This is a genomic window from Ruegeria sp. AK11 (genome assembly GCF_056541095.1).
In genome coordinates, this window is record NZ_JBQFXU010000007.1 from 57,325 (window position 1) to 153,022 (window position 95,698).

General features: G+C 59.1%; 104 protein-coding genes (1 of these 104 cut by a window edge). 44 read left to right on the top strand and 60 right to left on the bottom strand.

Going from position 1 to position 95,698, the window contains the following annotated elements:
• A protein-coding gene (locus tag ACR0D9_RS15145) for a DnaJ domain-containing protein (RefSeq protein WP_480487636.1) crosses the window boundary here: on the top strand, positions 1 to 265 show its 3' portion. It extends 401 nt beyond the left edge of the window; the window shows 265 of its 666 coding nt (coding positions 402-666); its start codon lies off the left edge, out of view; it ends in the stop codon at positions 263 to 265.
• Positions 266 to 314: 49 nt separating this feature from the next.
• On the opposite strand, the gene ACR0D9_RS15150 is transcribed toward ACR0D9_RS15145, so the two are convergent.
• Positions 315 to 833: a YHS domain-containing (seleno)protein gene (locus ACR0D9_RS15150; RefSeq protein ID WP_480475567.1), complete on the bottom strand. Its 519-nt coding sequence runs from the start codon at positions 831 to 833 to the stop codon at positions 315 to 317.
• A gap of 248 nt (positions 834 to 1,081) precedes the next feature.
• Between ACR0D9_RS15150 and yghU the strand changes: the two genes are divergently transcribed.
• Positions 1,082 to 1,960 carry a glutathione-dependent disulfide-bond oxidoreductase gene (gene yghU, locus ACR0D9_RS15155; RefSeq protein WP_480487632.1) on the top strand — a complete coding sequence of 293 codons (879 nt, stop codon included), beginning with the start codon at positions 1,082 to 1,084 and terminating at the stop codon, positions 1,958 to 1,960.
• Between the two features lie 59 nt (positions 1,961 to 2,019).
• Here yghU and ACR0D9_RS15160 read toward each other — a convergent pair whose 3' ends face one another.
• Together ACR0D9_RS15160 and ACR0D9_RS15165 are read right to left on the bottom strand one after the other, a co-directional pair.
• Positions 2,020 to 2,808, bottom strand: coding sequence for an SseB family protein (locus tag ACR0D9_RS15160; RefSeq protein ID WP_480487630.1), 789 nt, complete (start codon positions 2,806 to 2,808; stop codon positions 2,020 to 2,022).
• Positions 2,801 to 3,388, bottom strand: coding sequence for a uracil-DNA glycosylase family protein (locus tag ACR0D9_RS15165; protein WP_480487628.1), 588 nt, complete (start codon positions 3,386 to 3,388; stop codon positions 2,801 to 2,803). The genes ACR0D9_RS15160 and ACR0D9_RS15165 overlap by 8 nt, the downstream gene beginning before the upstream one ends.
• A gap of 249 nt (positions 3,389 to 3,637) precedes the next feature.
• On the opposite strand from ACR0D9_RS15165, the gene ACR0D9_RS15170 reads away from it, so the two are divergent.
• The 4 genes from ACR0D9_RS15170 to ACR0D9_RS15185 are packed head-to-tail and all read left to right on the top strand — an operon-like array spanning position 3,638 to position 8,209.
• Positions 3,638 to 4,297 (top strand): ABC transporter ATP-binding protein, encoded by a 660-nt coding sequence (locus ACR0D9_RS15170; protein WP_209504732.1) that lies wholly within the window; start codon positions 3,638 to 3,640, stop codon positions 4,295 to 4,297.
• A complete protein-coding gene (locus ACR0D9_RS15175; RefSeq protein ID WP_480539274.1) occupies positions 4,275 to 5,858 on the top strand; it encodes a capsule biosynthesis protein in 1,584 nt (527 codons plus the stop codon). Before ACR0D9_RS15170 ends, ACR0D9_RS15175 begins: the two co-directional genes overlap by 23 nt.
• 5 nt (positions 5,859 to 5,863) lie before the next feature.
• Positions 5,864 to 6,697 carry a 3-deoxy-8-phosphooctulonate synthase gene (gene kdsA / locus ACR0D9_RS15180; protein ID WP_480482188.1) on the top strand — a complete coding sequence of 278 codons (834 nt, stop codon included), beginning with the start codon at positions 5,864 to 5,866 and terminating at the stop codon, positions 6,695 to 6,697.
• 15 nt (positions 6,698 to 6,712) lie between these two features.
• The gene (locus ACR0D9_RS15185; protein ID WP_480539276.1) at positions 6,713 to 8,209 is read left to right on the top strand and encodes a phosphomannomutase/phosphoglucomutase; all 1,497 of its coding nucleotides are present in this window, start codon (positions 6,713 to 6,715) and stop codon (positions 8,207 to 8,209) included.
• A 47-nt stretch (positions 8,210 to 8,256) separates the two neighbouring features.
• Here the strand turns inward: ACR0D9_RS15185 and ACR0D9_RS15190 are convergent, their stop codons facing one another.
• Positions 8,257 to 10,212: an AsmA family protein gene (locus ACR0D9_RS15190; RefSeq protein WP_480487621.1), complete on the bottom strand. Its 1,956-nt coding sequence runs from the start codon at positions 10,210 to 10,212 to the stop codon at positions 8,257 to 8,259.
• 95 nt (positions 10,213 to 10,307) lie between these two features.
• Between ACR0D9_RS15190 and rimO the strand changes: the two genes are divergently transcribed.
• The gene (gene rimO / locus ACR0D9_RS15195) at positions 10,308 to 11,696 is read left to right on the top strand and encodes a 30S ribosomal protein S12 methylthiotransferase RimO (RefSeq protein ID WP_480539278.1); all 1,389 of its coding nucleotides are present in this window, start codon (positions 10,308 to 10,310) and stop codon (positions 11,694 to 11,696) included.
• A 137-nt stretch (positions 11,697 to 11,833) separates the two neighbouring features.
• Here the strand turns inward: rimO and ACR0D9_RS15200 are convergent, their stop codons facing one another.
• Positions 11,834 to 12,022 (bottom strand): hypothetical protein, encoded by a 189-nt coding sequence (locus ACR0D9_RS15200; RefSeq protein ID WP_209504738.1) that lies wholly within the window; start codon positions 12,020 to 12,022, stop codon positions 11,834 to 11,836.
• Positions 12,023 to 12,248: 226 nt separating this feature from the next.
• On the opposite strand from ACR0D9_RS15200, the gene ACR0D9_RS15205 reads away from it, so the two are divergent.
• Complete coding sequence (locus tag ACR0D9_RS15205) at positions 12,249 to 12,491, top strand: CDGSH iron-sulfur domain-containing protein (protein ID WP_480539280.1); 243 nt, start codon at positions 12,249 to 12,251, stop codon at positions 12,489 to 12,491.
• On the opposite strand, the gene ACR0D9_RS15210 is transcribed toward ACR0D9_RS15205, so the two are convergent.
• The 5 genes from ACR0D9_RS15210 to ACR0D9_RS15230 all read right to left on the bottom strand — a co-directional run bounded on the left by ACR0D9_RS15210 (position 12,492) and on the right by ACR0D9_RS15230 (position 14,428).
• Positions 12,492 to 12,752, bottom strand: coding sequence for a DUF6455 family protein (locus tag ACR0D9_RS15210; RefSeq protein ID WP_480539282.1), 261 nt, complete (start codon positions 12,750 to 12,752; stop codon positions 12,492 to 12,494).
• Complete coding sequence (locus tag ACR0D9_RS15215) at positions 12,752 to 13,021, bottom strand: DUF6455 family protein (RefSeq protein WP_267366459.1); 270 nt, start codon at positions 13,019 to 13,021, stop codon at positions 12,752 to 12,754. Before ACR0D9_RS15215 ends, ACR0D9_RS15210 begins: the two co-directional genes overlap by 1 nt.
• 14 nt (positions 13,022 to 13,035) lie before the next feature.
• Positions 13,036 to 13,287, bottom strand: coding sequence for a DUF6455 family protein (locus tag ACR0D9_RS15220; protein WP_267366457.1), 252 nt, complete (start codon positions 13,285 to 13,287; stop codon positions 13,036 to 13,038).
• A gap of 68 nt (positions 13,288 to 13,355) precedes the next feature.
• Positions 13,356 to 13,724 (bottom strand): YigZ family protein, encoded by a 369-nt coding sequence (locus ACR0D9_RS15225; protein WP_480539284.1) that lies wholly within the window; start codon positions 13,722 to 13,724, stop codon positions 13,356 to 13,358.
• Positions 13,721 to 14,428 carry a M48 family metallopeptidase gene (locus ACR0D9_RS15230; RefSeq protein WP_480539286.1) on the bottom strand — a complete coding sequence of 236 codons (708 nt, stop codon included), beginning with the start codon at positions 14,426 to 14,428 and terminating at the stop codon, positions 13,721 to 13,723. The genes ACR0D9_RS15225 and ACR0D9_RS15230 overlap by 4 nt, the downstream gene beginning before the upstream one ends.
• Before the next feature lie 121 nt (positions 14,429 to 14,549).
• On the opposite strand from ACR0D9_RS15230, the gene ACR0D9_RS15235 reads away from it, so the two are divergent.
• Positions 14,550 to 14,789: a hypothetical protein gene (locus ACR0D9_RS15235; protein WP_480539288.1), complete on the top strand. Its 240-nt coding sequence runs from the start codon at positions 14,550 to 14,552 to the stop codon at positions 14,787 to 14,789.
• Here ACR0D9_RS15235 and ACR0D9_RS15240 read toward each other — a convergent pair.
• Positions 14,786 to 15,061: a DUF167 domain-containing protein gene (locus ACR0D9_RS15240; protein WP_480539290.1), complete on the bottom strand. Its 276-nt coding sequence runs from the start codon at positions 15,059 to 15,061 to the stop codon at positions 14,786 to 14,788. The two genes, ACR0D9_RS15235 and ACR0D9_RS15240, sit on opposite strands and share 4 nt — an antisense overlap.
• 134 nt (positions 15,062 to 15,195) lie before the next feature.
• Here ACR0D9_RS15240 and ACR0D9_RS15245 point away from each other — a divergent pair, with 134 nt between their 5' ends.
• Together ACR0D9_RS15245 and ACR0D9_RS15250 are read left to right on the top strand one after the other, a co-directional pair.
• Complete coding sequence (locus ACR0D9_RS15245) at positions 15,196 to 15,774, top strand: nitroreductase family protein (RefSeq protein ID WP_480539292.1); 579 nt, start codon at positions 15,196 to 15,198, stop codon at positions 15,772 to 15,774.
• Positions 15,771 to 16,469, top strand: coding sequence for an EI24 domain-containing protein (locus tag ACR0D9_RS15250; RefSeq protein ID WP_480539294.1), 699 nt, complete (start codon positions 15,771 to 15,773; stop codon positions 16,467 to 16,469). Before ACR0D9_RS15245 ends, ACR0D9_RS15250 begins: the two co-directional genes overlap by 4 nt.
• 6 nt (positions 16,470 to 16,475) lie before the next feature.
• Here the strand turns inward: ACR0D9_RS15250 and ACR0D9_RS15255 are convergent, their stop codons facing one another.
• The gene (locus ACR0D9_RS15255; RefSeq protein ID WP_267364249.1) at positions 16,476 to 16,748 is read right to left on the bottom strand and encodes a DUF1467 family protein; all 273 of its coding nucleotides are present in this window, start codon (positions 16,746 to 16,748) and stop codon (positions 16,476 to 16,478) included.
• Positions 16,749 to 16,772: 24 nt separating this feature from the next.
• The gene (gene mce, locus ACR0D9_RS15260; RefSeq protein WP_480539296.1) at positions 16,773 to 17,177 is read right to left on the bottom strand and encodes a methylmalonyl-CoA epimerase; all 405 of its coding nucleotides are present in this window, start codon (positions 17,175 to 17,177) and stop codon (positions 16,773 to 16,775) included.
• Positions 17,178 to 17,313: 136 nt separating this feature from the next.
• On the opposite strand from mce, the gene ACR0D9_RS15265 reads away from it, so the two are divergent.
• Entirely contained in the window at positions 17,314 to 18,033 is a 720-nt protein-coding gene (locus ACR0D9_RS15265) for a response regulator (protein ID WP_480539298.1), read from the top strand.
• A gap of 180 nt (positions 18,034 to 18,213) precedes the next feature.
• Here the strand turns inward: ACR0D9_RS15265 and aspS are convergent, their stop codons facing one another.
• The 4 genes from aspS to ACR0D9_RS15285 all read right to left on the bottom strand — a co-directional run bounded on the left by aspS (position 18,214) and on the right by ACR0D9_RS15285 (position 22,466).
• A complete protein-coding gene (gene aspS / locus ACR0D9_RS15270; RefSeq protein WP_267364254.1) occupies positions 18,214 to 19,989 on the bottom strand; it encodes an aspartate--tRNA ligase in 1,776 nt (591 codons plus the stop codon).
• 79 nt (positions 19,990 to 20,068) lie between these two features.
• Entirely contained in the window at positions 20,069 to 20,740 is a 672-nt protein-coding gene (locus ACR0D9_RS15275) for a CPBP family intramembrane glutamic endopeptidase (protein ID WP_480539300.1), read from the bottom strand.
• On the bottom strand, positions 20,737 to 21,384 hold the full coding sequence (locus ACR0D9_RS15280) for an aminotransferase class IV family protein (RefSeq protein ID WP_480539302.1): 648 nt from the start codon (positions 21,382 to 21,384) through the stop codon (positions 20,737 to 20,739). Before ACR0D9_RS15280 ends, ACR0D9_RS15275 begins: the two co-directional genes overlap by 4 nt.
• Positions 21,339 to 22,466, bottom strand: coding sequence for an aminodeoxychorismate synthase component I (locus tag ACR0D9_RS15285; RefSeq protein ID WP_480482220.1), 1,128 nt, complete (start codon positions 22,464 to 22,466; stop codon positions 21,339 to 21,341). The genes ACR0D9_RS15280 and ACR0D9_RS15285 overlap by 46 nt, the downstream gene beginning before the upstream one ends.
• Positions 22,467 to 22,644: 178 nt before the next feature.
• Between ACR0D9_RS15285 and carB the strand changes: the two genes are divergently transcribed.
• Complete coding sequence (gene carB / locus ACR0D9_RS15290) at positions 22,645 to 25,998, top strand: carbamoyl-phosphate synthase large subunit (RefSeq protein ID WP_480539304.1); 3,354 nt, start codon at positions 22,645 to 22,647, stop codon at positions 25,996 to 25,998.
• A gap of 65 nt (positions 25,999 to 26,063) precedes the next feature.
• On the opposite strand, the gene ACR0D9_RS15295 is transcribed toward carB, so the two are convergent.
• Genes ACR0D9_RS15295 through ACR0D9_RS15305 form a run of 3 tightly spaced genes read right to left on the bottom strand, consistent with a single transcriptional unit; the run spans position 26,064 to position 30,624 of the window.
• Entirely contained in the window at positions 26,064 to 29,111 is a 3,048-nt protein-coding gene (locus ACR0D9_RS15295; protein WP_480539306.1) for an efflux RND transporter permease subunit, read from the bottom strand.
• An 11-nt stretch (positions 29,112 to 29,122) separates the two neighbouring features.
• On the bottom strand, positions 29,123 to 30,160 hold the full coding sequence (locus ACR0D9_RS15300) for an efflux RND transporter periplasmic adaptor subunit (RefSeq protein ID WP_480539308.1): 1,038 nt from the start codon (positions 30,158 to 30,160) through the stop codon (positions 29,123 to 29,125).
• Positions 30,157 to 30,624: a MarR family winged helix-turn-helix transcriptional regulator gene (locus ACR0D9_RS15305; protein ID WP_480487592.1), complete on the bottom strand. Its 468-nt coding sequence runs from the start codon at positions 30,622 to 30,624 to the stop codon at positions 30,157 to 30,159. Before ACR0D9_RS15305 ends, ACR0D9_RS15300 begins: the two co-directional genes overlap by 4 nt.
• A 160-nt stretch (positions 30,625 to 30,784) precedes the next feature.
• Between ACR0D9_RS15305 and ACR0D9_RS15310 the strand changes: the two genes are divergently transcribed.
• A complete protein-coding gene (locus tag ACR0D9_RS15310) occupies positions 30,785 to 31,909 on the top strand; it encodes a beta-ketoacyl-ACP synthase III (protein ID WP_480505938.1) in 1,125 nt (374 codons plus the stop codon).
• Positions 31,910 to 31,935: 26 nt separating this feature from the next.
• On the opposite strand, the gene ACR0D9_RS15315 is transcribed toward ACR0D9_RS15310, so the two are convergent.
• Both ACR0D9_RS15315 and ACR0D9_RS15320 read right to left on the bottom strand, forming a co-directional pair.
• Positions 31,936 to 33,738, bottom strand: coding sequence for a hypothetical protein (locus ACR0D9_RS15315; protein WP_480539310.1), 1,803 nt, complete (start codon positions 33,736 to 33,738; stop codon positions 31,936 to 31,938).
• A gap of 159 nt (positions 33,739 to 33,897) precedes the next feature.
• Positions 33,898 to 34,359 carry a hypothetical protein gene (locus ACR0D9_RS15320; RefSeq protein ID WP_480475505.1) on the bottom strand — a complete coding sequence of 154 codons (462 nt, stop codon included), beginning with the start codon at positions 34,357 to 34,359 and terminating at the stop codon, positions 33,898 to 33,900.
• 355 nt (positions 34,360 to 34,714) lie between these two features.
• Between ACR0D9_RS15320 and ACR0D9_RS15325 the strand changes: the two genes are divergently transcribed.
• Positions 34,715 to 35,293 (top strand): thymidine kinase, encoded by a 579-nt coding sequence (locus tag ACR0D9_RS15325; RefSeq protein WP_480539312.1) that lies wholly within the window; start codon positions 34,715 to 34,717, stop codon positions 35,291 to 35,293.
• Here ACR0D9_RS15325 and ACR0D9_RS15330 read toward each other — a convergent pair.
• The 5 genes from ACR0D9_RS15330 to ACR0D9_RS15350 all read right to left on the bottom strand — a co-directional run bounded on the left by ACR0D9_RS15330 (position 35,290) and on the right by ACR0D9_RS15350 (position 38,496).
• Positions 35,290 to 36,240, bottom strand: coding sequence for a 2-hydroxyacid dehydrogenase (locus ACR0D9_RS15330; RefSeq protein ID WP_480539314.1), 951 nt, complete (start codon positions 36,238 to 36,240; stop codon positions 35,290 to 35,292). The two genes, ACR0D9_RS15325 and ACR0D9_RS15330, sit on opposite strands and share 4 nt — an antisense overlap.
• A complete protein-coding gene (locus ACR0D9_RS15335; RefSeq protein ID WP_209504763.1) occupies positions 36,240 to 36,578 on the bottom strand; it encodes a tRNA-binding protein in 339 nt (112 codons plus the stop codon). The genes ACR0D9_RS15330 and ACR0D9_RS15335 overlap by 1 nt, the downstream gene beginning before the upstream one ends.
• Complete coding sequence (gene proC / locus ACR0D9_RS15340; protein ID WP_480539316.1) at positions 36,571 to 37,386, bottom strand: pyrroline-5-carboxylate reductase; 816 nt, start codon at positions 37,384 to 37,386, stop codon at positions 36,571 to 36,573. The genes ACR0D9_RS15335 and proC overlap by 8 nt, the downstream gene beginning before the upstream one ends.
• A gap of 39 nt (positions 37,387 to 37,425) precedes the next feature.
• Entirely contained in the window at positions 37,426 to 37,926 is a 501-nt protein-coding gene (locus ACR0D9_RS15345; RefSeq protein ID WP_209598027.1) for a type III secretion system chaperone family protein, read from the bottom strand.
• Between the two features lie 321 nt (positions 37,927 to 38,247).
• The gene (locus tag ACR0D9_RS15350; protein ID WP_480487580.1) at positions 38,248 to 38,496 is read right to left on the bottom strand and encodes an accessory factor UbiK family protein; all 249 of its coding nucleotides are present in this window, start codon (positions 38,494 to 38,496) and stop codon (positions 38,248 to 38,250) included.
• A gap of 97 nt (positions 38,497 to 38,593) precedes the next feature.
• Between ACR0D9_RS15350 and lgt the strand changes: the two genes are divergently transcribed.
• The 5 genes from lgt to ACR0D9_RS15375 all read left to right on the top strand — a co-directional run bounded on the left by lgt (position 38,594) and on the right by ACR0D9_RS15375 (position 42,815).
• Positions 38,594 to 39,484 carry a prolipoprotein diacylglyceryl transferase gene (gene lgt, locus ACR0D9_RS15355; protein WP_480539318.1) on the top strand — a complete coding sequence of 297 codons (891 nt, stop codon included), beginning with the start codon at positions 38,594 to 38,596 and terminating at the stop codon, positions 39,482 to 39,484.
• Entirely contained in the window at positions 39,481 to 40,548 is a 1,068-nt protein-coding gene (locus ACR0D9_RS15360; RefSeq protein ID WP_480539319.1) for a class I SAM-dependent methyltransferase, read from the top strand. Before lgt ends, ACR0D9_RS15360 begins: the two co-directional genes overlap by 4 nt.
• Complete coding sequence (gene pgeF / locus ACR0D9_RS15365; protein WP_267362960.1) at positions 40,545 to 41,303, top strand: peptidoglycan editing factor PgeF; 759 nt, start codon at positions 40,545 to 40,547, stop codon at positions 41,301 to 41,303. The genes ACR0D9_RS15360 and pgeF overlap by 4 nt, the downstream gene beginning before the upstream one ends.
• A gap of 270 nt (positions 41,304 to 41,573) precedes the next feature.
• Complete coding sequence (locus ACR0D9_RS15370) at positions 41,574 to 41,702, top strand: hypothetical protein (RefSeq protein ID WP_267362961.1); 129 nt, start codon at positions 41,574 to 41,576, stop codon at positions 41,700 to 41,702.
• A gap of 330 nt (positions 41,703 to 42,032) precedes the next feature.
• Positions 42,033 to 42,815: a Hint domain-containing protein gene (locus tag ACR0D9_RS15375; RefSeq protein ID WP_267362963.1), complete on the top strand. Its 783-nt coding sequence runs from the start codon at positions 42,033 to 42,035 to the stop codon at positions 42,813 to 42,815.
• A 119-nt stretch (positions 42,816 to 42,934) separates the two neighbouring features.
• Here the strand turns inward: ACR0D9_RS15375 and ACR0D9_RS15380 are convergent, their stop codons facing one another.
• Positions 42,935 to 43,435 (bottom strand): Lrp/AsnC family transcriptional regulator, encoded by a 501-nt coding sequence (locus ACR0D9_RS15380; RefSeq protein ID WP_209504770.1) that lies wholly within the window; start codon positions 43,433 to 43,435, stop codon positions 42,935 to 42,937.
• A gap of 227 nt (positions 43,436 to 43,662) precedes the next feature.
• Here ACR0D9_RS15380 and trxB point away from each other — a divergent pair, with 227 nt between their 5' ends.
• From trxB to ACR0D9_RS15400, 4 genes are all read left to right on the top strand, one after another.
• On the top strand, positions 43,663 to 44,604 hold the full coding sequence (gene trxB / locus ACR0D9_RS15385) for a thioredoxin-disulfide reductase (RefSeq protein ID WP_267362965.1): 942 nt from the start codon (positions 43,663 to 43,665) through the stop codon (positions 44,602 to 44,604).
• Positions 44,605 to 44,607: 3 nt separating this feature from the next.
• Positions 44,608 to 45,057, top strand: a complete 450-nt coding sequence (locus tag ACR0D9_RS15390; RefSeq protein ID WP_480475485.1) for an RES family NAD+ phosphorylase — start codon at positions 44,608 to 44,610, stop codon at positions 45,055 to 45,057.
• An 80-nt stretch (positions 45,058 to 45,137) separates the two neighbouring features.
• Entirely contained in the window at positions 45,138 to 46,829 is a 1,692-nt protein-coding gene (locus ACR0D9_RS15395; protein WP_480539321.1) for an adenylate/guanylate cyclase domain-containing protein, read from the top strand.
• A 196-nt stretch (positions 46,830 to 47,025) separates the two neighbouring features.
• Entirely contained in the window at positions 47,026 to 48,744 is a 1,719-nt protein-coding gene (locus ACR0D9_RS15400; protein ID WP_267362968.1) for a bifunctional sulfate adenylyltransferase/adenylylsulfate kinase, read from the top strand.
• Between the two features lie 101 nt (positions 48,745 to 48,845).
• Here ACR0D9_RS15400 and ACR0D9_RS15405 read toward each other — a convergent pair whose 3' ends face one another.
• From ACR0D9_RS15405 to ACR0D9_RS15415, 3 genes are all read right to left on the bottom strand, one after another.
• Positions 48,846 to 49,733, bottom strand: a complete 888-nt coding sequence (locus tag ACR0D9_RS15405) for a PhzF family phenazine biosynthesis protein (RefSeq protein ID WP_480482244.1) — start codon at positions 49,731 to 49,733, stop codon at positions 48,846 to 48,848.
• Positions 49,734 to 49,825: 92 nt separating this feature from the next.
• The gene (locus ACR0D9_RS15410) at positions 49,826 to 50,050 is read right to left on the bottom strand and encodes a DUF1150 family protein (protein ID WP_480539323.1); all 225 of its coding nucleotides are present in this window, start codon (positions 50,048 to 50,050) and stop codon (positions 49,826 to 49,828) included.
• 5 nt (positions 50,051 to 50,055) lie between these two features.
• The gene (locus ACR0D9_RS15415) at positions 50,056 to 50,469 is read right to left on the bottom strand and encodes an Hsp20 family protein (protein WP_058275530.1); all 414 of its coding nucleotides are present in this window, start codon (positions 50,467 to 50,469) and stop codon (positions 50,056 to 50,058) included.
• Positions 50,470 to 50,632: 163 nt separating this feature from the next.
• Between ACR0D9_RS15415 and ACR0D9_RS15420 the strand changes: the two genes are divergently transcribed.
• The 4 genes from ACR0D9_RS15420 (at position 50,633) to ACR0D9_RS15435 (ending at position 53,241) form a co-directional block, all read left to right on the top strand.
• Positions 50,633 to 50,857: a YdcH family protein gene (locus tag ACR0D9_RS15420; protein WP_209504778.1), complete on the top strand. Its 225-nt coding sequence runs from the start codon at positions 50,633 to 50,635 to the stop codon at positions 50,855 to 50,857.
• Between the two features lie 76 nt (positions 50,858 to 50,933).
• Positions 50,934 to 51,419: a 5-(carboxyamino)imidazole ribonucleotide mutase gene (gene purE, locus ACR0D9_RS15425; protein WP_480539325.1), complete on the top strand. Its 486-nt coding sequence runs from the start codon at positions 50,934 to 50,936 to the stop codon at positions 51,417 to 51,419.
• Positions 51,416 to 52,171 (top strand): NAD(P)-binding domain-containing protein, encoded by a 756-nt coding sequence (locus ACR0D9_RS15430; RefSeq protein WP_480539327.1) that lies wholly within the window; start codon positions 51,416 to 51,418, stop codon positions 52,169 to 52,171. Before purE ends, ACR0D9_RS15430 begins: the two co-directional genes overlap by 4 nt.
• Positions 52,172 to 52,173: 2 nt before the next feature.
• On the top strand, positions 52,174 to 53,241 hold the full coding sequence (locus tag ACR0D9_RS15435; RefSeq protein WP_480539329.1) for a 5-(carboxyamino)imidazole ribonucleotide synthase: 1,068 nt from the start codon (positions 52,174 to 52,176) through the stop codon (positions 53,239 to 53,241).
• A gap of 65 nt (positions 53,242 to 53,306) precedes the next feature.
• Here ACR0D9_RS15435 and ACR0D9_RS15440 read toward each other — a convergent pair whose 3' ends face one another.
• The 6 genes from ACR0D9_RS15440 to ACR0D9_RS15465 form a co-directional block, all read right to left on the bottom strand.
• The gene (locus ACR0D9_RS15440) at positions 53,307 to 54,458 is read right to left on the bottom strand and encodes an alpha-D-ribose 1-methylphosphonate 5-triphosphate diphosphatase (RefSeq protein WP_480539331.1); all 1,152 of its coding nucleotides are present in this window, start codon (positions 54,456 to 54,458) and stop codon (positions 53,307 to 53,309) included.
• Positions 54,455 to 55,228, bottom strand: coding sequence for an alpha/beta fold hydrolase (locus ACR0D9_RS15445; protein ID WP_480482253.1), 774 nt, complete (start codon positions 55,226 to 55,228; stop codon positions 54,455 to 54,457). Before ACR0D9_RS15445 ends, ACR0D9_RS15440 begins: the two co-directional genes overlap by 4 nt.
• Positions 55,229 to 55,257: 29 nt before the next feature.
• Positions 55,258 to 56,109, bottom strand: a complete 852-nt coding sequence (locus tag ACR0D9_RS15450; protein WP_480482255.1) for a DMT family transporter — start codon at positions 56,107 to 56,109, stop codon at positions 55,258 to 55,260.
• A gap of 245 nt (positions 56,110 to 56,354) precedes the next feature.
• On the bottom strand, positions 56,355 to 57,992 hold the full coding sequence (groL, locus tag ACR0D9_RS15455; RefSeq protein ID WP_267362982.1) for a chaperonin GroEL: 1,638 nt from the start codon (positions 57,990 to 57,992) through the stop codon (positions 56,355 to 56,357).
• A gap of 53 nt (positions 57,993 to 58,045) precedes the next feature.
• Positions 58,046 to 58,333, bottom strand: a complete 288-nt coding sequence (groES, locus tag ACR0D9_RS15460) for a co-chaperone GroES (protein WP_209504786.1) — start codon at positions 58,331 to 58,333, stop codon at positions 58,046 to 58,048.
• A gap of 152 nt (positions 58,334 to 58,485) precedes the next feature.
• Positions 58,486 to 59,160 (bottom strand): DUF2161 domain-containing phosphodiesterase, encoded by a 675-nt coding sequence (locus tag ACR0D9_RS15465; RefSeq protein WP_480539333.1) that lies wholly within the window; start codon positions 59,158 to 59,160, stop codon positions 58,486 to 58,488.
• A gap of 109 nt (positions 59,161 to 59,269) precedes the next feature.
• Here ACR0D9_RS15465 and ACR0D9_RS15470 point away from each other — a divergent pair, with 109 nt between their 5' ends.
• The 4 genes from ACR0D9_RS15470 to ACR0D9_RS15485 all read left to right on the top strand — a co-directional run bounded on the left by ACR0D9_RS15470 (position 59,270) and on the right by ACR0D9_RS15485 (position 62,893).
• A complete protein-coding gene (locus ACR0D9_RS15470; RefSeq protein WP_480539335.1) occupies positions 59,270 to 60,250 on the top strand; it encodes a TraB/GumN family protein in 981 nt (326 codons plus the stop codon).
• Between the two features lie 110 nt (positions 60,251 to 60,360).
• Positions 60,361 to 61,281, top strand: a complete 921-nt coding sequence (locus tag ACR0D9_RS15475; protein ID WP_480539337.1) for a manganese-dependent inorganic pyrophosphatase — start codon at positions 60,361 to 60,363, stop codon at positions 61,279 to 61,281.
• 191 nt (positions 61,282 to 61,472) lie between these two features.
• Positions 61,473 to 62,348 carry a TIGR01459 family HAD-type hydrolase gene (locus ACR0D9_RS15480; RefSeq protein WP_480539339.1) on the top strand — a complete coding sequence of 292 codons (876 nt, stop codon included), beginning with the start codon at positions 61,473 to 61,475 and terminating at the stop codon, positions 62,346 to 62,348.
• Between the two features lie 101 nt (positions 62,349 to 62,449).
• On the top strand, positions 62,450 to 62,893 hold the full coding sequence (locus tag ACR0D9_RS15485; protein WP_267362989.1) for a MaoC family dehydratase: 444 nt from the start codon (positions 62,450 to 62,452) through the stop codon (positions 62,891 to 62,893).
• A gap of 75 nt (positions 62,894 to 62,968) precedes the next feature.
• Here ACR0D9_RS15485 and ACR0D9_RS15490 read toward each other — a convergent pair whose 3' ends face one another.
• Positions 62,969 to 63,958: a methylenetetrahydrofolate reductase gene (locus tag ACR0D9_RS15490; protein WP_480539341.1), complete on the bottom strand. Its 990-nt coding sequence runs from the start codon at positions 63,956 to 63,958 to the stop codon at positions 62,969 to 62,971.
• Positions 63,955 to 64,536: a methylenetetrahydrofolate reductase C-terminal domain-containing protein gene (locus ACR0D9_RS15495; protein ID WP_480487559.1), complete on the bottom strand. Its 582-nt coding sequence runs from the start codon at positions 64,534 to 64,536 to the stop codon at positions 63,955 to 63,957. The genes ACR0D9_RS15490 and ACR0D9_RS15495 overlap by 4 nt, the downstream gene beginning before the upstream one ends.
• A gap of 261 nt (positions 64,537 to 64,797) precedes the next feature.
• On the opposite strand from ACR0D9_RS15495, the gene ACR0D9_RS15500 reads away from it, so the two are divergent.
• From ACR0D9_RS15500 to ACR0D9_RS15510, 3 genes are read left to right on the top strand one after another with little or no spacing between them, the layout of a single operon-like run.
• Positions 64,798 to 65,730, top strand: coding sequence for a bifunctional riboflavin kinase/FAD synthetase (locus ACR0D9_RS15500; protein WP_480539343.1), 933 nt, complete (start codon positions 64,798 to 64,800; stop codon positions 65,728 to 65,730).
• Entirely contained in the window at positions 65,727 to 66,200 is a 474-nt protein-coding gene (locus ACR0D9_RS15505; protein WP_209504795.1) for a YcgN family cysteine cluster protein, read from the top strand. Before ACR0D9_RS15500 ends, ACR0D9_RS15505 begins: the two co-directional genes overlap by 4 nt.
• Positions 66,200 to 67,234: a threonine aldolase family protein gene (locus ACR0D9_RS15510; RefSeq protein WP_267362995.1), complete on the top strand. Its 1,035-nt coding sequence runs from the start codon at positions 66,200 to 66,202 to the stop codon at positions 67,232 to 67,234. Before ACR0D9_RS15505 ends, ACR0D9_RS15510 begins: the two co-directional genes overlap by 1 nt.
• Here ACR0D9_RS15510 and ACR0D9_RS15515 read toward each other — a convergent pair.
• Positions 67,221 to 68,054 carry an alpha/beta fold hydrolase gene (locus ACR0D9_RS15515; protein WP_480539345.1) on the bottom strand — a complete coding sequence of 278 codons (834 nt, stop codon included), beginning with the start codon at positions 68,052 to 68,054 and terminating at the stop codon, positions 67,221 to 67,223. The genes ACR0D9_RS15510 and ACR0D9_RS15515 overlap by 14 nt on opposite strands.
• On the bottom strand, positions 68,051 to 68,653 hold the full coding sequence (locus ACR0D9_RS15520; RefSeq protein ID WP_480539347.1) for a DsbA family protein: 603 nt from the start codon (positions 68,651 to 68,653) through the stop codon (positions 68,051 to 68,053). The genes ACR0D9_RS15515 and ACR0D9_RS15520 overlap by 4 nt, the downstream gene beginning before the upstream one ends.
• A 107-nt stretch (positions 68,654 to 68,760) precedes the next feature.
• Between ACR0D9_RS15520 and ACR0D9_RS15525 the strand changes: the two genes are divergently transcribed.
• Positions 68,761 to 69,780: a ribose-phosphate pyrophosphokinase gene (locus tag ACR0D9_RS15525; RefSeq protein WP_209504798.1), complete on the top strand. Its 1,020-nt coding sequence runs from the start codon at positions 68,761 to 68,763 to the stop codon at positions 69,778 to 69,780.
• A 105-nt stretch (positions 69,781 to 69,885) separates the two neighbouring features.
• Positions 69,886 to 70,335 (top strand): ribose 5-phosphate isomerase B, encoded by a 450-nt coding sequence (gene rpiB, locus ACR0D9_RS15530; protein ID WP_480482278.1) that lies wholly within the window; start codon positions 69,886 to 69,888, stop codon positions 70,333 to 70,335.
• A gap of 28 nt (positions 70,336 to 70,363) precedes the next feature.
• On the opposite strand, the gene ACR0D9_RS15535 is transcribed toward rpiB, so the two are convergent.
• The 7 genes from ACR0D9_RS15535 to ACR0D9_RS15565 form a co-directional block, all read right to left on the bottom strand.
• Positions 70,364 to 70,714 (bottom strand): H-type lectin domain-containing protein, encoded by a 351-nt coding sequence (locus ACR0D9_RS15535; protein WP_480482280.1) that lies wholly within the window; start codon positions 70,712 to 70,714, stop codon positions 70,364 to 70,366.
• A gap of 115 nt (positions 70,715 to 70,829) precedes the next feature.
• Positions 70,830 to 71,240 (bottom strand): F0F1 ATP synthase subunit epsilon, encoded by a 411-nt coding sequence (locus tag ACR0D9_RS15540; RefSeq protein WP_209504801.1) that lies wholly within the window; start codon positions 71,238 to 71,240, stop codon positions 70,830 to 70,832.
• Between the two features lie 12 nt (positions 71,241 to 71,252).
• Positions 71,253 to 72,677, bottom strand: a complete 1,425-nt coding sequence (gene atpD / locus ACR0D9_RS15545; protein WP_209504802.1) for a F0F1 ATP synthase subunit beta — start codon at positions 72,675 to 72,677, stop codon at positions 71,253 to 71,255.
• A 20-nt stretch (positions 72,678 to 72,697) separates the two neighbouring features.
• Positions 72,698 to 73,573 (bottom strand): F0F1 ATP synthase subunit gamma, encoded by an 876-nt coding sequence (locus ACR0D9_RS15550; protein ID WP_480482282.1) that lies wholly within the window; start codon positions 73,571 to 73,573, stop codon positions 72,698 to 72,700.
• 12 nt (positions 73,574 to 73,585) lie between these two features.
• Positions 73,586 to 75,124 (bottom strand): F0F1 ATP synthase subunit alpha, encoded by a 1,539-nt coding sequence (gene atpA, locus ACR0D9_RS15555; RefSeq protein WP_209504804.1) that lies wholly within the window; start codon positions 75,122 to 75,124, stop codon positions 73,586 to 73,588.
• The gene (locus tag ACR0D9_RS15560; protein WP_209598051.1) at positions 75,125 to 75,685 is read right to left on the bottom strand and encodes a F0F1 ATP synthase subunit delta; all 561 of its coding nucleotides are present in this window, start codon (positions 75,683 to 75,685) and stop codon (positions 75,125 to 75,127) included.
• 302 nt (positions 75,686 to 75,987) lie between these two features.
• Positions 75,988 to 76,722, bottom strand: coding sequence for a class I SAM-dependent methyltransferase (locus ACR0D9_RS15565; RefSeq protein ID WP_480482285.1), 735 nt, complete (start codon positions 76,720 to 76,722; stop codon positions 75,988 to 75,990).
• A 61-nt stretch (positions 76,723 to 76,783) separates the two neighbouring features.
• On the opposite strand from ACR0D9_RS15565, the gene gloB reads away from it, so the two are divergent.
• Positions 76,784 to 77,551 (top strand): hydroxyacylglutathione hydrolase, encoded by a 768-nt coding sequence (gene gloB, locus ACR0D9_RS15570; RefSeq protein WP_480482287.1) that lies wholly within the window; start codon positions 76,784 to 76,786, stop codon positions 77,549 to 77,551.
• Positions 77,552 to 77,725: 174 nt separating this feature from the next.
• Positions 77,726 to 80,050 (top strand): ATP-dependent Clp protease ATP-binding subunit ClpA, encoded by a 2,325-nt coding sequence (clpA, locus tag ACR0D9_RS15575; RefSeq protein ID WP_267363009.1) that lies wholly within the window; start codon positions 77,726 to 77,728, stop codon positions 80,048 to 80,050.
• A gap of 241 nt (positions 80,051 to 80,291) precedes the next feature.
• Here the strand turns inward: clpA and ACR0D9_RS15580 are convergent, their stop codons facing one another.
• The 3 genes from ACR0D9_RS15580 to ACR0D9_RS15590 all read right to left on the bottom strand — a co-directional run bounded on the left by ACR0D9_RS15580 (position 80,292) and on the right by ACR0D9_RS15590 (position 83,816).
• A complete protein-coding gene (locus tag ACR0D9_RS15580; RefSeq protein ID WP_480539349.1) occupies positions 80,292 to 82,034 on the bottom strand; it encodes a peptidoglycan -binding protein in 1,743 nt (580 codons plus the stop codon).
• A gap of 3 nt (positions 82,035 to 82,037) precedes the next feature.
• Positions 82,038 to 83,216 (bottom strand): biopolymer transporter ExbB, encoded by a 1,179-nt coding sequence (locus ACR0D9_RS15585; RefSeq protein ID WP_480487544.1) that lies wholly within the window; start codon positions 83,214 to 83,216, stop codon positions 82,038 to 82,040.
• A 69-nt stretch (positions 83,217 to 83,285) separates the two neighbouring features.
• A complete protein-coding gene (locus ACR0D9_RS15590; protein WP_480487542.1) occupies positions 83,286 to 83,816 on the bottom strand; it encodes a gamma-glutamylcyclotransferase in 531 nt (176 codons plus the stop codon).
• A 67-nt stretch (positions 83,817 to 83,883) separates the two neighbouring features.
• On the opposite strand from ACR0D9_RS15590, the gene ACR0D9_RS15595 reads away from it, so the two are divergent.
• Positions 83,884 to 84,885, top strand: a complete 1,002-nt coding sequence (locus ACR0D9_RS15595) for a DUF2125 domain-containing protein (RefSeq protein WP_480539351.1) — start codon at positions 83,884 to 83,886, stop codon at positions 84,883 to 84,885.
• Here the strand turns inward: ACR0D9_RS15595 and ACR0D9_RS15600 are convergent.
• The 4 genes from ACR0D9_RS15600 to ACR0D9_RS15615 all read right to left on the bottom strand — a co-directional run bounded on the left by ACR0D9_RS15600 (position 84,882) and on the right by ACR0D9_RS15615 (position 89,212).
• Positions 84,882 to 85,733: an extensin-like domain-containing protein gene (locus tag ACR0D9_RS15600; protein ID WP_480539353.1), complete on the bottom strand. Its 852-nt coding sequence runs from the start codon at positions 85,731 to 85,733 to the stop codon at positions 84,882 to 84,884. The genes ACR0D9_RS15595 and ACR0D9_RS15600 overlap by 4 nt on opposite strands.
• The gene (locus tag ACR0D9_RS15605) at positions 85,730 to 86,650 is read right to left on the bottom strand and encodes a prephenate/arogenate dehydrogenase family protein (RefSeq protein ID WP_267365625.1); all 921 of its coding nucleotides are present in this window, start codon (positions 86,648 to 86,650) and stop codon (positions 85,730 to 85,732) included. Before ACR0D9_RS15605 ends, ACR0D9_RS15600 begins: the two co-directional genes overlap by 4 nt.
• The gene (gene hisC / locus ACR0D9_RS15610) at positions 86,647 to 87,732 is read right to left on the bottom strand and encodes a histidinol-phosphate transaminase (RefSeq protein WP_480539355.1); all 1,086 of its coding nucleotides are present in this window, start codon (positions 87,730 to 87,732) and stop codon (positions 86,647 to 86,649) included. The genes ACR0D9_RS15605 and hisC overlap by 4 nt, the downstream gene beginning before the upstream one ends.
• Positions 87,733 to 87,796: 64 nt before the next feature.
• Positions 87,797 to 89,212, bottom strand: a complete 1,416-nt coding sequence (locus tag ACR0D9_RS15615; RefSeq protein WP_480539357.1) for an aminotransferase class V-fold PLP-dependent enzyme — start codon at positions 89,210 to 89,212, stop codon at positions 87,797 to 87,799.
• A 102-nt stretch (positions 89,213 to 89,314) separates the two neighbouring features.
• On the opposite strand from ACR0D9_RS15615, the gene ACR0D9_RS15620 reads away from it, so the two are divergent.
• Complete coding sequence (locus ACR0D9_RS15620; RefSeq protein WP_267365621.1) at positions 89,315 to 89,776, top strand: Lrp/AsnC family transcriptional regulator; 462 nt, start codon at positions 89,315 to 89,317, stop codon at positions 89,774 to 89,776.
• Here ACR0D9_RS15620 and ACR0D9_RS15625 read toward each other — a convergent pair whose 3' ends face one another.
• On the bottom strand, positions 89,777 to 90,649 hold the full coding sequence (locus ACR0D9_RS15625; RefSeq protein WP_480539359.1) for a LysR family transcriptional regulator: 873 nt from the start codon (positions 90,647 to 90,649) through the stop codon (positions 89,777 to 89,779).
• 93 nt (positions 90,650 to 90,742) lie between these two features.
• Between ACR0D9_RS15625 and ACR0D9_RS15630 the strand changes: the two genes are divergently transcribed.
• Positions 90,743 to 91,024 carry a DUF1330 domain-containing protein gene (locus tag ACR0D9_RS15630; protein ID WP_480539361.1) on the top strand — a complete coding sequence of 94 codons (282 nt, stop codon included), beginning with the start codon at positions 90,743 to 90,745 and terminating at the stop codon, positions 91,022 to 91,024.
• Positions 91,025 to 91,082: 58 nt separating this feature from the next.
• On the opposite strand, the gene rpsD is transcribed toward ACR0D9_RS15630, so the two are convergent.
• Positions 91,083 to 91,703 (bottom strand): 30S ribosomal protein S4, encoded by a 621-nt coding sequence (rpsD, locus tag ACR0D9_RS15635; protein ID WP_170374584.1) that lies wholly within the window; start codon positions 91,701 to 91,703, stop codon positions 91,083 to 91,085.
• A gap of 271 nt (positions 91,704 to 91,974) precedes the next feature.
• Positions 91,975 to 92,418, bottom strand: a complete 444-nt coding sequence (locus ACR0D9_RS15640; RefSeq protein WP_267367456.1) for a hypothetical protein — start codon at positions 92,416 to 92,418, stop codon at positions 91,975 to 91,977.
• A gap of 278 nt (positions 92,419 to 92,696) precedes the next feature.
• On the opposite strand from ACR0D9_RS15640, the gene ACR0D9_RS15645 reads away from it, so the two are divergent.
• Positions 92,697 to 93,140 carry a hypothetical protein gene (locus ACR0D9_RS15645; protein ID WP_480539363.1) on the top strand — a complete coding sequence of 148 codons (444 nt, stop codon included), beginning with the start codon at positions 92,697 to 92,699 and terminating at the stop codon, positions 93,138 to 93,140.
• A gap of 12 nt (positions 93,141 to 93,152) precedes the next feature.
• Here ACR0D9_RS15645 and ACR0D9_RS15650 read toward each other — a convergent pair whose 3' ends face one another.
• The gene (locus tag ACR0D9_RS15650) at positions 93,153 to 93,794 is read right to left on the bottom strand and encodes an NAD(P)-dependent oxidoreductase (protein WP_480539365.1); all 642 of its coding nucleotides are present in this window, start codon (positions 93,792 to 93,794) and stop codon (positions 93,153 to 93,155) included.
• Positions 93,791 to 94,699 (bottom strand): EamA family transporter, encoded by a 909-nt coding sequence (locus ACR0D9_RS15655; RefSeq protein ID WP_480539367.1) that lies wholly within the window; start codon positions 94,697 to 94,699, stop codon positions 93,791 to 93,793. Before ACR0D9_RS15655 ends, ACR0D9_RS15650 begins: the two co-directional genes overlap by 4 nt.
• 78 nt (positions 94,700 to 94,777) lie before the next feature.
• Here ACR0D9_RS15655 and ACR0D9_RS15660 point away from each other — a divergent pair, with 78 nt between their 5' ends.
• A complete protein-coding gene (locus ACR0D9_RS15660) occupies positions 94,778 to 95,272 on the top strand; it encodes a MarR family winged helix-turn-helix transcriptional regulator (protein WP_480482318.1) in 495 nt (164 codons plus the stop codon).
• Positions 95,273 to 95,698: the final 426 nt, after the last annotated feature.

The following is a 95,698-nucleotide window of genomic DNA, read 5'->3' on the forward strand; positions in this document are numbered from 1 at the left end:
CGGATGCTTTGGGCGGCACCTGACTTACTTCGTCACGACACCCGTCAATCAAGGCGCAAATCGTGTGGCTTTGCCAACGACCGTTCTGACCAGTGCGCGGCACACCACAGCGGAAATCCTGAGCTTTCAATCCAGCGATACGGGCGCTGGGGAAGTCGTCATTCCCGATACGATCCGAGAACGCAAATTTCCGGGTGCCAAGAGCGTCAGGATCCGGTTTGACGCCGACCAGACGATACGGGATCAGTTCTGGCTTGCTGGCTGAACGAAAAGGCCCGGCTGGGTAAGCCGGGCTTTGTGCAATTTTGGCCGGGTCAGTTTTTCACCGGACCTTCCGAGGTAAATTTCGGGATCACGCTGGTCGAGGCGTCAGACGGCTCGATACCCGGCCAGTTGCCTTCAGCAAGGTTGATGTTGCCCGGAATGTCTTCTTCGAAGAACCCGACGACCACATCCGTGATGTTGAGATACAGCTTGTCGTCAACGATCCGCCACAAGTTCGGGTTTGCCGGAACCTTGCCACCGCGCGACACACCATAGGCGCAGTGCCCATCATATTGCGGGGCATAATAGGCCGGGTTTTCCAGAAATTTGTCGCGGTTTTCCTCGGACGAGAATGCCCAGGTTGCACCATTGTATTCGGCAGTAATGCTGGCATTGCCACGCACGCCTTCGTGCTGTGGCTGACCTACCGGTACCTGATCCAGGTTGCGATAGGCGACAACATCATACCCCGAGACGGCAAACCCTGTGCCGTCAATATATTGCGGCCCGGCAAATGCCGGAACGGCCAGGGCCATGGCCGCAGCAAAGGTCAAAGCAAAGCGTTTCATGTAGTTTATCCTTTTCGTTCCAGCGGTATCGGTGACGCCGTGATGGCAGGTCTGGCAAAACAATATGCGATTCCCATTCTGTTCGTAGCCCTCCTCGCGCCGCTGTGACCCCTCTCGAGCAAACGTGAGAGTTTGGTCGCGGATTATTACAAATTATGCCGGAAAAGCTGGGTTGGACTCGGCGGATTGCAACACTACCTGTAAGACTGCATCGAACGCGGCCCGGACAAAGGCATGAAAGGCAAGACATGAGCGACCAATCTTCGTATACCCCACCAGCAGTCTGGACATGGGACAGTGAAAGTGGCGGACAGTTCGCCAACATTAACCGACCTATTGCCGGCGCAACCCATGACAAGGACTTGCCGGTTGGACGCCACCCATTGCAGTTGTATTCCCTTGCCACGCCCAACGGTGTCAAAGTCACCGTTATGCTGGAAGAGTTGCTGGCATTGGGTCACGAAGGCGCTGAATACAACGCCTGGCTGATCAACATCGGCGAGGGCGACCAGTTCGGTTCAGGGTTTGTCGAGGTCAACCCAAACTCGAAAATCCCCGCCCTTTGGGATCGCTCTGGCGACAAGCCGGCTCGGGTGTTTGAAAGTGCCTCGATCCTGTTTCATCTGGCTGAGAAGTTCGGAGAGTTTCTGCCCGCGTCCGGGCCGGAACGGACCGAAGTCATGAACTGGCTATTCTGGCAAATGGGCAGCGCCCCTTATCTGGGCGGCGGGTTTGGCCATTTCTACGCCTACGCGCCCGAAAAGTGGGAATACCCGATCAACCGCTTTGCGATGGAGGCAAAACGCCAGCTGGACGTTCTGGACAGGGAACTGGCGAACAAGACCTATATCGCGGGCGAGGAATATACGATTGCCGACATGGCGATCTGGCCGTGGTACGGTCAACTGGTTCTGGGCCGTCTGTATAGCGCGGCAGAGTTCCTTGACGCGGAATCCTACAAGAACGTGGTGCGCTGGGCCAAGGCGATTGACGCACGGCCTGCGGTTCAGCGTGGCCGTATGGTCAACCGCGCCTTTGGCGAGCCGCACACGCAGCTTCACGAGCGTCACGACGCCAGTGATTTCGAAACACGTACGCAGGACAAACTGGAAGCTGCTGCGGAATAGCAGAGTCCCATCCTAGTGACACGCGGTGCATTGTGCGCCGCGTGTTTGCGTTTTGGCCGTTACTTCAGAATTGGCGGTTTCGCGGGATTGCTGCCCGGAACCTCGCGCACCAGATCTGCAACCTGCGGTTCGGGCAGGTCAAAGCGAAGCCCCGTCTTCGCCAGCAGCGCGGCAGCGGCGTCATCTGTGGCAAAGAACCCGACATCCATCGCCCCCGCTTCGATCCCCGAAAACGTCAACGCCTCTGAAGCTGCCTTGGCCAGCGCTGGCTCGGCCCCCTCGACCGCACCGACAAACCCCAGCAAATGACCCTGAGCGCCCGCCTCGGATTTCGTGGCGACCAGATAGGCTGCACTGGCAAGCCCACCAGCAGTTGCCAGTTTTGCATCAAGGGCGGTCAACAGGCTGTCCGGCAAACCGGCGGGAGGCATGAACTCGGCCAGCTTTTCCTCGACCTCTTTGGGGCCATGCTGCAACGTTTCGGCCAGCCAGCCCAAGGCCTCGGCAGGCACCAGCATGGATGATGGCGCAGTTTCCAGGTTCAGGCCCAGCCCGATACCCTGCCCTGCCAGCATCCCCGACAACACGCGCCCCGACAGCGCAACATAAGGCACGGGCCGCCCGGCAAACCGCGCCAATCGTTCCTCGCGGTCGAAAGCCAACACAAAGCGCCCGTCGGCCACATCGAACACTTCGGGCGAGATGTTTTCGCCCACCGCTTCTTCGGTCAGCATCAAGAACAGCTCACTATCAGCAAGCCGTTCAAAAAACTGCAGACGGGCAGCATCGTTCTGCGGATCTGCCAGCATCGCGGCATGCGCCGTGTCCAACGCTGTGGTTTCAGTCATTCAGCACCTCTTGGACCCGCGCGCGCAGAACCGGCAGCAGTTCTGCCTCGAACCACGGGTTTTTCTTTACCCATGCCGTATTCCGCCAGGACGGATGAGGCAAGGCAAAGACCCGCGGCGCATGGTCCTGCCAGTTCCGAACGGTGTCCGTCACCGACCCCCGCGCACCCAGATGATATTTATGCGCATGACTACCGACCAACACCGTCAACGGCACCTGCCCCAGTTCCTGCATCACCCTGTCATGCCAAGTTTTACCGCATATCGCGGGCGGAGGAAGGTCCGCGCCGCGGGCATCATAGCCGGGGAAACAGAATGCCATGGGCACAATCGACACGAGGTCACGATCATAAAAAACAGGTTCATTGACCCCAAGCCATTGGCGAAGCCTGTCGCCTGACGGGTCTGTAAAGGGCCGCCCTGACTCGTGCACGCGCGCACCCGGTGCCTGCCCCGCGACCAGGATGGGTGTTCCGCGCCGAAACCAAACCACCGGGCGGGGTTCATGGGCTGTTTTGGTTTGCGCAAAGGACGCGGCGCACAGGCGGCACGCACGGATTTCGCCATCTAAATCTTTCATCTTGTTGCAAAACCTCCCAAAGCTGTTTTGCAAGGATCGGGTGTGAAACCACATAATAATGGTGCGGTAGATTTCTAGAAGTGCAGCGGAATTGCCGACAACCGATCAGTTGTTTGAGGGGTCGGCAGCAATGCATTGAACATTTGTTTCATAATTCGACATAATGTAGCCAACATGGAACGGTAAAAACCATCCTTTCTGACCGCCTGAAAGCGCGGCGACACAACGGAAACGAGCAGCAGGCCCCGAATGCTAGAGTTCGACAATGTCAGCAAGTCCTTCTGGACCGGGACGCGCCGCAAGGTGATCCTGGACCGGGTCTCGTTCCGTGTCGAACTGGGCACGTCGCTGGGCGTTCTGGCCCCGAATGGTACTGGCAAAACCACGCTGATCAACATGATGGCCGGTCTGGAAAAACCCGACGAGGGTGTGATCCGCCGCGAATGCCGGGTCTCGTTCCCCATGGGTTTCACCGGGGGTGTAACCGGCAAGTTGTCGGCGCTTGAGAACGCGCGATACATCGCCAAGATTTACGGCATGGACCCGGACTATGTTGAGGCGTATTGCAAATGGCTCTGCGGTTTGGGTGAATATTTCGAACAGCCGCTGTCCACCTATTCTTCGGGGATGCGGTCACGATTCACGTTTTCTTTGATGCTGGCGCTGGATTTCGACATGTATCTTGTCGATGAAGGGATGCCAGCGTCTACAGATGTTGAATTCAACGAAAAAGCAGGGGCGATCCTGAAGGAAAGGTTGCGCACCACGACATTGGTGATCGTGTCGCACAGCCCGACTGTTTTGGAAAAATTCGCTCAGCAGGCCGCCGTTCTGCTGGACGGGCAATTGTACATGTTTGACTCCTTGGAAGAGGCAAAGCAGCTATATGACTACGAAACCCAAGGTTAGAAAGTACAACTGGCGCAGCAATCGACAGGTGGACGATTCGGCCGAGGCGCGAGCGGATGCAATCTCGCGCATACGGGGCGCGACGCAAGGTCAGGCGCCGGCGGCCGAGGCCCAGCCAGGCACGCAAATTGACGACATCAAGCGCGAAGGCCTGACAGGCCGCCAGTTGCGTATTGCGCGTAAACTCGCGCAGAAACACGGACTGGCAGCAACATCGGACTATGATGCGGTGCGCTTGCTGCGCAAGAAAGGCATTGATCCGTTTCAGCGCACGAACCTTCTTGATCTTGCCGCGGCAAAGCCCTCGGCACAGGGCGACAGTTCGAAGGTCAAAGACAAGATCAGCATTCAGTTGCCGCAATCCGTAGGCGCAAGCACGCCAAACCTTCCGGGACCCGAGCTCAGCCCGGCTGAGCGGCGGAACCTTGAAATCGGTCAGATTCAGAAGGACATCGCGCGCCGACGCAGGCGTAAACTGTTTGGCCTGTTCGCGCGTCTGGCCGCCTTTGTGTTTCTGCCGACCTTTGTTGTGGGGTTCTATTTCTATCGCATCGCCACCCCGATGTATGCCAGCGATTCCGAGTTTCTGATCCTGCAAGCCGATGGCGGGCCGGGTTCCATCGGCGGGCTGCTTGCCGGGACGCAATTCGCCACCACGCAGGATTCAATCTCGGTTCAATCTTTCCTGGAATCGAAAGAGGCCTTGTTGCTGCTGGATCGAGACGCCGGTTTTTCTGATGTCTTCAAGCAGGAAGTGATTGATCCGATTCAAAGGCTATCACCCGACGCCACGCTGGAAGACGCATACAAGCTGTTCAAACGCATGATTACAATCGGGTATGATCCAACCGAAGGGGTCATCCGGATGGAGGTTGTTGCACCAGACGCACAGACCTCGACCGAGTTCTCGGAGCGTTTGATTTCTTACGCCGAAGCCCGGGTGAATGCCCTGTCCGGCAAGAAGCGCGAAGACCAGATGCGCGACGCATTGGAAAGCTTTGAAGCGGCGCAGGAGGCGCGGCGGCAGGCGCAGGAGGAATTGATCGAACTTCAGCTTCAAGGGGCGGTACTGGACCCCGAGAATGTCATTGCCAGCCTCCGCGCCCGCATCAACGAGATCGAGATATTGGTGCAGGACAAAGAGCTTGAACTTGCCGCCCTGCAAGACAACCTGCGTCCGAACAAAGCCAAGGTCGACGGCGTCAAGGCTGACATTGCCCGGCTTGAAAAGGTGCTGGAACAACTAAATGCCGAGATGCAGGATGCTTCCGATGGCGAAAATTCGCTGGCGCGGTTGAGCGTGCGCATCCAGATCGCTCAGGCGGATCTGGCGGCACGGGACATGATGCTGCAAACGGCAATGCAGCAAATGGAATCGACCCGATCCGAAGCTAACCGGCAGGTGCGTTACCTGACCGTCTCGGTGAACCCGATCCCAAGTCAGGAACCCAGCTATCCGCGCAAGTTCGAAAATACGATTTTGGCATTCCTGTTGTTTGCTGGTATCTACCTCATGATCTCGCTTACCGCGTCGGTCCTTCGTGAACAGGTATCCTCATAAGACTCATGAAACATGTAAAAATCTCCGACCTGACAGTCGGCAACGACCTTCCGCTGACCATCATTGCAGGCCCTTGCCAGCTTGAAACGGCAGACCACGCACAGATGATTGCTGGCAAGATGAAAGAGGCCTGCGATGCAGCCGGTGCGCAATATGTCTTCAAGGCATCTTATGACAAGGCGAACCGGACCTCGCTGTCCGGCAAGCGCGGCATGGGCATTGATGCGGGGTTGCAGGTTCTGGACGGTATCCGCAAGACAATGGGCATACCGGTCCTGACCGATGTTCATACCGAAGCGCAGTGCGCCATCGCTGCCAAGGCGGTAGATGTCCTGCAAATCCCGGCGTTCTTGTGCCGCCAGACGGATATGCTGCTGGCTGCGGGCAATACGGGAGCAGTGGTCAATGTGAAAAAGGGTCAGTTTCTTGCGCCGTGGGAGATGCCCAATATCGTGTCCAAGATCGAAAGCACAGGCAACACGAATATCCTGCTGACCGAACGTGGCACTTCGTTCGGCTATAACACGCTGGTGGCTGATATGCGGTCCCTGCCGCAAATGGCCCAAACCGGATACCCGGTGGTGATGGATGCGACCCATTCCGTGCAGCAACCGGGAGGAAAAGGTGGCTCCTCGGGCGGGCAACGCGAATTTGCACCGGTCATGGCGCGCGCCGCCGTGTCGCTGGGTATTGGCGCGGTGTTCATTGAAACACACCAGGATCCGGACAATGCCCCTTCGGATGGGCCCAACATGATTCCGTTGGATCAGATGCCCCAACTCATTGACACTTTGATGCGCTTCGATGCGCTGTCCAAAGCTGATCCTATTCAGATTTAACTACTGAGACTTGTTATGACCAAACCAATTCCCGAGGTAACACCGAACACCTGGAGTTTTCTGCGCGACGCGATGATCAAACCCACCGGGTTTCGCGAATATGACGCCCGCTGGAAATATCCGGAAGAGATCAACCTTCCAGGCATGACAGCGCTGGGCCTTGGGCTGGGTACCCAAATGCGCAGGCGCGGGATCGAACCCGTGATCGCCGTAGGAAACGATTATCGTGACTATTCACTGGCGATCAAAAACGCCCTGATCCTGGGATTGATGCAGGCCGGTATCCGCGTGAAAGACATTGGCCCTGCGCTTAGCCCAATGGCCTATTTCGCGCAGTTTCATCTGGATGTACCGGCCGTGGCGATGGTTACGGCCAGCCACAATCCAAACGGCTGGACTGGGGTCAAAATGGGCTTTGACCGCCCTTTGACACACGGCCCCGACGAGATGTCTGAATTGCGCGACATCGTTCTAAACGGCGAAGGTCAGACGCATGAGGGTGGATCTTGGGAATTCGTCGAGGGCGTGAAGGAAGCGTATATCGACGACCTCGTCGGTGATTTCAAAGTGTCCCGCCCGCTAAAGATTGTCTGCGCAACCGGAAACGGCACCGCTTCGGCCTTTGCGCCCGAAATCTTCGAACGGATGGGGGTTGAGGTCGTCCCCAGCCATAATCGGCTGGATTACACTTTCCCGAATTACAACCCGAACCCCGAAGCGATGGAAATGCTGCATGACATGGCGGCAACGGTAAAATCCAGCGGTGCCGATCTGGCACTTGGGTTTGACGGTGACGGTGATCGTTGTGGCGTCGTAGATGATGAAGGCGAAGAAATCTTTGCCGACAAGGTGGGTGTGATCATGGCCCGCGATCTTGCCAAGCTGCACCCCGGATCGACCTTTGTCGCAGATGTGAAATCTACCGGCCTGTTTGCCAGCGATCCCGAGTTGCAGGCCCTTGGCGTCAAGGCAGATTACTGGAAAACCGGCCACAGCCACATGAAACGGCGCGTCAAGGAAATCGGCGCGCTGGCTGGGTTCGAAAAGTCGGGCCATTACTTTCTGGCCGAGCCGGTCGGGCGCGGTTATGACTGCGGAATGCGCGTAGCGGTCGAGATCTGCAAGCTGATGAACCGCAACCCGGATCAAAGCATGTCCGACCTGCGCAAGGCGCTGCCCAAAACATGGTCAACGCCCACCATGTCACCTTATGCAGCAGATACCGAAAAATACGATATCCTGCAGCGTCTGGTCGACAAGCTCGTTGCCAAAAGCGAAGCTAGTGAGACATTTGCTGGCCGTGCGATCAAAGAGGTCGTTACGGTGAACGGCGCACGTGTCATTCTGGACAATGGCAGCTGGGGGCTGGTGCGGGCTTCATCCAACACACCCAATCTGGTGGTCGTCTGTGAAAGCAGCGAAAGCGAGGCTGAGATGCGGGCGATCTTTGCCGATATCGATGCGGTGATCCGAACCGAACCCGGTGTTGGCGATTACGACCAGACCATCTGAAGAAAACTGCTTGGGGCATATCTGATCGCCCCAAGCGCAACACTTGCTCAGTTGCCGCCAAACAGTTTGAGCAGCCCTTTCTTCGCCTCTTCTTCAAGCTTGTTCTTAAGCGCATCTTCGATCTGATCGCTGTCCGTGATGGTGGTATCCAGCTCGTTTCCAACCTTTTCGAAAACTTTCTGTTTCGCGTCGTTTTCCAGCTCCTTGACCTTCACATCTGCCGCTGCTTCGATGACCTTGGTCAGATCCGGCTTGATTGACGGGTTGCTCCACGGGCCAACGATACGCACAGGCACCGATATGCCCTGCCCCGAATTGGCCCGCAAAGCTACGGGCGTGAACAGATAATCGATATTGCGCGCACCCAGACCCACGATCCCCTGACCATCGGCGCGAAAATTCTTGAGCGACATAAGCAGATCGTTATTCGTCAACACACCCTGATCGATGGCGAAGCTGGCCGACAGGCTGTTGAACACAGTCGTCCCGCCTGATCCGGTCCCCTGCCCCATAAGTCGATCCAGATCGAAACCGGATATTACCCCCGTCCCGACATCCAGATTTCCCTTACCGCTGAGAGAATGCATAATCTGATCCTCAGACTGACCTACACCCAGAAACTCAACGGTTCCTGCCGCGCTTCCCGACAGGCGTTCGACCCCGGCCAGTGTCGACAACGCCTGTTTCAGATCAATCTCACTTGCCGTCACCTTGCCGCCCACGGACAGGCCATTGCGATTGTTGGCAACCACCTGCCCATTCAACTGACCCGAAAACAACGTCGCGGGATGCATGGCAAGAACCGCCCGCGCGCGATCAAGTGTCAGCGTCAGGTCACTTTTCCCAAAGGTCATGCCGGGAACCGCGATTGAGTTGGCCGTCAGGCGAATATTGCCATTCGCCAAAGCCAATGCGGATGCGTCGATTGGGTCTTTTGACCAGCCTTCCTGAACTGGTGACGCAGGTTGAGACGCGCCACCCGACCCGGCGCCGGTTTCGGATATCTTTGACAGGTCAAGATCGCCCGCATCCAACCGTGCGACGATCTGAGGGGGATCGGAAATGGTGATATCCGCCTCTCCGACGAACTGGTTGCCATCCAACTGCGCTGTCATGCTCCGCAGGGAAATCCGACCGTCCCGCGTATAGGTCATTTGTGCAGAGATATCGGCAACGTTACCCAATCCCCACGGCACAGCCACACCCGCCTGACCGAAGGCCGCCAGCATCTTTTCCGTATCTCGGGTGGTGATCTTTGTGGTCCCGTCCATCTCTCCGGCCAGATTGACGTGGCCGTCAAAGCCTATCTCACCACCCGGTGCAGTCAGGGCCAGTTCAAGCGCGGTTACGGACCCTGCGGCAAAAGTTGGCAAGTCCGGGATCTTCAAATCAACCTGAACAGCACCTCCGGGTACAGGCATTGATGCTTCCATTACCATCGGCGCAGTGACCTGAGGCCAACTGGCCGACAAGGTGACATCAGGAAAATCCATCTGCGTGGCACCGTCTTCCACATAGATCAGTCGCGCATTATTTAGCTGCAACTCTTCCAAAGTTACGGCCGACGATGCGCCTGCCGGAACCGTCCCCGCAGACGGTGTGGCAGTCGCGGTGGTCACAGGCGCGCTCAGCTCCCAGTTTCCGCGCCCTTGCGAACGCTCCAGCCGCAGCACCGGGTTTTCCGCGAAAACGCGTTTGATCCGCAGATCCCCATTCAAAAGCGCAGCAGCATCCACGCCCACGGCAAGGCTATCAGCGCTCAGCATCGGCTCTGGCCCGGCCCAGCTGGCGTTCCCAAAACGCACCGGCCCGGTTTCCATACCCAGCACCGGCCAGAACGACAGGCGCACATCGCCGCTCAATGTCAGTTCGCGCCCTGTCTGGGCTTTGACCTGCTCGGCCAGAATCGCGCCAAGCTTGTCGCCGGGCATCAGCAATAGCGCGCCAATGACCAGCCCAACCACCGCCACAACAATAAACAGGATGCGTATCAGCCATTTCATGATCTGCTCTCCGCCTTTTGGCTTGTCTTTACCGCGATCATTCAAATCGCACGTCACATTTGCAAGGGGAAGCTTTCCCCACTATATGCCGCGCCATGACGACGAACCCGCCAAACCTCCGCCCTGACCTGGCTCCGGCCGCCCGGATCACCGAGACACCCCGTTCAAACCAGCCGACGATCGGCATGGTGTCGCTGGGCTGTCCAAAAGCTTTGGTCGACAGCGAACGCATTCTGACCCGGCTTCGTGCTGAAGGATACGGCATTTCGCCCGATTATGCCGGGGCCGATGCCGTCATTGTGAACACCTGCGGGTTCCTCGACAGCGCCAAGGCGGAATCGCTGGACGCAATCGGAGAGGCGCTGGTTGAAAACGGCAAGGTCATCGTCACCGGCTGTCTGGGGGCCGAACCGGATTACATCCGCGAGCACCACCCCCGCATCATGGCGGTCACCGGACCGCATCAGTACGAGCAGGTTCTGGATGCGGTTCACGCCGCCGTTCCCCCTGACCCTGACCCGTTCGTTGATCTGCTGCCCGCCAGCAGCGTTCGATTGACCCCCCGCCACTACAGTTATCTGAAGATCTCAGAGGGCTGTAACCACAAATGCAAGTTCTGCATCATCCCCGATATGCGAGGAAAACTGGCCAGCCGTCCGGCCCATGCGGTTCTGCGCGAGGCGGAAAAGCTGGTCGAAAACGGCGTGCGCGAACTGTTGGTGATCTCGCAGGATACTTCGGCCTATGGGCTGGACCGGAAATACGATGTGAACCCGTGGAAAGACCGCGAGGTGCGCAGCCACATCACCGATCTGGCCCGTGAACTAGGTCAGATGGATGCCTGGGTGCGGCTGCACTATGTCTATCCCTATCCACATGTGCGTGAGTTGATCCCCCTGATGGCGGATGCCGGGTCCAACATATTGCCGTATCTGGATATCCCGTTCCAGCACGCTCACCCGAATGTTCTGAAACGGATGGCCCGCCCCGCCGCAGCGGCCAAAACTCTGGACGAAATCCAAGCCTGGCGCGCAATCTGCCCCGATATCACCCTGCGTTCGACCTTTATCGTTGGCTATCCGGGTGAGACCGAGGCCGAATTCCAAACCCTGCTGGACTGGATGGACGAGGCGCAACTGGATCGTGTCGGCTGTTTTCAATATGAAAACGTGGATGGTGCGCGCTCAAACGACCTGCCTGATCATGTCCCGGCCGAAATCAAGCAAGAGCGGTGGGATCGCTTCATGGAAAAGGCTCAGGCCATTTCAGAAGCCAAGTTGCAAGCTAAAGTCGGACAAACGCTTCAAGTAATCGTTGACGAAGTGGATGACGAAGCCGCCACCTGCCGCACCAAATCGGACGCGCCTGAGATCGACGGCAACCTGTTCATTGACGAGGGCTTCGAAGGCCTCAAACCCGGCGATATCGTCACGGTCGAAGTGGACGAGGCGGGGGAATACGATCTGTGGGGGAAACCCGTTTGACGCCAGTAACCTGCCCATAATGCCCTCGGGTGAATAGTTACCCCGTACAGCGCAGGTAGAAAAAAACCGCCATGAATGGCGGCGATAATTCCTGAAAATGGTGCAGGCGGTCCGCAATCAGACCGCCTGCGATAAGCTTACTGAGAAACCGGGTTGCAGACAGTCTGACCTGCTTCGGTTGTTGCCAGTTCATAGCCTGCCGAGCAGCTGGCCGAGCCATACTTGTCGTAGTCGGGTTGTACGTAAACAGGGGTCGGTTCTTCCTGCTGCGCACAAGCGGTCAGGACCAGAGCAAATGCGCCAACGGCTGCAAGTTTCAGTTTCATGTCCGTCAATCCTCTATTACTTTTCTGATATTGCCCAGCTTTTCGGGCTGTTTCCAGAGTACGGGCTGAACGGCAATCTGGCAACTGAAACGGTCACTTCCTTGTGAGGAAGAGCGATTCCATGCCAGTTCGAAGCCCAAATGATGATCCTTGCGGCATTACAGCTACCTTTTTGTCTGCATCGTCCTAAACTGTGCGACGTTTCAGCTAAAGACGGAGAAGCCACATGTCAGACACACCCGTTATTGCCCAGAAAACCCCTTTTTCAGTCGAGGTTGTCGAAGGGAAAACCTATTTCTGGTGCGCGTGTGGAAAGTCGAACCGGCAACCCTTTTGCGATGGCTCACATAAAGGTAGCGGGTTCGAACCGGTGAAATACACGGCCGAGACCAGCAAAAAGGTCTACTTTTGCGGGTGCAAACACAGTGCAAACGCGCCGCTATGCGATGGAACGCATAAAGACCTTTGATCAACCTTTTAATCTGTTCAGTGTCTCTGAATTTGCACAGAAATCCGGGGCCGTGTCCGCTGGATGCTGCCGCTGAGCCAGCCAGCTGGTGCATTGCGCATCACAACCCGATGCGCGACAGCGCGTGACCAGTTCGGCGTATTCTTCGGGCGACAGCCGCCCTTCGGCCATGGCTTCGCTCAGTGAAATTCCCATGCTTCGCGAGACAGAGCGCGTCAACCAAAAGTGCTTTTCGACCTCACCCAGAATATCCCGAGGCATCACGCGTCCTCCGCTTGCAAAGCTTTGATGGCCTTGAAACGCTCACGGTTCGGGCATGTGCATGGGGCATGATCAATCTGTTCGCGCCGTTCCAGCCACTCTGGGCAGGTTCTGGCCCAGGCACAGCCTCGGCATTGCTGCACGATCTCGGCCCAATCCTCATGTTTCAGGTGACCGTCCCGATAGGCTGCGGCCAGGTCGGTTCCTGTGACCTCGCCCATCCGCAGTACCAAGCGCAGGTGGGCCATGATTTCACCGAGACGTGGCATGGCGAACCTGACAGTTAAGGCATCAATTTGTGCAGTAACTCCTGGTTACGGCAATATTCAGGTGTCCGCCCAGCGGTCGCCATTTTCTTAAGCAGATCCTGACAATGATCCGGGTTCGGACAATCGGTACATCGCAGAACTGCGTCAGAAATCTGGTCGACAGATAGCTTGCCGCCAATGGCTGCTTCCTCAAGATCGATGTCCAGCATTCTGGCCATATCGTCCACCAATCCGGCATGAAGCCGCAAGGACTCTCGGGTGGGCATGCTGTATCCTTTCCCTTTCGCGCTTTACGAAATCCTAGCGCATCCGGAAGGTCAGACTTTGATGCAGGTCAAGATTGGGCGCCGATGTGGTCCAGATAGGCCCGGGTTGCATCCTGAACGCGGCGAAAACGGTCCCCACCCAGCTTTTTGCCTCCGTACCAGCGGGTGACGATGATCACGTGATTGTCCAGCCCTGCACGCTCGATCATCCGCAGGATTACCATACCGGCGCCACTTTCCCCATCATCGGCCTTCAGCGCGCCGGTCGGCAAGGAGGCGGCCCACGTGTTATGTGTGGCCTTGGCATAAGATTTATCGGACTTCAGTTGGTCCAAAACCGCGTCGACGTCCGCGCGTGATACCACGCGCGCCCCGGAAACCGCATATTTCGACCCGCGATCCGTCAAAATCACGCCAAGGCGCACAAGATCAGTCATTGTGCCAGTCCCAGTTGTGTCGCGGTTTCAAGCACGATGTGAACGCGCTGCGCGTTTGGCGGGTGGGTGCCCAGAAACCTGTCGCCGGGATCCGGAATCCGGTCAAAGAACTTCGCCCCAACCAGCGGGTTGTAGCCCGCATTATGTGTAATGATCGTGCCCATCTGGTCAGCCTCAAGCTCAAAATCCTTCACATAAGCCTGAACACCAACCTGCGCCCCAACTTTCTGGGCCTCTTCTATGTCGGCGGCGTCGCCCCCGCGCAGCTTTTCCGCCTTTCCGAACTCAGTTGCGCTTGCGCTGGCATTTTCGCTTTGCCGTGCGATGTGGCCCAAAACGTGATGGGCCGCCTCGTGCCCCATGACAAAAGCCAGTTCATCTGCGTTTTGCGCGGAACGGATCATCGCAAGGGTAAAAATGATGGTGGGTTGCCGCTGGTCGTCCAATGTCTGAAACGCATTGGCTGGCGCACGTGGGTTCAGATCAACGAGAATCCGGAAATCGCATCTCTGAGGTCTTGATTGCTTCAAGCACTGGCTACGGGCCTCGGCCCCGATGTTCTGACTGACTTCGCGAAAGGTCTGGGCAACATCCTCAGAACCCGGCCCTTCACCCAGCCAATCCGCAGCAGGTTGCACGCGCAATCCACCTTCCGCACAGGCCGCAAGAAGCAGGGGAAGCACCAAAACAAAGCGTCTGCGCATGTTAAATCCTTCGGCTCGGTCTGACCGTGATTTCAACATAGTACGTGCCGTTCGGCGTGACCACACAAGGCTTTGAAACGAACGTCTTGCATTGCGCGTCGACGGCTTGCACTCTGTCCTTATGTTTTCGATTGAGCATGAATTCGACTCGACGGTCATAACGCTTGTGGACGAAGGTGAAAAACCTTTGCAGGAAGATGTTGTGATCAACAATTTCGCCGAATGCGTCACGCTGGAACAGTTTGATCCGCGAACCGAACAGGTGCAAAAGATCACCTTGTCGCCGGAACAGGTCCGCGATCTGGCCGCAGCGCTGGACCTGCCCGAGGGAGTTTACCAGATCCGTGAAACGGGATCTTAGGGCGCATAGACAAAAACCTTGCTGCGCGAAGTTTGCCCCTGCTTGAGTGACAGTGTCGAAGGCGCGACGCCAAGACATTTCGCAAGAATTACCTGAACCGCATGGTTGGCTTTACCACTGTCAGGCGGTGCCGTGACAAATACCCTGATCTGCCCGTCTTCCACAACCACCCGGTCGCGTGCAGCCTTGGGAGTTACTTTCAGATGAAACGTTGTCCCGGCGTGCGCCTGCGCGCTGAGATCCGGCAGATCTCGTAGTTTGGAATTCGCCATTGTCGCCCCTTCCCTCAATAGTCTTGCATGATGGGCGGTGGAATGAAATTGATCCACGCGATCCGTCGCCGCGCCCTTGAAACCCTCGGCATGCCGACCAAGATACAGAGACGTGATGTAAAGGAAGTTAACATATGTCGATGAAAAACCCCGCTGCTCTGGAGTTTTTGCAGTCGCGCCGGTCCCGACCTGCCAAGACACTGGTTGCCCCGGCCCCGACACCGGACGAGTTGCGCCCCCTGCTGACCGCAGCCGCACGCAGCCCCGATCACGGAAAACTGGAACCCTGGCGATTTATCGTTCTGGAACAGGGGGCCATGGCAAGACTGGCAACCCTGACCGAAGCCTGCGGGCAAAGGCTGAAGAAAAGTCCGGAAGATATTGCAAAAGCACGCAGCCAATTTGACATGGGACATCTGGCCGTAGCGGTGATCGAAGTACAAAAACCGTCCGAAAAAATACCTGCAATCGAACAAACCTATTCTGCGGGCGCGGTCTGTCTTGCCTTGCTGAATGCCGCGCTGGCCGCAGGCTGGGGTGCAAACTGGCTATCGGGTTGGCAAACCCATGACCACGACTTCTGCGTCGACGCCTTTGGGCTTGCCGACAACGAACGCGTAGCCGGGCTGATACATATCGCCACCGAAGGAACAGCCCCACCCGAGCGCCCGCGGCCCGATGTGGCGGCCATAACGGAATGGATCACAGAATGATCATCCTGAACGCCTTTTTCAGCGCGCTCGGCCAGATCGGAGATCCTAAGTTCCGCGCCGTTCTGCTGCGCGGTGTAGGTTTGACCATCCTGTTGCTGGGTCTCGCCTGTGCGGGTGCGATCAGTTTGATCAACTGGTTGTCGGGCAGTGAAATCTCTCTGCCGTTCGTCGGCGCAGTGCCATGGCTGAACGACGTTCTGAACTATTCAGGTATCGTTCTCGTCCTGATCCTGCCTGTTTTCCTGATGGTGCCGGTGGCGTCAGCCATCACATCGATCTTTCTGGACGAAGTGGCACAAGCGGTCGAGGACAAGCATTTTCCGGCCTTGCCACCTGCACGACGCATCCCGGTGTCAGAGGCCCTGATGGACGGCCTCAGCTTTCTTGGCGTGCTGATTGTCGCAAACCTGCTGGCGCTGATCCTTTATGCGATCTTCACCCCGTTTGCGCCCTTCATCTTCTGGGCCATGAACGGGTTCTTGTTGGGGCGAGAATACTTCACGCTGGCCGCCATGCGCCGGATCGGACGGGATGGCGCACGCCAACTGCGGGCCAGGCATTCGACCACGATCTGGGTCGCTGGAACGCTGATGGCCATTCCGCTGTCGATACCGCTGTTGAATCTGGTGATCCCGATCCTTGGCGCGGCGACATTCACCCATATTTTTCATGCTGTGTCAGGCCAAAAGGTCTGACACAGATTAGCGCGGCTCCAGTTGGTTCAGCCAGTCGAAGTCCCGCACTGAAATCACACCAGATATGATGATCCCGGCAATGATAGCCCACAAAACCACAGCAATGGCGGTGGTGATCCACATCTTTGCCTTCAGATGATGGACTTCCGGCGCACCCGCATGGGTGCCCGGAACGATATCGTTCAGGTCACCCTGAGTTTTGATGCGAATGGGCAAAACCACTAGCAACGTCATGAACCAGATGACGGCAAACAGCACCAATGCAGCAGTAATGGTCACTTCAGCCCCTCCGGGTTTTGCGGATCATACCTGTTCCAGCTCGACAAGGCAGCCGTTGAAGTCCTTGGGATGCAGGAACAGCACCGGCTTGCCATGCGCGCCGATCTTGGGCTCCCCCGACCCCAGAACACGGACACCGGTCGCTTTCAAATGATCACGGGCGGCGATGATGTCTTCGACCTCATAGCATACGTGATGAATGCCGCCTGCCGGGTTCTTTTCCAGAAACCCGTTGATAGGGCTGTCGTCGCCAAGCGGGTACAAAAGTTCGATCTTGGTGTTGGGCAGTTCGATGAACACAACCGTGACGCCATGATCCGGCTCGTCCTGCGGCGCGCCGACCTTGGCGCCCAGCGCATTGCGGTACTGTTCGGATGCCGCCTCAAGGTCGGGTACGGCGATGGCAACGTGGTTCAGACGCCCAATCATGTCTCACTCCTGATGTCCTGCGTTGCGTGGGTTATGGGGGCTGCTCTGCAAAAGGACAAGTGCGCCAAATCGCGCGTTAACGTCGTGTTAGCCAGAAGTTCCTAGCGTGAAGCATCTGCTGGATAGGAGAGCTGCCATGGACGATTCGGGCCTCATTGCCACCACCGCCGCCACGCCCACCGCAACGCGGCCCTTGCTGGGACAGACAATTCTGGTTGTTGAAGACAGCCGATATGCCTGCGACGCGATCCGCCTGATGTGCCTGCACAGCGGCGCACGCATCCGACGCGCTGACTGCCTGAAATCAGCACGGCGACACCTGCAGATCTATCGCCCCTCGGTCATTCTGGTCGATATGGGCCTGCCCGACGGGTCCGGAGCTGACCTGATCGCCGAACTGGCCGACGCTTCACCACGGATCAGTGTGATCATGGGCCTGTCGGGCGATGACGCCACCGAAGGTCTGGCCCACGCAGCCGGGGCGGATGGTTTTCTGTCCAAGCCGATAAAATCATTGTCTTATTTTCAGAAGTCCATCCTGGAGCGCCTGCCCGAAGATCGACGCCCAAGCGGGCTCCGCTCGGTTCGAGATGAAGTCATCCGCCCCGACCCGATGGCCTATCAGGACGACATGGCGCATATCGCCGATGTCCTTACCGGGCCCAACGATCATCGCGCATGGGATTACGCTGCCCAGTTCCTGCAAGGGGTCGCACGGGAAGCCGATGACAGACCGTTGGCAGAAGCCGCCCGAAAGCTGGCGCTGTCACGGGCGAACGGCGCACCGATCACAGCGCAGGCAGCGCAGGTCGCCGGCATGGTGCAGAACCGTCTGGAACAGAGAAAGGCGATTTGACGTGATTGCAGCTTATTTCATCACTGCAACGCTTCTGTGCATCTGGGCCTATCGCCAAACACGGCAGACTGCACGCTCAATTCGTGTCAACCGTGGGGATTTGAACAACCCGCTGGACTGACCCGCGAATGCTAATCGGCTTCAAAATGAAACCGCCCGCTTGATGCGGGCGGCTCTCGTTCAGTCCTGCGGGATGAGGCGCAAGCCCAGTTCCATCAGCTGATCCGAGGTCGGGTCTGAAGGTGCGTCCATCATCAGATCTTCGGCCCGCTGGTTCATCGGGAACATCATGACCTCGCGGATATTGGCCTCATCCGCCAACAGCATCACGATCCGGTCGATCCCAGCAGCGCAGCCACCGTGCGGCGGCGCACCGTAGTGGAAGGCGTTGAACAGAGCGCCAAAGCGGGATTTCACTTCATCCTCGCCATAGCCTGCCAGTTCAAAGGCCTTCAGCATGATCTCCGGCTTGTGGTTCCGGATCGCACCCGACACCAGCTCATATCCATTGCACGCCAGGTCATACTGATACCCGCGCACATCCAGTGGGTTGCCCTGTAGCGCTTCCATGCCGCCCTGCGGCATCGAGAACGGGTTGTGCTCAAAGTCGATCGCGCCGGTTTCTTCGTCTTGCTCGTAGATCGGGAAATCAACAATCCAGGCAAAGGCAAAGCGGTCTTTCTCGGTCAGCCCAAGCTCGTCGCCGATCACATCGCGCGCCTTGCCTGCAACCTTTTCAAAGGCTTTCGGCTTGCCGCCCAGGAAAAACGCCGCATCGCCGACACCCAGACCCAATTGCTGACGGATAGCCTCGGTCCGCTCGGGGCCGATGTTCTTGGCCAGCGGGCCTGCGGCTTCCATCCCTTCGCCCTGATCGCGCCAGAAGATGTAGCCCATACCGGGCAGACCCTCTTTCTGGGCAAAGGCGTTCATGCGGTCACAGAACTTGCGGCTGCCACCGGTTGGCGCGGGGATAGCGCGAATTTCGGTGCCTTCCTGTTCGAGCAGCTTTGCAAAAATCGCAAAACCAGACCCGCGGAAGTGGTCGGAAACCACCTGCATCTTAATTGGGTTCCGCAGGTCGGGCTTGTCCGTGCCGTACCACAGAGCCGAATCCTTGTAGGAAATCTGCGGCCAGTCCTGATCGACCTTGCGACCGCCACCGAACTCTTCGAACACACCGGTCAGAACGGGCTGGATCGTGTCGAACACGTCCTGCTGCTCGACAAAGGACATCTCGAGGTCAAGCTGGTAGAAATCGGTGGGTGAGCGGTCGGCGCGCGGGTCTTCGTCGCGGAAGCAGGGCGCAATCTGGAAATACTTGTCGAAACCCGACACCATAATCAGCTGCTTGAACTGCTGCGGGGCTTGCGGCAACGCGTAGAACTTACCCGGATGCAGGCGCGACGGCACAAGGAAGTCACGCGCGCCTTCGGGTGAGGACGCGGTGATGATCGGCGTCTGGTACTCGCGGAACCCCTGATCCCACATACGCTTGCGCATGGAGGCCACCACGTCCGAGCGCAAGGTCATGTTGCGCTGCATCGCCTCGCGTCGCAGGTCGAGGTAACGATAGCGCAGGCGGGTTTCCTCGGGGTATTCCTGATCGCCGAACACCATTAGCGGCAGTTCCTCGGCGGCCCCCAGAACTTCCAGTTCGCGCACGTAAACCTCGATCTCACCGGTGGGCAGTTTCGGGTTCACCAGTTCGGCGGCACGCGCCTTGACGGTTCCGTCGATGCGGATGCACCATTCGGAACGCACCTTTTCAAGCGCAGCAAAAGCGGCGCTGTCGCCGTCACACAGGATCTGGGTTACGCCGAAATGGTCGCGCAGGTCGATGAACAGGACGCCCCCATGATCTCGGACCCGATGCACCCAACCGGACAGGCGAACGGTTTCACCGACATTAGCGGCGGTCAGTGCGGCGCAGGTGTGGCTGCGATAGGCGTGCATGGATCATATCCCTTCGGGCGCAGAATTCGTCGCGCCGATACACCCTGTCAGGCCCGGAAAGTCAAGGCGGGTCGCCCTGTCAAAACGGCCTTTGCACGTTGCCTGAGTAGAAATAGACACCCAGCCCGACCGCAAAGATGATATTGCCCGCAATCGCGTGCAGCAGCACCGCGTAGAAGAACGAACCGCGCTGCCTGTAGGCCCATGTAAACAGCAGCCCGCCCGCAAATGTCATGAGGGCGACAGTCCAGCTCCAATACATCAGATGCGCGAACGAGAAGATGGCAGCATTCAGCACATAAGCCGCACGCCCCTCTGGCAGGATCGCGTGATAACGCCGGAAGAACAGTGGGCGGAACAACAGTTCCTGAGGCAGTGCAGACAAAACAGGATAACCGATCCAGATAAGCGCCAGCATCTCAGGGCGGTGTATCAGCAGAAGAAATGCGGCGTCGGGGCGTGTCACCTGAATCAGCCCGACGCAAAACACGGACATGAAAGCGGTAAACAGCACAACTTCGCGAAGCGACCAGTTGGCCCAATCATAGCGCAACTCGGCCCATTGAAAGCCCGGTGTCCAATGCAGCAGCATGATCCCCAGCCCGGTCAGGGCAAACAGAGCCGGAAACATCCAGTTCGGTGGAAACAAAACCGCGATGATCAGCGGCAGGACAACATAGAACAGGCCGAACTCGACCCTTAACCGCGGCAATGCAACCGGCGGTCCGACCATCGCGCTGTCTTTGGTCACGTGTCTATCAGCTCCACCCGGATCAGCCCGCGCAATGAATTGCCCATGTAGGCAGTTTGTGCATTTTTCAGGTCGCTCAAGGTCAGCACGGCCTCAGACACCGTTCCTTTATCCAGTAATTCTTCGCGCAATATGCCAGGCAACAGACCGCTGGACAGCGCAGGTGTCAGAATACGACCGTCCTGTTTTTCGACGAAAAGGTTGCTGATGGTGCCCTCACACAGCTCATCAAGCTCATTCAGGAATAACACCTCGTCTATGCCATCCGTCAGCGCGGCGCGAGTATTGTCATAAAGGGCGCGGCGGCTTGTCTTGTGACGCAGCCAAAGATCATTGGAAGCCAGTCGCTGATCAGACAGGGCGATGCGCCAGACCGGAGGGTTGCTGGCCAGAACCCCGGTGGTCAATTCGAATGCACCCGATGCGTCCAGTGTAAGGCGGCACCGCAAGGGGGTGTCGCCCAACGCGCCATCCAGCGCGGCGGTCGCTGAATCCGGGTTGAAGGGAAGGCCAAAGGCCGCAGCGGTTCGGGCCATGCGCGCAAGGTGACGGTCTTTTCGGAGAAAGCCCTGACCTGGCCGAAACGCCAGCGTTTCGATCAGGCGGAAATCAGGCTCAGCTGGCGGGCGAAGCGGGCTTTCCATAGCGCCTCCTCATATTCTGCCGGGGCGGTGCTGTCCCAGACAAGGCCCCCGCCCACGTTCAGGGTGGCCTGATCGTCTTCCAGCATCAGCGTACGGATGGCCACGTTGAACTCGGACCGCCCATCAGGCGCGGCCCAGCCGATGGTGCCACAATAGATGTCGCGCGGCCAGGGTTCCAGCCCGGCCAGAATTTCCATGGCGCGAATTTTGGGGGCGCCCGTGATCGAGCCGCAGGGAAACAACGCCGTCAGTATATCGCTGAGCCCTGCGCATTTGAGCAACTGGGCACGGACAAGTGAAACCATCTGATGCACTGTCGCATAGGTTTCCACCTTGAACAGTTCAGGGACATGAACGGAACCGGGCAATGCGACACGGCTGATATCGTTGCGCAGAAGATCGACGATCATCAGGTTTTCCGCCCGGTTCTTTTCGTCCGTGGTCAGAAACGCCCGGCGCCGCATATCCTCGTCCGGGTCTTCGCTGCGCGGCTGGGTACCCTTCATCGGTCGTGTCTCGATCTTTCCATCCGCGTCTGTGCGGAAGAACAACTCTGGCGAGCGGCTGAGCAAATCCGGTAACCCGACCTGCTGCACCAGCGCGCCATGCCCAACGGGCTGCCCCGCTGCCAGTGCCGCATAAAGGGTTTCACTGCTGCCCGAGACGGTCAGGTCAATCGGAAAGGTCAGGTTCGCCTGATAGATATCACCGGCACCGATAGCACCATGCACCACCTGAAAGGCTTCGCCATAGCGCGCCTCGTCCCAGCGCGGCTGAAACGCGCGCACCACGCCTGCGGGCGTCGGTAAAGAAACCCGATCCGGCGCGCCGTAGACCCCAAAGCACAGCAAGGGCAGCCGACGCGATTCCGGCAAAAGTTTGATCAGCCGGGGTTCAAGCACATATCCCAGTTCATAACTGGCATAGCCAGCCAGCCAGGCCCCGCCCGCGCGCGCCTCATCCAGCGCCGCCAGAGCCTGGGGCACGTCCTCCGCCGTATCCGCGCGGATAATCCGAGTCGGGCGCTGAAACCGGGTTCCGCGACCGGCTGGTCCCTGATCAAAACGAATACGCAACTGCATCCTCTTTTGCCGTGAAGGGCGATATAGAGAATACTCTGGCAGGGGAAAGGGGGGAAAGCGGCAATTTCGCTTCTGTTTCCGATACCCCTTGAACCTTTCTGCGTGGTCCCTATAACGCACGACAATTTGGGCGCTTGGGCGGCGCCCGCGACTCGTACAAAATCGAAGGGGCCAGGCCATGCCGAAGAGAACCGACATCAAGTCGATCATGATCATCGGGGCGGGTCCCATTGTTATCGGTCAGGCCTGCGAGTTCGACTATTCCGGCGCTCAGGCCTGCAAGGCCCTGCGCGAAGAAGGTTACCGGGTTATTCTGGTCAACTCGAACCCGGCGACAATCATGACTGACCCCGGACTTGCCGATGCCACCTATATCGAGCCGATCACGCCCGAGGTCGTCGCCAAGATCATCGAAAAGGAACGCCCTGACGCCCTGCTGCCCACAATGGGCGGGCAAACCGGTCTGAACACCTCGCTCGCGCTGGAAGAGATGGGGGTGTTGGACAAGTTCGGTGTCGAGATGATCGGTGCCAAACGCGACGCCATCGAGATGGCCGAGGACCGAAAATTGTTCCGCGAGGCGATGGATCGGCTGGGGCTGGAAAACCCCAAAGCCACCATCGTGACCGCCCCCAAGAAGGCCGACGGCTCTGCCGATCTGGACGCAGGTGTTCAGATCGCTCTGGACGAGCTGGAGGAAATCGGCCTGCCTGCCATCATCCGCCCGGCCTTTACCTTGGGCGGCACAGGCGGCGGCGTGGCCTATAACCGCGAGGATTATATCCATTTCTGCCGCTCGGGCATGGATGCCTCGCCTGTCAACCAGATCCTGGTCGATGAAAGCCTGCTGGGCTGGAAAGAATACGAGATGGAAGTGGTGCGCGACACCGCCGACAACGCCATTATCGTCTGCTCCATCGAAAACGTCGACCCAATGGGCGTGCACACGGGTGACTCGATTACCGTGGCCCCTGCCCTGACGCTGACCGACAAGGAATACCAGATCATGCGCAACGGCTCGATTGCCGTCCTGCGCGAGATCGGGGTGGAAACCGGTGGCTCGAACGTGCAATGGGCAATCAACCCCGATGATGGCCGCATGGTTGTGATCGAAATGAACCCGCGCGTGTCGCGTTCATCGGCGCTGGCCTCCAAGGCGACGGGTTTCCCTATTGCCAAGATCGCCGCGAAACTGGCCGTCGGCTACACGCTGGACGAGCTGGACAATGACATCACCAAGGTCACGCCTGCGTCGTTCGAACCTACCATCGACTATGTCGTCACCAAGATCCCGAAATTCGCGTTTGAAAAATTCCCCGGCTCTGAACCCTACCTGACCACTGCAATGAAGTCAGTGGGTGAGGCGATGTCCATCGGGCGCACCATCCACGAATCCATGCAGAAGGCGCTGGCATCGATGGAATCCGGCCTGACTGGGTTTGATGAGATCGAAATTCCGGGGTTGAGCATCGGCCTGTGGGATGAGGTCGAAAGCAGCGATGACAAGGCGCATGTCATCAAGGCGATCAGCAAGCAGACCCCCGACCGTCTGCGCACTATCGCACAAGCCATGCGTCATGGCCTGGCCGACGATGAAATCTTTGGCGTCACCAAGTTTGACCCCTGGTTCCTGGCCCGCATTCGCGAGATCATCGAAGCAGAACGCACCGTGCGCAAGGACGGTCTGCCAGTGACCGAAGAAGGCATCCGCAAGCTCAAGATGCTGGGCTTTACCGATGCGCGTCTGGGCAATCTGTCAGGCCGCAGCGAAGATAACGTGCGCCGCGCCCGCCACAATCTGGGCGTTACCGCGGTCTTCAAACGCATCGATACCTGCGCTGCTGAGTTCGAAGCGCAAACCCCCTATATGTACTCGACCTACGAAGCCCCTATGATGGGCGATGTCGAATGCGAGGCACGCCCAAGCGACCGCAAGAAGGTCGTTATTCTTGGTGGTGGTCCGAACCGGATCGGTCAGGGGATCGAGTTCGATTATTGCTGCTGCCACGCCTGTTATGCGCTGACCGAGGCCGGGTACGAGACCATCATGGTCAATTGCAACCCCGAGACGGTTTCGACCGACTACGACACCTCGGACCGTCTGTATTTTGAGCCGCTGACCTTTGAACACGTCATGGAAATCCTGACGAAGGAACAGGAAAACGGCACGCTGCACGGTGTGATCGTTCAGTTCGGTGGTCAAACACCGTTGAAGCTGGCCAACGCGCTCGAGGCCGAGGGCATTCCGATTCTGGGTACCACGCCGGACGCAATTGACCTGGCCGAAGACCGCGAACGGTTCCAGGCGCTGGTCAATGAACTGGGCCTGAAACAGCCCAGAAACGGCATTGCCTCGACCGACGAAAAGGCGCTGGAGATTGCGGAAGAGATCGGTTTCCCGCTGGTCATCCGCCCCTCTTACGTTCTGGGCGGTCGCGCGATGGAAATCGTGCGCGATATGGATCAGCTGCGACGCTATATCAACGAGGCCGTTGTGGTCTCGGGCGACAGCCCCGTACTGCTGGACAGCTATCTGGCCGGCGCGGTCGAACTGGACGTAGACGCCCTGTGTGACGGCACCGACGTTCACGTCGCGGGTATCATGCAGCACATCGAAGAAGCGGGCGTTCACTCGGGCGATTCCGCCTGTTCGCTGCCGCCCTATTCGCTGTCGAAAGAGATCATCGGGCAGATCAAGGATCAGGCGTTCAAGCTGGCCAAGGCGCTGAATGTTGTTGGCCTGATGAATGTGCAATTCGCGATCAAGGATGATGAGATCTATCTGATCGAAGTGAACCCGCGCGCCTCGCGCACCGTGCCGTTTGTTGCCAAGGCCACCGACAGTGCGATTGCGTCGATTGCGGCGCGCATCATGGCGGGCGAGAAGTTGGCCGATTTCCCGATGCGCCCGCCCTATCAGGAAGGCAAGGACACCAAGATCGCGGACCAGATGACGCTGGCCGATCCGGATATGCCCTGGTTCTCGGTGAAAGAGGCCGTCATGCCCTTCGCCCGTTTCCCCGGCGTCGACACCATCCTTGGCCCGGAAATGCGCTCGACCGGCGAGGTGATGGGCTGGGACCGTGACTTCCCACGCGCGTTCCTCAAGGCGCAGATGGGCGCGGGCATGGTGCTGCCGTCCTCTGGCCGTGCGTTCATTTCGATCAAGGATGCCGACAAGGGCAAAGCCATGCTGGAAGCGGCGCAGGTTCTGGTTGATCAGGGTTTCACGCTTGTGGCCACGCGCGGCACGCAAAGCTGGCTGGACGAACAGGGTGTTGCCTGTGACGTGGTGAACAAGGTGTACGAAGGTCGCCCGGATGTTGTGGACATGCTGAAAGACGGTCAGGTGCAGCTGGTGATGAACACCACCGAAGGTGCGCAGGCGGTTGAGGACAGCAAGGCCATCCGCTCGATCGCGCTGTATGACAAGATCCCGTATTTCACCACCGCAGCAGGGGCCAACGCCGCAGCACTGGCGATTAAGGCACAAGCTGAGGGCGACGTCGAGGTGAAATCGCTACAGGGGTAAAGACCCCTGACCCAAATGAAAAAGCCCCAGAGGAAACTCTGGGGCTTTTATTTATTTTCAATGCCTTACGCAGGCGCCTCCGTCGTTTTCTTTCGTTCGTCACGGGCGAAGAACAGCAGGTAAAACACCGGTGCCGCAACCATTGTCAGCACGGTGGCAAATGCCAGACCGCCCATGATCGTCACTGCCATCGAGACGAAGAACGCATCCGTCAGCAGTGGCGCCATGCCCAGAATGGTCGTGACAGCCGCCAGCATGACGGGCCGCAAACGCGACACGGATGCTTCGATGATTGCCTCGCGCAGGGGCTTGCCGGTGGCGCGGACCAGATCGATTTCCTCGACCAGAACAATGCCGTTCTTGATCAGCATACCCGACAGGCTGAGCAGGCCCAGAAGTGCCGTAAAGGTGAAGGGCAGTCCTGTTCCCAGCAGGCCGATCACCACGCCGTTCACGGACATCGGCACCAGCAGCCAGATGATGATCGGCTGGCGGATTGCGTTGAACAACAGGACCGAAATCAACACCATGATCAGCAGGCTCAGCGGCAATTGTCTGCCCAGGCTTGCCTGCGCGTCGCGCGAATTTTCGAACTCACCGCCCCACTCCATCTTGTACCCGGGCGGCAATTCGATGGCCTCGATGGCGTCTCGCACTTCGGCGTGAACCTGTGCCGCAGTCAGGTCGGGCGGGATGTCCGCGCCGACGGTGATAGTCAGAACCCGATCACGACGGTGAACCAGCGTATTGAGCGTTTTGTACTCGAATCCATCCACCATTTGTTCAATTGGTACAAATTTTTCCGACTGGTCCGAGTACACGACCTGATCGACGATCGAGTAATCTCCGTCCGCAGGTCGGCGCAGGATGATCGGGATCAGGCGGTCGCGCTCGCGGAACACACCACCCGTAATGCCGTCGGTCGAGAATTGCAGGGTGGCGGCGATGTCTTCGCGTGTGACACCGGCTGTCTGCGCCCGTTCGGTGGCATAGATCGGTTGCAGAGCCAGTTCCTGTTCGCGCCAGTCGTGATGAACCAACAGCGCGTTCGGGGATGCGGCTGTCATGCGCTGTACCGCCTCGTCCGCAAGCTGGCGCAGCACGACCGGATCGCTGCCCGAGAAGCGGGCCTGAATCGGATCACCACCGCCGGGGCCAAAGACCAGACGCTTGGTGCCGAACTCACCTTCGGGGAACTGGACGGACCCAAACGCCTCAAGGTCCGCTTGCAGCGCCGGGATGTCGTCTAGGCTTGCTGTGCGGATGACCATGTGCCCATAGCTGGGATTCGGCTTTTCGGCGGAGTAGGTCAGCATGAAACGGGTAGCCCCCTGGCCGACAAAGGTCGTGACCGAGACGACGTCGTCGCGTGCCGCCAGCCACTCTTCGAACACCGCCATGTCTTCGGCGGTTCGTGCAATCGGTGTGCCCTGCGGCAGTTTGTAGTGCACGAAGAACAAAGGCGTGTTGGAGTTGGGGAAGAACTGCTGTTTCATCAGCCCAAACCCGGCATAGCACACCACGGTTACGCCGACGAGACCAGCAACAACCAGCCATCGGAAGCGCAGCGCAAAGCGCAGGATCGCACCATAGGTGCGGAACAGGAGGCCGCCGTAAGCGTCGATCTCGCCTGCTTTGCCCTGTTTGAAGAAGTAATGCCCCAACAGCGGCGTGACGGTGATCGCCAAAACCCAGCTGAGCAACAGTGAAATGCCAATCACGGCGAACAGAGAGAACAGGAATTCTCCGGTTGCGTCAGGGCTGAGGCCAATGCCCGCAAAGGCCATGATGCCAATCACGGTCGCACCCAGCAACGGGATTTGGGTTTTCGATGCCACATCCTCGGCCGCATCGCGCGAGGACTGGCCGCGCAGCATGGAAATCTGCATCCCTTCGGCCACGACGATGGCGTTGTCCACCAGCATCCCCATGGCGATGATCAGGGCACCCAATGAGATTCGCTCCATCTCGATTGAGAAGAGCGACATGAACAGAAGCGTGCCGACCACGGTCAGCAGCAGGGTCGAGCCAACGACAATGGCCGCGCGCCAGCCCATGAAGATGCCCAGCACGGCGACCACGATGGCCACCGACATGGCAAGGTTCACGAGAAAGTCGTTCGAGGCCTGTTCGACCACCACATGTTGTTGATAGATCGGCAGGATTTCGACACCGAAGGGAATGCTTGTGTTCAATTCCGCGAACTTTGCATCAGCACGTTTACCAACCTCGACAATGTTTTCCGTGGCCAGACCCGCGATACCCAAGGTGAAGGCCTCGGTCCCGTTGTAGCGGATAATGATGTCGGGGTCGTTCTGACGGGCGCGATAGACATCGGACATGTCAAAGAGGTTGATCACCTGCCCTTGCGAACCGACAGACAGGCCCGCAATGGCCGACACACTGTCCGACCCTTCGGCCGTCAGGATGGTGGTCCGGTCATTATCAGAGCGCAAGGACCCTGAGGAATTGACCGAATCCGCGTTGGCGATGGCCTGGTTGATTGCTTGCAGCGGGACATTCTGGTTCACCGAAATCGCCAGATCGGGTTCGACAAAGATCGCCTCGTCCGGCAGGCCCTGAACCTCGACATCCGCAACGCCGTCAACGGTCAGCAGTTCCCGCCGCAGGAAGGTTGCCAGTTCGTGCTTTTCGGCGTCCGAGAACCCTTGGGCGGTCACCGCATAGAACAGGCCGAACACGTCGCCGAACCCGTCATTCACAAACGGTTGGCCGACGCCCGATGGCAGGCCGCGCGCGGCGTCGCGCACCTTGGCCCTGAGGCGGGTCCAGATGGCAGGCAGTTCGGTGCCGTCGTATGTCGACTTGATCTCGACCTCGATCAGGGACCGTCCGGGTTGATTGACCGAGGTGATGACGTCCACCTCGCCCATCTGTTGTATGGCGGATTCCAGCGGTTCCGATACTTCCAGCGCCACCTGCTCGGCGGTGGCGCCCGGGTATTGCGTGATGATAACCGCGTTCTTGATTGTAAAGGCCGGGTCTTCCAGACGGCCAAGCGATGTGAACCCCCAGATGCCCCCAATGAGGGCAATGAGAATGACCAGCCATGTGTAAAGCGGCCGGTCGATTGAGGCGCGGGCGATGTTCATCTGTCAGCCCCTCAGTTCGCGAAACCGGCGAACCGGCGCACCGTCTGACCATCCGTCAGCACAGCGCCCCCGGCCACGACGACCTCATCCCCGTCAGACAGGCCCGTCAGCACCCGGACTTCGCCGGTTTGCGTGGGCTCGATGGTCACCGGGACGCGGCGCACGGTGCCCTCATCCGCCCCGACCGGGGAAAACACCATGACGTTCAGCGCGCCGTTTGCGTCAGCGACTACGGCGGTCGCCGGGACGACGATGCCTGTGCGGTTGTCCTGCACCTGAACGTTGACGGTAACGGAAGAACCGGGAAAGATTTGCAGCCCCTTTGGCGGGGTCAGGCCAAACTGGATGCGGAAAGTTTGACCGACGCTGGAGGTTTCCGCGTCGAATTCACGGATTTCCAGCGGGAAGACTTCGTCACTGACCGGGAATTTCGCGGTGATGAAGAAGTCGTCATTCTGGCCAGAGCGTTGAAACAGGATCTCGGGCACATCGACCACGATGCGAAGTTCCGACATGTCGTGAATGCGGACGATGGGGGTGCCCGCCGAGACGGTCGTAAACGCCTCGACCGAGCGGCTGGAGACCAGCGCGTCAAACGGCGCGGTCAGCGTGGCGTGTTCCAGTTCATATTCCGCGTCGCGCAGTGCGATCGCGGCCAGTTGCGCCTCGGTCTCGGCGTCATCCACGGCCACCTGGCTGGCGGTTGTACCGCGCAGGCGCGACAGGCGTGCGACAGTGCGGTCGGCCTGTTCCTTTTGCAGCCGTGCCCGATCAAGGCGCAGCTCGAACGGTTCCTGATCCAGACGGGCAATCAGGCCGTCCTTGGGAATCACGAAGCCTTCGTTGATGGGCATCTCGACAATCTGGCCCGCAACCTGAAAGGCCAGATCAACGGTCTGGCGCGCGGCGACGCGGCCAAAGAACTGCCGCGTGAAACCCGGCGCGGTTTCGCGCACCTGCATGAGTTTCACCGGTTTCGGGGTCTCTTGAGCGGCAATCGGGGTTGCCAGAATGGCCAGTGCAAGGCCCAGAGAGGTCAGGAGTTTCATTTCTTCAATCCCTCGGGAATTCCCGTTTTCAATACGTTGTCGCGGATTTTGCGCGCCAGTCGCGCGAATTCGGCAGTTTCTTGTTCGTTTAGGCCCGAGGCCCTGTGAAACAGGTCCCCGGCGGCGGCGACCAGCATGTTGCGGGCCTCTTCGCCCTGCTCTGTCAGCACCAGCAACCAGGCGCGGCGGTCTTCGGGGTCACGCCGCCGCGTCAGGTAGCCCGCTTTTTCAAGGGCATCGGCTGTGGCGGTGATCGTTGACGGGACGCTTAACATATCAGCGGCCAGAACGCCCATGCGCTTGGGCTGATCCAGTTTGATCAGCATGTGGCATTCCGGGTGGCTCAGGTCTGTTTCGATACAGTCGAAGGTCTCTTCCAGTTTCCAGTACAGGGCATAGACGCCCATGATCGCCTGAATCTCGGGGCTGAGGCGGCCCAGTCTGGCGCTGATATCGTCGGGCATTGGGGGGTCTCCGCGCGGGTTACGGAGCGATATACTTCAATTTCTGAACTATTCAAGATATGAAACTGTGCCCCGAAAAGAATTCCCTTAGGTCAACATATCTTGATCAAATCACGCCATGACTGCATTTTGGGCGAATCCGAAACATTCAGGACCCGCCATGTATACCCCCGCCATCACCGGTACCGGTGTCTTCACCCCGGAAAACGTCATCACCAACGCCGAGCTTGTTGAAGCGTTCAACGCCTATGCCGACAAGCAGAACGCGAAGAATGCCGAGGCCATCGCAGCCGGGCAGATGGAGGCGATGCAGCATTCCTCGGAAGAGTTCATCGTCAAGGCGTCGGGCATTCAGAACCGGTACGTGATGGACAAGGCCGGGGTGCTGAACCCGGACGTGATGCACCCGACGCTGCGCCAGCGCAGCGATGACGAGCCCGGGATCATGACCGAGATGGCAGTGGATGCCTGCAGGAAGGCGCTGGCGCAGGCGGGGCGTTCGGCGGCGGATGTCGATCTGGTGATCTGCGCGGCCTCGAACCATGAACGCGCCTATCCGGCGATTGCAATCGAGATTCAGCAGGAACTGGGCATCGACGGGTTTGGCTTTGACATGAATGTCGCCTGTTCTTCGGCCACGTTCGGCATTCAGGCGGCGGCGGATATGGTGCGGTCCGGGTCGGTGCGCGCGGCGTTGGTGGTGAACCCTGAAATCTGCTCGGGCCATCTGGAATGGCGCGACCGGGATTGTCACTTTATCTTTGGCGATGTGGCAACGGCAACGCTGATCGAGCGGATCGAAGACGCCAAAGGCCCGCATTTCGAAATCCTGTCGACCCGCTGTGCCACCGCCTTTTCAAACAATATCCGCAACAACAACGGGTTCCTGCGCCGGTCGCGCCCCGATGGCGTGATTGACCGCCGCGACATGCAGTTCATGCAGAACGGCCGGAAGGTGTTCAAGGAAGTGTTGCCGATGGTCAGCAAGCATATCAGCGACCATATGGAAGCCGAAGGGGTCAGCAATACCGACCTCAAACGCCTGTGGCTGCATCAGGCCAACAAGACGATGAACGACTTCATCGGCAAGAAGGTTCTGGGCCGCGAACCCGAGGCGGGCGAGCAACCCAATATCCTTCAGGATTATGCGAACACCTCATCCGCAGGGTCGATCATTGCGTTTTCGAAATACTCTGACGATCTGCAAGAGGGCGATCTGGGCCTGATCTGTTCTTTTGGGGCCGGGTATTCGGTTGGATCGGTGATCGTCAAGCGTCACGCCTGATCGGCATTCCGCAGAGCGCTTACGGACTAGAGATCGGCCGCGAGCTGAAAAACCTGAAACGCGGCCCCTTCCCCACCATCAATCCGGCTGAGATAGGCGGGGGTTTCACCCTTTGCCAGTTGGGATTGCAGACCGCGCCCCTGAGATGCCCAATCCCAGAATTCGGCACGGGGCGCGGCGGTGCAGAGCAGCACATAGCTTACACCCAGCGCGGCAAGACGCGGACCGGCCTGGGACGCATCCATACGCAAAACCGCGATCTGCGCCTGAATTCCGGCCCGGTTGCGGTGATAATTCCCCGCCAGAACCGAATGATCGGTATAGCGCAGCACTTCTGCCGCATAATCAAAATCGACCAGAACCATTCCGGCTGGCAGGTCTTGCAGGGCCGCGTAGGCCTCGGGCGCTTTGCAGGGGGCGCCGATGTTTTGCGAATCCTGCGCGGCCTCGGCGACGGGTGCCGCAAGGGAGGGGCGCGCAAACCGTTCCAGCTGTTTTTCCACGCTGCTACCAATCTTTGGCGAGACGCAGACGATAAAGCCTATCATAGCCAAGCCGGAGAGCGTGCGGCCATGGCTTCTGTAACTGACGTAAAAGGCCCGCAGCATCTGAGCCTGAACAGCCACAAGAGACACGCCCAGAAACGTCATCATCCGGGACTGGTACAGAAACATGGAAAACCCGGTCACAATCAGCGCCAGAAACAGGAAGTAATCCATTTTGTCTTGCGACTGGCGGGCAAAGAACAAGGCTGCCACCGCCGTGATGACGGACATGGCGATCAGGGCCGCAGCCTCGCCCAGGTGTCGTTCCAGCACGACGGTGATATTCTGTGCTTCAGCAACCTGGCTGAGCCAGAAGTCGCGCATGTCCTGAGGCAGGTCCGCAATCGGGTTTTCAAGGCAGTAGGGCGCAAATGCGTAAGCGCAGCCAAGTGTTACAGCGCCTGTCGCAAGACACGCGCCGATGCGCCCCCAATGGGACCAGCCCAACCCGACCCAGGCTGCTGCACACAGGCACAGGGCCGCGATCCCGGCCGGCAGGGCCACACTGATCGTCAGGGCATCGCAGCTTGGGAACAGAAAGCCCTGACGCCCCGTTGTTGCAACGCTGGCCAGCAACAGGGTCAGCGCCAGCCCGGTTCCAAACACTATGGTGCGGCGGCGGGCGGCTGTGCCGGTCACGATCCAGTCAATCGTGAAGAACACCGCGATAATCGCGACCTGCACGATCGATTCGGTTCCGATTGACACCGAAAGGGCCAGACAGACACCCAGCCATCCCGCAGCAGAGGGTTTGGCCTTGCGCAGGACAAAGAACATGAGGGCCGCTGCAAACAGCAGAATCTGAACATTGTGGTGGTCAAACGAGAAATAGTCGAACTTCCGATAATGTTCGAGCGTCAGCGCACCGACCACCAGTGCCGATATCGCGCCATTTCGCCCGCCCAACGCTGCGCCGGTGACAGCAAAGGCCCACAGGGTCAGCCCCGCCAGAAGCACCGGCCACACAAACGCGGTCACTTGCAAGGCGGTGTCGGGCGGCACGACCATCGCGGACAGCGCGTAGATCCCGGCAATCGGTGCATCGACAAGCCGGGACCAGTGCATCAGCGTGCCGTCACCGGGGCCCAGCCGATGCTGATAGGCGTCAAACCAGCCCTGTCCCGCCAGCAGGTCCTGTACCATGACCCAGCGCATCGCGTCATCAGGGCCTTCCTGATAAGCGCCAAACAGCACCGTGGCCAGAAAGAGCGCATAGACAAACAGGAACGACCGCCAAACCATACGGTCTGCGAGAATGCTGTAATTTCCCTGCATTTTCTGCATGGTTTACTGCCCTTGACGATCTTGCCTGCGCCACAGCTTATCTGAAAGACGTGACTGAATTGAGGCGCAGAGTCCGGTTGATGATCATGCCACAAAGCGCACGACATCTGCGGCGATCCGGGCAGGCGGTTTTTGGCCGATAGCTGGCCGCCACCAAGCCTAGCTGACGCTTTCTTCTTCCAGGTGCAGTTTCATTTCTATCAGGACCTGCTGAAGCAAACTGGTTTCTTTCAGCAGCCTTTTGGCTTCGTTCACCGTGATGATGCCATCTTCGATAGCGGACTGATATTCAGTCATCAACATTGCAAACCGCTGGCTGAGCGCGATGACATCCGAATTCACCCCGCCTGTGCGAGGATCCTCGGTGTTGCGTTCGCTGTAGGACAAGGTGATGTTTTTCAGATCCGCCAGCGCGGATGTCACATGCGGATAAGTTGCTGCGTTTTCAAGCCGGGCCACCGCATCCACGGGCATGAACCTGTCCGCGTGTTCGGCATTGTCCGAATAGTACCGGCCCAGGGTCGCCTTGGATTTTCCGGTGATTTCACAAGCAGCTTCTATTCCGACATCTTTGACCAGCGCTTCTGTGTGTTTCTTCAGATAGGCCCCGATATCTGCCATTGATTTACCTTTGTTACCTGCAAACGCCTGCCCGATGTCCAAACCGGGGAAAGCGTCGGGAAATTTCCCATACCTGAGTCATAATTGAAATGTCATACATTGACTATCCCTCAGATAAGCGGGGGATTTTGTGAGTGAGTGGCGGCAGTTCAAGCCGGTAAAGAGTGATTGCAGGGCGGTATTGTTGGGCCTTGCTTTGTTTTGGCCACATGTTGGCCGACGGCGTCGCTGTTGCAGACGCGGGGGTTCCATCCCCTACGAGCCCAGCTCGGCCTCTGCGCACGCAACGGCGACGTCGCTTCTTACATCCCTTTGCTCTCTTGTTCCTTTTGGCCGGGCGTTTTAGACCCACGCCATGGCAAAGCTGTATTTCAACTATTCCACCATGAACGCGGGCAAGTCGACCGTGTTGCTACAGGCCTCGCACAACTATCGCGAGCGCGGAATGCAGACCTATCTGATGACCGCCGCCATTGACGGGCGGGCGGGTGCGGGGCGGATTGCATCGCGCATCGGCATATCGGAGCAGGCTGACACTTTCACACCCGAAGATGATGTCTTCGCCATGATCCGGTCCCGGCTGGACAAGGGTATGGTAGCCTGCGTTTTCATTGATGAGGCGCAATTCCTGTCCGAGGCCCAGGTCTGGCAACTGGCCCGTGCGGTGGACGATCTGGATGTGCCGGTGCTGGCCTATGGGCTGCGCGTGGATTTTCAGGGCAAGCTGTTCCCCGGCTCTGCCGCCCTGCTGGCCCTTGCCGACGAAATGCGCGAGGTGCGCACGATCTGTGAATGCGGCCGCAAGGCCACGATGGTGATTCGTCGCGACGAGACCGGCAAGGCCATCACTGAAGGGGCGCAGGTGCAGATCGGCGGGAACGAGACCTATGTCTCGCTCTGCCGCAAACACTGGCGCGAGGCGGTGGGCGACTAGACCGGGTTGGGCAGCGCCCTGCCCGCGACAAAGGCCGCCACGTTATCCAGCGCCATGTGCCCCATGCTGCTGCGCACCTCTTCGGTGGCGGTGCCCAAGTGGGGCAGCAGGGTGACGTTTTCCATTTCGCACAGGGATTGCGGCACTTTGGGTTCGAATTCGTAGACGTCAAGCCCCGCCCCCGCGATCTGACCGGTTTGCAGCGCCGTGATCAGCGCGACCTCGTCCACCACCTCGCCACGGGCGATGTTGACCAGAGTAGCCGAGGGGTTCATCGCCTCAAGAATCTGCGCATTGATCAGGTGGCGGGTTTCCGCACCGCCGGGAACCGCAAGCACAAGGAAATCGACCGAAGCGGCGAGTGTTTCAAGGTCAGGTGTGAATTCCGCCGGGAAATCCAGTTGCTTGGCGCTGCGGGACTGATAGGCCACCTGCATGGCAAACCCGAAATGACAGCGGCGCGCGATGGCCTGTCCGATGCGGCCCATGCCGACAATGCCCACGCGCTTGCCGGTCACATGATGGCCCAGCATCTGCGTCGGGTGCCAGCCCTGCCACTGACCCGATCGCACCAGCCGCTCCCCCTCACCGGCCCGCCGGGCTGTGGTCAGCAGCAGGGTCATGGCGATATCGGCTGTGGCATCGGTGACCGCGCCGGGCGTGTTGGTTACGTCAACCCCGGCCGCGCGTGCGGCATCCACGTCGATATGGTTGAAGCCAACACCGAAATTGGCCAGCAGCTTGCAGCGCGGCTGACCGACCTCGGAAAAGATCCGAGCCGAGAACTGATCGCCCAATGTCGGCACAACAACGTCGTATCCGGCCAGAGCGGCCAGCATCTCCTGCCGCGCCATGGGCAGGGTGTTTTCCCGGATGGTTACATCGAAATCGGCGCGGGCGCGCGATTCGACTGCCGGTGTCATCGGACGCGTGATCAGCAGTTTCATCAGTGCATCCGCCCGCCGGTTGGTACCTTGCCGTCAGGGCCGATCAAAACGATCTCGCCGTTGTCATCGGGCAGACCCAGCACCAGAACCTCGGACATGAACTTGCCGATCTGGCGCGGAGGGAAGTTGACGACAGCCATGACCTGTTTGCCAACCAGAGTGGCCGGATCGTAATGCGCGGTGATCTGGGCCGAGGTCTTGCGCTCGCCTATCTCGTCGCCAAAGTCGATCCACATCTTGATCGCGGGTTTGCGGGCCTCGGGATAGGGTTCGGCGCGGATCACCTCGCCCACGCGAATATCGACCTTGAGAAAGTCGTCGAACGAAATTTCACTCACGCGAGAGCTCCTTGGATCGGTCGGTTGCGGCCTTGACGGCACGGTGCAGCAGGTCGGGAAAGCCGGTTTCCTGATGCATCAGCACCTCAAGCGCGGCCTGTGTGGTACCGTTCGGAGAGGTCACGTTGATGCGCAGCTGCGCGGGGTCTTCGTCGGACGCCATGGCCAGTGCCCCGGCACCGGCCACTGTGGACTTGGCCAGTTTCATCGCAAGCTCGGCAGGCAGGCCATGCGCCTCGCCCGCTGCGGCCAGGGTTTCGATCAGATGGAACACATAGGCCGGGCCGGACCCGCTGAGCCCGGTGACGGCGTCCATCTGTGCCTCATCCTCTAGGCGAACGGTCTGGCCCACTGCCGCCAGCAGGTTTTCGGCCTGTTCCATATCGGTCTCGGAGGCGTGTGCGTTGCCGATCAGTGCCGTGATGCCCTGACGGATAGCGGCGGGTGTGTTGGGCATTGCGCGAATGATCGGGGTGTCTTGGCCCAGAACGGATTCGAAGGTGGCAATCGAGGTGCCAGCCGCAACGGAAATGAACAGGCTGGACCCGCCGCCCAGCGCCTGAATGGCAGGCAGGGCTTCGCCCATCATCTGCGGTTTGACCGCAACCAGCACCACGGCGGGGGATTCGGGCAAGGGTGCGTTGATATTGACGCCCTGCGCCTTCAGCCAATCTGACGGGTAGGGATCGATGACCCAAACGGAAGCTGGCGGAAGGCCGTGTTCCAGCCATCCCGCCAGCATTGCGGACCCCATCTTTCCGCACCCCAGAAGCACAAGCCCCTGTTCAGCCACTCGCGTCATGTCCATTTGCCCCTCCCGCTTTACATATCGGTTCGGGGCAAAGGTTTACGCGCGGCCGTAGGCCTCTGCAATGGCCACTTGCATGGCTTCTTCTGGCCCTCTGTTGCCCCAGGTCACCAATTGGATCGCGGGGTAGTACCGCTCGGCGCTCATGACGGCGGCATTGATCATCGTGTCGATCTGGTCAGCGCTGGCCGTTTGTCCGCCTGCAAGGACCAGACCATAGCGATAGACCATCAGCTTCTGGTTTGCCCAATAGGTAAACGCGCCTGCCCAGCACTGGTCGTTCATCTTGTTGAGCAGCTCATAGAGCTGCATTTCACGCTCGGCCGGTGGTTCCATTTCGAAGCTGCACACCATGCGCAGCGTTTCGTCATAGTTGGACCAGGCCAATGTGATCGAATAGGTCCGCCACTGCCCTTCAACGGCCATGGCAATCTGATCGTCCCCAATGCGATCAAAATCCCAGTCGTGATGTTCGGCCAGATGCTCAACAATGTCGATCGGATGAATGTCTTCTTCGAGATACTGCTCGGAAAGGGCCATAATGCCACCTCACTAATCTCTAGCATTTCGGGGCTGGCAGCGCCCCAGCGCTAGTTGCCTGCTCTACAAACCGGGCTTCCCCCATGGGCCTGTACTAAATATGGTGCGATGTGGCGTAAGTTCTGGCAACCCTAATTATTGGGGATAACAGCAATAAGTTGTGGACAGAAGGCAACGGCGATCAAAATATTGGCGCCAGAGTCAGCTTTATCTTGAATAAATTCTGCGACACGTCAGAATACACAGCACCGCACAATCCGGGCTGGATTGCGCGGCGGAATGCTTTGTCCGAAAATTGTGGAAACAGGGAACGCCGGGGCGTTATTTGTCTAGTTTCGCCTCGAGCGCGGCGATGCGGGCTTCGAGTGCCACGTTTTCTTCGCGCGCCTTCTGAGCCATGGCGCGCACGGCGTCAAATTCTTCACGGGTGACGAAATCGCGGTCGGCCAGCCAGCGGTCGATCATCGACTTCATCGCGTTTTCAGCCTCTTCCCGCGCGCCCTGCGCCACGCCCATGGCGTTGGTCATCAGCTGGGACACGTCATCCAGGATTTTGTTGCGGGTCTGCATATCTGTTCTCCGATCTCGCGGTTTACCTGTATATGGGCAAAGAATGGCGCGGGCTCAAGGTTGACTTGACCTGCAAACCCCGGGCAATGAGACGCACATGCAGGCTGTTCTGAATTTCCCCGATCTGTCGCCCGAACTGTTCTCGATCCCGCTGTTCGGGATGGAGTTCGCGTTAAGGTGGTATGCGCTGGCCTATATCGCGGGCATCCTGATCGCATGGCGGCTGGCTGTTGTGGCGTTGCGCCGCCCGGCACTCTGGCCTGCGGATGGCCCGCCGATGAAGCCCGAACAGCTGGAGGATCTGGTTACCTGGATCATTCTGGGTGTGATTCTGGGCGGGCGGCTGGGCTTTGTGCTGTTCTATCAACCGGCTTATTACCTGTCCCACCCGCTGGAGATCGTGAAGGTCTGGCAAGGCGGCATGGCCTTTCATGGCGGATTGCTGGGCGTGATCCTTGCGTCGTACCTGTTTGCACGACAGCACCGTATCCCCGCCCTGTCGCTGGGGGATCTGGTCGCCTACACCGTTCCGCCCGGATTGCTGCTGGGGCGGCTGGCCAATTTCGTCAATGCCGAGCTGTGGGGCCGCCCGAGTGAGCTGCCCTGGGCCGTCATTTTTCCAGGATTTGCTGCGCAGGATTGCCCCGACGTGGTCGCAGGCATGTGCGCCCGGCACCCGTCGCAGCTGTATGAGGCCGCGCTGGAGGGTGTTTTGCTGGGGGCGGTATTGCTGTGGCTGGTCTATCGGCGCGGCGGTTTTCGCACACCGGGCCTTGTCATGGGGACGTTCCTGGCGGGCTACGGCGCGTCGCGCTTTATCGTCGAGTTCTTTCGCCAGCCGGATGCGCAGTTCGTATCGCCCGGCAATCCACTGGGGCTGGCCTGGCATGTGGGCGGGTACGGGCTGACCATGGGGCAGTTCCTGTCGCTGCCGATGATCGCGCTTGGTCTGTGGTTTGCCCTGCGGGCGCGGCGGCGGGCGGCATGAGCCTGACCGATCACCTGATCGCCCGCATCCGGCAGGATGGACCGCTGAGCGTGGCGGATTTTATGGGCGAATGCCTGCTGCATCCGACGCTGGGCTATTACACGACCCGTGATCCGCTGGGGGCTGCGGGGGATTTCACCACAGCGCCGGAAATCAGTCAGATGTTCGGAGAGCTGGTCGGGCTGTCTCTGGCGCAGAGCTGGATGGATCAGGGACGGCCCGCACCGTTTACCCTGTGTGAGCTGGGGCCGGGGCGCGGTACCCTGATGGCCGATATTCTGCGCGCTACACGAACGATTCCCGGATTTCACAAGGCGGCGCAGGTAGTTCTGGTCGAAGCATCGCCTGTATTGAAACAGGTGCAGGCTGAAACCCTGAACGAATACGAGGCGGCCTGGATCGACATGATCGCCGACCTGCCCGACCAGCCGCTGTTGCTGGTTGCCAACGAGTTCTTTGATGCCCTGCCCATCCGCCAGTTCCAGCGTGACGGTACGGGCTGGCGCGAGCGTCTGGTGGGTGAGCGTGACGGCGGGTTGACGTTCGGACTGGGCGCGATCGGGCCGCAGGTGGCGTTGAATGATAGGCTGTCGGACACCAAGGACGGTGATCTGGTCGAACTGTGTGCTGCTGCGATTCCCGTTTTGACCGTGATCGCGGGGCGGGTCGCCAGTCATGGCGGCGCGGCATTGATTGTGGATTATGGCGACTGGCATTCGCTGGGCGATACCTTGCAGGCTCTGCAAAGCCACGAGCATGCCGATCCTCTGGCATCGCCCGGTCAGGCCGATTTGACCGCGCATGTGGATTTTGAGCCTTTGGCCGTTGCGACCCGCGCCTGTGGGTGCAGGCATACGCGCCTGACACCGCAGGGCGTCTTCCTTGAACGGCTGGGGATCACCGCCCGCGCGCAAGCCCTGTCCAAGGCGCTGAGCGGTTCCGAGCTGGATGCGCTGATTGCCGCGCATCGGCGGTTGACGCATCCTGATGAAATGGGAAATCTGTTCAAGGTGATGGGCCTTTTCCCGGCCTATGCCGCCCCACCACCAGGATTGGAACCATGACGCTGGAAATTCTGACCTCGGATCTGCTGTCGCCATTTCGCCATGGGTTCTTTACCCGTCGCGGCGGCGCGTCTTCAGGAATTTTCAGCGGGTTGAACTGCGGTCAGGGGTCCTCGGATCAAACCGAGATTGTCGCGCTGAACCGGCGGCGGGTGGCCGACGCGATGGAGGTGGACCCCGAGGCAATGGTCGCGGTGCATCAGGTTCATTCCCCAACGGTTCTGACAGTCCAAGCCCCGGTTGACGGTGAAAAACCCAAAGCGGACGCCATTGTCACAGCAACACCCGGTCTGGCCCTGACGATCCTGACGGCCGATTGCCAGCCGGTTCTGTTCGCCGATCCCGACGCGCATGTGATCGGTGCGGCCCATGCCGGGTGGCGCGGCGCGCTGGACGGTGTTCTGGAAGCGACGCTGGACGCGATGGAGGCGCTGGGAGCCGACCGCAGCAATATCTGCGCCGTGATCGGACCCAGTATTTCCCAGCGCGCTTACGAGGTGGGGCCAGAGTTTCTGGACGCGTTCCTGGCGGATTCGCCGGACAACAGCCGCTTTTTTGCCAATGGTGAAAGTGACCGCCTGCAATTTGATCTGCCCGCCTTCGGGTTGCACCGGCTGCGGCAGGCAGGAATCGGACAGGCCGAGTGGACCCGGCACTGCACATATTCCGACCCTGACAGGTTCTATTCCTATCGCCGGTCAACGCACGCGAACGAGGTCGATTACGGGCGATTGATTTCCGTCATAAGATTGTGATCTTCGTCCAGATTTAGGTGCCCTGCCACTTTTCCGCCACATTTGTTGTGTTGATTGGGCATCAGAATCGTAACGAGTTTTTGCCAGTAATCAGATCGGTATCTGACGTTCGAAAATCGGGCGCTGGCGTGTTGAGTGGGAGGTCCGTCTGACTTCATTTTTCTGTCCGCAAATCATCCCGGATAAGCCTTATCCCTGCCGCAAACCCGCGTCACAAAAGGTTCACAGAGGATGTGGGGAAATACACCCCGTTCAGAGCAGGACCAAAAAATGAAGACCAAATCACGCTTTCTGAAAGCCATGGTCGAGGCCACTCGGGACCAGAACCTGGAAATGCCGTGGAAGCGGGTAACAAGCAATTCTGTCAGGGTCGCCAGTCGCATCGCGGCACGACGCTGAGACAGAAAACCCAGAGACCAAGCTGCCGGTCTTATTTGGGTCAACGCGTATCAGGTTCGCTCCGGCCTGATGTATCGCGCGTCACGAGCGAGGGGTTCGTGACTTTTTAGGAGTTGTGTGTGTGCGGGCAATTTCGCCCGTGAAGTACGAGTTTGTCTGGGGGGTCAATGTGTTGACCATTGGAAAGCGAGATTTAGTCGCGTTGCGGGACCGTACCGGTTGCCGCCCGAGGGTCACCCATTTGTTTCAAGGCAAAGAACCAGTTCGCCGGGCGCGTCTGTACGGGGGTACGCCGCGCCTGACCGAACATTTTGAGGGGACGGAATATTAATGACTATTCCTAATTCACTGGCCCGCGCGGCCAGAAATGCTATCGAAACGTCTGTTATGCTGCGGGACGCGCCGCGGCCGGTTTCCAAGCCAAAAGCCCAGCTGCGCCGCTATGAGGTCAGCAGCCTGTTGAAGAACGGAGATGTGGTTCAGACCCGCCACATCGCACCTGCCCTGCCGATGTTTGAAGACGCGTTTTGCGCCTTCACACGTGGATCTTTGGTAGAAACGGAACATGGACCGATGGCAATCGAGGATCTGATGCCGGGGGATACGGTCCTGACGCAGGATGGCGCATCGGAAACCGTGTTGTGGAAGGGATCTGTCACGTTGATCCCCGGACGCGCGGATTCACGTGGCCGGACGCGACCGCTGACGCGGATCATGGCGGATACGTTCGGGATGCAAAAGCCAATGTCGGGTGTCATTGCTGGCCCGGCGGCGCGAATCGTGGGAACACCTGCGCATTTGCGGCACCTGCATGGGGGGCAGCCGATTCTTACACCCGTGTCCGAATTTCAGGACGGGATGGGTGTCATTGAAACAATGCCGCCCACCCCCGTTGAACTGTTTCACATTTGTTTAAAACGCCATTCCGTTATTCGCGTAGATGGATTACAGTTCGAAACATATCATCCAGGTGTGAATGCGGTTCGCATGATCAGCCACTCGCTTCGGTCGATCTATCTGAACCTGTTCGCGCATATCGAGTCGCTGAACGATTTCGGCCCGCTGCTGATGCCGCGCGCCGGAGATGGTGAGATCGACGCGATGACGGCCTGAGCATGATTGTGATTACTGCATTATGGGGGGCATCATGCAGCTGGTAATAAGTTGGGTTCTATCCCTTGCGGTGGCAGCACTGTTGCCACCAATCACCGCGCAACCAAAACGTGTTGGCGTTACGCCGTCCGGTTCATACGTTCTTCCAGAACGTCGAACGGTACGCCTGGCTCGTCTTTTGCGCCGCGAATAACGAGCGATGTCTTGACGCTGGCCACGTTTGGCGTGGTCAGCAACTCGCCCGTCAGAAACTGCTGAAAGCTGCTCAGGTCAGGTGCGACGCATTTCAGGATGAAGTCCACCTCGCCGTTCAGCATGTGGCATTCGCGGACCAATGGCCATTCGCGGCAACGGCCTTCGAACGCGCGCAGTTCGACTTCGGCCTGGCTGTCCAGACCAACCATGGCAAATACCTGAACCTCGAACCCCAACTCGCGTGAGTTGACCTCGGCGTGATAGCCGGTGATGAAGCCGGATTCTTCGAGTGTGCGCACCCGGCGCAGACAGGGCGGGGCCGAGATTCCGACCCGTTTTGCCAGCTCGACATTGGTCATACGACCGTCCGCCTGCAGTTCCGCCAGAATCTTGCGATCAATATCATCCAGCCGAGTCGTGACCATCAAATGCTCCTGATTTTTTCGGTTCTTATATCAACACCCCACACGCGCGCAATAATGTTTCGCAGATGCGCAATTTTCTTTGTTTCCTTTTCGCCTTCTTCCCGAAAACCCAAGGCACCCCGGCCCGAAGGGGGCTGAACAGTAAGGGGCTTTAAGCCGGGCCAGTCGGTCGCTATATCGGGGCGACGGGCCGCGGGCCCAAATCAGGCAATTCGAGCGGGGGCACCATGGCCGACACAAGACACACCAAGGTTCTGATCATCGGGTCAGGGCCCGCAGGATACACTGCAGGCGTATATGCAAGCCGCGCCATGCTGGAACCCATTCTGGTACAGGGCATCGAACCCGGTGGTCAGCTGACAACGACGACCGAGGTCGAAAACTGGCCCGGCGACACCGAGGTGCAGGGCCCGGACCTGATGGTGCGGATGCAGGACCATGCGAAGGCCATGGGATGTGAGGTGATTGGCGATATCATTAGCGATCTGGACCTCAGCAAGCGCCCCTTCACCGCCAAGGGCGACAGCGGCACCACCTATACCGCTGATGCGGTCATTCTGGCCACAGGCGCGCGTGCAAAATGGCTGGGTCTGCCGTCGGAAGAGAAGTTCAAGGGCTTTGGCGTCTCGGCCTGCGCCACCTGTGACGGGTTCTTCTATCGCGGGCAGGAAATCGTGGTGATCGGTGGCGGTAACACAGCCGTGGAAGAAGCCCTGTTCCTGACCAATTTCGCCAGCAAGGTGACCCTGATCCACCGCCGTGATGAGTTGCGGGCGGAAAAGATCCTTCAGGATCGCCTGTTGAAGAATGAAAAGATCGAACCGCTGTGGTTCCACCAGCTGGAAGAAGTGATCGGCACCGATGCGCCTTTGGGCGTCGAAGGTGTTCGGGTCAAACATGTTAAAACCGGCGAGATCACCGAGATCCCGTGCAAAGGTGTCTTTGTCGCCATCGGCCACGCCCCTGCGAACGAGTTGGTCAAGGACACGCTGGAAACCCATATGGGTGGTTATGTCGTCACCAAACCGGGCAGCACCGAAACCTCGATCCCCGGCGTGTTCGCGGCAGGCGATCTGACCGACCATGTCTATCGTCAGGCGGTAACAAGCGCCGGGATGGGCTGTATGGCGGCACTGGATGCCGAACGGTTCCTGGCCGAACAGGACTGATGCATGCTTGAATTCTCTGGCCCAGTCTGGAGAATTCTGTTTGCGTCGCAGGCAGCGACCCCATTGCTGCCTGCCCGCGCGCCTGAGGGGCGCTTTCATCATTCCGGACAGTTCGCGCTTTATGCCTCGCTCAGCGCCGAGGGCGCTTCGGTCGCCATCCGGCGCTACGTCTCGGGCGACGATCCCGACCGCGTGATACAAAGGTTTCTGGTGGAAAACGCGCGGTTGGTGGACTACCGCGGGCAGACGGCTGTGTCGGTGATCTGGCAGGATAATCGTGCTATGGGGGTCCCTTCGCCGACATGGGCTTTTTCGGATAAAGCGCGGGCACTGGGGGCGGACGGCTTGATCTACAGCTCGCGCTCGCGCCCCGACCTCAGCCATCTGGTGCTGTTTTGTGCGGACAAGATATCAATTCACTCCCAACACCCCGCGACCCACTGGCGGGCTTAGATTTGCACCCGAAGCCTTGACCTGACCGCGAACGTCCTCGCAAAGTCCAACCACGGCGAACAGCGATACAGGTGGTATTCTTGAAGAGCGCTTTGTGGCGTGGCGGTTGGGCAGCCCGGCTTCGGATCGGCAGCGGGTTGGTTCTGTTTGCTTTCGCTTTCTTCCATTTCATCAACATCGGACTGGGCCTGTTTCACACCGATTATCTGCACGGGATGCAGGACGGTCGAACAGCGGTGACGCGGCACAGTTTTATGAGCCTGCTGCTTTATGCGGCGTTGTTCACTCATGCCGGTCTGGCGCTAGCTTCGATCGCACAACGCCGGACCCTGCGCATGCCGTTCAGCACGGCGTTGCAGATTGTTCTGGGTCTGCTGATACCTTTGCAGCTGATCTCGCATGTCATCCAGACGCGGGTCGCGCACGAGATCTATGACGTCAATGACGAGATGGGGTATATCATCATCCTGATGTGGCCCAGCACCGTGATTTGGATGCAAAGCGCACTGTTGCTGATCGTCTGGGTGCATGGCTGTATCGGGCTGCATATGTGGTTACGGCTGACGAAATGGTGGTCCAGCGCCGTACCCTATCTGATCGGTGTTGCCGTCTTCATCCCCATGTTCGCCTTGGCCGGTCTGCTGACCGAGGGCCGCCGCATTTGGTTGGAATTCGCGGATGAGTTTCTGCGGGAACAATATATCGAGCATTACAACTGGCCCTCGCCCGAGGCGTTCCAGACCATGTTCACCGTCAAGGATAATGCCCTTTTGGCGTTCTGGCTCGCCTTGGCGGCCACGGGTCTTGTGTATATCGGGCGCAAGCTGTGGCGGCGCAGGCATTCGGTGCGGGTAAGTTACAGCAACGGGCCCGAGGTGGATGCCGAAAAGGGCATGACACTGCTTGAGATTTCGCAGGCACATAGTGTGCCCCATACGGCCTTGTGCGGCGGGAAGGGACGCTGCACCACATGCCGCGTCATCATCGAGGAAGGCGCTAACGCCCTGCCCCCGCCCGGCGATGTCGAGGCCCGCAGCCTGGCCGCTGTCGGCGCCTCACCGCAGACACGGCTGGCCTGCCAGATCCGCCCGACGGAACCGACCACCGTTTTCCGCGTTTTTCAACCGGATGGCGGGCGCGTTCGCGGGCATGCCAGTCAGGGGCAGGAACGGAAACTGGCCGTGCTGTTTCTGGACATGCGCGGATTTACCGCCCGCACGACGGGGCAGCTGCCCTATGATATCGTGTTCCTGCTGAACCGGTTCTTCGACGCCGTCGTGCCTGCCATCACCAAGGACGGCGGTGTCGTGGACAAGTATATGGGAGACGGGTTGCTGGCGGTTTTCGAAAAACCCGATGCAGCCGCATCCGCCAGCGCGGGGTTGAAGGCTGCGATAGATATCAGCCATGCCCTCGACCGGTTCAACGAGCAGCTTGAGGCCGAAGGCAGCCCCGGCATTCGCATCGGAATGGGCTTACACCTTGGTGATCTGGTGCTGGGTGAGATTGGCGCGCAGGGACATGCCGCGAGAACGATCATCGGCGACGCCGTCAATGTGGCCAGCCGACTGGAAAGCGAAACCAAGGCCTTGGGGGTCGAGTTGCTGGTCTCGCAAGAGGTGTTGAAGGCTGCGGGTATGAACCTGCCGCCGGAGGGTATCCGGATGTTCCAGCTGCGCGGCGTTGCCGATCCGATTCCCGCCCTGCCAGTCACCCGCGCGTCCGGGCTTGCGCCGCACACGCGAAAACAGGAACAGTCATACCTTGCATGATCGGAATATATACGCCCCAAGGAACGAGATCATCATTTTGATTTCATAGTTGGAAATTCCTTCCAATCCGCGAGAAATCAGCGCATATCGTCCTTTGTTTCATTGACGCCAGTGGACTTCGCCCAACAGTCGGTGCAAATGCCCCGAAAACGCCCTTGAATCACTGGCAACACAACACTGCGATAAGAGTATTCAGATGACGATGTTAAGCAATCTGGCCCCCATTCCCGAACTTTATGTGTCGTATGACTCGGCCCAGAAACTGAAGGTCGAAGCCGCCGACCTGACCAGCTGGGATCTGAGCCCGCGCCAGATCTGTGATCTGGAACTGCTGATGAATGGCGGTTTCAACCCGCTCAAAGGTTTCCTGAGCGAAGCCGATTACGACAATGTCGTCGAAAACATGCGTCTGGCTGATGGCACGCTTTGGCCGATGCCCATCACGCTGGACGTCAGCGAAGATTTTGCGGACAAGATCGAACTGGGTCAGGATATCGCGCTGCGCGATCAGGAAGGCGTGATTCTGGGCACCATGACGGTCACTGACCGCTGGACCCCGAACAAGGCCCGCGAGGCCGAGAAGGTTTTTGGTGCCGATGACGATGCCCACCCGGCTGTGAATTATCTGCACAATGTGGCGGGCAAGGTCTATCTGGGTGGCCCTGTCGTGGGCATCCAGCAGCCTGTTCACTATGACTTCCGCGGTCGCCGCGATACGCCGAACGAGCTGCGCGCCTATTTCCGCAAGCTGGGCTGGCGCCGGATCGTGGCCTTCCAAACCCGCAACCCCTTGCACCGTGCGCACCAGGAGCTGACCTTCCGCGCCGCCAAGGAAGCGCAGGCCAACCTGCTGATCCACCCGGTCGTCGGCATGACCAAGCCGGGCGACGTGGACCACTTTACCCGCGTGCGCTGCTATGAGGCGGTGCTGGACAAGTATCCCGCATCCACCACCTCGATGAGCCTGCTGAATCTGGCGATGCGCATGGCTGGCCCGCGCGAGGCGGTCTGGCACGGGCTGATCCGTGCCAACCATGGCTGCACCCATTTCATCGTGGGCCGCGATCACGCGGGCCCGGGCAAGAACTCGGCCGGTGAAGATTTCTATGGCCCCTATGACGCGCAGGACCTGTTCCGCCAGTTCCAGGACGAGATCGGCGTCGAGATGGTCGATTTCAAACACATGGTCTATGTGCAGGAACGCGCGCAATACGAGCCGAATGACGAGATTCTGGACAAGGACAATGTCACGATCCTGAACATCTCGGGCACCGAGCTGCGCCGCCGTCTGGCCGAGGGTCTGGAAATCCCCGAATGGTTCAGCTTTCCCGAAGTGGTGGCCGAGCTGCGCAAGACCAAGCCGCCACGCAGCCAGCAGGGCTTTACCGTGTTCTTCACCGGCTTCTCGGGCTCGGGCAAGTCCACCATCGCCAACGCGCTTATGGTCAAGCTGATGGAGATGGGGGGCCGTCCGGTCACGTTGCTGGATGGCGATATCGTGCGGAAAAACCTGTCATCCGAACTGGGTTTCTCGAAAGAGCATCGCGACCTGAACATCCGCCGGATCGGATATGTCGCATCCGAGATCACCAAGAACGGCGGCATCGCCATCTGCGCGCCGATCGCACCTTATGCCACCACGCGCCGCGCGGTACGCGAAGAGATCGAGCAGTTCGGTGCCTTCTGCGAAGTGCATGTTGCGACCACCATCGAAGAATGTGAGCGGCGCGACCGCAAGGGTCTGTACAAGCTGGCGCGCGAAGGCAAGATCAAGGAATTCACCGGTATCTCGGACCCGTATGACGTGCCTCAGAACCCTGAATTGCGTGTCGAGACCGAAAATGTCGAGGTCGACAACTGCGCTCATCAGGTGCTGCTGAAGCTGGAAAGCATGGGCCTGATCGCAGCAGGCTGAACCAGATGAATGAAACACAGCGGCCTCCGGTTTTCGGGGGCCGTTTTTGTTTTGATAGTCTGAGGTGTTCCGGGCAGTCCCTGGGGACGGGAACGGTTCGGCTACTGGGTGGCTTCTGGCAGATCAACCTGCCCGCGCATCAGGATATGCCCCTGACCGGCTACCTTGATTCCCGTCATCGCATCGGTGGGGCCAACGCGCGTGACAACGGCCTGGCCGGGGCGACCCATATCGTGCCCCTGTTCAGCAACGAAACTGTCTTTGGTCATCAGCCCGTATTTCCACAGATAAGCCGCCATGGCCCCGGTGGCAGACCCGGTAAACGGATCCTCGGGCGGGCTGGGCGGGGCCATGAGCAGGCGCGAGAACGTATCGCCCGCGTCGGTGGCCCCTTGGAGCGTCACGAGGAAAGGCTCGGCCATGTCCGAGCCGGAATACCCTGCCGTCGCAGCCACTTTGCGCAGCGCGTCCTCGGACAGGCGGGCCGCGCGCAAAGCGTCATGATCGCGCAGAACGGTAATACAGAAGGGCAAGCCGGTTGAAACCATCCGGGGTGGCGAGATGATGGCTTCTTGCGGCAGGCTGATCGCCTTTGCCACCAGATCGGCTGGCACATGCGCACCAAATTGCGGTGCGACCTGCGTCATCTCAATCTGTTCGCCCTGCAAACCGATCGAAACGATACCAGCGCCGGTTTCCAGCGTCAGGTTATCACCGGAGATCATGCCGCGCGACCGCATCGCCGCTACGGTGGCAATCGTCGGATGACCGGCAAAGGGAATTTCACGGCTGGCCAGAAAATAACGGACGCGGATGTCGGCCACGTCGGACGGGCCGGTGAATGTGCATTCGACCAGAGAGGTTTCGCGCACATAGGCCATGCAGACCTCGGCCGAGAGACCCGCGCCGCCGTGGACCACGGCACAACCGTTGCCGCCGAATGCACGATTGGTGAAGGCGTCTACCCAGTCGAATTCAAACCAGCTCATGCAGTCGGCTCCGTTACAGGTTAAAAGCGGCAGTTTCGCCGATGCGCGTGTGTTGCGGGCAACGTTTCAGCCCCACCGGACAAAGGGGCCGTTCAGTGAACGGCCACAGGTGACAGGTCGTGCTGACGGGCCAGAACGAAGGCCAGCTTGCGGTCGGCCACAAGTGCCAGTTGCTGCCCATCGGAATCGTGCACGGCATAAAGGTGATCCAGATCACCTGCCTGATCGCGCAGATCACGCGGCAGATCGACAACGTCGACTGTTTTCACATAGACGATACGATCGCCTTCGGTGTTGATTTCAATCGGTGTATTCATTGCTCTTACCCCTTCCGTATGTTGATTGTCTGAACCACGGTTTCCGGCACGGCGCGGGTCAGATCCACATGCAGCAGACCGTTTTCCATGATCGCCTCTCCCACCTCGACCCCGTCAGCCAGCACGAACATGCGCTGAAACTGACGCGCCGCGATACCACGGTGCAGGAAGATGCGCCCCTCGCTGTCGTCGCGCTGACGGCCCCGGATCACCAGTTGGCGATCCTCGATGGTGATCGACAGATCCTCTTCGGCGAACCCGGCCACCGCAAGGGTGATGCGGTAGGAAAAGTCCGAGGTCTGTTCGATGTTATAGGGCGGGTATCCTTCATTACCGGCCTTTGCAGACCGTTCCAGAAGGCGTTCCAGCTGCTCGAACCCCAAAAGATGCGGGTATGAGCCAAGAGTAAGTTTCGACACGTATTTTCGTCCTTTATTGTCAAAGCGACGTGGTGCGCGGTCCCGTTCCGGCAACCGCTTGTTATAGAATATGGGAAGAAACCAGGATGTCCACAAGGTCTGGCGCGATAACGTCTGACACACTATCTTGTTGGGCAAGCACCACAACAAGCCCGAGTCGCCAATGAACGCGCCCACCGACCTTTCGATGAAAACCGATGAAGTTCTGCGGGTTGAATTGGAGGTTTTCCGCCGCCAGCACCGCGACCTTGATGAGGCGATCGAGGCGCTGCACGAAAAAGGAACGGCTGATCAGTTGACCCTTAGGCGCCTGAAAAAGGAAAAACTGCGCCTGAAAGACTTCATCCGCCTGATAGAAGACCGCCTGACCCCCGATATCATTGCCTGAACGCCCTGTACCGCATTGCCACAAAAGCGGATTTGGCTATAGTGCGCGCTCTTTCTGAGCGCGGGGACATAAGCGGATGAGCGATGTGACAGTGGGGATCATCATGGGCAGCCAGTCGGACTGGCCCACGATGAAGGAAGCCGCAGATATTCTGGATGAACTGGGCATCGCTTATGAGGCGCGTATCGTTTCGGCCCATCGCACCCCGGACCGGTTGTGGGACTATGGCAAGACCGCCGTGTCGCGCGGGTTGCAGGTGATCATCGCGGGCGCTGGCGGAGCGGCACATCTGCCGGGTATGATGGCCTCGAAAACACGCGTACCGGTGATTGGCGTGCCTGTGCAGACGCGGGCCCTGTCGGGGGTGGATTCGCTGTATTCCATTGTGCAGATGCCCAAGGGCTTTCCGGTGGCGACCATGGCAATCGGGTCGGCTGGCGGAGCCAATGCGGGCCTGATGGCAGCGGGCATTCTGGCCTTGCAGGATGAAGCCCTGGCCGCGCGGCTGGATGCCTGGCGTGACGCGTTGTCCGCCTCAATCCCCGAGGAACCGCTGGGATGAGCCGGATCGGGTTTATCGGCACCGGGCATATCGCCGCGCCGATTGCGCGGCTGATGGCCGCCAAAGGGCATGAGATCAGCGTGACAGAACGCAACGCCGAGGTCTCGGCTGACCTGAAGGCCGAACTGGGCGTGACTATCGCGCCGCCGCAAGCGGTGATTGACGCCTCGGACATCGTGTTTCTGTGCCTGCGCCCGCATATCGCGGCCGAGGTTCTGGCCCCCCTGACCTTTCGCGCCGATCAGCAGGTTGTGTCGGTTATGGCGGCCGTTTCCGCCGAGGATTTGGCCAAGCTTTGCGCCCCTGCGTCGGATTTCGTCCAAACCATCCCACTGGGGTTCTTGCAGTCCGGTGGCTGTCCGATGGCGGCGTTCGGCAATGACCGCTTGCTGGCCGAGCTGTTTGAGCCGGAAAACCCCGTGGTCAAGGTTGCGGATGAGGTGGCGCTGAACGCGCATTTTGCCATTTGTGCCATGGTTCCCGGCATTCTGGATCTGATGGCCACCGGGGCCGAATGGCTGGGTGACGTAACCGGCGATGCGGACGGGGCCGAGTTCTATACCACGCAGTTGATGGCGGGTTTTCTCGCCGCGATGGAAAAAGGCACAGCCGGGCGGTTGGCACAGGAGCGCGACGCTTTGGCGACCGAAGGTACTTTGAGCCTGCAAATGACGGGCACCCTGATCGAACAGGGCGCGCATGAGGCGCTGAGAGCGGCGCTTGGCGCAATTGGAAAACGTTTGGAGAATTGACGATGGCGGAGATGCTCGCCCAAGGTGCAGTGATCGGGATTCTGGGTGGCGGCCAGCTGGGCCGGATGCTGTCGGTGGCGGCCTCTCGGCTGGGGTTTGTCAGCCACATCTACGAGCCGGGCGCAAACCCGCCTGCCGGGCAGGTTGCGGATCGGGTTACGACAGCGGCCTACGACGATATCGACGCCTTGACGGCCTTCGCCGATGCGGTGGACGTCATCACCTATGAGTTCGAGAACATCCCGACCGAGGCATTGGATATTCTGGAAGCCCATCGCCCCATTCGTCCCGGGCGTGAGGCATTGAGGGTCAGTCAGGACCGCCTGACCGAGAAGACGTTCCTGCAGGGGCTTGGCCTGAAAACGGCTCCGTTTGCGGATATCACCGATCTGGACAGCCTGAATGCGGCCATCGAAGAAATCGGCACGCCCGCCATCCTGAAGACCCGCCGCTTTGGCTATGACGGCAAAGGACAAGCCAGATTGCGCAGCCCCGGGGATGCCGAGGCCGCGCTGGCCGATATGGCTGGTGCGCCTGCCCTTCTGGAGGGGTTCGTTAATTTCTCACACGAGGTTTCGATCATTGCAGCGCGGGGGCTGGATGGTCAGGTGGCCTGTTTTGATCCGGGTGAGAATGTGCACCGCGACGGCATCCTGCACACCACCACCATCCCTGCCCGACTGTCCCCCGCCCAGCGCACCGATGCCATCCTGCTGGCGGCCAATATCCTGAACGCGCTGGAATATGTCGGTGTCATGGGCGTTGAGCTGTTCGTGACACCCGGCGGGCTGATCGTGAACGAGATCGCGCCGCGCGTGCATAACTCGGGCCACTGGACGCAGAATGGCTGCGCCGTGGATCAGTTCGAACAGCACATCCGCGCTGTGGCGGGCTGGCCGTTGGGCGACGGGCAGCGCCACTCGGATGTGGTGATGGAGAACCTGATTGGCGACGATATGGACCGTGTGCCCGAGCTGGCGCGCGAACGGGACGTCGCGCTGCATCTTTACGGCAAGGCCGAGGTCAAGGCCGGTCGCAAGATGGGACATTTCAACCGGATCAAGCGGTAGAATATCGCGCTACGGCGCGATGCCTTCGGCGAGAGTATTTGGAAAAAGGTGAAGCTGGTCTGGTTTTACCCCACAAAGCGGGTTGCGATATCCCCAGACATATAGCTGACGCGCCCGCCCGCCAATGTCGCGGCGACCCGGTGAGTGCTTGCATCAAGGATTACCAGATCGGCGCGTTTGCCCGCGGCAAGCGTGCCCCGGTCCTGCAAGTCCAGCACCCGCGCGGGGCCGGATGAGATCAGCGCCCAGGCCCCTGCGAGATCCAGCAGCCCGGTTTTGATCAGCATCAGCGCCGCGCGGCGTGGACTGGGATAATGGTAATCCGAGGCCAGGGCATCACAGAGCCCCATGGCGATCAGCTCTACCGCGCTGGCGTTGCCCTTATGCGAGCCACCGCGGACCACATTGGGCGAACCGAGAATAACATGATCCCCGGCAGCGCGCGTCGCCTCGGCGGCTTCAAGCGTTTCGGGGAACTCGGCAATGCGCACCCCTTGGCGGCGCCACCAAGCGCGCGCCTCGGCAGTTGCGTCATCGTGGCTGCCCAGACGCACGCCCATGTCCGCAAGGTCCGAACAGAGCGCTTCTAGCGCCGCCGGAACCTCAGCCTTGCGGGCGTGCATGTCGAGCAGCATCGCAAAATGCGCCTCTGGGTTGCGTCCGGCCTTCAATGCCTGCCCGGTCAGGCGCGGTGGTTTCTTGCCCTGTGCCAAACGATCATGCGGCAGGTGATCATTGAAGACCACGTATGGCACCTGCCAATCGGCGATGCGACGGGCCAGCCCGTCGTAATCCGCGAGCATATTGGTCTCGAACCGCAATTGCGGGATCAGATCGGTGACCGTGCTGCCCTTGACCGCTGCGATGGCCGCAAACACCTGCGCGGCAAAGTCCGGGCCGCGCACGCCGCCTTCCCAGCTGTAAAACTGCGCCAGAACGGCTGTGGTGATGCCGTTGGCGGCCAGTTCGGCCTCGACCGACAGAATGCCCTCATTCATCTGCTTCATCGCGCCGCGACGTGGGGCGATATGGCGTTCGAACCCATCGCCGTGCAAGTCGACAATACCTGGCAGAACAAGAAACCCGGTCAGGTCAATCCGCCGCCCGGTTGCGTCTTTCTGAATGACCCCACCTGCAACGGAAAGCTCCGCGCGTGACAGCCCTTCATCCGGTAGCAGAACCTCGGCACCGGTCAATGTCAGTTCCAATGTGGTCATTCTGATGGCTCCGCCCCCGGTTCCGAGCAATTCTGCCCGATGCAGATCTCGTCTATTACGTCCATCACACCGTCCAGCCAAGTGATCTGGGGATCGAACCGACCAAATTCGATAAAGTGCAGAGCCTGTGCCATGACCTGCGGGTTGTTCATCATGAAAGTGTGGGTCACCGGCAAGACGAGATGATCGGCCATGCCTTCGACTTTGGTGGATTCGACCGACACCTTGCCATCGTCCGGGCCGTCGATCAGAGATGAAAACACGAGGTTCAGGGACTGATCACCTGCGATGACCCCCAGTTCGAAATCCACGGGCGGCAGGCGGCTGGGAATACTATCCGGGCCCGTACCCAGTTGCAGTCCGGCCGGGCCGTTCAGGTATCCGAACACCTCCCACGCGCTGAGTTCATCGACCAGCTGGCTACCCTGATTGGGCGGCCCCAGCATGACGACACGGCCCATGTTTTCAGGGCTGTGGTCCTGTAACCAGTATCGCAACAGGATGCCACCCATGGAATGCGCAACGACATTGACGGTGTCACTGCCGCAGGCTGCAAATGCTTGCGGGATGGTTTGTTCGGCCAGTTCGGGGATACCGATTTCGGTCGATGGGTAACCGGGGCGCACGACGGAATAGCCATTCGCTTTGAACAGTTGCTCCATCACGCTGAATGACGCCTCGGTCCGGGCCAGACCGTGCAGCAGGACAACGCATTTCGCGCTGGCCACGGCGGGAAAAAGGCAACAAAGCAGGGCGATCAGAATTCTCATACCCGCCAGATAAAGCCTGTGCGCCTGCGTTAAAAGCCCTTCCCACGTTGACGTCGCAGGACAGCCAGCGCGATACCGCCCAAAACCAGTGCCGCACCAACAAGCAGCCGCACACCCGCGCTTTCCCCCAACAGTACCACGCCGCCCACAATCGCGATCACCGGCACGCTGAGCTGGACGACCGCCGCCGTTGAAGGTGCCAGCCGGGGCAGAACGCGATACCACAAGGCGTATCCCAGACCCGAGGTCACGCCACCTGACAAGGCCGCAAGGAGATAGCCCAATCCGGTCATGTGCCACTCTGCCCCTGTGGCCATCAGGGCCAGCGCGGTTACCGGCAGCGCGACGATGAAATTTGCGGCCGTGCCCTGCAACGCATCAGGCTCGGACCGCCCGACCAGTGAATAGGCTGCCCAGCCGATCCCGGCTGCAATCATCAAAACGGTTCCGGTTGGATCGACCTGCACTGTTCCTGTGGGCCACAGGACACAGGCCAGACCACCCAGTGCAATCGCTGCCCCGGCCAGCTGTCGTCGGGTGGGTTTGACCCCGGCAAGGGCGGTGGCGGCGAACATAGTGATCTGCACAACGGCAAACAGGATAAGTGCGCCCAGCCCCGCATCCAACGTCAGATAGGCAATGGAAAACCCGATCATATACAGGGAAAGCGACCCGGCCCCGATGACGCGCCTGCGGTTGCGAAGGGGCAAATGTCCTCTACGCAGCAGGATCAGTGCGGCCAGAACCAACGCCCCCGCCAGAACCCGGATAATGGCAAACCCCGCAGGATCACTGGACCCGCTGTCGATAGCCAGCCGGTTCAGAATGGAGTTCGCCGCAAAGGCGCACATGGTCAGGGCGGTCAGAAGGAACAGTCGCATTTCAACCACATACCGACTTGGCGGCGCGTTGGACACTCACAATTCGGGCACACGCGGCCCAGCCTTCATCTTTTACAAAATACTCCCGCCGGAGGCATGGCCGCATTGCGGCCATCGGAAATGAAACGGGGCCGCCAAAAGGCGACCCCGTCCGTTAGCACTTTGCTTCCCCTCTCGACAGCTTGACCTTGCAGCCAAACGCCTGTCAGGGGTCGTCGGAATTCGCTTAGGCGAATTCGACGTGCTTACATCATGCCGCCCATGCCGCCCATGTCGGGCATGCCGCCAGCAGGTGCATCTTTTTGCGGTTTGTCTGCAACCATCGCTTCGGTGGTGACCAGCAGGCCGGCAACCGATGCCGCATCTTCCAGAGCGGTACGGACAACTTTGGCCGGGTCGATCACGCCGAACGAGAACATGTCGCCATATTCTTCGGTCTGAGCGTTGAAGCCAAAGGCCGGATCCGAAGATTCGCGCACTTTGCCTGCAACAACCGCACCGTCAACGCCTGCGTTTTCGGCGATCTGGCGCAGCGGCGCTTCGATGGCCTTGCGCACGATGTTGATGCCTGCGTCCTGATCAGCGTTTGCGCCTTTCAGCGATTCCAGTGCTTTACCGGCCTGAACCAGAGCAACACCACCGCCTACAACGACGCCTTCCTGAACGGCTGCGCGTGTTGCGTTCAGAGCATCGTCCACACGGTCCTTACGCTCTTTCACTTCAACTTCGGTCATGCCGCCGACGCGGATAACGGCAACACCGCCTGCCAGTTTGGCAACGCGTTCCTGCAGCTTCTCACGGTCGTAATCCGACGAGGTTTCTTCGATCTGGGTGCGGATCTGAGCAACACGTGCTTCGATCTCGGCTTTCTCGCCAGCACCGTCGACGATGGTGGTTTCGTCTTTGCTGATCTCGATCTTCTTGGCGGTGCCCAGCATGTCCATGGTGACATTCTCAAGCTTCATACCCAGATCTTCGCTGATCACCTGACCGCCGGTCAGGATTGCGATGTCCTGCAGCATGGCCTTACGGCGATCGCCGAAGCCCGGTGCCTTGACAGCAGCAATTTTCAGGCCGCCGCGCAGTTTGTTGACAACCAGAGTTGCCAGCGCTTCACCTTCAACGTCTTCTGCAATGATCAGCAGCGGCTTTTGCGACTGGATCACCTGCTCGAGCAGAGGAACCATCGGCTGCAGCGAGGACAGTTTCTTTTCGTGCAGCAGGATCATGCAGTCGTCGAGTTCTGCGATCATCTTGTCTGCGTTGGTGACGAAGTAAGGCGACAGATAGCCGCGGTCGAACTGCATACCTTCGACAACATCGGTCTCGGTTTCCAGACCTTTGTTTTCTTCGACGGTGATGACGCCTTCGTTGCCAACCTTCTGCATCGCGTCCGCGATCTGCTGGCCAATTTCAGCTTCGCCGTTGGCCGAGATGGTGCCAACCTGAGCAACTTCTGCCGAGTCTTTGACTTCGCGCGAAGCAGCACGGATGCCTTCGACAACTTTGGCGGTTGCCAGGTCGATGCCGCGCTTCAGGTCCATCGGGTTCAGGCCCGCTGCAACCTGCTTCAGGCCTTCTTTGACGATGGCCTGCGCCAGAACGGTCGCGGTGGTGGTGCCGTCGCCGGCTTCGTCATTGGTGCGGCTGGCGACTTCTTTCACCATCTGCGCGCCCATGTTTTCGAACTTGTCTTCCAGTTCGATTTCCTTGGCAACCGAAACACCGTCTTTGGTGATGCGCGGTGCGCCGAAGGATTTGTCCAGAACCACGTTGCGGCCTTTAGGGCCCAGGGTCACTTTGACAGCATCCGCCAGAATGTTGACGCCTTTCAGCATCTTGTTGCGGGCATCGGTGTCGAACTTGACGTCCTTTGCAGCCATGTCGTTTCTCCTTGAGAAAATGTGTTGAGTGGAAGATCAGAGAAAGCGCGGGCTTACTCGATGATCCCCATGATGTCGCTTTCTTTCATCATCAGCAGCTCTTCGCCGTCGACCTGGACCTCGGTGCCCGACCATTTGCCGAACAGGATCTTGTCGCCAGCCTTGACCGCCATTGCGATCAGCTCGCCGCTGTCCTTGCGCGCGCCTTCGCCGGTTGCGACGACTTGGCCTTCGCTGGGCTTTTCTTTTGCGCTGTCAGGAATGATCAGTCCGCCTGCGGTTTTTTCATCGCTTTCGGTACGGCGAACCAGCACACGGTCATGAAGCGGTTTCAATGCCATCTTTGCAGCTCCTTGGGCTCAAAGTTTTGTTTATCCTCCCCTCGCCGTTTGACGAGGCGTTAGCACTCGGTGTGTGTGAGTGATAACGACGCATAGCTAGGGAGTCTAAAACGCCGAGTCAACAAGGTGTTTGGGATTTTTTTGAGAACGGCCTAGTCGGACTGTTCCCAGCTGTAGGCCCAGTGTTTCAAGCCGTCTGTTCCCTCAGAGGTAAGTGCGTAGACACCTTTTTCAACCTTCTCGAACCAGCCATAGTGATTTTCCCGCATCAACCGGGTGGCGACCGGAACACCCACTGATCTGGCAACCTCGGCCCCTTTGGCCGGGCCGTGTTCGGCCAGAAAGGCCGCGCATTTCAGCGCATCCTGACGGTAGGCCGTCACGATCCCATGACGTGTCGCGCCCCCGGAATTGGGGTCGCCCTCCAGCCGGTCGAATTCGCGCAGCAGCCGCGCCGCCCTGGCCTTGTTCTTGCGCGGCGCATAGGGCCCCGGATCGCATTGCACCTCGACCGTGCCATCGACACGTACGGTGATCAGACCCAGACCAAGCCTGCGGCACAGCGCAATATTGTCCCTGAGCGCCCGCCGGGCCGTGCGCCCGGTGGGTTTGCTGACCCCGATATAGACCTGATCCGTGAGTTTCAGGCGGGCAATTGCCTGATGGAACAGGGACAGCGTGAACCTGAGCTTGAGCTCGACAATCACAGGCGGCTCGTCTTCGCGTATCGCGACGATATCGGCTGCGCCCACTTCTCCTTTGACGGTGTATCCCTGACGCTCCAAAAGCGCCTTGATCGGGGGATAGAGGTCCTGCTCGCGGTTCATGGGCCTATGCTACGCAGATTGTTGAGGAATACCAGACGGGTTGCTTGAACATAGGTTGCAGGCATGGCTATGTCTGGGGCACCTTGATGACACAACACCGGATGGGTTCATGCGCCTGCTGACATTTCTTGCTTTTCTACTGGCCCCGATCACGGCTGCTGCTGCGTGCGATGGGCAGGACCTGCGCCCACTGCTGTCAGATGACGCGCGTGCCGAGTTGCAACGCGCCGTGGCGGACATCCCCTTTCCGGAAGGCAACCACTGGATTGCGCGCAAGGATGACACGGTTCTGCACATCATTGGCACCCTGCACACGTATGACGAACGCATGGAAAAGGTGGTTGAACGCCTGTCTCCGGACCTGAGCAAGGCTGACGCATTCTATTTCGAAGTCACCCAGACTGACATGGACGCTTTCGAAAAGAATCTGGCCAATAATCTCAGCGCCATAATGATCACATCCGGGCCGACCCTGATTGACCTGATGGGAGATGAAGACTGGGCCGCATTCTCGACCGCGTTGAACCAGCGCGGCATTCCCGGCTGGATGGCAGCCAAAATGCGACCGTGGTTCTTGACCATGATGCTGAGCATCCCGCCCTGCATGATGGAAGATCCGAACGGGACCTACGGTATGGACGCCCGCCTGAATGATCTGGCCGCAGAAAACGGCATTCCGCAACACTCGCTGGAACGTATCGACGACCTGATCGCCATGTTCGACAGTCACCCGCTGGAACAGCAGGTCGAGTCACTGGTGCGCCTGTCCGGGGCGATGATGGGAAGCAACGATCAACTGGCCACCATGGCCAATGGATATCTGGAAGAAAAGCACGCCGAGATCATACAATTTGCCCGCCTGCAGGGGTTCGAGGAATCCGGGCTGAGCCGGGACGTCTTCGATGAGGAATGGAACGGGTTCGAGCAGCAGATGCTGGTCCAGCGGAATGCCCTGTGGATGGAGCATATTCTGACCATCACGGATCAGACAGCGGTGATCGCGGTCGGCGCAGGTCATCTGAGTGACGATCACGGTTTGCTGAACCAGCTGGAGCAGGCCGGATATACGCTGACACGGGCCGCATTCTAGCCCGGTTCAGCGGTTTTCAGACCAAGCGTCGCAGACGGGCTGCTGTGGCGTGACAAGGGCGTTTGTCCGCCCTATAAGGCGCGCAAATTTCCATTCCGCAGGACGCTGACATGACAACGCTCGTATTTGGTCACAAATCCCCCGACACCGATTCCACAGGCTCGCCGATCCTGTGGTCGTGGTACCTTAACGAAATCAAAGGTGTGCAGGCCGAGCCCGTGCTGTTGGGCGAACCCAACACCGAAGCGGCATTCATGCTGGACAACTGGGATCTGCCGAAGCCACGTATCCTGAACGATCTGGCCGCGGACACTCCGGTGGTCATCGTCGACACCAACAACCCCGCCGAACTGCCCGCCAACGTCAATGACGCAGACATCCGCGCCATTATCGACCACCACAAGCTGGTCGGTGGTCTGGAAACCAAAGGCCCGATCGACATCACCGTGCGCCCGCTGGCCTGCACGGCCACCATCATGGTCGACCTGATGGGTGACGATGCGGCCAAGATGCCTGACGCCATCAAGGGCGCGGCACTGACCTGCATCCTGTCGGACACGCTGGAATTCCGCTCGCCCACCACCACGCCCCATGACCGCGAGGTTGCTGAGCGGCTGGCAGCCGAGCTGGAGCTGGATATCTCGGCTTACGCGGCAGACATGTTTGCGGCGAAATCGGATGTCTCGTCCTTCTCGGATGCCGAACTGATCCGCATGGACAGCAAGGAATACGAGGTCGATGGCACCAAATTCCGTGTCTCGGTTCTGGAAACCACTGCGCCGGGCGTCATTCTGGACCGCAAGGCAAGCCTGGCGGGTTCGATGGTGGATGTCGCCAAGGAAGACGGTGTCGATCAGGTGTTGCTGTTCGTCGTGGATATCCTGAACGAGGAAGCCACTCTGCTGGTGCCCAACGATCTGGTCAAAACCGTTGCCGAGAAAAGCTTTGGTGCATCCGTCGATGGCGACGCCGTGGTTCTGCCGGGCATCATGAGCCGTAAAAAGCAGATCATTCCGAACCTGAAGGTCTGAAGAAACACGCGGGGTCTGTCGTTCTGAGTAAAACGGACCCCGCATTATTGGTCTTCAGTCTGCGCCTTCGGCATTGCGCTTAAACAGACCTTTACCCAACCGACGAAATACAGGGCGGCCACCGATCGATTGGTGGCCAATCCCTTGCCAATCGGTCATAAGGCTCGTGCAGTTTCAGCTTGAGGCCACATATGACCCAGATCGTTCACGCGCTTTTCGAAATCTCTGCCCGCTACAAAGCGTTGTTTGTCGATCTGTGGGGGTGCGTTCACAACGGGATCACGGCCTATCCCGAAGCTGTCGCAGCCCTTCAAGCCTATCGCGCGGACGGGGGGCTTGTCGTGCTGGTCACGAACTCGCCCAAACCCCGCGCGGGTGTGGCCGAGCAACTGGTGCAGTTCAATGTTCCCGCAGATGCCTATGACACCATTGCCACCAGCGGCGATTCCGCGCGGTCGGCGATGTTCCGTGGCGCTGTCGGGCACAAGGTTTACTTCATGGGGGAATGGCAGCGCGATGCGGGCTTTTTCGAGCCCCTGAAACTGCTGCACCACCCGATCCATATCGAACGTGTCCCGCTAAGAGAGGCCGAGGGGATCGTCTGCTGTGGCCCTTTTGATCCGATGGCTGACCCGGACGTGAACCGCCCCGATTTCCTCTATGCCAAGCAGATGGGCATGAAGCTGCTATGCGCAAACCCCGATATTGTTGTCGATCGCGGCGAGGTACGAGAATGGTGTGCAGGCGCTTTGGCCAAGCTCTATACCGAGATGGGCGGCGAGAGCTTGTATTTCGGCAAACCTCACCCGCCGATCTACGATCTGGCGCGCCGCAGGTTGCAGGAACTGGGCCATGATATCCCGGACAGCGACATTCTGGTGATCGGCGACGGCCCCCATACGGACATTCTGGGGGGCATGGGTGAAGGCATTGATTCCCTGTTCATTTCGGGCGGGCTGGCGGCGGCCGAGACAAAAACGTCGCACCATCCGGATCACGAATCCCTAACAGCTTATATCGAAAGGGAAAAGATCAACCCGACCTACACAATCGGTCGATTGAGATAGCAAGAAAAGACTTGATTTTCTGCAACTGCGAAGTAATAAAGTTGCCAACCTAGGCCGGATAGTGGTTTTTTCTTTCTCGGTCGATTTCGAGTGAGGGCAACATGTTGGATAATCTTCCACGCGGAACGATCTGTATCGAAGACATCGAAATGGGCATGTCCCGCCACCTGCGCAAAGTGGTGACGGACGAAGATATCGAGATGTTCGCGCAGATCTCGACAGACCGGAACCCGGTGCATCTGGATGATGATTATGCCCGCGATACAATCTTCGAAGGGCGCATCGCGCACGGGATGCTGACAGCTGGGCTGATTTCGGCCGTGATTGGCGAACAACTGCCGGGCCATGGCACGGTCTATATGGGGCAGTCACTGAAGTTCCTGGCCCCCGTGCGCCCCGGTGACATGGTTTACGCCGAGGTCAAAGTTATCGACATCGACTTTTCCAAGCGTCGCGTCAAACTGGATTGCCATTGCTCGGTCGAGGGCAAGAAGGTGCTGATCGGTGAAGCCATGGTACTGGCCCCGTCGCGCAAGTTCGACTGATCGGCGAACACATCCATGCAAAAGGCGCCCGACCGGCGCCTTTATTGTTTGGACATTGTTTTTTGCCTGTGCCTTTCAGGACGGTCGCGCGCGTTTTCGCCCTTTCAACGCACCGGATTCCAGAATGATCTCTGACACCACGTGTTCGCGCCTGTAGGCCATCACATGAACGCCGGACACCCCCGCGATATCGCGGATCTGCTGGATCAGTTCGATACAGATCTTCTTGCCCTCGTCAGCTGGCTTTTCGGCTTTCTCCATCCGCTCGATGACGTGATCGGGGATGTGAATGCCGGGAACATTGCTGCGCATCCAGCGTGCCGCACGCGCTGACGCGATGGGGCCGACGCCCGCGATGATGAACACTTTCTTGTCCAGTCCCGCATCGCGCACCCGCGCCATGAATTTCTCGAACAGCGGAATGTCGTAGATGTAATTGGTCTGAATATACTCGGCCCCGGCCTCAACCTTCTTTGCCAGACGGTCAGGTCGCCAGTCATAAGGCGGTATGCAGGGGTTTTCGGCAGCACCAAGGAACAGTTGCGGCGGGCGCGTGATCTTACGACCAGAAAGGAACATTCCCTGATCGCGCATCGTGCGGATCGTCCGCAGCAGGGTCAGGGAATCGAAATCGAAAACCGGTTTTGCCCCCGGCTGATCCCCGACGCCAACACCGTCGCCGGTCAGGCACAGCACGTTACTGACGCCCAACGCCGCAGCCCCCAGAACATCTCCCTGAATGGCAATCCGGTTCCGGTCGCGGCAGGAAATCTGATAGACCGGAGAATAACCCGCGCGCGTCAGCAAGGCACAAATCCCAATCGAGGACATGTGACAGTTCGCGCCCGAAGCATCGGTTGCATTGATCGCGTCAGCCACTTCACCAAGCGGTTGGGCCGCCTGAAAAACATCCTCGGGGTCGGCACTGTCGGGTGGGTTCAATTCGGCGGTGACTGCGAAACGGCCTGAACGGAGTACCTTTTCCAACCGGCTGTGCGACACATATCCTTGGGGAACCGGAACATAGCCAATCGGCTCCACCTCGTTGCGATGGGTATCACTCATTTCTTCAGTTCCCGGTTTATCGCGTTGGGTGGTTCGGCGGCCAGTGGTGCCGCAGAAGGTTCATTCTCGCGCGCTTCGGGGAATGCCTCGGCCAGCGCCAATCGGGCAGCATCCCGGGTCTCGCGCTCGTGCGCTGCAATCTCGCGGCTGACCCGCAACCAGGATGACGAGCCTTTCAACGTGTGCTCCACCGGTGGCAGAACTTCTTTTATCTTGTCGGCTCCGTTCCGCATGCGGCTGGCTCCGTTCCAAGCCAGGGCCCAGACACATTTCATATCCGGCTTCACCTCACAAAACTCGCCGGGACGTACGCCGCCACATGGGCCATTGCGCAATTGCTTTGGGCAGTTCATCGGGCAGGACATGCCGGTGGATGACAACACGCATTGCCCGCACATCTTGCAATCGAACAACAGGGTTTTGACGCCCTTCTCGACCAGTGCGATGGGGCGTTCGACGCGGTTATATCCGATCTTTGCAAATAGCGGGTCCATCGCGACCATGCCGCGTTCGACACATTTATAGATCCACTCGAAAGTGCGGGCATGACGAATCGCGAACAGTCGCATTCGGTACATGGGTCTGCCTCCTGTGCTGGGTTCGTTCGAACCTGGCCGGGCTTTGATCCGGTGCGCCTAAATCCAGGGGACCGGATTTTCAGTCTAAACCCAGAGTTTTTTTTGAATCAAGCGGTTGGAGGCGCCTGACCTGAAATACTTGGATTGGCCTCGTGCATTTTCCCGGCCAAGCGAAATGTTCAAAGCTCATTCGCAGGATCGCATTCTTGGAATTCAAACTGCCGCTTGAACAAATTGACTCGCGCCGCTACGCAATCGTCTATGCACATCATCCGGGATATCCAGTTCGTCCAGCCAGAAGATCGCGGCGCCAGCGTGGCAATCGGGAATTTCGACGGCGTTCATTTGGGGCACCAGTCGGTCATCGAACTGGCCAGTAATGCTGCGCCAGACGCGCCGCTGGGTGTGTTGACCTTCGAGCCGCATCCGCGGGAGTATTTTGCGCCGGACACGCCTCCGTTCCGCCTGATGCGGGGCAATGCGCGGGCGCACCGGCTGGAAAAGCTGGGCGTAGAGAAGCTGTATGAACTGCCGTTCAACGCCGCGCTGGCAGGGCTATCGCCGGAAGAGTTTGCACGCAACGTGATCTGCGACGGGCTGGGCCTGTCGCATGTCGTGGTGGGGGCCGATTTCTGCTTTGGCAAGGGCCGCAGCGGCACGGCGCAGGATCTGGTGCGGTTCGGGCGGGACATGGGGTTCGGCGTGACGATTGCGCCTTTGATGGAACGGTCGGAAAACGTTGTGTCCTCAACCGCCATTCGCACCGCGCTGAGCGACGGCCGACCACGGGACGCAGCCGCGATGCTGGGACACTGGCACCGGATCGAAGGCGAAGTGATCGGGGGCGAACAGCGCGGGCGCGAGTTGGGCTTTCCCACCGCGAATATGTCCATCGAAGGGCTGCACCCGCCAAAGTTCGGTGTCTACGCCGTATTGGTGGACGTGTTGGATGGGCCGCATAAAGGCAGCTATCACGGCGCGGCCTCGATCGGGGTACGTCCGATGTTTAACGGCCAGGTGCCCAATATCGAAACCTTCCTGTTCGACTTTTCGGGCGATCTGTACGGGGCGACGCTGTCGGTGGGTCTGATCGACTTTCTGCGCCCCGAGATGACATTTGACGGGCTGGAGAGTCTGATCACGCAGATGGATGCCGACTGCAAACAGGCCCGCGGTATATTGACCACCCTATGAGTGTTGATCCGATTGAACGCACGGGCCTGCCTGCCCGGTTTTGGGAGCGCAAACCCCTGCGCCAAATGAACCAGCGCGAGTGGGAGGCGTTATGTGATGGCTGCGGCAAATGCTGCCTGAACAAGCTGGAAGATGAAGACACGGGCGAGGTTGCCCTGACCTGCGTCGCGTGCCGCCTGTTGGATGACGAAAGCTGCCGCTGCGTACAATACGACATCCGGCATCAATTCGTGCCCGAATGCATCGTCATGACCCCCGACAATATCGACGAACATGCCTATTGGTTGCCACAAACCTGCGCGTATCGGTTGCTGTGGGAAGGCAAACCGCTTTACGACTGGCACCCGTTGATATCTGGTACAGCGGACAGTGTGCATGCCGCCGGGGTCTCGGTTCAGGGGCGCACAGTGTCCGAGTTTGAGACACCCATGGAAGAGTGGGAAGATTACATAATCGAGGAGCCAAGCTGATGCATTTCGCGTCTGACAATTCCGGGCCGGTTCATCCGCAGGTCATGGCCAGGCTGGCCGAGGTCAATCAGGGCTATCAGATGGCCTATGGTGCGGATACGCTGATGAACGAGGTGCGCGACCGTATCCGCAGCATCTTCGAGGCTCCGGGTGCTGCGGTCTATCTGGTGGCGACGGGGACAGCCGCGAATTCTCTGGCCCTTGCAACATTGTCAAAGCCTTGGGAAACGGTTTTCTGTTCCCCAGTCGCGCATATCCACGAGGACGAATGCAACGCACCGGAGTTTTACAGCGGCGCCAAGCTGACCCTGGTTCCGGGCGGAGACAAGATGACCCCTGAGGCGCTGCGCGGGTCAATTCTGGGCGAAGAAACACGCGGCGTACATGGGCCGCAGCGCGGACCCGTGTCGATCACACAAGTGACCGAGCGCGGATCGGTTTATTCGCTGGCAGAGTTGCAGGCCCTGTGCGGGGTCGCCAAGACGTACGGCCTGCCTGTGCATCTGGACGGTGCGCGCTTTACCAACGCGTTGGTTGCGCTGAACTGTTCCCCGGCGGATATGACGTGGAAAGCAGGTGTGGATGCTGTCAGTTTTGGTGGCACCAAGAACGGTCTGATGGGTGTCGAGGCGGTGGTGTTCTTTGATGAAAGCAAAGCCTGGGAGTTTGAGCTGCGGCGCAAGCGCGGGGCGCATCTGTTTTCCAAGCACCGCTATCTGTCCGCTCAGATGGCGGCCTATCTGGAAGACGACCTGTGGCTGAAGATGGCACGTCAGGCCAATGACAACTGCACCCGCTTGGCCGAGGGTTTGCGCGCCAAGGGGGCCGCATTTTTGCACGAACCGCAGGCCAATATGATCTTTGCCTCATTCCCACGCGCGAAGCACAAGCAGCTGCATGAGGCCGGCGCGGTTTATCACCTTTGGGGGGCAGAGCTGGACGGCGAGGATGAAAACGAAAACCTCGCGTGCAGGCTGGTTTGCGACTGGTCCATCGGAGCGGCGGAGATCGATCAGTTTCTCAATCTGCTTTAACGCCTAACGGGGCGTTGGCCTGCCAGAACGCCCGCAGCAAAGCGCCGGTTTCATCAGGGTGTGAAATCGGCAGCATGTGCCCTGCGCCGTTGATGCGTTCATGGCGTGCATCAGGCAGGCGCCGTTTCAGCCCTGCGCAAATCGCGTGGATCACCGGCGGCGTCTCTGACCCGCTCAGCAGCAGGGTCGGCATCGATGCACGCCGAAGCTGATCGGCGTCAAGCAACCCTGCCTGATCATCGTAGAGCACAGGCTGCACAGCCGGAACCGCATCGATTCCACGCACCATATTTGCCCGCGTGCGTTCGGGCAAATCAGGCCATTTGGGGCTGATCTTCGTGCTCCACGCCCTGTTGAACAGGCGCGCCGCCAAAACCTTGTCACCAGATGCGAAGGCCGCATTGACCGGCTCGGAGTCCCGTTCGTGCTGTTCGAACAACAGCGGCGCATCCTGTTTTGCAACTGCAAAGAACACGGGTTCGATCAGGATCAGGCTGCGCACGCGGTCGGGATGTTCGATCGCCAGCCTGAGCGCGATCATCGCCCCAAAGGAATGCCCGATTACATCCATGGGTTCGGTCAATTCAGCCAGGGCGGGTTTGGTCACTGCGTCAAAGAAATCACCCTGCCCGTCCCAATCCGGGCTGCGCCCATGCGACAACATATCCGGGGCAATAAATGACGCGCAGCCATCCAGCGCACTGGCCAAACCGGACCAGGCACCGGAATGCGCAATCGTGCAATGGAGGGCGAGCAGTTTCCGCTCCCCCTCACCCAAGTGCCTTACGAAAACGGATTGCATCGCGGCCTTGACCGTCACCCGTACATCTCGTTCAGATGCCGGTCCAGATCATCCAGCCTGTCCTGACCCCAGAACCGCTGGTCGTCGGGCGTGATATAGAACGGTGCGCCGAAGACACCCCGGTCCACGGCTTCCTCGAGGTTGGCGGCATAGGTTTCTGCCCCCACCAGCAAGCCGCTGTCCGCCAGACCGGGATCAAACCCGGCTTGCGTCAGGCATTCGCGGATGACATCGTCCTGTGCGATATCCTTTTCCTCGGCCCAGCAGGCGCGAAGGAAGGAATGACACAGCTTACCCACATCGCCCGAACCGTCCTTGATCGCGGCAATAACTGCATAAGATGACGGGGCCATGTTGGTCGGCCAGTGCGCCGGTTTCAGATTGAACTCCATCCCCAGGTTCTTCGATTGGCGCAGCAGTTCCTGTGCGCGGTATTCGATACGAGAGATATGCCGGTCTTTCGGAGGGGTTCCCCCGGTGCGCGCGAACAGGGCGATAATGTCCAGCGGCTTATAGTTGATCGTCGCGCCGTGTTTCGCCGCGATTTCTTCCAGCCGCATCCCTGCCAGATAGGAATAGGGCGAGAGTGTCGCAAAAAAGTAGTCAATCTGGGTCATGTGCACTTTCTCCGCTGCGTTACCTTTGCGGGACGGTAAGGCCATGCTAAGCGGTGTCAACATCACGATTCTGTCACATTGCCATTGCTGCCCGGGGACTTCAGCCGATGCCGACACTTCACGAACCCAAGCTTATCGCTGGGAACGCCAACCTTCCGCTTGCCCAAGCCATCGCACGCCGCATGAGCCTGTACCGAGGCGTTGATCAGGGTCTGGTCGATGCGCGTGTCGAACGGTTCAACGACGGTGAGATTTTCGTCGAGGTGTTCGAGAATGTGCGCGGCGAGGATATGTTCATTATCCAGCCGACCTCGAACCCGGCCAATGACAACCTGATGGAACTGCTGATCATCGCAGATGCCCTGCGCCGGTCGTCCGCGCAGCGGATCACTGCCGTGATCCCGTATTTCGGGTACGCTCGTCAGGACCGTCGCACCAAGGCCCGCACGCCCATCAGCGCCAAGCTGGTGGCCAACATGCTGACCGGGGCCGGGATCGAACGGATCCTGACAATGGACCTGCACGCGGCCCAGATTCAGGGCTTTTTCGATATGCCCGTGGACAACCTTTATGCCTCGCCCATCTTTGCGCTGGATGTGAAGCATCAGTTCAAGGGAAATCTGGATGAAATCATGGTGGTTTCACCCGACGTGGGCGGCGTTGCCCGCGCGCGTGAACTGGCCAAGCGGATCAACGCCCCTCTGTCGATCGTGGACAAGCGCCGCGAGAAAGCGGGCGAAGTCGCCGAGATGACCGTGATCGGGGATGTGAAGGACAAGATCTGTCTGATCGTCGACGACATGTGCGACACCGCCGGAACGCTGTGCAAGGCGGCGCAGGTGCTTCTGGATAACGGTGCGAAAGAAGTTCATTCCTACATCACGCATGGCGTCATGAGCGGCCCTGCGGTGGAACGGGTGACAAATTCGGTGATGAAGTCGCTGGTGCTGACCGACACGATCCAACCGACCAAAGAGATTTTGGGCGCCAAGAACATCCGCATTGTTCCGACCGCGCCTATCTTTACGCAGGCGATCCTGAACATCTGGAACGGAACCAGCGTGTCATCCCTGTTCGAAGACAAGACACTGACGCCGATCTACGAATCCATGTACCAGATGGATTGAGTTTGGACGGGGCGACGGGATGTGTCGTCCCTTTCTTTTTGAACCATCGATTGCGCACAAGCCTGACCCATGTGCGCGATCAACGACACAAGTGGACCGATCTCCATGACTGGCAACAAACGCATTGTTCTTTCCAGCGACCACGCGGCAATCGAGCTGCGTCAGGCCGTGGCCAACCACATCGCGCAGCAAGGCTGGGACGTGGTCGATATCGGCCCGACGACCTCTGAAAGCACCCATTATCCCAAACACGGCAAGGCCGCGGCACTGACTGTTGCATCGGGTGATTGCGAATTGGGTATTATCCTCTGCGGCACGGGTCAGGGCATCATGATGGCTGCAAACAAGGTACCCGGCATTCGCTGCGGCGTCTGTTCAGATGCGTTTTCTGCGCGGATGATCCGCCAGCACAACAATGCCAACATGCTGTCGATTGGTGCGCGTGTCGTCGGCGAAGGTCAGGCGCTGGATATTGTGGATGCGTTTCTGGGGGCCGAATTCGAAGGTGGCCGCCACGCCACACGGGTCGACATGATCGAAGCGCAGGACGACTGAGCCCCGCGCCTGTCCTGCAAGCCCCGGATCAGGAAATGTTCCAGTCGTCGGGGTGTGCTACCTCTCCAAACGCGGTCCAACTGATCCGGATCCGGGCAATCCGCGTGTCGGACCATGTCCGAAACACCGCTTCGAACCCTTCCGAGGTGATATTTTCTGCCTGAACCTCGGCGCGCAGGGCTGATGATGTGTCGACATCCCAAAGGGAAATCCCGATCTGAACCATGGGCGGGCTAAGAAACGTGCCCTTGAATTGGATGGGTTTCCGGCGTTCGCGGGGGCCTTCGCCAGTCCACATGTCCCCGCCTTCGGCAAATTCCGAAAACAGAACACTTTCACCCTGATCGATGCCAATGGGATGGGTCAGAAATTTTTTCATGTTTTCATCATTATACTTGAATTTCCGCAACTTACCCCGGCTTTCTGGCAAAAGCACGACAAAAAAAACGGCCCCGCAATCGCGAGGCCGTTCCAATTTTCCACTGTTAAGCCAATTACAGGCTCATATGTGTCCCAAGAGCTTCCATATCGGCCAGCAGCTTGGCGGCTTCGTCGACGATCGACATGTCGTCGCCGCCCTTTGCCGCTTCGTGCGAGGCGCGTGCCTCGGCAATCAGCTCGTCCATATGCGAACGGGTGATTTCCGAAACCGGAACCGCCTTTTCGGCCAAAACCGACAGGCTGTCGCCGTTGATCTGGGCAAACCCGCCGGTGACCAGGTATTCGCTGGACCCTTCGGGTGCCTCAACCTTCAGCAGACCGGGGCGCAGCGTTGTGATGGTGGGGGCATGATCGGGCATCGCCGTCATGTCCCCGTCCGCGCCGGGAATCTGGACCGCGGTGACCTCGAGTGAAGCAAGGCTCCGCTCGGGGCTGACGAGGTCGAAATGCATCGTGTTTGCCATCAGGGATACTCCTTAGGCGGCTGCTGCTGCCATTTTCTCGGCTTTGGCGATCACTTCGTCGATGCCGCCAACCATCAGGAAGGCTGCTTCGGGCAGGTGATCGTATTCGCCAGCCACAACGGCCTTGAACGACGAGATTGTGACATCCAGAGGAACCTGAACACCCGGCGAGCCGGTGAAGACCTCGGCCACGTCGAACGGCTGCGACAGGAAGCGTTCGATCTTACGGGCACGGGCCACGGTCAGCTTGTCCTCTTCCGACAGTTCGTCCATGCCGAGGATGGCGATGATGTCCTGCAGTGACTTGTAGCGCTGGAGGATCTGCTGAACGTCGGTCGCAACCTTGTAGTGCTCTTCGCCGACGATGGCCGGGTCGAGCAGGCGCGAGGTCGAGTCGAGCGGGTCAACCGCAGGGTAGATACCCTTTTCCGAGATCGCACGGTTGAGAACGGTGGTCGCGTCGAGGTGCGCAAACGAGGTTGCCGGCGCGGGGTCGGTCAAGTCGTCCGCAGGCACGTAGATCGCCTGCACCGAAGTGATCGATCCGGCCTTTGTCGAGGTGATGCGTTCCTGCAGGGCGCCCATGTCGGTGGCCAGTGTCGGCTGGTAGCCCACAGCGGACGGGATACGACCCAGCAGAGCCGAAACCTCGGAACCCGCCTGCGTGAAGCGGAAGATGTTGTCGACGAAGAACAGAACGTCGGTACCGGACTGGTCGCGGAACTGCTCGGCCAGGGTCAGACCGGTCAGAGCAACACGCGCACGCGCACCCGGAGGCTCGTTCATCTGACCGTAAACCAGGGCCACCTGGCTCTCCGACAGGTTGTCCGGCTTGATCACGTTCGATTCGATCATCTCGTGGTAGAGGTCGTTACCTTCACGGGTCCGTTCACCAACACCGGCAAACACCGAGAAGCCCGAGTGCACTTTTGCGATGTTGTTGATCAATTCCATGATCAGAACGGTTTTGCCAACGCCGGCGCCGCCGAACAGGCCGATCTTACCGCCTTTGGCGTAAGGGGCCAGCAGGTCAACCACCTTGATGCCGGTGACCAGAACTTCGGACTCGGTCGACTGTTCGGCAAAGGTCGGTGCGGGCTGGTGGATCGCGCGCGCTTCGGTTGCCTCAACCGGGCCTTTTTCGTCGATCGGCTCGCCGACCACGTTCAGGATGCGGCCCAGGGTGGCGTTGCCAACCGGAACCGAGATCGGTGCACCGGTGTCGGTGACCACTTCACCACGGACCAGACCTTCGGTCGCGTCCATCGCGATGGTGCGGACAGTGTTTTCACCCAGGTGCTGAGCAACTTCCAACACCAGGCGCTTGCCGTTGTTGGTGGTTTCCAGCGCGTTCAGAATTTCAGGCAGCTGATCTTCGAAGTGCACGTCGACGACGGCCCCGATGATCTGTGTGACTTTGCCTTTTGCATTCGCCATGTTTCGTCTCCGGTTTGTCTCTACAGCGCCTCGGCGCCGGAAATAATTTCAATCAGCTCGTTGGTGATCACGGCCTGACGCGAGCGGTTGAACTGGATCGTCAGCTTGTCGATCATCTCACCCGCGTTGCGTGTCGCGTTGTCCATTGCGGACATCCGCGCGCCCTGTTCAGACGCTCCGTTTTCGAGCAGAGCCGAGAAGATCGCGGTCGCAACCCCCTTGGGCAGCAGGTCGGCCAGAATGGCCTCTTCGCTGGGCTCGTAGTCGAAAATGGCACCGCTGTCGTCACCTTCCGATTCCTCGAACGAGGCGGGGATGACTTGCTGTGCCGTCGGGATCTGGGTCACAACGTTGACGAACTTCGAGTAGAAGATCGTGGCAACGTCGAACTCGCCCCCGTCGAAGCGGGACAGGATGTCCTTTGCGATGTCCTGCGCGTTGGAATAACCCAGACGCTTGACCTCGCTCAGGTCCACATGCCCAACGAACAGATCGCCAAAATCACGCTTGAGCGCGTCGCGGCCTTTCTTGCCGACGGTCAGAATCTTGACCGTCTTGCCCTTGCCGCGCAGCTCTTCCGCCTTCTGGCGGGCCAGCTTGGCGATGTTCGAGTTGAAGCCGCCACACAGGCCGCGTTCAGCTGTCAACACAACCAGCAGATGGACATCATCACTGCCCGTACCACGGAGCAGCTTGGGGGCGCTGTCGCTGCCCCCGACCGACGCCGCCAGCCCGGCCATCACGGCATTGAACCGCTCGGCATAAGGGCGCGAGGCTTCGGCAGATTCCTGGGCGCGGCGCAGTTTTGCGGCCGCGACCATCTGCATGGCCTTGGTGATCTTGCGGGTCGATTTGACCGACTCGATCCTGTTTTTAAGGTCCTTCAGACTAGGCATCGGAACCTCCTATCAAGCGAAGGTCGCGGCGTATTCGTCGATCGCTGCTTTGAGTTTGTCGGACGCGTCGCCTTTGATCTTCGGATCTTCGTCGGTGATCCACTTCAGCAGGTCAGCGTGCTTGCCGCGCAGATGCGCCAGCAGGCCAGCCTCGTAGCGGCCAACATCCGACACATCGATCTTGTCGAGGTAACCGTTGGTGCCCGCGAAGATGACGCAGACGATTTCCGCGTTGGTCAGCGGCGAGTACTGCGGCTGCTTCATCAGCTCGGTCAGGCGCGCACCGCGGTTCAGCAGCTGCTGGGTTGCGGCGTCGAGGTCGGACCCAAACTGCGCAAAGGCCGCCATTTCGCGATACTGAGCCAGTTCCAGCTTGACCGGACCGGCAACCGATTTCATCGCGTCGGTCTGAGCCGACGAGCCCACACGCGAAACCGACAGACCGGTGTTCACGGCAGGACGGATGCCCTGATAGAACAGTTCGGTTTCCAGGAAGATCTGACCGTCGGTGATCGAGATCACGTTGGTCGGAATAAAGGCCGAAACGTCACCACCCTGGGTTTCGATAACCGGCAGAGCGGTCAGCGAACCTGCGCCGAAGTCTTCGTTCAGCTTCGCCGAACGTTCCAGCAGACGGGAGTGGAGGTAGAAAACGTCACCCGGATAGGCTTCGCGGCCCGGCGGGCGGCGCAGCAGCAGCGACATCTGACGGTAGGACACGGCCTGTTTCGACAGGTCATCATAGATGATCAGCGCGTGGCGGCCATTGTCACGGAAGTATTCCGCCATCGCGGTTGCGGCATAGGGTGCCAGGAACTGCATCGGTGCCGGGTCGGACGCGGTTGCGGCGACAACGATCGAATACTCAATCGCACCGGATTCTTCCAGTTTCTTCACCAGCTGGGCAACGGTCGAACGTTTCTGACCGATCGCAACGTAAACGCAGTACAGTTTCTTCGACTCGTCGTCGCCTGCTGCTTCGTTATAGACCTTCTGGTTCAGGATGGTGTCCAGAGCCACAGCGGTTTTACCGGTCTGGCGGTCACCAATGATCAGCTCGCGCTGGCCACGGCCAATCGGGATCATCGCGTCAACCGATTTCAGGCCGGTTGCCATCGGTTCGTGCACCGATTTACGCGGGATGATGCCAGGTGCCTTGACGTCTGCAACGCCACGCTTGGTGGCATTGATCGGACCTTTGCCATCCAGCGGGTTGCCCAGACCGTCAACAACACGGCCCAGCAGTTCATCACCGATCGGAACGTCCACGATCGAGTTGGTGCGCTTGACGGTGTCACCTTCTTTGATGTCACGGTCGGAACCGAAGATAACGACACCGACGTTGTCGCTTTCCAGGTTCAGCGCCATACCCATGATGCCGCCGGGGAATTCGACCATCTCACCGGCTTGAACGTTGTCCAGGCCATATACACGGGCAATCCCGTCACCGACGCTCAGCACGCGACCGATCTCGGCCACTTCGGCTTCCTGACCAAAATTCTTAATCTGGTCCTTCAGGATTGCAGAAATCTCTGCAGCTTGGATTCCCATTTATCCGACCTCTTTCATTGCATTCTGTAGGGAGTTCAGCTTCGAACGGATCGAACTGTCGATCATTTTCGAGCCCACTTTGACGACAAGACCGCCGATGAGGCTTTCATCAACGGTCGCATTGATAGTTACGGTCTTGCCCACACGCTCGGACAGCGTCTTGGACAGTTTTTCCAGTTGTGTCTTGGTCAGCGCCTTGGCCGAGGCGACATCGGCGGTCACTTCGCCACGCTCATCAGCCAGCATGTCACGCAGCACCTGCACCAGTTGCGGCACAACAAACAGGCGGCGTTTCTGCGCCATCAGAGCCAGCGTGTTGCGCAGGATGGCGTTCAGCCCCATCTTGTCAGCAACAGCGGCAATTGCTCCTTCTTGCTCGGCCCGCGAAATCAAAGGCGATGCGATCAGGTCACGCAGGTCGGCACTGTCGCCCAGTGCTGCTGCCAGATCATTGATGCCGGATTCCAGACCCGCAAGGTCATTATTCTCTTTTGCGATCTCGAAGATCGCGGTGGCATAGCGCTCGGCGATGCCTGTGGAAATCGAAGCTGGTTCGGACACGTCCACCCTTCCGATATTTGAGGCCCCGATTTTGGGTAGCGGCCGCTACCTTGGGGCGTGAGGAAACCCCGGCCAGACGGTCGGGGATCAAAATCACCGGGGATGTAGCAGAGGTGAACCAACCAAGCAATACGCTATAGCGGTAACAGATTTATCCACAAAATGTTAATTTTCATACACTTACACCAAGTGCGACCGTTTGGACCCGTCAACCCGGTTGAAAAATGTTACGAATATGCAGGTTTTTGCGATTCCTGTGACTTTTTTCTCGCGAATTTGTCACTTTGGGATGCACGCAGTTGTCATGCAGGCTTTAGCAAACCGTCAAGCGCCTTGATCGGCTTCCTTATGGCATCTTTGGTGACATTGCCCCGAGGCGGATGAATGTTCTTTGTGACCTCAACCATCAACACCCCGCCCGCCATGACAGTTGGAATGCGCTGTCCGGTTTTTTCGATCAGACTGCCCGATTTCAACCAGAACCGCCGGAAGGATGGCGGCATGTAAAGAGCCGAGCAATGCGCCTCGGGCAGGAAGTAGTGTGATCTGAGCTGATTTTCCAGCTGAGTGGCGGAATAGGGACGACCAAAGCCAAATGGCGTTTTGTCCGTACGTGACCACAGACCCGCCCGGTTCGGAACAATGAACACGGCCCTGCCACCGGGGCCCAAAACACGCCAGCATTCCTCCAGCAGCTGGTTTGGCCGCTCGGACGTTTCCAGCCCGTGCATCACCACCAGCTTGTCCACGTGACCGGTTTCAATGGGCCACCGGGTTTCTTCTGTCAGCACCGAGACATTGGGCATCCCCGCAGGCCAGGGCATCACGCCCTGCGGGCCGGGCATCAGCCCGATGACCCGGCGCGCACCGGCCAGATAAGGGCGCAATAGCGGCACGGCAAAGCCAAAACCGGCAACGGTCTGACCTTTGGCTTCGGGCCAGAGCTCGGTCAGCCGCCCGCGAATAGCTGCCTGTGCCGCGCGCCCAAGGGTGCTGCGGTAGTAGAAGTTCCTCAGATCCTGCACATCAAGATGCATTGCGGACATCCGGTCAATCGGCTTAGCTGGGCGCAGTCTAGCAATGAAAGGGCAAAAGGCCATGCCTCTTGAAATCGTTACAATCCCGTGCCTCAGCGACAATTACGCCTTTCTGGCCCATGACAGCGGCAATGGCCAGACTGCGCTGATCGATGCGCCCGAAGCCGCGCCGATTCTTGCAGCACTGGAAGATCGGGGATGGAGCTTGTCACATGTGCTGCTGACCCATCATCACTGGGATCACGTTGAAGGGCTGCCCGAAATTCTGACCCATCACCCCGCAAAGGTCATCGGTGCGGCCGCCGACGCGCACCGCCTGCCCCCGCTGGACCAGCAGGTTGCCGAAGGCGACAGCTTTGAGGTGGGTGGCGAACTGGTCGAGGTGCTGGACGTTTCGGGGCACACGGTTGGTCATGTCGCGTTTTATCTTCCGCAAAGCGCGGTCGTCTTTACCGCTGACAGCCTGATGGCCCTCGGGTGTGGGCGTCTGTTCGAAGGCAGCCCGGCGCAGATGTGGGCGTCGCTGAGCAAGCTGGCCGCTTTGCCGGACGACACCCTTGTCTGTTCGGGGCATGAATATACACAATCCAACGCGAAATTCGCCATTACCGTCGATCCCGAGAACGCTGCGCTGAAACAGCGAATTGCCGATATCGACCGCGCCCGCGCCGCTGGCGAAGCCACTGTTCCGTCGGTTTTGGCGCTTGAAAAAGCCACCAACCCGTTCCTGAGGGCCACGGATCCGGCGATTCAGGCCCATCTTGGTATGGTAAACGCCGATCCTGCGGCGGTTTTCGCCGAAATCCGGGGTAGAAAAGACAGGTTCTGATGCTTATTTGCCCCTCTTCACGGCCACGGTCACAACAAATGTGACTGTCAAGTGAAAGAAAACCCTTGAAGCCGGGCCACGATCAACCAAACTCTAATAGTATGAGGACATGGTTGGGATGGGGTTCCGGCCGAAAGCCCGCCCCCTTCTGACCCAAGACAGAGGAGCACCCGCGTGCCTTCATTCTCGAGCACACTGGAACAAGCCATCCACGCGGCCCTTGCGGCTGCGAATGAACGGCGACACGAATTTGCAACGCTGGAGCATTTGCTGCTGGCGCTTCTGGAAGAACCCGATGCGGTACGCGTCATGAAAGCGTGCAGCGTTGATCTGGACGAGTTGCGCAGCACTCTGGTTGAGTTCATCGACGAGGACCTATCGAATCTGGTCACGGATATTGACGGGTCCGAAGCCGTACCAACGGCAGCGTTCCAGCGCGTCATTCAACGCGCCGCTATCCACGTGCAAAGCTCGGGCCGGACCGAAGTGACCGGCGCCAATGTGCTGGTCGCCATTTTCGCCGAACGCGAAAGCAATGCCGCCTATTTCCTGCAAGAACAGGACATGACCCGGTACGACGCGGTCAATTTCATCGCCCATGGCGTGGCCAAAGACCCCGCGTATGGCGAAAGCCGGTCGGTATCCGGTGCGGATCAGGTGGAAGAAGAAGCTCAGTCAGGTTCCGGCGACACGGAACAAAAGGAAAGTGCGCTTGGGAAATACTGCATTGACCTGAACGCGAAATCGCGTGCGGGTGATGTCGATCCGCTGATCGGGCGGGCGGATGAGGTGGAACGCTGCATCCAGGTGCTGTGCCGCCGCCGCAAGAACAACCCGCTGCTGGTGGGCGATCCGGGCGTGGGCAAAACCGCCATCGCCGAAGGTCTGGCGCACAAGATCGTCGCCGGAGAGGCGCCGGATGTCTTGGCAAACACCACCATCTACTCGCTGGACATGGGTGCGCTGCTGGCCGGGACCCGTTATCGCGGCGATTTCGAGGAACGCCTGAAAGCGGTTGTAACCGAGCTGGAAGAGCACCCCGACGCGGTGCTGTTCATCGACGAAATTCACACCGTGATCGGTGCTGGTGCAACCTCGGGCGGGGCAATGGATGCCTCGAACCTGCTGAAACCTGCGTTGCAGGGCGGCAAGCTGCGCACCATGGGCTCGACCACCTACAAAGAGTTTCGCCAGCATTTTGAAAAGGACCGCGCCCTGTCGCGCCGGTTCCAGAAGATCGATGTGAACGAGCCTTCGGTTGAAGACAGCGTCAAGATCCTGCGCGGTCTGAAGCCTTATTTCGAAAAACATCACGACATCAAGTATACCGCTGATGCGATCAAAACGGCGGTCGAGCTGTCGGCACGTTACATCAACGACCGCAAGCTGCCCGACAAGGCCATCGACGTGATTGACGAGGCTGGCGCGGCGCAGCATCTGGTGGCGGAAAGCAAACGGCGCAAAACCATTGGTGTCAAAGAGATTGAGGCCGTGGTTGCCAAGATCGCCCGCATCCCGCCCAAGAACGTCACCAAGGACGATGCCGAGGTGCTGAAAGACCTCGAAGCCTCGCTGAAACGGGTGGTGTTTGGTCAGAATCTGGCGATCGAGGCGCTGGCCAGCGCAATCAAACTGGCCCGCGCCGGCCTGCGGGAACCCGAAAAGCCCATCGGCAACTATCTGTTTGCCGGCCCGACCGGCGTGGGCAAGACCGAGGTGGCGAAACAGCTGGCGGATACGCTGGGCGTTGAACTGCTGCGTTTCGACATGTCGGAATACATGGAGAAACACGCGGTCAGCCGTCTGATCGGCGCGCCTCCGGGCTATGTCGGGTTCGATCAGGGCGGCCTGCTGACCGACGGTGTCGACCAGCATCCACATTGTGTGTTGCTGCTGGACGAGATTGAAAAGGCGCACCCGGACGTGTTCAACATCCTGTTGCAGGTGATGGACCATGGGGAACTGACCGACCATAACGGCCGTACAGTGAACTTCCGCAACGTGGTGCTGATCATGACCTCGAACGCGGGGGCGCAAGAGCAGGCCAAGGCCGCGATCGGGTTCGGTCGTGACCGTCGCGAGGGCGAAGACACCGCCGCGATTGAACGCATGTTCACGCCGGAATTCCGCAACCGTCTGGATGCCGTGATCTCGTTCGCGCCGCTGCCGAAAGAGGTCATTTTGCAGGTGGTCGAGAAATTCGTCCTGCAACTGGAAGCGCAGTTGCTGGATCGTGGTGTGACCATTGATCTGACACCCAAGGCCGCCGAATGGCTGGCGGATAAAGGGTATGACGACAAGATGGGTGCGCGCCCGCTGGGCCGCGTCATTCAGGAATACATCAAGAAACCGCTGGCCGAAGAGTTGTTGTTTGGCAAGCTGGCAAAAGGTGGTGTGGTCCGTGTCTCGGTGAAGAAGGGTGATCTGGATCTTGAGATCCTTGGCCCGGATCAACCGCGTATTTCCGGTGACAAGCCCCCGCTGCTGACGGCGGACTGATCGCCCGTCGCATTTAACAGAAAACCCGCCTACCAAGGCGGGTTTTTATTTCGCCCAGCACAGGCAAGGACTTATCTGCTCAACCGGGGCGCGTTGGCTATCTCGGTTAGGCTGCGTGTGAAACGTCTGGCGGACATGCACCGCCTTGATTTTCCAACGGTTCGGGTCGCTGGGGTCGGTATCGCCAATAACCGGTTGCGGATCGGCTGTTTGTTTTCGTGGCTGCTAAGGGCCAGTGGCCTTACCTTTCGGTCAGCTTCAACTCGATCCGGCGGTTTTGCGCGTGTGCCTCGGGCGTGTCAGCGGGGTTTACGGGCTGGAATTCACCAAACCCGTTGGCTGCAAGGCGGTTGGGCGGAATGCCCAGCGCGTCAACCATATAGCGCACAACCGACAGCGCGCGACCCTGGCTGAGCTCCCAGTTGTCGCGATACCGCCCCGACCCGGCCAGAGGAACGTTGTCGGTATGGCCGTCGACCCGGATCACCCAGTTCAGACCGGGCGGGATTTCAGCAGCGACACTGCGCAGGATGCTGGCCACCTTGGCGACTTCCTGCTGCCCTTCTGCGGACAGCACGGCGGACCCGGTCGGAAACAGAACCTCGGACGAGAACACGAACCGGTCGCCTTCGATGCGCACCCCTTCCTGACCGCCAAGGACGTCCCGCAAACGACCAAAGAATTCCGAGCGATAGCGTTGCAGGTCCTCGGCCTGTGCCGCCAGTTCCTGGTTCTGCCCGGCCAGAGCCTTGGCCTCGGCCTCAAGACGCAGGCGCTCCGCTTCTTCCAGCAGACGGCGCCTGCGTTCTTCGGATGCGGCACGGGCCAGTGCGGCGTTCAGGTCCTGCCCTAAGGTCTGAATCTGCACCTCGGCGGCGGCGTTGCGTTCTTCGAAATCATCAAGCAAAGCCTGCAAAGAGCCCAATTGCCCGCGCAGGGCGGCGATCTGCTGGTTCAGCAGGGCGGCCTCTCTCTGCGCCTCGGCAGAGATTTCTTTTTCATCCGAAAGCGTCGCATTGGCGAGGTCCAATAAGGCCTGCCGCTGCTCGGCCAGAGAGCGTTGCGCATCGGCATCCGCCTGCGCTTGTGTCTGCGCCTGCAAAGCGGATTCAAGCTGGGCCCGCAGTTCATCGGGGTTCACGTCGCCAAACTGACGCTCCAACGCGGCACGCGCCGCCTGTGCTGCCGCCAGCAGGGTGAGTGTGTCTTCAGCCTCTTTGCGCTGCGCTTCGAGTGCGAGTGTCATGGCCGTCAGTTCGGCATCGGCATCCTGAAGGCGGTTACGCAATGCTTCGGCGGCGGCGGCTTCGGCCAGACGGGCGGCCTCTTCATCGCTGAGCTGCTGTTCAAGGTTGGTGATCTGGGCGTCCCGGTCGGCGCTGCCTTGCTCCAGATCCGCCACCAGTGCTTCCAGTGCTTCCCGACGGGCAGCGGCCAAACGGGCGGCTTCGGTCTGTGCGTCGATTTCCTCGCGGCTTTGGGCAAGCGCCAGGTTCAACGCCTCCTGCTCGGTCAGCAGTTTCGCGCGCTGCGATTCAAGCGCTGCAATATCACCCAGTGCCCGTTCCTGTTCGGCCAGCAGGGCGGCAACTTGCGCTTCGAAATTGGTGATCCGGGTCTGTGCCTGATCCAAAGCGACAGCCTGTCGGTCGCGCTCGGTGGTCAGTGATGCGATCAGTGACTGGGCTTGCGCCAGATCGTCTTCGGCCTGCGACAGGGTGGTATTCAACGCCCCAAGCCGCGCCTGCAACCGGCTGTTTTCGCGTTCTTCCAGCCCCAGCGCCCCCGCCAGCGCCGCGATTTCGTCGGCCAATGTGGTCAGTTCGTCTTCCTGACCCGAGATGGTTTCGCGCAGCACAAACTGGATCACCATGAAGATGGTCAGCACAAAGGTCAGCACCATCAACAGCCCCGTCATCGCGTCGACGAAACCGGGCCAGACCGAGCCCTGGAACCGTTGACCGGTGCGGCGGGACAGCGCCATGGGCTATTCTCCTTCCGGCGAGGTGCGTACCGCACCGCGCGGCAGGGTCAGCGCCTTGACCAGCAGTTCAATATCCTTGCGGAACTCGTTCATGCTTTCCTGCCGACCCGCCGATATCTCTTCGAGGATACGCAGCAGCTGCACATCCATCGAGCGCAGGCGCATCCGGCTTTCGGCGTCGATACCTTCACCCGCACCGTGATCGCGCATGTGATCCAGCAGGGCTTCCTGACCCAGCGCCACGCGTTCCAACACCGCTGTGACACTTTCGGTATTGGCCTGACGGTTGTTCATCTCACCGATCACATCGACCAGCAAACCCAGCTTGGCGGAAACCTCGGCCCGGTCGCTTTCCTGCGCTGAAAACAGATCCTGCAACGCGTCCATCTGTTCGGACATGGCGTCCAGCACCGGCGTGAGCACGGCTATTTCGGCACCGCCTTCTTCTCCACCCGCGAAACCTACACGGGTGATCGAAGACAGCCATTCTTCGAGCTCACGATAGAAACGGTTCTGGCCGTGCCCTGCGAAAACTTCGAGCAGACCGACGATCAGCGACCCGGCCAGACCCAGCAGAGACGATCCGAACGCAACGCCCATTCCCTGCAACTGCGCTTCGAGCCCGGTCATCAGGCGGTTGAACACGGCCAGCCCTTCTTCGCCCTCTTGCGGATTAAGGCTGCGGATCGTATCGACGATGGCAGGTACGGTTGTCGCCAAACCGAAGAATGTGCCCAAAAGACCCAGATAGATCAGCACATTGGTGATATAGCGAGTGATCTCCCGCTCTTCCTCGACCCGTTCGGCTACGGAATCCAGAATCGAGCGGGTTGAAGTGGAGCTGATCTGCGACCGCGCGCCCCGTTCGCGCAGCAACGAGGCCAAAGGTGCAAGCAATTGCGGCGTGCGGGCGTCTTCGCGCACTACACCGCCAACAAAGGCCTCGATCCAGCGTACGGATCCGATCAGTTGCGTCACCTGATAGAAACAGGCAAGAACGCCGATCAGAAAAACCATCAGGATGAAGCCGTTCAGGTACGGGTTGGCGAAGAAAACCGGTAACACATAGGGCAGCGCCAGAAACACACCCAGCCCGGACAGGCCGATCGCCATCAACATCAACAGAATCTGCCGTGTTGGATGCGAGAAATGGGGTCTCGCGCCCTGATGTGCCTGCGCCATGCGCGTGGTTCCCGGTATTTGCCTGCTCTGCGTCGAAACTAGCGAAATTCCACTGGTGACGCCAAGAGTTTATGCGGTAATACTGCGCACCCGTTGCGCCAACCACTCAAGATCGGCGTCGCGCAGGCCGATCTCGGCCAGATGTTCGGCGGTATTGTACAGGTATTCGTCATTCGGGCCGCGCCCGCCAACCGCATGGGCGATGATCCGGGCCTGATCCTCCAACGGCATCCCGCCGCAATACTGCACATGGTCGGCATCGATCACATAGGTCACGGCGTTGACAATGTCGCCATTTTCCAGATGCACATCCAGCATACGTTCGACATAGGCCGACGAGATCAGCTCGCGCTCGCGCAGTTCGTGCAGGGTGCGGTCTTCGTGACCGGTTTCAACCGCAAGGGCCAGACCGGTGCAGGTCGCGTTTGCCTGTTCGTCCAGCGCCAGCACCAGCCCCGGTTCTTCCTCGGTTCCCCGGTGGTGGATCGAGCTCATGCAGAAGGACCGGGCATAGCCATGCAGTGTCGCGCGTTCGCTGCGCGCGACCGGAAAGCCCGGATTCCACAGCAGCGATCCATAACCGAAAACCCACATCGTCATTGCACTGGTCCTTGCCCGTTTGGGCCTATAAACATCAATTCCGAGGCAGGAAAAAGGGCCAAAGCTCATGCGCCGTGTCATACGAGTGATCATTTTTATCGGCATCCTTTGGAGCGCCTATTGGTTTGTCGCCGGATATGGTCTGCGCGCGGCAATCACTGGCTGGTTTGATCAACAACAGGCGCGCGGCTGGCTGGCTGATTTCTCGGACGTGGCAACGGCAGGGTATCCGACCCATCACGTGACCCGACTGAACAACCCTGCCCTTGCAGATCCGGTGAATGGCACAGCCTGGCGCGCGGACTGGATCGAATTCGAAAGCCCCGCGATCTGGCCCGGCCGGCAGGTGCTGCGGTTCGCCGAGACGCCGCAACGACTGTCTTACTACGATCAAACCTCAACGATTGTCGCCGATGAATTGATTGCGGAACTACAGTTGCAACCCGGCGTTTCGCTTGTGTTTGAAAAACTGGCGCTGACGGCAGGGGCGTGGTCGGTGACCGAGAACACCACTGCACTGGCCGCCGGGGACACCCTGAGCCTGATCATGGCGCAAACATCCCAGCCCGAAGCCTATGCCATTACCGCCCGCGCGGATGGGTTCACACCCGGTGACCGGTTGCGGGCCCTTATGAATTCGGCCGCGTCGCTGCCGCAGTCCTTCGAAACACTGGAACTGGACATGGTCACCACGTTCAGCAAAGTCTGGGACAGGTCAGCGCTGGAGGACAGCAGACCACAGCCCGTGGCCATCGACCTGCGACTGGCCGAGATCAAATGGGGTGGATTGCGTCTGTTTGCTGCCGGTCAACTGGATGTAGACGCGCAGGGTGTTCCCAGTGGTGAGATCGCCGTCAAGGCCGAGAACTGGCGCGATATGATCGATATGGCAAACGCGGCAGGCGCCCTGCCCGATCAGGCGGTTGATCCTGTCACCCGCGCACTGAACTTTCTGGCAGGGCTGGGCGGCAACCCCAACGCGCTGGACCTTCAGCTGAACTTCCGGGATGGTTTTGTCGCCCTGGGGCCGGTGCCGCTGGGCCCTGCCCCGCGGCTGATCCTTCGTTAACGGCAATACGCTCCGCTGCGATAGCGTGCCGTATCCAGATGGAAATGATCGCGATGGTAGCTGTCCGAGTTCGGCCCCAAAACGGTGCCGAACGGGCCACACGCGCCGCGCCAGATTTTCTGCAGCTGCTTCTGTGACGGGTTCTTGCGCCATCCTTCCAAGACGGTCACCACCTCACCATCGGCCATTTTGAAGGCCGAAATATCGATCGCGCGCCCTTTGCCGTGCTCGGAAATCCGCGCGCCTTTACGATTATTGCGGGTTCGGCAGGCATAATGAGCCGCCACCTGCAACTCGACCACCGGGCCGCGACGTTTGAAGGTGGGTTTGACTGTCTTATCGACCCATTTGTTCAGCGCAACGGCGGTGCCGCAATCCATTGTCGACGGGCGGCTGAGTGCCACACCGGAAACAGAGGTGATCTGCACCGCATCTTTTACGCCACAGGCTGAATTTTCGCTGCCGACCCTGCCGACGGGCTTGCCCTGAATTGCGATATCTCCGCAAACGGACCCTTTGCGCAGCTTGCGTTTTTTGAAAAGCACCTGCTGTTCAAGCGATTCAGGTCTCATGTTAGGCATCAGCGAGGTGTCGGGCCCCAGCAGTGGCAAATCCGAAGGTCGCGCCAGGGCGGCAGTGACCTGCGGTGAAACCGGACGTGAGATGGGGCGCAGATCGGTTATGGCCGCGACGGACACCGGGGCAACGGCGGACACAACCTGTACGTTGTGCTGGTCCAGAATCGGACGTGCAGGAGGAACCAGAGATCGTTCCAGAGGTGCTGCCTGTGTGGCCACGGCGCACAACGCCATGATCCCGATCAGAAATTGCCCCCGGTATGACCTCATGAACCTGCCTTTCCCCGCCCGAAATCCGGAGCATCCGTGTCCTGCCCCGCGTCGATGATGCCGCGACGAATAGCACGGGTATGGGTAAAGTAGTCAAACAAATGTTCCCCGTCCCCGGTGCGGATGGCACGTTGCAGCGCAAACAGCTCTTCCGTGAAACGGCCCAGGATTTCCAGCGTCGCATCTTTGTTGGACAGGAACACATCACGCCACATGGTCGGGTCCGATGCCGCGATGCGGGTGAAATCCCGAAAACCCGCAGCCGAGTATTTGATCACTTCGCTATCGGTCACCCGGCGCAGATCGTCGGCCACACCAACCATCGTGTAGGCGATCAGGTGCGGCGCATGGGACGTGACGGCCAGAACCAGATCGTGATGATCCGCGTCCATCTCATCCACATGGGAGCCCATACCTTCCCACAACGCCCGAAGGCGGGCGATTGCATCCGGGTCGGTCCCTTCGACAGGCACCAGCAGGCACCAGCGATTGTCGAACAATTTGGCAAAACCCGATTCCGGACCGGAATGCTCTGTCCCAGCCAAAGGATGCGCGGGAATGAAATGCACACCTTCGGGGATATGCGGCTGAACCGCCTGAATGACATGCCGCTTGACCGACCCCACGTCCGACAGGGTCGCGCCGGGCTTGAGCACGGGCGCGATGTCTTCTGCGACGGCCCCCATTGCCCCCACGGGCACGCAAAGAACGACAAGATCCGCACCTTCGACCGCTTCGCGCGCCGTGTCACAGACGCGGTCGCACAGCCCGATTCTGCGCGCCGTGTCACGTGTCGCCTCGGACCGGGCATAGCCGGTCACTTCCCCGGCCAGGCCTCCACGCTTGATCGCCCAGAACATGGAGGAGGCAATCAGGCCCAGCCCGATCAGCGCAACCCGGTCGTAAATCTGGCTCATGCTGCGCCCTCTTTGAATGCTGTAATCGCCAACACAACGCGGCGGCAGGCTTCCTCATCGCCCACGGTGATCCGCAGGGCATTCGGCAGGTTGTAGCCTGCAACCCGGCGGACAATCAAACCCTGCGTCTTCAGATAGTCGTCACAGGCCTCGGCCTCGGTCCTGTCGGCAAAACGCGCGAGGATGAAGTTGGTGCAGGACGGGTCCGAGGGTACGCCGACCTTGTCCAGCTCCTCGGCCAGCCACACCCGAAGGCGCGCATTTTCGGATTGGCAGAACGTCAGGAATTCGACGTCGCTGATCGCTGCTTCGGCTGCGGCCAGTGCTGTTAAAGACAGGTTGAAGGGCTGACGCACCCGGTTCAGTACATCGATAATCGATTGGTGCGCATACCCCCAGCCGACCCGCATCCCGCCCAGCCCGTACACTTTCGAGAATGTGCGGGTCATGATCACGTTCTCATACGCATCCACCAAAGACGCGCCACCATCGAAATCGTCGACGAATTCGGCATAGGCGCCGTCCAAGACCATCAGGCAGGTATCAGGCAGACCCTGCGCCAGACGGTCCAGTTCGTCGTTCGAGATCATGGTCGAGGTCGGGTTACCGGGGTTGGTGACAAACACGATCTGCGTCTGGCTGGTTAAGGCGGCCAGAATGGCATCCACATCAACTTTGCGGTCGCGCTCGGCCACCATGACCGGCGTGGCACCTGCCATGCAGGCGATGATCGGGTACATGGAGAACCCGTGCTCGGTATAGATCACCTCATCCCCCGGCCCCGCATAGGCCTGAGCGATGAATTGCAGCACCTCGTCGCTGCCGACACCGCAGATGATCTGCGCAGGGTCCAGCCCGTGACGTGCGCCGATAGCCGCGCGCAAACTGGCGTGGTCGGTGTTGGGGTACCGATGCAAAGTGGCCGCGCTGTCGCGCACCGCCTCAATCGCCTTGGGGCTGGGGCCGAACGGGTTCTCGTTCGAGCTCAGCTTGATCACATGCTCAACACCCGCCACATGCGACTGGCCGCCCTGATAAAGCGCGATGTCCATAATGCCGGGTTGCGGGGTGATCTTGGTCATGAGAGGCTCCGTTGATTGGGCCCCTCATACCTGTCTCAACGGATTGAGAAAAGCGACAATTCCATCATGCGGCCTTGAAGCGCGCAGTCGCCGGGTCGGCGTTGTAATAAGGCACGAATTCCTCGGTACGGCGCGACAGGTCATTGACACTGTCGATGATGAACTGGACCGTTTCCTTGCTCATCAGGTACGAGAAATTCAGGCGTACCCAGCCGGGTTTCTTCATCTCTTCCCCCGCAGACAAGGCCGCGTGCAGCGCCTCGGACGCGGCGCGGTCAATCCCCAGAAGGCGGTGGGCATAAGGCCCTGCGCAGGCACAGCCGCCGCGCGCCTGAATGCCGTAGACGTCGCTGAGCATCCGGGTAAACAGCTGCTGATGCACAGGCTGTCCCGCGTTGTCGCGCACAAGGAAGGAGAAGATCGGCAGGCGATGCGGATTATTGACCCCAAGCAATGTCAGGTGCGGGTTATCCTTCCACCCGTCCAGCGCCATCTGGTTGTACTGCGCCTCGCGTCTTGCGATTTCTTCCGTGCCGACGACATCCTTGACGATAAAGGCAAGCGCCGCGCGGATATCACCGATCACGTTGGGCGTTCCCGCCTCTTCCCGCGCAGACAGGTCCGCGCTGTAGTCATGCCGCCACGGTGACACGAATCTAACGGTGCCACCACCCGGCCAGCTGGGGCAGTTCCGTTTGGCTGCAGCCCGGTTTACGATCAGAACACCCGAGGCCCCCGGACCGCCCGGAAACTTGTGCGGGGAAACGACGATCGCATCCTTGCGCGCGTCCGCCGGCCCCATATCCATCGGCAGGTAAGGCCCGCCCCCGGCGTAATCCCAAATCGCCACGGCACCATGCGCCTTGAGCAACCGCGTCACCGGATCAGGGTCAGTGACAATTCCGGTTACATTGGACGCCGCCGAAAAGGAACCGATCAGAAGATCTGCGCCTGCATGGGTCAACAGCGCGGTTTCCAGCGCCCCCAGGTCAACACCGCCACCTTCGGCTTCGGGGATTTCAACCACAAGTGCCTTGCTTTCCCGCCACGGCAGGATGTTCGAGTGATGCTCGTAAGGACCAATCAAGACAACCGGTTGGTCGGCCTCTGCCACCCCGAGCAGGCTGACCAACCGGTTGAGCCCCGCAGTGGCACCAGACCCGGTGAAGATCACCGCGTCCTCTTCCTGGGCACCTACAATGCGGGCTATTTCCGCCCGCGCCTCGCGGCGCAGATGTGTCATGTAAGATCCGCAGTAAGAGGCCTCGGTGTGGCTGTTCGCGTAAAACGGCAACACATGTTGCGCCACAAAGTCTTCGACCTGCCGCAAGGCGCGACCCGAAGCGACGTAATCCGCATAGACAAGCGGCACGTCCCCATGCAGACCCGGGATCAGAACATTCTCTCCGATCAGCCCATCGCGCAGGTTTGAATTGTGAGCGGTGGAACAGAGTTCCGCACGAAACTTGGACAGGGACATTGCATTGGCTCCTAACTGTCCGACTAATGTGATTTATTGTCAGCGCGAAAACTTCACCTATTATTGCATAGATTTTAAAATCTTTGTGTCATATGATCAGTAATGGCATCAAAATTGGATCAAATTGACACACGCATTCTGAAAGAACTGCAGAAGGACGCCACCCTGTCGCAACGGGAGTTAGCGGATCGTGCGGGGCTTTCGCAGAACGCCTGCTGGCGGCGGCTGAAGGCTTTGAACGAAGATGGCGTCCTGATCGGTTCAACCGCCCGCATCGCACGCGAGAAATTGGGCCTGAGCCTTGTGGTCTTTGTCATGCTGCGCACGCGGCATCATTCGGCCGAGTGGCTACAGGCCTTTCGCAGCCACGTTCTGACGATCCCCGAGGTCGTGGATTTTCATCGGATTGGTGGTGACTACGATTATCAGCTGAAAGTCGTCACACAGGATATGGCGTCTTACGACAAGGTGTATCAACGGCTGATCGAAAAGGTCGAGCTGGACAGCGTCACGTCGTATTTCGCGATGGAAGCAATCGCCGAAGGGCGACCTTTGCCGATTTGATCACGCCGTAAACAGCGGGCTTTTTTGTTTGAAAAAGGGCACCGCGATATCGCGGAACGCGACCAGTTTTGCCGAAGGCCAAACGTCCGGGTGCGCCACGATCCAGATATCTGCGTAGGGTTGCGGTGAAAGGACCGGAACCTGCACCAAGCCCCGAAGTGAGCGGCCCAGAAACACCGGCATACGAACAACGCCCAACCCTGATTGTGCGGCACCCGCCATCGCGACCATGTCATCAAAGCGCATATGTATCCGCGAGTTCGGATAGATTTTGTCGACGCCGTCCGGCAGGTTCGGCTGCTTTTCATAAAGCAACCAATCCACGGGCGCGTTCGGATCTTGCTGCATTCGCGCGGCCCATTCCGACGTGGCAAAACAAGCGCTGTGCTGTTGCGTCAGGCGCAGACCTTTCAACGTATCGCCGGGGTTGCGGCTGATCCGGATCGCAATGTCGGCTTCGCGTCGATTAAGGTCCAGAATCTCGTTTGCCGCGCGCACCTGCAAAGACACAGCAGGGTGCCTTTGAGCAAACTCGCCCAGCGCCGGGGCCAGCACATGGGCAATTAACAGTTGCGGCGCGGTTAAGGTCAGCTGCCCTTCCAACCGGGCATCCCGCCCTGACAAACCGCGCAGCATTGCGTGTTCTGCGCTTTCCATCCGGGCAGCATACGCAGCGACTAGGTGCGCTGCTTCTGTCGGTCGATACCCGTCGGTCAGCCTTTCGAACAGCACTTCGCCTGTCGCAGCTTCGGCGCGGGCTATACGGCGGGCAACAGTTGTGTAGTTGACGCCAAGCTCTTGTGCCGCGGCGGACAGGGTACGCCTGCGGACCACGGCGAGTACGGCCCGGTAATCATCCCAATGAATATCCATACATGCAAATTCGCACATCACTGATGCAAATACACGTGTTTTCGCAAAGCAGATCACACCCTAGCTTTTGCCCACACATCAAGGAGCAAAGCCATGATCTATGCCTACGCAAAACTTACCGTAAAGAATCCCGACGCGCTGGCCGCTTATCGCGAACAGGCCGGGCCTGCACTGGCCCGCCATGGCGGAAAGGTCGAACACGCCACCAAAGAAACAACCGCGCTGGACGGCACACCGGACTTGCCTGACGTTGCAGCCCTGCTTTCCTTTCCCAACCGGGACGCGGCGATGGGATGGATCAACGACCCGGAACTAAAAGACATTCACGAGCTGCGTCGCAGCGCAGGTGCGTCAGATATCGTTCTGCTGGGCTGAAAATGAAAAGAGCCGCACCCAAAGGTGCGGCTCTGAATTCCGGATCGGAATGCGAAGATCAGTTCTTCGCGTAGAATTCGACGACCAGGTTCGGTTCCATCATGACCGGGTACGGCACATCGCTCAGGCCTGGTGCGCGAACGAACGTTGCGGTCATTTTCGAGTGGTCAGCATCGATGTAGTCAGGAACATCACGCTCGGCCAGGGCAACAGCTTCCAGAACAACAGCCAGTTGCTTGGACTTGTCACGCACTTCGATGACGTCGCCTTCTTTGACGCGGTAGCTGGGGATGTTCACCCGCTTGCCGTTCACTTTGACGTGGCCGTGGTTCACGAACTGACGCGCAGCGAAGACGGTCGGTACGAACTTGGCGCGATAGACGACGGCGTCCAGACGGCGCTCCAGCAGGCCGATCAGGTTTTCACCTGTGTCGCCTTTTACACGCTCGGCTTCGGCATAGATGCGGCGGAACTGCTTTTCGGTCAGGTCGCCGTAGTAGCCTTTCAGCTTCTGCTTGGCACGCAGCTGCAGACCGAAGTCCGACAGTTTGCCCTTGCGGCGCTGACCGTGCTGGCCGGGGCCGTATTCACGACGGTTGACCGGGGATTTCGGACGACCCCAGATGTTTTCGCCCATCCGGCGGTCGATTTTGTACTTGGCAGACGTGCGTTTGGTCACGGCTGATCTCCTTCTTTAGGTCGATGCCCAAACGGGCAACTATGAAGGGCGTTGTCCTCTTGAGATTTCCCTCATGACAGGCTTCCCCTTGCGGGGGCCACCAACACCAATGAAGCCGCGCTTATATCCGCAAAGCCGGCAGAGTCAACACGGCATTCAACGCAGTTTCGAATATCTGCAAAGATATGTTCACCGCTGGCAGCACAGGCCCCTGCGCGCATAGCGACGGTTGCTGTCACACTGCTTTCATCAAAAAAAATACAGGTCGCGTTCAGGCCGGAAATGCAACGACATTCCCGCCGCCTTCAACACCCGCCTTGTGCACCATCACAACCTCGGTCACGTCGACGATCCAGAATTCTTCATCCCGTGGCGGGCATGCGCCATCGAAAACGATGGTTGGTGCTGCATCATTGGTGTCGGCAACAAGGTTGGCTGAAAACCGCTGCGACCCATTGGTAAGTGTCAAAGCACCGGTCACGTGGCCGGAAACTTCCCGGACAATCGGGAAGCGGTTTTGTATGCGGGTTGCAGCGCCCCGCGCATATCCAATCTGTTCGACGCTGTTCTCGGCTTCTGCGCTCAGCACTATCGCCTGTCCGCGCCATGACCAAGCCGCGCCGACGGCCAGACACGCCAGAGGCGCGTCCTCGAGTCCGTCAATTTCAGTTTGATCCCATGAAATGGCTACCTGACCGTTAACTCCGGCTCTCATCTGCCCACTCGCACTATTTAACATCCCGATATTCAATCATTGCTTATCAGCACCAAATCCGGCGGAAAAGAGACAGGAATGAAGCATTCACAAGAATGTTGCAGAAGTGAATCAAAAATATGTGTTTGCCTTGATCCAAGCTGATTATCTGAGCATCAGCTTGCTGCGGCGACCCAGGGAATGGTTTCTGATCAGAGATCAAGATGGAAAAACCCACTCGTGAGAGTGGTGGTCACACTTCCTTAGTCAGACATGCGATCCGACGGAGCGTTTTGGTGATGGGCGCTAAGCTGCTGCTGGACCGTCCATGGACCTTGACGCCGAGTGTAACAGCATTGGCGGCAACAAGCGTTCTTTTGACCTTGTGCACTGGTGTGGCCCTGCCGATCTATTTCAAACTTGTGCACACGCTAGGGTCCATGGACGTCGCAAGCCAGGCGTATCTGCGCACCGGTGTCGGTGTGATGCCAGGTCTGGCCATCCTGGGTGAGACATTTACCTGCCCTGTGGCGATAGGGCTCTTCTCGGTCATTGGTGCACCTGCAGTATTTCACCAGCCGCCATGGACCGCCCTGTTGAATCGGCTCATAGCTGCCTTACGTCAGCGACTGTCGATGCCGTGGCGCGGCCTGTTCGTTTTCGTAAGGTCGCGTGACGATACCGCATTCGAGAAAACACCCCGCTTGCGAACTGCAGACGGGGCGCTTTGCCAAAACGACTAGGTTGTTGGGGGTTCAATAGCCTACGGTAAAGGCGGCGCGTGGAAATTTGGGCGATTGAGCCTCATCTACAATTGCCACTGCAAAATCTTCCATGGAGATTTCTGAGTTGCCGGCGTCATCAACAATCAGGTTATCTGTGTCGGTTCTGAAGACGCCCAGGCGTTCACCGGGCTGCAATAAGGCGGACGGGCTGGCATAGGTCCAGTTTGCTGAGGCATCCGATGAACAGAGTTCCCACTGCGCCATGGATGCACGTGCGGTTGGGACTATGCTTTCAGGCAGAAAGTCTGGATCTGATAAGACAGTGTGCGGGCTGCCATCGGGCATATGCAGACGAGCGGCACCCCCAATAATAATTACACGAAGACGGACAAGAGATGCGACATGCAGGATGGATCGGGTCAAAGCAACAACTTCGCCTTCACGCCCGGCCGGTGTACGCACAGCGCTTATGGCCAAATCCTGGCCAGCCATCGCAGTGGCCAATGCCGCAGGGTCTGCGACATCTGCAACAACCGGCTTGGCACCTTTGGGTAGTTTTTTGAGCCCCGCCTCATTTCGAACTGCCGCAGTAACCTCATGGCCACGCGAAATGGCCTCAGTCACGACACGAGAACCGACGTCGCCAGTGGCACCAAATACAACAAGTTTCATGAGCATTCTCCTTTTGAGACGAGGTGTGAATTGGAAGTTCTTGAAAGTACGGAAGTGCCCATCTGCCCAGCACGCTGTCCAAGCCAGATTGCCGTGAGCACAACCCCGGCTCCGGCGATCTGGGTGGGCGTCAAAGCCTGACCAAGAAGCATCCATCCAATGATGACTGCGGAAAGCGGGCTGAGAAAACCAAGGGCTGAAACGGCGCCGGGTTCGATCCGGGAAACGCCCCGGAACCATAAGATGTATGTCAGCGCAGCCCCGATCAGAGTGAGATAGACGATGCCGGTGATGTTTTGCGTATTCAATGGTGGAAACGCAGGCTCAAACAGAAGCGCCAAAGGTACCAGCAACAGCCCCCCTGCCGTGAGTTGCCAGGCCGCCAAAGTCAAAAGGGGCACAGGGGCTTGCCACTTCCGGGTCAGAACTGTGCCCGCCCCCATGGAGGCTGCGCCCCCGATGCCCGCAATCACTCCAATCGGATCAAGTGAAATCCCCGAACCAAGAACAAGAAGTCCGACCCCAAAGATACCGATCAGTGCCGCGACCACCGCAGACACCTTGACCGTCGTACCAATCAGCACCCCGGCCAAGAATACGACAATCAAAGGCTGAACCGCCCCAACAGTTGCGGCTACACCGCCAGGCAGCCGGTATGCCGCCACAAATAGCAATGTCCAGAACGCGGTGAAGTTGAGCGCACCGAGAACAAAGGCGCGTATCCACCAGATACCCTGCGGCAATTGGCGGGCAAGAACAAGCAATAGCAGGCCAGCGGGCAAAGCCCGCAGGGCAGCCATAGTGACTGGATACCCGGCCGGAAGGAATTCAGTCGTAACGTAGTACGTGCTGCCCCAGACCAGCGGCGCGATTGCAGTGAGCGCGATGTCGACATGATGTTTCATGAGGAATCTCCATTTATCTTGACGTCAAGATATTACTCATTCTCTTGACGTCAAGATAAATCTTCGCAATATGCTTCCATGGACCACATTGATCGTATCATTTCGCAATGGAACAAAGCCCGACCCGACCTTGATGTCGGACCGATGGAAACGATTGGGCGTCTCTCCCGCCTGGTGGCTCAACTCAGAAAAGAGATGGACAAAACCTGGAAGGTTTACGGGCTAAACCTCGCCAGCTTTGATGTACTGGCGACTCTGCGCAGATCCGGAAAGCCTGAAGGCTTGTCGCCCGGGGAACTGCTTGATCTGACCATGGTGACGTCCGGGACAATGACCAACCGGATTGACCAGCTCGTCAAGGCAGGTCTGGTAGAGCGCGTACCAAATCCTGAAGATAAACGGGGTTTTTTGATACGTTTGACCAAGGCCGGGTTCTCAAAAATCGAAAATGTCGTTTCAGATCACGTTGAAACACAACATCGGCTCTTGAGAGGGTTATCACCCACGCAGCGCGAAAACCTGAATGAATTGCTCAAAACACTTGGCGAGGCGATTGACGTAGACGCGAAATAAGTACCGGAAAATTGGCGCGTACCGAGAAACCAACACACTCTCAGAATACGACTTTGCATTGGAACTAACTACCAATGCTCTAACAGGATTCTCATTGCTACAATTTTATGAAACACAGGCGAACATTGCTCGGTTCTGTTTCGCAGTTCTTGATTACCTGATGATCGGGAATGTACAGCAGTTTGGTATTCTTGGCCGAGTTCGCCCTCGGTTCTGCCACAGAATAGTTGCCACCCGTGTCTGAGGTCGTCACGACCTACTCCTGTCAGTCCCAGCACGCGCTACCAGAACTGCGTTCGACCTGCCAGGTTGGGACGAAATTTGCGACAGAACCCTGTCCGCCATCAGCACCCATGGAACAGACTAGGTTGATTGCGTAGCGGAGGATTTCAGGCTCATCGTAACCATCAGAGAGTGGAGATGAGA

What these genes read in the sequence shown, in the direction of transcription:
- ACR0D9_RS15150 (WP_480475567.1), bottom strand. Translation starts at nt 833, where the DNA reads ATGAAACGCTTTGCTTTGACCTTTGCTGCGGCCATGGCCCTGGCCGTT.
- yghU (WP_480487632.1), top strand. Translation starts at nt 1,082, where the DNA reads ATGAGCGACCAATCTTCGTATACCCCACCAGCAGTCTGGACATGGGAC.
- ACR0D9_RS15160 (WP_480487630.1), bottom strand. Translation starts at nt 2,808, where the DNA reads ATGACTGAAACCACAGCGTTGGACACGGCGCATGCCGCGATGCTGGCA.
- ACR0D9_RS15165 (WP_480487628.1), bottom strand. Translation starts at nt 3,388, where the DNA reads ATGAAAGATTTAGATGGCGAAATCCGTGCGTGCCGCCTGTGCGCCGCG.
- ACR0D9_RS15170 (WP_209504732.1), top strand. Translation starts at nt 3,638, where the DNA reads ATGCTAGAGTTCGACAATGTCAGCAAGTCCTTCTGGACCGGGACGCGC.
- ACR0D9_RS15175 (WP_480539274.1), top strand. Translation starts at nt 4,275, where the DNA reads ATGACTACGAAACCCAAGGTTAGAAAGTACAACTGGCGCAGCAATCGA.
- kdsA (WP_480482188.1), top strand. Translation starts at nt 5,864, where the DNA reads ATGAAACATGTAAAAATCTCCGACCTGACAGTCGGCAACGACCTTCCG.
- ACR0D9_RS15185 (WP_480539276.1), top strand. Translation starts at nt 6,713, where the DNA reads ATGACCAAACCAATTCCCGAGGTAACACCGAACACCTGGAGTTTTCTG.
- ACR0D9_RS15190 (WP_480487621.1), bottom strand. Translation starts at nt 10,212, where the DNA reads ATGAAATGGCTGATACGCATCCTGTTTATTGTTGTGGCGGTGGTTGGG.
- rimO (WP_480539278.1), top strand. Translation starts at nt 10,308, where the DNA reads ATGACGACGAACCCGCCAAACCTCCGCCCTGACCTGGCTCCGGCCGCC.
- ACR0D9_RS15200 (WP_209504738.1), bottom strand. Translation starts at nt 12,022, where the DNA reads ATGAAACTGAAACTTGCAGCCGTTGGCGCATTTGCTCTGGTCCTGACC.
- ACR0D9_RS15205 (WP_480539280.1), top strand. Translation starts at nt 12,249, where the DNA reads ATGTCAGACACACCCGTTATTGCCCAGAAAACCCCTTTTTCAGTCGAG.
- ACR0D9_RS15210 (WP_480539282.1), bottom strand. Translation starts at nt 12,752, where the DNA reads ATGCCTCGGGATATTCTGGGTGAGGTCGAAAAGCACTTTTGGTTGACG.
- ACR0D9_RS15215 (WP_267366459.1), bottom strand. Translation starts at nt 13,021, where the DNA reads ATGCCACGTCTCGGTGAAATCATGGCCCACCTGCGCTTGGTACTGCGG.
- ACR0D9_RS15220 (WP_267366457.1), bottom strand. Translation starts at nt 13,287, where the DNA reads ATGCCCACCCGAGAGTCCTTGCGGCTTCATGCCGGATTGGTGGACGAT.
- ACR0D9_RS15225 (WP_480539284.1), bottom strand. Translation starts at nt 13,724, where the DNA reads ATGACTGATCTTGTGCGCCTTGGCGTGATTTTGACGGATCGCGGGTCG.
- ACR0D9_RS15230 (WP_480539286.1), bottom strand. Translation starts at nt 14,428, where the DNA reads ATGCGCAGACGCTTTGTTTTGGTGCTTCCCCTGCTTCTTGCGGCCTGT.
- ACR0D9_RS15235 (WP_480539288.1), top strand. Translation starts at nt 14,550, where the DNA reads ATGTTTTCGATTGAGCATGAATTCGACTCGACGGTCATAACGCTTGTG.
- ACR0D9_RS15240 (WP_480539290.1), bottom strand. Translation starts at nt 15,061, where the DNA reads ATGGCGAATTCCAAACTACGAGATCTGCCGGATCTCAGCGCGCAGGCG.
- ACR0D9_RS15245 (WP_480539292.1), top strand. Translation starts at nt 15,196, where the DNA reads ATGTCGATGAAAAACCCCGCTGCTCTGGAGTTTTTGCAGTCGCGCCGG.
- ACR0D9_RS15250 (WP_480539294.1), top strand. Translation starts at nt 15,771, where the DNA reads ATGATCATCCTGAACGCCTTTTTCAGCGCGCTCGGCCAGATCGGAGAT.
- mce (WP_480539296.1), bottom strand. Translation starts at nt 17,177, where the DNA reads ATGATTGGGCGTCTGAACCACGTTGCCATCGCCGTACCCGACCTTGAG.
- ACR0D9_RS15265 (WP_480539298.1), top strand. Translation starts at nt 17,314, where the DNA reads ATGGACGATTCGGGCCTCATTGCCACCACCGCCGCCACGCCCACCGCA.
- aspS (WP_267364254.1), bottom strand. Translation starts at nt 19,989, where the DNA reads ATGCACGCCTATCGCAGCCACACCTGCGCCGCACTGACCGCCGCTAAT.
- ACR0D9_RS15280 (WP_480539302.1), bottom strand. Translation starts at nt 21,384, where the DNA reads ATGGAAAGCCCGCTTCGCCCGCCAGCTGAGCCTGATTTCCGCCTGATC.
- ACR0D9_RS15285 (WP_480482220.1), bottom strand. Translation starts at nt 22,466, where the DNA reads ATGCAGTTGCGTATTCGTTTTGATCAGGGACCAGCCGGTCGCGGAACC.
- carB (WP_480539304.1), top strand. Translation starts at nt 22,645, where the DNA reads ATGCCGAAGAGAACCGACATCAAGTCGATCATGATCATCGGGGCGGGT.
- ACR0D9_RS15295 (WP_480539306.1), bottom strand. Translation starts at nt 29,111, where the DNA reads ATGAACATCGCCCGCGCCTCAATCGACCGGCCGCTTTACACATGGCTG.
- ACR0D9_RS15300 (WP_480539308.1), bottom strand. Translation starts at nt 30,160, where the DNA reads ATGAAACTCCTGACCTCTCTGGGCCTTGCACTGGCCATTCTGGCAACC.
- ACR0D9_RS15305 (WP_480487592.1), bottom strand. Translation starts at nt 30,624, where the DNA reads ATGCCCGACGATATCAGCGCCAGACTGGGCCGCCTCAGCCCCGAGATT.
- ACR0D9_RS15310 (WP_480505938.1), top strand. Translation starts at nt 30,785, where the DNA reads ATGTATACCCCCGCCATCACCGGTACCGGTGTCTTCACCCCGGAAAAC.
- ACR0D9_RS15315 (WP_480539310.1), bottom strand. Translation starts at nt 33,738, where the DNA reads ATGCAGAAAATGCAGGGAAATTACAGCATTCTCGCAGACCGTATGGTT.
- ACR0D9_RS15320 (WP_480475505.1), bottom strand. Translation starts at nt 34,359, where the DNA reads ATGGCAGATATCGGGGCCTATCTGAAGAAACACACAGAAGCGCTGGTC.
- ACR0D9_RS15325 (WP_480539312.1), top strand. Translation starts at nt 34,715, where the DNA reads ATGGCAAAGCTGTATTTCAACTATTCCACCATGAACGCGGGCAAGTCG.
- ACR0D9_RS15330 (WP_480539314.1), bottom strand. Translation starts at nt 36,240, where the DNA reads ATGAAACTGCTGATCACGCGTCCGATGACACCGGCAGTCGAATCGCGC.
- proC (WP_480539316.1), bottom strand. Translation starts at nt 37,386, where the DNA reads ATGGACATGACGCGAGTGGCTGAACAGGGGCTTGTGCTTCTGGGGTGC.
- ACR0D9_RS15345 (WP_209598027.1), bottom strand. Translation starts at nt 37,926, where the DNA reads ATGGCCCTTTCCGAGCAGTATCTCGAAGAAGACATTCATCCGATCGAC.
- ACR0D9_RS15350 (WP_480487580.1), bottom strand. Translation starts at nt 38,496, where the DNA reads ATGCAGACCCGCAACAAAATCCTGGATGACGTGTCCCAGCTGATGACC.
- lgt (WP_480539318.1), top strand. Translation starts at nt 38,594, where the DNA reads ATGCAGGCTGTTCTGAATTTCCCCGATCTGTCGCCCGAACTGTTCTCG.
- ACR0D9_RS15360 (WP_480539319.1), top strand. Translation starts at nt 39,481, where the DNA reads ATGAGCCTGACCGATCACCTGATCGCCCGCATCCGGCAGGATGGACCG.
- pgeF (WP_267362960.1), top strand. Translation starts at nt 40,545, where the DNA reads ATGACGCTGGAAATTCTGACCTCGGATCTGCTGTCGCCATTTCGCCAT.
- ACR0D9_RS15370 (WP_267362961.1), top strand. Translation starts at nt 41,574, where the DNA reads ATGAAGACCAAATCACGCTTTCTGAAAGCCATGGTCGAGGCCACTCGG.
- ACR0D9_RS15375 (WP_267362963.1), top strand. Translation starts at nt 42,033, where the DNA reads ATGACTATTCCTAATTCACTGGCCCGCGCGGCCAGAAATGCTATCGAA.
- ACR0D9_RS15380 (WP_209504770.1), bottom strand. Translation starts at nt 43,435, where the DNA reads ATGGTCACGACTCGGCTGGATGATATTGATCGCAAGATTCTGGCGGAA.
- trxB (WP_267362965.1), top strand. Translation starts at nt 43,663, where the DNA reads ATGGCCGACACAAGACACACCAAGGTTCTGATCATCGGGTCAGGGCCC.
- ACR0D9_RS15390 (WP_480475485.1), top strand. Translation starts at nt 44,608, where the DNA reads ATGCTTGAATTCTCTGGCCCAGTCTGGAGAATTCTGTTTGCGTCGCAG.
- ACR0D9_RS15400 (WP_267362968.1), top strand. Translation starts at nt 47,026, where the DNA reads ATGACGATGTTAAGCAATCTGGCCCCCATTCCCGAACTTTATGTGTCG.
- ACR0D9_RS15405 (WP_480482244.1), bottom strand. Translation starts at nt 49,733, where the DNA reads ATGAGCTGGTTTGAATTCGACTGGGTAGACGCCTTCACCAATCGTGCA.
- ACR0D9_RS15410 (WP_480539323.1), bottom strand. Translation starts at nt 50,050, where the DNA reads ATGAATACACCGATTGAAATCAACACCGAAGGCGATCGTATCGTCTAT.
- ACR0D9_RS15420 (WP_209504778.1), top strand. Translation starts at nt 50,633, where the DNA reads ATGAACGCGCCCACCGACCTTTCGATGAAAACCGATGAAGTTCTGCGG.
- purE (WP_480539325.1), top strand. Translation starts at nt 50,934, where the DNA reads ATGAGCGATGTGACAGTGGGGATCATCATGGGCAGCCAGTCGGACTGG.
- ACR0D9_RS15430 (WP_480539327.1), top strand. Translation starts at nt 51,416, where the DNA reads ATGAGCCGGATCGGGTTTATCGGCACCGGGCATATCGCCGCGCCGATT.
- ACR0D9_RS15435 (WP_480539329.1), top strand. Translation starts at nt 52,174, where the DNA reads ATGGCGGAGATGCTCGCCCAAGGTGCAGTGATCGGGATTCTGGGTGGC.
- ACR0D9_RS15440 (WP_480539331.1), bottom strand. Translation starts at nt 54,458, where the DNA reads ATGACCACATTGGAACTGACATTGACCGGTGCCGAGGTTCTGCTACCG.
- ACR0D9_RS15445 (WP_480482253.1), bottom strand. Translation starts at nt 55,228, where the DNA reads ATGAGAATTCTGATCGCCCTGCTTTGTTGCCTTTTTCCCGCCGTGGCC.
- ACR0D9_RS15450 (WP_480482255.1), bottom strand. Translation starts at nt 56,109, where the DNA reads ATGCGACTGTTCCTTCTGACCGCCCTGACCATGTGCGCCTTTGCGGCG.
- groL (WP_267362982.1), bottom strand. Translation starts at nt 57,992, where the DNA reads ATGGCTGCAAAGGACGTCAAGTTCGACACCGATGCCCGCAACAAGATG.
- groES (WP_209504786.1), bottom strand. Translation starts at nt 58,333, where the DNA reads ATGGCATTGAAACCGCTTCATGACCGTGTGCTGGTTCGCCGTACCGAA.
- ACR0D9_RS15465 (WP_480539333.1), bottom strand. Translation starts at nt 59,160, where the DNA reads ATGAACCGCGAGCAGGACCTCTATCCCCCGATCAAGGCGCTTTTGGAG.
- ACR0D9_RS15470 (WP_480539335.1), top strand. Translation starts at nt 59,270, where the DNA reads ATGCGCCTGCTGACATTTCTTGCTTTTCTACTGGCCCCGATCACGGCT.
- ACR0D9_RS15475 (WP_480539337.1), top strand. Translation starts at nt 60,361, where the DNA reads ATGACAACGCTCGTATTTGGTCACAAATCCCCCGACACCGATTCCACA.
- ACR0D9_RS15480 (WP_480539339.1), top strand. Translation starts at nt 61,473, where the DNA reads ATGACCCAGATCGTTCACGCGCTTTTCGAAATCTCTGCCCGCTACAAA.
- ACR0D9_RS15485 (WP_267362989.1), top strand. Translation starts at nt 62,450, where the DNA reads ATGTTGGATAATCTTCCACGCGGAACGATCTGTATCGAAGACATCGAA.
- ACR0D9_RS15490 (WP_480539341.1), bottom strand. Translation starts at nt 63,958, where the DNA reads ATGAGTGATACCCATCGCAACGAGGTGGAGCCGATTGGCTATGTTCCG.
- ACR0D9_RS15495 (WP_480487559.1), bottom strand. Translation starts at nt 64,536, where the DNA reads ATGTACCGAATGCGACTGTTCGCGATTCGTCATGCCCGCACTTTCGAG.
- ACR0D9_RS15500 (WP_480539343.1), top strand. Translation starts at nt 64,798, where the DNA reads ATGCACATCATCCGGGATATCCAGTTCGTCCAGCCAGAAGATCGCGGC.
- ACR0D9_RS15505 (WP_209504795.1), top strand. Translation starts at nt 65,727, where the DNA reads ATGAGTGTTGATCCGATTGAACGCACGGGCCTGCCTGCCCGGTTTTGG.
- ACR0D9_RS15510 (WP_267362995.1), top strand. Translation starts at nt 66,200, where the DNA reads ATGCATTTCGCGTCTGACAATTCCGGGCCGGTTCATCCGCAGGTCATG.
- ACR0D9_RS15520 (WP_480539347.1), bottom strand. Translation starts at nt 68,653, where the DNA reads ATGACCCAGATTGACTACTTTTTTGCGACACTCTCGCCCTATTCCTAT.
- ACR0D9_RS15525 (WP_209504798.1), top strand. Translation starts at nt 68,761, where the DNA reads ATGCCGACACTTCACGAACCCAAGCTTATCGCTGGGAACGCCAACCTT.
- rpiB (WP_480482278.1), top strand. Translation starts at nt 69,886, where the DNA reads ATGACTGGCAACAAACGCATTGTTCTTTCCAGCGACCACGCGGCAATC.
- ACR0D9_RS15535 (WP_480482280.1), bottom strand. Translation starts at nt 70,714, where the DNA reads ATGAAAAAATTTCTGACCCATCCCATTGGCATCGATCAGGGTGAAAGT.
- ACR0D9_RS15540 (WP_209504801.1), bottom strand. Translation starts at nt 71,240, where the DNA reads ATGGCAAACACGATGCATTTCGACCTCGTCAGCCCCGAGCGGAGCCTT.
- atpD (WP_209504802.1), bottom strand. Translation starts at nt 72,677, where the DNA reads ATGGCGAATGCAAAAGGCAAAGTCACACAGATCATCGGGGCCGTCGTC.
- ACR0D9_RS15550 (WP_480482282.1), bottom strand. Translation starts at nt 73,573, where the DNA reads ATGCCTAGTCTGAAGGACCTTAAAAACAGGATCGAGTCGGTCAAATCG.
- atpA (WP_209504804.1), bottom strand. Translation starts at nt 75,124, where the DNA reads ATGGGAATCCAAGCTGCAGAGATTTCTGCAATCCTGAAGGACCAGATT.
- ACR0D9_RS15565 (WP_480482285.1), bottom strand. Translation starts at nt 76,722, where the DNA reads ATGCATCTTGATGTGCAGGATCTGAGGAACTTCTACTACCGCAGCACC.
- gloB (WP_480482287.1), top strand. Translation starts at nt 76,784, where the DNA reads ATGCCTCTTGAAATCGTTACAATCCCGTGCCTCAGCGACAATTACGCC.
- ACR0D9_RS15580 (WP_480539349.1), bottom strand. Translation starts at nt 82,034, where the DNA reads ATGGCGCTGTCCCGCCGCACCGGTCAACGGTTCCAGGGCTCGGTCTGG.
- ACR0D9_RS15585 (WP_480487544.1), bottom strand. Translation starts at nt 83,216, where the DNA reads ATGGCGCAGGCACATCAGGGCGCGAGACCCCATTTCTCGCATCCAACA.
- ACR0D9_RS15590 (WP_480487542.1), bottom strand. Translation starts at nt 83,816, where the DNA reads ATGACGATGTGGGTTTTCGGTTATGGATCGCTGCTGTGGAATCCGGGC.
- ACR0D9_RS15595 (WP_480539351.1), top strand. Translation starts at nt 83,884, where the DNA reads ATGCGCCGTGTCATACGAGTGATCATTTTTATCGGCATCCTTTGGAGC.
- ACR0D9_RS15600 (WP_480539353.1), bottom strand. Translation starts at nt 85,733, where the DNA reads ATGAGGTCATACCGGGGGCAATTTCTGATCGGGATCATGGCGTTGTGC.
- ACR0D9_RS15605 (WP_267365625.1), bottom strand. Translation starts at nt 86,650, where the DNA reads ATGAGCCAGATTTACGACCGGGTTGCGCTGATCGGGCTGGGCCTGATT.
- hisC (WP_480539355.1), bottom strand. Translation starts at nt 87,732, where the DNA reads ATGACCAAGATCACCCCGCAACCCGGCATTATGGACATCGCGCTTTAT.
- ACR0D9_RS15615 (WP_480539357.1), bottom strand. Translation starts at nt 89,212, where the DNA reads ATGTCCCTGTCCAAGTTTCGTGCGGAACTCTGTTCCACCGCTCACAAT.
- ACR0D9_RS15620 (WP_267365621.1), top strand. Translation starts at nt 89,315, where the DNA reads ATGGCATCAAAATTGGATCAAATTGACACACGCATTCTGAAAGAACTG.
- ACR0D9_RS15625 (WP_480539359.1), bottom strand. Translation starts at nt 90,649, where the DNA reads ATGGATATTCATTGGGATGATTACCGGGCCGTACTCGCCGTGGTCCGC.
- ACR0D9_RS15630 (WP_480539361.1), top strand. Translation starts at nt 90,743, where the DNA reads ATGATCTATGCCTACGCAAAACTTACCGTAAAGAATCCCGACGCGCTG.
- ACR0D9_RS15640 (WP_267367456.1), bottom strand. Translation starts at nt 92,418, where the DNA reads ATGAGAGCCGGAGTTAACGGTCAGGTAGCCATTTCATGGGATCAAACT.
- ACR0D9_RS15645 (WP_480539363.1), top strand. Translation starts at nt 92,697, where the DNA reads ATGGGCGCTAAGCTGCTGCTGGACCGTCCATGGACCTTGACGCCGAGT.
- ACR0D9_RS15650 (WP_480539365.1), bottom strand. Translation starts at nt 93,794, where the DNA reads ATGAAACTTGTTGTATTTGGTGCCACTGGCGACGTCGGTTCTCGTGTC.
- ACR0D9_RS15655 (WP_480539367.1), bottom strand. Translation starts at nt 94,699, where the DNA reads ATGAAACATCATGTCGACATCGCGCTCACTGCAATCGCGCCGCTGGTC.
- ACR0D9_RS15660 (WP_480482318.1), top strand. Translation starts at nt 94,778, where the DNA reads ATGGACCACATTGATCGTATCATTTCGCAATGGAACAAAGCCCGACCC.